General features: G+C 58.7%; 118 protein-coding genes, 3 tRNA genes, 1 pseudogene and 1 riboswitch (2 of these 123 cut by a window edge). Of the genes and pseudogenes, 40 read left to right on the top strand and 82 right to left on the bottom strand.

What is annotated here, in order from left to right; translation table 11 throughout:
* Together K5E80_RS04860 and K5E80_RS04855 are read right to left on the bottom strand one after the other, a co-directional pair.
* Nucleotides 1–310, bottom strand: the 5' portion of a protein-coding gene (locus K5E80_RS04860) for an ABC transporter substrate-binding protein (RefSeq protein ID WP_220635097.1). It extends 1,244 nt beyond the left edge of the window; only the first 310 of its 1,554 coding nucleotides appear in the window; it begins with the start codon at nucleotides 308–310; the stop codon falls past the left edge of the window.
* Entirely contained in the window at nucleotides 311–730 is a 420-nt protein-coding gene (locus tag K5E80_RS04855; RefSeq protein ID WP_220635096.1) for an HIT family protein, read from the bottom strand.
* Between the two features lie 89 nt (nucleotides 731–819).
* Between K5E80_RS04855 and K5E80_RS04850 the strand changes: the two genes are divergently transcribed.
* Together K5E80_RS04850 and K5E80_RS04845 are read left to right on the top strand one after the other, a co-directional pair.
* The gene (locus K5E80_RS04850; RefSeq protein WP_220635095.1) at nucleotides 820–2,709 is read left to right on the top strand and encodes a propionate--CoA ligase; all 1,890 of its coding nucleotides are present in this window, start codon (nucleotides 820–822) and stop codon (nucleotides 2,707–2,709) included.
* Between the two features lie 51 nt (nucleotides 2,710–2,760).
* A tRNA-Val gene (locus K5E80_RS04845) sits at nucleotides 2,761–2,837 on the top strand.
* Nucleotides 2,838–3,256: 419 nt separating this feature from the next.
* On the opposite strand, the gene K5E80_RS04840 is transcribed toward K5E80_RS04845, so the two are convergent.
* From K5E80_RS04840 to K5E80_RS04825, 4 genes are all read right to left on the bottom strand, one after another.
* A complete protein-coding gene (locus K5E80_RS04840) occupies nucleotides 3,257–3,853 on the bottom strand; it encodes a hypothetical protein (RefSeq protein WP_220635094.1) in 597 nt (198 codons plus the stop codon).
* A gap of 70 nt (nucleotides 3,854–3,923) precedes the next feature.
* Complete coding sequence (locus K5E80_RS04835) at nucleotides 3,924–5,102, bottom strand: PDDEXK family nuclease (RefSeq protein ID WP_220635093.1); 1,179 nt, start codon at nucleotides 5,100–5,102, stop codon at nucleotides 3,924–3,926.
* A 119-nt stretch (nucleotides 5,103–5,221) separates the two neighbouring features.
* A complete protein-coding gene (locus K5E80_RS04830) occupies nucleotides 5,222–5,737 on the bottom strand; it encodes a hypothetical protein (protein ID WP_220635092.1) in 516 nt (171 codons plus the stop codon).
* Between the two features lie 348 nt (nucleotides 5,738–6,085).
* Nucleotides 6,086–6,835, bottom strand: coding sequence for an SDR family NAD(P)-dependent oxidoreductase (locus tag K5E80_RS04825; RefSeq protein ID WP_220635091.1), 750 nt, complete (start codon nucleotides 6,833–6,835; stop codon nucleotides 6,086–6,088).
* 132 nt (nucleotides 6,836–6,967) lie between these two features.
* Between K5E80_RS04825 and K5E80_RS04820 the strand changes: the two genes are divergently transcribed.
* Both K5E80_RS04820 and K5E80_RS04815 read left to right on the top strand, forming a co-directional pair.
* On the top strand, nucleotides 6,968–7,690 hold the full coding sequence (locus tag K5E80_RS04820; RefSeq protein WP_220635090.1) for a glutathione binding-like protein: 723 nt from the start codon (nucleotides 6,968–6,970) through the stop codon (nucleotides 7,688–7,690).
* Between the two features lie 118 nt (nucleotides 7,691–7,808).
* The gene (locus K5E80_RS04815; RefSeq protein WP_220635089.1) at nucleotides 7,809–8,315 is read left to right on the top strand and encodes a DUF1993 domain-containing protein; all 507 of its coding nucleotides are present in this window, start codon (nucleotides 7,809–7,811) and stop codon (nucleotides 8,313–8,315) included.
* Between the two features lie 58 nt (nucleotides 8,316–8,373).
* Here K5E80_RS04815 and K5E80_RS04810 read toward each other — a convergent pair whose 3' ends face one another.
* The 23 genes from K5E80_RS04810 to hybB (K5E80_RS04700) all read right to left on the bottom strand — a co-directional run bounded on the left by K5E80_RS04810 (nucleotide 8,374) and on the right by hybB (K5E80_RS04700) (nucleotide 31,249).
* Entirely contained in the window at nucleotides 8,374–9,399 is a 1,026-nt protein-coding gene (locus K5E80_RS04810; protein WP_220635088.1) for a hypothetical protein, read from the bottom strand.
* Nucleotides 9,400–9,448: 49 nt separating this feature from the next.
* Nucleotides 9,449–11,746 (bottom strand): carbamoyltransferase HypF, encoded by a 2,298-nt coding sequence (gene hypF / locus K5E80_RS04805; RefSeq protein ID WP_220635087.1) that lies wholly within the window; start codon nucleotides 11,744–11,746, stop codon nucleotides 9,449–9,451.
* Entirely contained in the window at nucleotides 11,743–12,591 is an 849-nt protein-coding gene (gene hypB, locus K5E80_RS04800; RefSeq protein ID WP_220635086.1) for a hydrogenase nickel incorporation protein HypB, read from the bottom strand. Before hypB ends, hypF begins: the two co-directional genes overlap by 4 nt.
* A gap of 5 nt (nucleotides 12,592–12,596) precedes the next feature.
* The gene (gene hypA, locus K5E80_RS04795) at nucleotides 12,597–12,938 is read right to left on the bottom strand and encodes a hydrogenase maturation nickel metallochaperone HypA (RefSeq protein ID WP_220635085.1); all 342 of its coding nucleotides are present in this window, start codon (nucleotides 12,936–12,938) and stop codon (nucleotides 12,597–12,599) included.
* 248 nt (nucleotides 12,939–13,186) lie between these two features.
* Nucleotides 13,187–13,426 (bottom strand): HypC/HybG/HupF family hydrogenase formation chaperone, encoded by a 240-nt coding sequence (locus tag K5E80_RS04790; protein WP_246590871.1) that lies wholly within the window; start codon nucleotides 13,424–13,426, stop codon nucleotides 13,187–13,189.
* A gap of 7 nt (nucleotides 13,427–13,433) precedes the next feature.
* Nucleotides 13,434–13,925, bottom strand: coding sequence for a HyaD/HybD family hydrogenase maturation endopeptidase (locus tag K5E80_RS04785; protein WP_220635083.1), 492 nt, complete (start codon nucleotides 13,923–13,925; stop codon nucleotides 13,434–13,436).
* 34 nt (nucleotides 13,926–13,959) lie between these two features.
* Nucleotides 13,960–15,666, bottom strand: coding sequence for a nickel-dependent hydrogenase large subunit (locus K5E80_RS04780; RefSeq protein ID WP_220635082.1), 1,707 nt, complete (start codon nucleotides 15,664–15,666; stop codon nucleotides 13,960–13,962).
* A gap of 188 nt (nucleotides 15,667–15,854) precedes the next feature.
* Entirely contained in the window at nucleotides 15,855–17,009 is a 1,155-nt protein-coding gene (hybB, locus tag K5E80_RS04775; protein WP_246590870.1) for a Ni/Fe-hydrogenase cytochrome b subunit, read from the bottom strand.
* A 2-nt stretch (nucleotides 17,010–17,011) separates the two neighbouring features.
* Nucleotides 17,012–18,004 (bottom strand): hydrogenase 2 operon protein HybA, encoded by a 993-nt coding sequence (gene hybA, locus K5E80_RS04770; protein WP_220635081.1) that lies wholly within the window; start codon nucleotides 18,002–18,004, stop codon nucleotides 17,012–17,014.
* Between the two features lies 1 nt (nucleotide 18,005).
* Nucleotides 18,006–19,181, bottom strand: a complete 1,176-nt coding sequence (locus tag K5E80_RS04765) for a hydrogenase small subunit (RefSeq protein WP_246590869.1) — start codon at nucleotides 19,179–19,181, stop codon at nucleotides 18,006–18,008.
* 239 nt (nucleotides 19,182–19,420) lie between these two features.
* The gene (locus K5E80_RS04760; protein WP_220635080.1) at nucleotides 19,421–20,392 is read right to left on the bottom strand and encodes a SphA family protein; all 972 of its coding nucleotides are present in this window, start codon (nucleotides 20,390–20,392) and stop codon (nucleotides 19,421–19,423) included.
* Complete coding sequence (locus K5E80_RS04755) at nucleotides 20,389–21,786, bottom strand: MFS transporter (RefSeq protein ID WP_220635079.1); 1,398 nt, start codon at nucleotides 21,784–21,786, stop codon at nucleotides 20,389–20,391. The genes K5E80_RS04760 and K5E80_RS04755 overlap by 4 nt, the downstream gene beginning before the upstream one ends.
* Nucleotides 21,787–21,805: 19 nt before the next feature.
* A complete protein-coding gene (locus tag K5E80_RS04750; RefSeq protein WP_220635078.1) occupies nucleotides 21,806–22,408 on the bottom strand; it encodes a V-type ATP synthase subunit D in 603 nt (200 codons plus the stop codon).
* On the bottom strand, nucleotides 22,405–23,787 hold the full coding sequence (locus tag K5E80_RS04745; RefSeq protein ID WP_220635077.1) for a V-type ATP synthase subunit B: 1,383 nt from the start codon (nucleotides 23,785–23,787) through the stop codon (nucleotides 22,405–22,407). Before K5E80_RS04745 ends, K5E80_RS04750 begins: the two co-directional genes overlap by 4 nt.
* Nucleotides 23,777–25,570, bottom strand: a complete 1,794-nt coding sequence (locus K5E80_RS04740; RefSeq protein ID WP_220635076.1) for a V-type ATP synthase subunit A — start codon at nucleotides 25,568–25,570, stop codon at nucleotides 23,777–23,779. The genes K5E80_RS04745 and K5E80_RS04740 overlap by 11 nt, the downstream gene beginning before the upstream one ends.
* Complete coding sequence (locus K5E80_RS04735) at nucleotides 25,567–26,181, bottom strand: hypothetical protein (RefSeq protein ID WP_220635075.1); 615 nt, start codon at nucleotides 26,179–26,181, stop codon at nucleotides 25,567–25,569. Before K5E80_RS04735 ends, K5E80_RS04740 begins: the two co-directional genes overlap by 4 nt.
* Entirely contained in the window at nucleotides 26,178–26,477 is a 300-nt protein-coding gene (locus K5E80_RS04730) for a V-type ATP synthase subunit F (RefSeq protein ID WP_220635074.1), read from the bottom strand. Before K5E80_RS04730 ends, K5E80_RS04735 begins: the two co-directional genes overlap by 4 nt.
* A gap of 6 nt (nucleotides 26,478–26,483) precedes the next feature.
* Entirely contained in the window at nucleotides 26,484–26,834 is a 351-nt protein-coding gene (locus K5E80_RS04725) for an ATP synthase subunit C (RefSeq protein ID WP_220635073.1), read from the bottom strand.
* Complete coding sequence (locus K5E80_RS04720) at nucleotides 26,818–28,020, bottom strand: V-type ATP synthase subunit I (protein WP_220635072.1); 1,203 nt, start codon at nucleotides 28,018–28,020, stop codon at nucleotides 26,818–26,820. Before K5E80_RS04720 ends, K5E80_RS04725 begins: the two co-directional genes overlap by 17 nt.
* On the bottom strand, nucleotides 28,017–28,763 hold the full coding sequence (locus K5E80_RS04715; RefSeq protein ID WP_220635071.1) for a hypothetical protein: 747 nt from the start codon (nucleotides 28,761–28,763) through the stop codon (nucleotides 28,017–28,019). Before K5E80_RS04715 ends, K5E80_RS04720 begins: the two co-directional genes overlap by 4 nt.
* Nucleotides 28,764–28,766: 3 nt before the next feature.
* Nucleotides 28,767–29,120, bottom strand: coding sequence for a hypothetical protein (locus K5E80_RS04710; protein WP_220635070.1), 354 nt, complete (start codon nucleotides 29,118–29,120; stop codon nucleotides 28,767–28,769).
* 1 nt (nucleotide 29,121) lies between these two features.
* Nucleotides 29,122–30,066: a prenyltransferase gene (locus K5E80_RS04705; protein ID WP_220635069.1), complete on the bottom strand. Its 945-nt coding sequence runs from the start codon at nucleotides 30,064–30,066 to the stop codon at nucleotides 29,122–29,124.
* A complete protein-coding gene (gene hybB / locus K5E80_RS04700; protein WP_220635068.1) occupies nucleotides 30,059–31,249 on the bottom strand; it encodes a Ni/Fe-hydrogenase cytochrome b subunit in 1,191 nt (396 codons plus the stop codon). The genes K5E80_RS04705 and hybB (K5E80_RS04700) overlap by 8 nt, the downstream gene beginning before the upstream one ends.
* A gap of 664 nt (nucleotides 31,250–31,913) precedes the next feature.
* Between hybB (K5E80_RS04700) and K5E80_RS04695 the strand changes: the two genes are divergently transcribed.
* From K5E80_RS04695 to cydX, 6 genes are all read left to right on the top strand, one after another.
* A complete protein-coding gene (locus tag K5E80_RS04695; protein WP_220635067.1) occupies nucleotides 31,914–32,465 on the top strand; it encodes a DUF1993 domain-containing protein in 552 nt (183 codons plus the stop codon).
* 384 nt (nucleotides 32,466–32,849) lie between these two features.
* Nucleotides 32,850–32,939, top strand: coding sequence for a hypothetical protein (locus K5E80_RS17125; protein ID WP_220635066.1), 90 nt, complete (start codon nucleotides 32,850–32,852; stop codon nucleotides 32,937–32,939).
* 123 nt (nucleotides 32,940–33,062) lie between these two features.
* The gene (cydP, locus tag K5E80_RS04685; protein ID WP_220635065.1) at nucleotides 33,063–33,425 is read left to right on the top strand and encodes a cytochrome oxidase putative small subunit CydP; all 363 of its coding nucleotides are present in this window, start codon (nucleotides 33,063–33,065) and stop codon (nucleotides 33,423–33,425) included.
* Nucleotides 33,422–34,954, top strand: a complete 1,533-nt coding sequence (locus tag K5E80_RS04680) for a cytochrome ubiquinol oxidase subunit I (protein WP_220635064.1) — start codon at nucleotides 33,422–33,424, stop codon at nucleotides 34,952–34,954. The genes cydP and K5E80_RS04680 overlap by 4 nt, the downstream gene beginning before the upstream one ends.
* A gap of 10 nt (nucleotides 34,955–34,964) precedes the next feature.
* On the top strand, nucleotides 34,965–36,101 hold the full coding sequence (cydB, locus tag K5E80_RS04675) for a cytochrome d ubiquinol oxidase subunit II (RefSeq protein WP_220635063.1): 1,137 nt from the start codon (nucleotides 34,965–34,967) through the stop codon (nucleotides 36,099–36,101).
* Nucleotides 36,102–36,117: 16 nt separating this feature from the next.
* The gene (cydX, locus tag K5E80_RS04670) at nucleotides 36,118–36,228 is read left to right on the top strand and encodes a cytochrome bd-I oxidase subunit CydX (protein ID WP_220635062.1); all 111 of its coding nucleotides are present in this window, start codon (nucleotides 36,118–36,120) and stop codon (nucleotides 36,226–36,228) included.
* A gap of 174 nt (nucleotides 36,229–36,402) precedes the next feature.
* Here cydX and K5E80_RS04665 read toward each other — a convergent pair whose 3' ends face one another.
* The 4 genes from K5E80_RS04665 to K5E80_RS04650 form a co-directional block, all read right to left on the bottom strand.
* Nucleotides 36,403–36,777 (bottom strand): OmpA family protein, encoded by a 375-nt coding sequence (locus K5E80_RS04665; protein WP_220635061.1) that lies wholly within the window; start codon nucleotides 36,775–36,777, stop codon nucleotides 36,403–36,405.
* 35 nt (nucleotides 36,778–36,812) lie between these two features.
* Complete coding sequence (locus K5E80_RS04660) at nucleotides 36,813–37,004, bottom strand: hypothetical protein (RefSeq protein ID WP_220635060.1); 192 nt, start codon at nucleotides 37,002–37,004, stop codon at nucleotides 36,813–36,815.
* Between the two features lie 1,214 nt (nucleotides 37,005–38,218).
* Nucleotides 38,219–39,208: a hypothetical protein gene (locus K5E80_RS04655; protein WP_220635059.1), complete on the bottom strand. Its 990-nt coding sequence runs from the start codon at nucleotides 39,206–39,208 to the stop codon at nucleotides 38,219–38,221.
* An 81-nt stretch (nucleotides 39,209–39,289) separates the two neighbouring features.
* Nucleotides 39,290–39,448, bottom strand: a complete 159-nt coding sequence (locus K5E80_RS04650; RefSeq protein ID WP_220635058.1) for a DUF3309 domain-containing protein — start codon at nucleotides 39,446–39,448, stop codon at nucleotides 39,290–39,292.
* A 371-nt stretch (nucleotides 39,449–39,819) separates the two neighbouring features.
* On the opposite strand from K5E80_RS04650, the gene K5E80_RS04645 reads away from it, so the two are divergent.
* Nucleotides 39,820–40,551 (top strand): Crp/Fnr family transcriptional regulator, encoded by a 732-nt coding sequence (locus K5E80_RS04645; RefSeq protein WP_246590867.1) that lies wholly within the window; start codon nucleotides 39,820–39,822, stop codon nucleotides 40,549–40,551.
* Between the two features lie 348 nt (nucleotides 40,552–40,899).
* Here the strand turns inward: K5E80_RS04645 and K5E80_RS04640 are convergent, their stop codons facing one another.
* Both K5E80_RS04640 and K5E80_RS04635 read right to left on the bottom strand, forming a co-directional pair.
* On the bottom strand, nucleotides 40,900–41,211 hold the full coding sequence (locus K5E80_RS04640) for a beta/gamma crystallin-related protein (protein WP_220635057.1): 312 nt from the start codon (nucleotides 41,209–41,211) through the stop codon (nucleotides 40,900–40,902).
* 143 nt (nucleotides 41,212–41,354) lie between these two features.
* The gene (locus K5E80_RS04635; RefSeq protein WP_220635056.1) at nucleotides 41,355–41,654 is read right to left on the bottom strand and encodes a hypothetical protein; all 300 of its coding nucleotides are present in this window, start codon (nucleotides 41,652–41,654) and stop codon (nucleotides 41,355–41,357) included.
* 304 nt (nucleotides 41,655–41,958) lie between these two features.
* Between K5E80_RS04635 and K5E80_RS04630 the strand changes: the two genes are divergently transcribed.
* Nucleotides 41,959–42,651 carry a Crp/Fnr family transcriptional regulator gene (locus K5E80_RS04630; RefSeq protein ID WP_246590866.1) on the top strand — a complete coding sequence of 231 codons (693 nt, stop codon included), beginning with the start codon at nucleotides 41,959–41,961 and terminating at the stop codon, nucleotides 42,649–42,651.
* A gap of 315 nt (nucleotides 42,652–42,966) precedes the next feature.
* On the opposite strand, the gene K5E80_RS04625 is transcribed toward K5E80_RS04630, so the two are convergent.
* Entirely contained in the window at nucleotides 42,967–43,125 is a 159-nt protein-coding gene (locus K5E80_RS04625; RefSeq protein ID WP_220635054.1) for a DUF3309 family protein, read from the bottom strand.
* A 109-nt stretch (nucleotides 43,126–43,234) separates the two neighbouring features.
* Between K5E80_RS04625 and K5E80_RS04620 the strand changes: the two genes are divergently transcribed.
* Nucleotides 43,235–43,444: a hypothetical protein gene (locus K5E80_RS04620; RefSeq protein ID WP_220635053.1), complete on the top strand. Its 210-nt coding sequence runs from the start codon at nucleotides 43,235–43,237 to the stop codon at nucleotides 43,442–43,444.
* A 525-nt stretch (nucleotides 43,445–43,969) separates the two neighbouring features.
* Here K5E80_RS04620 and K5E80_RS04615 read toward each other — a convergent pair.
* The 4 genes and pseudogenes from K5E80_RS04615 to K5E80_RS04600 form a co-directional block, all read right to left on the bottom strand.
* Nucleotides 43,970–44,134, bottom strand: a pseudogene (locus tag K5E80_RS04615) (IS5-like element ISEcl5 family transposase); the annotation flags it as partial.
* Between the two features lie 504 nt (nucleotides 44,135–44,638).
* On the bottom strand, nucleotides 44,639–45,382 hold the full coding sequence (locus K5E80_RS04610) for a Crp/Fnr family transcriptional regulator (RefSeq protein ID WP_220637229.1): 744 nt from the start codon (nucleotides 45,380–45,382) through the stop codon (nucleotides 44,639–44,641).
* A 222-nt stretch (nucleotides 45,383–45,604) separates the two neighbouring features.
* The gene (locus K5E80_RS04605) at nucleotides 45,605–46,423 is read right to left on the bottom strand and encodes a response regulator (protein ID WP_220637228.1); all 819 of its coding nucleotides are present in this window, start codon (nucleotides 46,421–46,423) and stop codon (nucleotides 45,605–45,607) included.
* Entirely contained in the window at nucleotides 46,423–47,241 is an 819-nt protein-coding gene (locus K5E80_RS04600; protein WP_281420335.1) for an ATP-binding response regulator, read from the bottom strand. The genes K5E80_RS04605 and K5E80_RS04600 overlap by 1 nt, the downstream gene beginning before the upstream one ends.
* 144 nt (nucleotides 47,242–47,385) lie before the next feature.
* Between K5E80_RS04600 and K5E80_RS04595 the strand changes: the two genes are divergently transcribed.
* Nucleotides 47,386–48,456: an AI-2E family transporter gene (locus K5E80_RS04595; RefSeq protein ID WP_220635052.1), complete on the top strand. Its 1,071-nt coding sequence runs from the start codon at nucleotides 47,386–47,388 to the stop codon at nucleotides 48,454–48,456.
* A gap of 654 nt (nucleotides 48,457–49,110) precedes the next feature.
* Here the strand turns inward: K5E80_RS04595 and K5E80_RS04590 are convergent.
* From K5E80_RS04590 to K5E80_RS04580, 3 genes are all read right to left on the bottom strand, one after another.
* Entirely contained in the window at nucleotides 49,111–49,365 is a 255-nt protein-coding gene (locus K5E80_RS04590) for a hypothetical protein (protein WP_246590864.1), read from the bottom strand.
* A 93-nt stretch (nucleotides 49,366–49,458) separates the two neighbouring features.
* Nucleotides 49,459–50,022 carry a lipid-binding SYLF domain-containing protein gene (locus K5E80_RS04585; RefSeq protein ID WP_220635051.1) on the bottom strand — a complete coding sequence of 188 codons (564 nt, stop codon included), beginning with the start codon at nucleotides 50,020–50,022 and terminating at the stop codon, nucleotides 49,459–49,461.
* Nucleotides 50,023–50,092: 70 nt separating this feature from the next.
* Nucleotides 50,093–50,251 (bottom strand): entericidin A/B family lipoprotein, encoded by a 159-nt coding sequence (locus tag K5E80_RS04580; RefSeq protein ID WP_220635050.1) that lies wholly within the window; start codon nucleotides 50,249–50,251, stop codon nucleotides 50,093–50,095.
* A gap of 244 nt (nucleotides 50,252–50,495) precedes the next feature.
* Here K5E80_RS04580 and K5E80_RS04575 point away from each other — a divergent pair, with 244 nt between their 5' ends.
* A complete protein-coding gene (locus K5E80_RS04575) occupies nucleotides 50,496–50,825 on the top strand; it encodes a BON domain-containing protein (RefSeq protein WP_220635049.1) in 330 nt (109 codons plus the stop codon).
* Between the two features lie 159 nt (nucleotides 50,826–50,984).
* Nucleotides 50,985–51,329, top strand: a complete 345-nt coding sequence (locus K5E80_RS04570) for a hypothetical protein (RefSeq protein WP_343213228.1) — start codon at nucleotides 50,985–50,987, stop codon at nucleotides 51,327–51,329.
* Nucleotides 51,330–51,611: 282 nt separating this feature from the next.
* Here K5E80_RS04570 and K5E80_RS04565 read toward each other — a convergent pair whose 3' ends face one another.
* The 8 genes from K5E80_RS04565 to K5E80_RS04530 form a co-directional block, all read right to left on the bottom strand.
* On the bottom strand, nucleotides 51,612–52,646 hold the full coding sequence (locus tag K5E80_RS04565) for a GNAT family N-acetyltransferase (RefSeq protein ID WP_220635048.1): 1,035 nt from the start codon (nucleotides 52,644–52,646) through the stop codon (nucleotides 51,612–51,614).
* Nucleotides 52,647–52,664: 18 nt separating this feature from the next.
* A complete protein-coding gene (bcrD, locus tag K5E80_RS04560; protein WP_220635047.1) occupies nucleotides 52,665–53,510 on the bottom strand; it encodes a benzoyl-CoA reductase subunit D in 846 nt (281 codons plus the stop codon).
* Nucleotides 53,507–54,847, bottom strand: coding sequence for a benzoyl-CoA reductase subunit A (gene bcrA / locus K5E80_RS04555; protein ID WP_220635046.1), 1,341 nt, complete (start codon nucleotides 54,845–54,847; stop codon nucleotides 53,507–53,509). The genes bcrD and bcrA overlap by 4 nt, the downstream gene beginning before the upstream one ends.
* 17 nt (nucleotides 54,848–54,864) lie before the next feature.
* Nucleotides 54,865–56,199: a benzoyl-CoA reductase subunit B gene (gene bcrB / locus K5E80_RS04550; protein ID WP_220635045.1), complete on the bottom strand. Its 1,335-nt coding sequence runs from the start codon at nucleotides 56,197–56,199 to the stop codon at nucleotides 54,865–54,867.
* Nucleotides 56,196–57,368, bottom strand: coding sequence for a benzoyl-CoA reductase subunit C (gene bcrC / locus K5E80_RS04545; RefSeq protein WP_220635044.1), 1,173 nt, complete (start codon nucleotides 57,366–57,368; stop codon nucleotides 56,196–56,198). The genes bcrB and bcrC overlap by 4 nt, the downstream gene beginning before the upstream one ends.
* Before the next feature lie 589 nt (nucleotides 57,369–57,957).
* Complete coding sequence (locus tag K5E80_RS04540) at nucleotides 57,958–58,311, bottom strand: YfeK family protein (RefSeq protein WP_220635043.1); 354 nt, start codon at nucleotides 58,309–58,311, stop codon at nucleotides 57,958–57,960.
* Nucleotides 58,312–58,325: 14 nt separating this feature from the next.
* Nucleotides 58,326–59,897, bottom strand: a complete 1,572-nt coding sequence (locus tag K5E80_RS04535; RefSeq protein ID WP_220635042.1) for a phospholipase D family protein — start codon at nucleotides 59,895–59,897, stop codon at nucleotides 58,326–58,328.
* A 183-nt stretch (nucleotides 59,898–60,080) separates the two neighbouring features.
* Nucleotides 60,081–61,136, bottom strand: coding sequence for an OmpA family protein (locus K5E80_RS04530; protein ID WP_220635041.1), 1,056 nt, complete (start codon nucleotides 61,134–61,136; stop codon nucleotides 60,081–60,083).
* A 379-nt stretch (nucleotides 61,137–61,515) separates the two neighbouring features.
* Between K5E80_RS04530 and K5E80_RS04525 the strand changes: the two genes are divergently transcribed.
* The 5 genes from K5E80_RS04525 to K5E80_RS04510 all read left to right on the top strand — a co-directional run bounded on the left by K5E80_RS04525 (nucleotide 61,516) and on the right by K5E80_RS04510 (nucleotide 64,976).
* Nucleotides 61,516–62,130: a hypothetical protein gene (locus tag K5E80_RS04525; protein ID WP_220635040.1), complete on the top strand. Its 615-nt coding sequence runs from the start codon at nucleotides 61,516–61,518 to the stop codon at nucleotides 62,128–62,130.
* A gap of 79 nt (nucleotides 62,131–62,209) precedes the next feature.
* Nucleotides 62,210–62,359 carry a lmo0937 family membrane protein gene (locus K5E80_RS04520; RefSeq protein WP_220635039.1) on the top strand — a complete coding sequence of 50 codons (150 nt, stop codon included), beginning with the start codon at nucleotides 62,210–62,212 and terminating at the stop codon, nucleotides 62,357–62,359.
* 98 nt (nucleotides 62,360–62,457) lie between these two features.
* Nucleotides 62,458–62,667, top strand: a complete 210-nt coding sequence (locus K5E80_RS04515; RefSeq protein ID WP_220635038.1) for a Clp protease/crotonase-like domain-containing protein — start codon at nucleotides 62,458–62,460, stop codon at nucleotides 62,665–62,667.
* A gap of 6 nt (nucleotides 62,668–62,673) precedes the next feature.
* Nucleotides 62,674–62,787 (top strand): helix-turn-helix domain-containing protein, encoded by a 114-nt coding sequence (locus tag K5E80_RS17120; RefSeq protein WP_425514550.1) that lies wholly within the window; start codon nucleotides 62,674–62,676, stop codon nucleotides 62,785–62,787.
* A gap of 197 nt (nucleotides 62,788–62,984) precedes the next feature.
* Nucleotides 62,985–64,976: an HD domain-containing phosphohydrolase gene (locus K5E80_RS04510; RefSeq protein WP_220635037.1), complete on the top strand. Its 1,992-nt coding sequence runs from the start codon at nucleotides 62,985–62,987 to the stop codon at nucleotides 64,974–64,976.
* Between the two features lie 120 nt (nucleotides 64,977–65,096).
* Here K5E80_RS04510 and K5E80_RS04505 read toward each other — a convergent pair.
* The 6 genes from K5E80_RS04505 to bioA all read right to left on the bottom strand — a co-directional run bounded on the left by K5E80_RS04505 (nucleotide 65,097) and on the right by bioA (nucleotide 70,290).
* Nucleotides 65,097–65,173, bottom strand: a tRNA-Asp gene (locus K5E80_RS04505).
* Nucleotides 65,174–65,396: 223 nt separating this feature from the next.
* Nucleotides 65,397–66,053 (bottom strand): dethiobiotin synthase, encoded by a 657-nt coding sequence (bioD, locus tag K5E80_RS04500; protein ID WP_220635036.1) that lies wholly within the window; start codon nucleotides 66,051–66,053, stop codon nucleotides 65,397–65,399.
* A complete protein-coding gene (gene bioC, locus K5E80_RS04495; RefSeq protein ID WP_220635035.1) occupies nucleotides 66,050–66,820 on the bottom strand; it encodes a malonyl-ACP O-methyltransferase BioC in 771 nt (256 codons plus the stop codon). The genes bioD and bioC overlap by 4 nt, the downstream gene beginning before the upstream one ends.
* Nucleotides 66,817–67,581 (bottom strand): alpha/beta fold hydrolase, encoded by a 765-nt coding sequence (locus K5E80_RS04490; protein WP_220635034.1) that lies wholly within the window; start codon nucleotides 67,579–67,581, stop codon nucleotides 66,817–66,819. Before K5E80_RS04490 ends, bioC begins: the two co-directional genes overlap by 4 nt.
* Before the next feature lie 193 nt (nucleotides 67,582–67,774).
* The gene (bioF, locus tag K5E80_RS04485; protein WP_220635033.1) at nucleotides 67,775–68,953 is read right to left on the bottom strand and encodes an 8-amino-7-oxononanoate synthase; all 1,179 of its coding nucleotides are present in this window, start codon (nucleotides 68,951–68,953) and stop codon (nucleotides 67,775–67,777) included.
* Nucleotides 68,950–70,290 carry an adenosylmethionine--8-amino-7-oxononanoate transaminase gene (gene bioA, locus K5E80_RS04480; RefSeq protein ID WP_220637225.1) on the bottom strand — a complete coding sequence of 447 codons (1,341 nt, stop codon included), beginning with the start codon at nucleotides 70,288–70,290 and terminating at the stop codon, nucleotides 68,950–68,952. Before bioA ends, bioF begins: the two co-directional genes overlap by 4 nt.
* A gap of 222 nt (nucleotides 70,291–70,512) precedes the next feature.
* On the opposite strand from bioA, the gene K5E80_RS04475 reads away from it, so the two are divergent.
* The 5 genes from K5E80_RS04475 (at nucleotide 70,513) to prmC (ending at nucleotide 76,531) form a co-directional block, all read left to right on the top strand.
* Entirely contained in the window at nucleotides 70,513–71,946 is a 1,434-nt protein-coding gene (locus K5E80_RS04475) for a bifunctional enoyl-CoA hydratase/phosphate acetyltransferase (RefSeq protein WP_220635032.1), read from the top strand.
* Nucleotides 71,943–73,136 carry an acetate/propionate family kinase gene (locus tag K5E80_RS04470; protein WP_220635031.1) on the top strand — a complete coding sequence of 398 codons (1,194 nt, stop codon included), beginning with the start codon at nucleotides 71,943–71,945 and terminating at the stop codon, nucleotides 73,134–73,136. The genes K5E80_RS04475 and K5E80_RS04470 overlap by 4 nt, the downstream gene beginning before the upstream one ends.
* A 241-nt stretch (nucleotides 73,137–73,377) precedes the next feature.
* A complete protein-coding gene (gene hemA, locus K5E80_RS04465) occupies nucleotides 73,378–74,631 on the top strand; it encodes a glutamyl-tRNA reductase (RefSeq protein WP_220635030.1) in 1,254 nt (417 codons plus the stop codon).
* Nucleotides 74,631–75,716, top strand: coding sequence for a peptide chain release factor 1 (prfA, locus tag K5E80_RS04460; protein ID WP_220635029.1), 1,086 nt, complete (start codon nucleotides 74,631–74,633; stop codon nucleotides 75,714–75,716). The genes hemA and prfA overlap by 1 nt, the downstream gene beginning before the upstream one ends.
* The gene (prmC, locus tag K5E80_RS04455) at nucleotides 75,713–76,531 is read left to right on the top strand and encodes a peptide chain release factor N(5)-glutamine methyltransferase (RefSeq protein ID WP_220635028.1); all 819 of its coding nucleotides are present in this window, start codon (nucleotides 75,713–75,715) and stop codon (nucleotides 76,529–76,531) included. Before prfA ends, prmC begins: the two co-directional genes overlap by 4 nt.
* A 22-nt stretch (nucleotides 76,532–76,553) precedes the next feature.
* On the opposite strand, the gene gcvP is transcribed toward prmC, so the two are convergent.
* Genes gcvP through gcvT form a run of 4 tightly spaced genes read right to left on the bottom strand, consistent with a single transcriptional unit; the run spans nucleotide 76,554 to nucleotide 81,340 of the window.
* Nucleotides 76,554–79,472: an aminomethyl-transferring glycine dehydrogenase gene (gcvP, locus tag K5E80_RS04450; RefSeq protein ID WP_220635027.1), complete on the bottom strand. Its 2,919-nt coding sequence runs from the start codon at nucleotides 79,470–79,472 to the stop codon at nucleotides 76,554–76,556.
* Nucleotides 79,473–79,530: 58 nt separating this feature from the next.
* On the bottom strand, nucleotides 79,531–79,821 hold the full coding sequence (locus K5E80_RS04445) for a GIY-YIG nuclease family protein (RefSeq protein ID WP_220635026.1): 291 nt from the start codon (nucleotides 79,819–79,821) through the stop codon (nucleotides 79,531–79,533).
* Nucleotides 79,822–79,870: 49 nt separating this feature from the next.
* On the bottom strand, nucleotides 79,871–80,254 hold the full coding sequence (gcvH, locus tag K5E80_RS04440) for a glycine cleavage system protein GcvH (RefSeq protein WP_220635025.1): 384 nt from the start codon (nucleotides 80,252–80,254) through the stop codon (nucleotides 79,871–79,873).
* 9 nt (nucleotides 80,255–80,263) lie between these two features.
* Nucleotides 80,264–81,340, bottom strand: a complete 1,077-nt coding sequence (gene gcvT, locus K5E80_RS04435) for a glycine cleavage system aminomethyltransferase GcvT (protein ID WP_220635024.1) — start codon at nucleotides 81,338–81,340, stop codon at nucleotides 80,264–80,266.
* 134 nt (nucleotides 81,341–81,474) lie between these two features.
* A riboswitch (glycine riboswitch) is annotated at nucleotides 81,475–81,569 on the bottom strand.
* Here gcvT and K5E80_RS04430 point away from each other — a divergent pair.
* The 11 genes from K5E80_RS04430 to K5E80_RS04380 all read left to right on the top strand — a co-directional run bounded on the left by K5E80_RS04430 (nucleotide 81,535) and on the right by K5E80_RS04380 (nucleotide 91,778).
* Entirely contained in the window at nucleotides 81,535–82,509 is a 975-nt protein-coding gene (locus K5E80_RS04430) for an alpha/beta fold hydrolase (protein ID WP_220635023.1), read from the top strand. (Overlaps the previous riboswitch by 35 nt.)
* Nucleotides 82,506–83,399 (top strand): 3',5'-nucleoside bisphosphate phosphatase, encoded by an 894-nt coding sequence (locus K5E80_RS04425; RefSeq protein WP_220635022.1) that lies wholly within the window; start codon nucleotides 82,506–82,508, stop codon nucleotides 83,397–83,399. Before K5E80_RS04430 ends, K5E80_RS04425 begins: the two co-directional genes overlap by 4 nt.
* 88 nt (nucleotides 83,400–83,487) lie before the next feature.
* Complete coding sequence (locus tag K5E80_RS04420) at nucleotides 83,488–84,114, top strand: L-threonylcarbamoyladenylate synthase (protein ID WP_220635021.1); 627 nt, start codon at nucleotides 83,488–83,490, stop codon at nucleotides 84,112–84,114.
* 24 nt (nucleotides 84,115–84,138) lie between these two features.
* Nucleotides 84,139–84,780, top strand: a complete 642-nt coding sequence (locus K5E80_RS04415) for a site-2 protease family protein (protein ID WP_220635020.1) — start codon at nucleotides 84,139–84,141, stop codon at nucleotides 84,778–84,780.
* An 8-nt stretch (nucleotides 84,781–84,788) separates the two neighbouring features.
* Nucleotides 84,789–85,991 (top strand): tryptophan--tRNA ligase, encoded by a 1,203-nt coding sequence (locus K5E80_RS04410; protein WP_220635019.1) that lies wholly within the window; start codon nucleotides 84,789–84,791, stop codon nucleotides 85,989–85,991.
* Between the two features lie 11 nt (nucleotides 85,992–86,002).
* The gene (locus tag K5E80_RS04405) at nucleotides 86,003–86,875 is read left to right on the top strand and encodes a segregation and condensation protein A (RefSeq protein WP_246590863.1); all 873 of its coding nucleotides are present in this window, start codon (nucleotides 86,003–86,005) and stop codon (nucleotides 86,873–86,875) included.
* The gene (gene scpB, locus K5E80_RS04400) at nucleotides 86,847–87,554 is read left to right on the top strand and encodes an SMC-Scp complex subunit ScpB (protein WP_425514531.1); all 708 of its coding nucleotides are present in this window, start codon (nucleotides 86,847–86,849) and stop codon (nucleotides 87,552–87,554) included. The genes K5E80_RS04405 and scpB overlap by 29 nt, the downstream gene beginning before the upstream one ends.
* Nucleotides 87,487–88,353 (top strand): 23S rRNA pseudouridine(2605) synthase RluB, encoded by an 867-nt coding sequence (gene rluB, locus K5E80_RS04395; protein ID WP_343213261.1) that lies wholly within the window; start codon nucleotides 87,487–87,489, stop codon nucleotides 88,351–88,353. Before scpB ends, rluB begins: the two co-directional genes overlap by 68 nt.
* A 243-nt stretch (nucleotides 88,354–88,596) precedes the next feature.
* The gene (locus K5E80_RS04390; RefSeq protein ID WP_220635017.1) at nucleotides 88,597–90,465 is read left to right on the top strand and encodes a 2-oxoacid:acceptor oxidoreductase subunit alpha; all 1,869 of its coding nucleotides are present in this window, start codon (nucleotides 88,597–88,599) and stop codon (nucleotides 90,463–90,465) included.
* A 10-nt stretch (nucleotides 90,466–90,475) separates the two neighbouring features.
* Complete coding sequence (locus K5E80_RS04385) at nucleotides 90,476–91,501, top strand: 2-oxoacid:ferredoxin oxidoreductase subunit beta (protein WP_220635016.1); 1,026 nt, start codon at nucleotides 90,476–90,478, stop codon at nucleotides 91,499–91,501.
* The gene (locus K5E80_RS04380; protein WP_343213227.1) at nucleotides 91,398–91,778 is read left to right on the top strand and encodes a YfhL family 4Fe-4S dicluster ferredoxin; all 381 of its coding nucleotides are present in this window, start codon (nucleotides 91,398–91,400) and stop codon (nucleotides 91,776–91,778) included. The genes K5E80_RS04385 and K5E80_RS04380 overlap by 104 nt, the downstream gene beginning before the upstream one ends.
* Here K5E80_RS04380 and K5E80_RS04375 read toward each other — a convergent pair.
* Nucleotides 91,750–91,929 (bottom strand): hypothetical protein, encoded by a 180-nt coding sequence (locus K5E80_RS04375; protein WP_220635014.1) that lies wholly within the window; start codon nucleotides 91,927–91,929, stop codon nucleotides 91,750–91,752. The two genes, K5E80_RS04380 and K5E80_RS04375, sit on opposite strands and share 29 nt — an antisense overlap.
* On the opposite strand from K5E80_RS04375, the gene K5E80_RS04370 reads away from it, so the two are divergent.
* The gene (locus K5E80_RS04370) at nucleotides 91,928–92,704 is read left to right on the top strand and encodes an enoyl-CoA hydratase (RefSeq protein ID WP_220635013.1); all 777 of its coding nucleotides are present in this window, start codon (nucleotides 91,928–91,930) and stop codon (nucleotides 92,702–92,704) included. The genes K5E80_RS04375 and K5E80_RS04370 overlap by 2 nt on opposite strands.
* 102 nt (nucleotides 92,705–92,806) lie before the next feature.
* On the opposite strand, the gene K5E80_RS04365 is transcribed toward K5E80_RS04370, so the two are convergent.
* The 20 genes from K5E80_RS04365 to K5E80_RS04270 form a co-directional block, all read right to left on the bottom strand.
* Nucleotides 92,807–93,055 (bottom strand): hypothetical protein, encoded by a 249-nt coding sequence (locus tag K5E80_RS04365; protein ID WP_220635012.1) that lies wholly within the window; start codon nucleotides 93,053–93,055, stop codon nucleotides 92,807–92,809.
* A 461-nt stretch (nucleotides 93,056–93,516) separates the two neighbouring features.
* Complete coding sequence (locus K5E80_RS04360; RefSeq protein WP_220635011.1) at nucleotides 93,517–93,780, bottom strand: hypothetical protein; 264 nt, start codon at nucleotides 93,778–93,780, stop codon at nucleotides 93,517–93,519.
* Nucleotides 93,781–94,286: 506 nt separating this feature from the next.
* Nucleotides 94,287–94,730: a helix-turn-helix domain-containing protein gene (locus tag K5E80_RS04355; protein ID WP_220635010.1), complete on the bottom strand. Its 444-nt coding sequence runs from the start codon at nucleotides 94,728–94,730 to the stop codon at nucleotides 94,287–94,289.
* A 221-nt stretch (nucleotides 94,731–94,951) separates the two neighbouring features.
* Nucleotides 94,952–95,314 carry a helix-turn-helix domain-containing protein gene (locus tag K5E80_RS04350; protein WP_220635009.1) on the bottom strand — a complete coding sequence of 121 codons (363 nt, stop codon included), beginning with the start codon at nucleotides 95,312–95,314 and terminating at the stop codon, nucleotides 94,952–94,954.
* Nucleotides 95,311–95,505, bottom strand: coding sequence for a helix-turn-helix transcriptional regulator (locus K5E80_RS17115; RefSeq protein WP_220635008.1), 195 nt, complete (start codon nucleotides 95,503–95,505; stop codon nucleotides 95,311–95,313). Before K5E80_RS17115 ends, K5E80_RS04350 begins: the two co-directional genes overlap by 4 nt.
* Nucleotides 95,506–95,611: 106 nt before the next feature.
* Nucleotides 95,612–96,229, bottom strand: a complete 618-nt coding sequence (locus K5E80_RS04340; protein ID WP_220635007.1) for a hypothetical protein — start codon at nucleotides 96,227–96,229, stop codon at nucleotides 95,612–95,614.
* 95 nt (nucleotides 96,230–96,324) lie between these two features.
* Nucleotides 96,325–97,545, bottom strand: a complete 1,221-nt coding sequence (locus K5E80_RS04335; RefSeq protein ID WP_220635006.1) for a tyrosine-type recombinase/integrase — start codon at nucleotides 97,543–97,545, stop codon at nucleotides 96,325–96,327.
* A 184-nt stretch (nucleotides 97,546–97,729) separates the two neighbouring features.
* A tRNA-Leu gene (locus K5E80_RS04330) sits at nucleotides 97,730–97,818 on the bottom strand.
* A gap of 163 nt (nucleotides 97,819–97,981) precedes the next feature.
* The gene (locus K5E80_RS04325; RefSeq protein ID WP_220635005.1) at nucleotides 97,982–98,947 is read right to left on the bottom strand and encodes a glycosyltransferase family 2 protein; all 966 of its coding nucleotides are present in this window, start codon (nucleotides 98,945–98,947) and stop codon (nucleotides 97,982–97,984) included.
* Nucleotides 98,944–99,510, bottom strand: a complete 567-nt coding sequence (locus tag K5E80_RS04320) for a hypothetical protein (protein WP_220635004.1) — start codon at nucleotides 99,508–99,510, stop codon at nucleotides 98,944–98,946. The genes K5E80_RS04325 and K5E80_RS04320 overlap by 4 nt, the downstream gene beginning before the upstream one ends.
* Nucleotides 99,510–100,736, bottom strand: a complete 1,227-nt coding sequence (locus K5E80_RS04315) for a sialidase family protein (RefSeq protein WP_220635003.1) — start codon at nucleotides 100,734–100,736, stop codon at nucleotides 99,510–99,512. Before K5E80_RS04315 ends, K5E80_RS04320 begins: the two co-directional genes overlap by 1 nt.
* Entirely contained in the window at nucleotides 100,733–102,349 is a 1,617-nt protein-coding gene (locus K5E80_RS04310) for an ArnT family glycosyltransferase (RefSeq protein ID WP_220635002.1), read from the bottom strand. Before K5E80_RS04310 ends, K5E80_RS04315 begins: the two co-directional genes overlap by 4 nt.
* Before the next feature lie 108 nt (nucleotides 102,350–102,457).
* Nucleotides 102,458–103,381, bottom strand: coding sequence for a polysaccharide deacetylase family protein (locus K5E80_RS04305; protein ID WP_220635001.1), 924 nt, complete (start codon nucleotides 103,379–103,381; stop codon nucleotides 102,458–102,460).
* Between the two features lie 98 nt (nucleotides 103,382–103,479).
* A complete protein-coding gene (locus K5E80_RS04300; protein ID WP_220635000.1) occupies nucleotides 103,480–104,523 on the bottom strand; it encodes a bifunctional UDP-4-keto-pentose/UDP-xylose synthase in 1,044 nt (347 codons plus the stop codon).
* A 7-nt stretch (nucleotides 104,524–104,530) separates the two neighbouring features.
* Nucleotides 104,531–105,454: a formyltransferase gene (locus K5E80_RS04295; RefSeq protein ID WP_220634999.1), complete on the bottom strand. Its 924-nt coding sequence runs from the start codon at nucleotides 105,452–105,454 to the stop codon at nucleotides 104,531–104,533.
* Nucleotides 105,455–105,672: 218 nt separating this feature from the next.
* Nucleotides 105,673–106,638 carry a glycosyltransferase gene (locus tag K5E80_RS04290; protein WP_220634998.1) on the bottom strand — a complete coding sequence of 322 codons (966 nt, stop codon included), beginning with the start codon at nucleotides 106,636–106,638 and terminating at the stop codon, nucleotides 105,673–105,675.
* A gap of 3 nt (nucleotides 106,639–106,641) precedes the next feature.
* Complete coding sequence (locus K5E80_RS04285; protein ID WP_220634997.1) at nucleotides 106,642–107,757, bottom strand: DegT/DnrJ/EryC1/StrS family aminotransferase; 1,116 nt, start codon at nucleotides 107,755–107,757, stop codon at nucleotides 106,642–106,644.
* Between the two features lie 21 nt (nucleotides 107,758–107,778).
* Nucleotides 107,779–108,150, bottom strand: a complete 372-nt coding sequence (locus K5E80_RS04280) for an SMR family transporter (protein ID WP_220634996.1) — start codon at nucleotides 108,148–108,150, stop codon at nucleotides 107,779–107,781.
* Nucleotides 108,147–109,898 (bottom strand): glycosyltransferase family 39 protein, encoded by a 1,752-nt coding sequence (locus tag K5E80_RS04275; protein ID WP_220634995.1) that lies wholly within the window; start codon nucleotides 109,896–109,898, stop codon nucleotides 108,147–108,149. The genes K5E80_RS04280 and K5E80_RS04275 overlap by 4 nt, the downstream gene beginning before the upstream one ends.
* Nucleotides 109,895–110,263, bottom strand: coding sequence for an Mth938-like domain-containing protein (locus tag K5E80_RS04270; RefSeq protein ID WP_220634994.1), 369 nt, complete (start codon nucleotides 110,261–110,263; stop codon nucleotides 109,895–109,897). Before K5E80_RS04270 ends, K5E80_RS04275 begins: the two co-directional genes overlap by 4 nt.
* Before the next feature lie 298 nt (nucleotides 110,264–110,561).
* On the opposite strand from K5E80_RS04270, the gene K5E80_RS04265 reads away from it, so the two are divergent.
* Entirely contained in the window at nucleotides 110,562–111,788 is a 1,227-nt protein-coding gene (locus K5E80_RS04265) for a pyridoxal phosphate-dependent aminotransferase (RefSeq protein WP_220634993.1), read from the top strand.
* A 3-nt stretch (nucleotides 111,789–111,791) separates the two neighbouring features.
* Nucleotides 111,792–111,925, top strand: partial view of a homoserine dehydrogenase gene (locus K5E80_RS04260; RefSeq protein ID WP_220634992.1) — the 5' portion only. 1,180 nt of this gene lie beyond the right edge of the window; the window shows 134 of its 1,314 coding nt (coding positions 1–134); its start codon is at nucleotides 111,792–111,794; its stop codon lies beyond the right edge, outside the window.

The following is a 111,925-nucleotide window of genomic DNA, read 5'->3' as shown; positions in this document are numbered from 1 at the left end:
AAAACAGCACATCGTCGAGGGTGAGATCGGAGCCGTCGCTGAATTTCACGCCACGGCGCAACTTGAATTCCCAGGTCGTGGGATTGATGGTTCGCCACGATTCGGCGAGACCCGGAATCAAATGCCCATCGGCATCCACTTCGACCAGCGTATCGAAGAAGTGGCTGGCGACGGCATTGTTCGAGGCGACGTTGAGGTAGTGCGGATCTAGCGAGGAGACATCGGCCGCAAGTCCGATCGACAGGTCCGCGGCACCCGTGCCGGCGCAGGTGAACAGCAGCAGCAAAAACAGAAAACGGTGCGGACGCATTTATTCCAGCGCCGCGATGATTTTCGCGGCCAACTGTTCGAGTTTTGCACTGTCTTCCAGTACCGTCGCATGGAAGCGCATGAGTTCGCCTTCGCGGCGCGGTATGACATGAAAATGCACATGCGGTACGCTCTGCATGGCGGCGGCGCCATTGGCTTGTGCGATCAGCACGCCCGGCACATTCAGGGCCTTGCGTACCGCCGTGGCGATTTTTTGCGTGGTCAGAATGGTGGCCGTCAGGCTGGCGGGCGACAGCTCGAAAATCATGGCGGCGCCTTCCTTGGGGATCACCAGCGCGTGCCCCTCGGTTTGCGGCATGATGTCCATGAAGGACATCGTTTGTTCATCTTCGTAAAGCTTGATGCAGGGCAGTTCGCCGCGCAGGATTCGGGCAAAAATATTTTGCGGATCGTAGGACATGGCAATCGGCCTTGGCGGTAAGGTTGTAAAGTATCGCTATGTTTGTGCAGCCTGCTGACCGGTAAATGATACTTACTCAGGAGGACGTCATGACGAGCTACTCGGCATTCTATCGGCAATCCATTGAACAGCCCGATGCATTCTGGACAGAGGAAGCCAGGCTGGTTGATTGGTACAAGCCCTTCCATCAGGTCTGCGATTATTCGCGGCCGCCCTTTGCCAAGTGGTTCGTCGGTGGCGAGACCAATCTTTGTCATAACGCCGTAGACCGCCATGCCGCTGCACGGCCGCATGATGCGGCCCTGATTTATGTTTCCACCGAGACCGGCCACGAGATTACCTATTCCTTCGCCGAATTGAAGGCCGAGGTGATGTGCATGGCGGCGATCATGCAGTCGCTCGGCGTCGGCCGCGGCGACCGTGTGCTGATCTACATGCCGATGATTCCCGAAGCGGCCTTTGCCATGCTCGCCTGCGCGCGCATCGGTGCCGTGCACTCCGTGGTCTTCGGCGGCTTTGCTCCGCACTCGCTGGCGCTGCGCATCGACGACGCGCAGCCGATGCTGATCGTGTCGGCGGAAGCCGGCATTCGCAATGGCAAGGAGATCCCCTACAAGCATCTGCTCGACGAGGCGATCGAACTGTCGCAGATGCCGCCCAACCGCGTGCTGATGATTGACCGCGGTCTGCACAAGGGCTGGAACAAGGTGGCGGGGCGCGATGTCGACTACGAAACGCTGCGCGCCGAACATCGCTATGCCGAGGTGCCAGTGACCTGGCTCGAATCCTCGGAGCCTTCCTATATTCTTTATACCTCCGGCACCACGGGCAAGCCCAAGGGCGTGCAGCGCGACACCGGCGGCTACTGCGTGGCCCTGGCCTCGTCGATGAAGCGCATCTATTGCGGTGAGGCGGGTGAGACCATGTTCACTACCTCCGACATCGGCTGGGTGGTGGGCCATTCCTACATCGTCTATGGGCCGCTCATTGCCGGCATGGCGACCATCATGTACGAAGGATTGCCGATCAACCCAGACCCCGGTATCTGGTGGCGGCTGGTGGAGAAATACAGGGTCAGCGTGATGTTCTCCTCGCCGACGGCGATCCGGGTCTTGAAGAAGCACGACCCGGCCTGGCTGAAGAAGAGCGATCTCTCCAGCCTGAAGCATCTTTTCCTCGCCGGAGAGCCGCTCGACCAGCCGACGCACGAATGGATCATGAGCGGACTGGACCGGCCGGTGATCGACAATTACTGGCAGACCGAGACCGGCTGGCCGATCCTGTCATCGGTGCATGGGGTGGAAAAGACGGAGATTCGCTACGGCACGCCGGCGTTTGCGGTCTACGGCTACAAGCTCAAGATCTTCCGCGAAGACGGCACCGAATGCGATGCCAATGAAAAGGGCATAGTCGGCATCGAGCCGCCGCTGCCGCCGGGATGCCTGTCGACCGTGTGGGGCGACGACGAGCGTTTTGTGCGCACCTATTTCAGTCTTTTCAAGGAACCTCTCGTGTATTCCTCCTTCGACTGGGGCATTCGCGATGAGGACGGCTACCATTACATCCTCGGCCGTACCGATGACGTCATCAATGTCGCCGGGCACCGGCTCGGCACGCGCGAGATCGAGGAGGCGATCCAGTCGCACCCGGCCATCGCCGAAGTGGCCGTGGTCGGCGTCAAGGACGAGGTCAAGGGCCAGATGCCAGTCGCTTTCGCCGTGGTCAGGGACGCCGCGCGAATAGCGACAGCGGAACTGTGCAAGGCGCTGGAAAAGGAAGTCATGCTGGCTGTCGACGCCACCCTCGGCGCCATCGGCCGCCCGAGCCGGGTGCATTTCGTCGGCGGCCTGCCCAAGACCCGTTCCGGCAAGATGCTGCGCCGCTCGATACAGGCCATTGCCGAAGGGCGCGATCCCGGCGACCTGAGCACACTCGATGATCCGAATACCCTGGCCAACATCAAGGCGCTGCTCGGATGATTTAGTTTTTGACTTGAGGCGCGTTTCACGTAAAATGCGCGCCTTCTTCGCAGGCGCGTAGCTCAGCTGGTTAGAGCACCACCTTGACATGGTGGGGGTCGTTGGTTCGAGTCCAATCGCGCCTACCAATTTTTCCGCTTAATCATGCGGTTCTTCGGTGAAATTGGTAATATAACTACGGCATGGAAAAGTGGCTGAAAACGGCTACAAAATGCCACAGTGGGCCACAATTTAGGCCATAGCACGGCGCGCATCCCATGTGGAGTTATTGGCATAACTGGCCAGTTATTCAAACGCGAGGAGGGCGTATCCGCACAACTCCACAAGCAATCTCCCGCCTCTGGCCTCATAGGGATCGATCGTGGGGCCTTTCTTTCTGTGGATATGCCAATAAATATTTTTGCGTCCAGTTTGGGAAAAGGCGAAGGTATCAAATGGCAGGTTCCGCCCCATTGCTGCCGGTCACCTCTAAGAGAAGCAGACTTTCAACATAGAAGTCACCGGCGCTGCGCGGCTTTATCGCGCAGCGCCCGTGTGGACTGCCGGGTTATGCAGCACGTTGAGTTACCTCGACGTACACGACTTCAAAGCACGGCGGAAGCGAGACAATGTTCAGCGAGTTACGCGCGAACGAGTTTTCATAGAGCCGGACGATTGGTCCGGTTGCAGAATGCCGAAGGTGTCCGACGGCGCTGAAGGAAGTATTGTGGTCGTCGCGGAGCAAGGAATTGCGACCGTGGTACGAATCTACGATTCGACTGTCTTTGAGTTCCACTGTCATTTCGCCGTACATAGCTGCGATGAAATCATGCTGCTCAGTGCCGAAAAGCTGCATTGGATCGAGATTGTTGTAAACCAAAAGGATGCTAGGTGCCCCGTGCTTTGCGCCCACCTGAATCTGCTTCCGTGAGTCAAGAATTTTCTGTCGGATGTGCGCCCCGACGGTCCTTGAACTGACCCCTCCCGACATCTTGAAATTGTCGTCTTCGTCAATTTGCTTAACTTCAAAATAAAAACTTTGGCCATTCAATGAAACGATATAGTCAGGCGTCCGAGTCTTTTCAACGGGGACTCTCTTCCACGATACCGCATGGCTATCGCAGAACGATTCGAAAATGTCTTCAGCCTCGGGCTTAGAAGTCATAGCTGCAAATTTCGCTCAATAACGAGCGCTCTCGCGCAGCGCCCATCGACCGAACCTCGATGAATTTGCGTCATGCCGATTTTTTGGTTTGAACACGTCTGGTCATGTGGGCTGTCGCCTCTGGAAGCCAGCCATTTCTTTGTGCTGTAGCCCATGCGCTCTGATTCGCACCAAACCACTCCATAACACCCGTGAAGAGGCGAGCGTCCTCTAGCACACGCTCTTTCGTCCAGTAGCCTTTGGGCTTCTGCAATTGCGCCATGTGGCTCGTAGCCTCTTCCTTCCATCCATTGACACAAGCTACTTGATAGGCGGCATTGCCGCATGCTTTCCAATCCCTGATACAACCGTATTTCAAGGCGTCTACTAAAATGGCTTCTTTCGTCCAGATACCAAGCGACGCCAATATCTTTTTCTCATTCTCTGTAAGTGCATGTTTTGTCCACTTAAGTGGTTTGCCCTTCATGGCTGCAATGTCAGTCAGTTTGCTAATGATCGCTGACTCAATCTCTTTGACTTTGGAGCAATCCAGCTCCAAATAATGAAGCCCAATCCTTTCGGCGTAAGACCTCTTTAGTGCATCACGTCTCTGCTGCCCCGCCAAGTTCTTGCGATACATGCTGGTTTTCGAAGTCTCGAAATGCTGCCGACCTTGAAATTCAATCACAAGCCGAAAGGTCGGTAGGTAGAAGTCGAACGGAAGATGCTTCTTATCTCTTAAGTCACCGAACCTCTTTTGATATTCAAAGGCAATATCATGCTGGAGCAAGAAGGAATACATAGTGTGCTCGCCATGGGAAACTATCTTAACCATGTGTGCTGTGGCATCCTTTATCCAGCCATTTCTCTTCGCCGCATCATAGGCGTCACCAGCAACCAAACTCCATGCGGCGACTGTTGAGAAGCCAAGCGCGCTTTCGATAACTCGCTCCTTCGTCCAATATCCTGAGGGCAGTCTTTCACGCGTCATATGGGCGCAGCAATCTTCCAGCCATCCCCGCGCGCTAGCCGTCGCATAAGCACTTGCGTTCGCTTTCTTCCAATCCGCCGGCGTCTGGTACTGCTGTGAATTTTCCTTGAGACGCAGCAGCGTCCAGTAACCCATAGGTACTTTCGGGCTAGTCATGTGAGAGCAAGCCTCGGCGAGCCATCCATTCCGTTGGGCCGATGTAAAAGCACCTCCACTGGCTCTTGCCCATTCAGCTTTGTAGCGGTACTTTTTGGCATCCACGAGAACGTTCTCTTTCATTGCCCAGAACCCCCGTTGGATATACTTCTTACTCACGACTGCCCTCTACTTCCACCAACAAGTATGTGTTTCGCCGCTCCGTTACCCTCACTTCGCGCTCTTGCCGCATAACGTTTGAGTTAGAGCGCATCGGCTGCATGCCATTGCTCCAAAAGTTGTTTGGATACTTGCGCAACGTAGTCCATTGACACGCCATGCTTCTGAACGAAGGCCGTGGTTTCTGCATCAATGAACTTGAGCAATGCAAGAGATTCATCGGCCATGGCTTCGAGCCTTGCAAGGAGAGCGACCATTGCTTTGCCATTGTGAATTACGTTGCGACTGTCAGCGCGAGAGCGATGCACCAGCCAGTTTCTTTCGGAAAGAAGTTTCGTGAATCGTTTTTCAATTTCAGGCGACACGAGACCAGCCTTGGCAATTTGATGCAGCGTGGTTCCGAACGTCTTGCCTTGTGCCTTCTCAACAAGATCGTTCCCTTCCGCGAGGCCCATGCCTTTTTTGGCCTGCGCAAGTAAGACAAAGTAGCTAGCGGTGACGCCCTCCAATTCTTGGAGTTGCCACAAGGCAAAGCCGATGCTTTGAGTAACTGTGGCCAGACGATCAGCCTTCTCGAATTGTTCGGCAAGAGTGGTCATGCGCTCTAACAGTGTTTACACGGACACTGAGGCCGTATAACAATTGATATTGATGACGTCGAAAACTCTGTGCTAAGTGCATCATTGTCAATTACTTGGCATTCTTGCCGTCAGTATAACAACTCCAATATACCGGACAGCTGTGGATAAATTGGAAGGGGTTGTGTGAGGCTGAATGACAGCTCTCTGGAAGTCTGGGCGACGACTGCTTCTGGCCGTTTTGCGACATTCGTAATTCTAAAACAATATCTTGTTTTCATTATTCGGATTTCAGGCGTTACCCGTGAGAATGGGATCATGAATGCTATCCGCAGACAAATTGGCTAAATCCGCTCCTGCACCGGCATATCAACCATAGCGCCCACCCGTGACATGCAGCACCTCGCCGCTAATGAAGCCGGCGCGCTCGCTGGCCAGAAACACCACGGCATCGGCGATGTCTTCGGGCTGCCCCACGCGTTTGATTGACTGCATCTTCATGGCTTGTTCCTTGATGGTCTCGTAGGTGGGCAGCGTCTGCACCATCTCCGTTTCGATGACTCCAGGCGCGATGCAGTTGACCGTAACGCCGAAGCGGCCTTCCTCCTTCGCCAGCGCCTTTGCCATGCCAATCAGGCCAGCCTTGGCGGCCGAGTAATTGGCCTGCGTCGGGCTGCCCAGGTGCGCGCGCGAACTGATGTTGATTACGCGCCCCCAGCCCTGCTTGATCATGTGCGGCATCACGGCTTTGGTCGCGAGGAATGCGCCCTTGAGCATCACATAGATCACCAGATCCCAGTCTTCCTCGCTCATCTTGACGAGGTAATTGTCGCGCGGGAAACCGGCGTTGTTGACCAGGATGTGCACGCCGCCGAAGGTGGCGACGGTTTCGTCGACCAGCCGCTGTACGTCGGCGGCCTTGGTGATATCGCCAATCACGCAGTGCGACAAAAGGCCCTCGGCACGCAGCTTCGCTGCGGTTGCTTCGGCCTCTGCGCGCAGGATGTCGGCGACGACGACCTTCGCTCCTTCCTGGGCAAGCCGTCTTGCGGTGGCTGCCCCCAGGCCGCGGCCCGAACCCGTGACGATCGCAACCTTGTCCTTTAATCCCAAATCCATATTCGATTCCTTCTGTGCCAGTGCATATCCATACGCGTGTTGTGCTATTGTCCGCGGCGAAATAATCTTTCCGTCGCCCCGGCGTTTGGGTTAACTTGTCAACGCTATTCTATTGGTCTAATAGAGGTAACTATGATCGAACTTCACTCTACCCCCACGCCAAACGGCCAAAAGGTCATGATCTTTCTCGAGGAGAGCGGACTCGAATGGAGACATATTGATGTCAATATCCGCTTGGGCGAACAGTTTGGTCCAGAACACCTGAAGCTAAACCCGAACAACAAAATCCCCGCCATCGTGGACCTTGAAGGCCCAGGCGGCGGTCCTTATGCAATGATGGAGTCCGGTGCGATTTTGATCTATCTCGCAGAGAAAACAGGCAAATTCCTGCCCAAGGATGCGCGTAAGCGGTATGACACGCTGCAATGGCTTATGTTTCAGATGGCGCATATCGGCCCGATGTTCGGTCAGGCCAACCACTTTAACAACTACGCAACCGAAAACATTCAATACGCCAAAGATCGCTATAACAGTGAATCGGTACGGCTGTATCGGGTGCTCGATAACCGTCTTAGCAACAGCAAATGGATTGGCTGTGATGAATACACCATTGCCGATATGGCTACGTATCCGTGGGCCAAGGGGCATAAGGACCGAGGCATAGACAAGGCTGCTTTTCCGCACTTCATTCGCTGGTTTGAGTCCATGGAAGCACGACCGGCTGTACAGCGAAACAACAAAATGGCAGCCGAGATACTCCTGCGGATGGAAAAGGATGCGGAAGGCAAAACACCCATCAACATTTTCGATACAAAGGACAACGCAGCGCGACTTACACACGCAACAAGAACCTGAACCAAGACATCCAAGCAGTTGGTAGCAGCCGTTTGTTGTAAAAATCCGGAGTGCCGGCGTTGATAACGGCAGTGGGGATAATGTTGGATTCAATGATTTTAATTATCGAGGATTGATCATGACCATATCGATGTACGAAGCCAGTGTTCCACGCTTGATAAATCTGTTGCGCAACCTGGATGCAATACTCGCCAAGGCAAAGGCCCATGCGGCGGCGAAGAAAATTGACCAGAACGCCCTTCTTTCCGCCCGGCTGTTCCCCGACATGTTTCCTTTGGTCAAGCAGGTTCAAATTGCCACTGATCATGCCAAGGGCGCCGTGGCGCGGCTTGCCGGTATCGATGTTCCCAAGTACGAAGATGCCGAACAAAGTTTCGATGAGCTTCAGGCACGTATTTCCAGGACGATCGTTTTCGTGGAATCCATCGGCGCCCGGCAGATCGATGGATCGGAGGAGCGCGAAATCCAATTCACGATTGGCGGTCATGACCTGAAGTTCACGGGCATGACTTATCTGCTCGGTTTCGCCCTGCCCAATTTCTATTTCCATTTGGTGACGGCTTACAACATCCTCCGTCACAACGGCGTGGAAATCGGAAAGCGCGATTACATAGGTAATCCGTAGATTCCTGTTGGACTTGCATTCCAGCCTGTAGATGCCGGGATTCCTGATCGGCCTGACATCAGCACTGCAATAACCAGGGCACACAGGGGTCCAGCGCGGCTACTGCGGCTGCCATGGATTCATGCAGCACCTGCTTGCGTTCCGCCCCCATGTTTCTCAACCAGATCGACAAGGTTCCTTGCGGGTGAAAATTCCATTCCGTGGGAGCGACGATGATGTAGTCGCTGGTGATTTCGCCCCGCAACGAAACTTCATGCATCAGCAAGCCCCTGGCGGTCTGTATCAGGGCGCGACCCCGCCCGGGGGCAACCGGATGCGCGCTGGCATCACCGGCTTGCAGAGATATGTTGTCGTCCTGGGCAAAAAGCAGGAGTTCCCTGAGCCGGGCGGCCTTTCTTTGTGCCAGCGGGCGATTGCGCAGCATCGAAACCAGCGCGGAATCGCACTGGCGTGCTATTGCGCCGGTTTCAGCGGCGCTGCCCTGCCAGACGGGCAGTGCGGAAAAAACGCCGTCCAGCCGGGGCCAATGGCTCAGGCTTTCGGCTGCCTCCAGCGCCGGCAGGAGGGGAACCGCCGCCGGATGCGGTTCAAAACCATGCGGTTGAAACCCCCGCGCCAGAACGCCGGGTTGGGCAGTGGCCCAATCGTCAAGGGCTCCCGATGTTTCGAACGCCAGCCAGTCTCGTGGTGGCATGCCGAGCAAAGGCTCAATAAAATTCGCCAGGGCGGCAGACGGGTTCTCGGCCTGGAGGCAACGGCATCCTGCGGCGAGGAGCTGTCCATCCTCGACTCCCAGCAGATGCCACAGATGTTCCCTGGCGGATTCCCGCGCCACCTCTTCGTTGCGATGGCGGGCAATGGCTTCGCCGCGGGCGGCCTTCATAGCCAGCGATGCGGCCAGCCCGTGGGCCTTGCCGCATACGGCATACAGCAAAGGCACCATTTTCTCCACTGCGGATGCCGGCTTGTTGTCCAGCACTGTGGACACGTCAGGACGATGGCATTCCACCTGTACGCTTGCAACGCGCAAGCCGTCGGCAGACAAGGCCAGATGAAGGCGAACGAAACCCGGTTCCATGCTCATGGGATTCCGGGCAAGAAATCCGCCACGCGGGCGGGCACGGCGAGACACATCAGCGTTTCCCGCATTGCACGATCCGCTGCAGGGCGACCCAGGCCTGGCCGAGCGAAATGCCACCATCATTGGGAGGCAATTGGCGCGCAAACAGGCCGCGGCGGCCGCTATCTTCAAGCAGGACACTCAGATGACGAGTGAGAATGGCATTCAGGCAACAGCCGCCGCCGAAAGCTACTGTCCTCGCCGCCGGTGCCAGCGCAGAAATCCAGTCGACCAGGGCATGTGCCAGGGTGAGGTGAAAACGGGCCGCCGCCTCTTCGCGGCTGCCGTCCCATTCCGCCAGGCGGGCCAGCAGGGGCAACAAGGAGAGCTGGTTTTTTTCGATATGCCAGCTCTGCCCCCAAATCCTGAGCGCTCCCGAATGTCGCGCGGCGCAGCCTTCCAGCAGCATCGCGGCCTGGCCTTCGAAGCTGGTGTTGTCGCATAAGCCGAGCAGGGCGGCGGCAGCATCGAAGACCCGTCCCAGGCTGGAAGTCAGCGGCGCATTAATCCCCCGCTCCAGCAGCGTATTCAGTTGGGCGGCGGCGGGGTGGGCGGCGTACCGTAGGGCAATTTCATCGCCTCGCCCCAGGCGATGCAGCACTGCCGCCGCCATCCGCCACGGCTCGCGTGCGGCGCGGTCGCCCCCGGGCAAAGGCAAGCAGGTGAGGTGGCCGAGGCGGGCGAAACTGCCGTCGTCGTCAACGCTCAGCAATTCTCCGCCCCATGGCGTGCCGTCGCTGCCCAGGCCAACGCCATCAAGAGCGCAGCCAATCAGGGTATCGCTGACGCCATGCTCGACAGCCAGGGCGGCCAGATGGGCATGATGGTGCTGTACTTGAATGAGGGGCAGATTCCAGCGTTCGGCCAGAGCATGGGCCAGGCGGGTGGAATGGAAGTCCGGATGCAGATCGCAGGCGAGCGCTTCAGGACGAACATCAAGGATGCCGCTCAGATGCTCCACCGTCTCTTCGAGAAAGGTGCAGGTAGCGGCATTATCCAGGTCGCCAATATGCGCGGAGACGAAAGCTTCATCGCCCCTGGTGATACAGAGGGTGTTTTTCAGCGCTGCTCCCAATGCCAGCACGGAGGGACCGGAGAGAGGCAATTTGATCGGGCACGGCGTGTAGCCCCGGGCGCGGCGGAGAAAGGCCGGACCCGAGGCTGAGACGCGCATCACACTGTCGTCGCAACGGAGAAGAATGTCTCTGTCATGAAGCAGGAAGGCGTCGGCAATGCCGGACAACCTTTGCAGGGCTTCATTGTTGCCGGTCACCAGCGGTTCGCCACCGGGGTTGGCGCTGGTCATCACCAACAGCAGCGACTGCGGGTCGCGTAGCCAGTCGGTGCCTGCAGGGCGCCCCGCCGCTTCATGGAATAGCAGCCACTGGATGGGAGTGGCGGGCAGCATGGCGCCGAGCCACTGAATCCCCGGTGCGATCCCTGCCAGTTCGATGCCAGCCTTGGGCAACAGCACGACGGGTCGTGCCGGCGCTTGCAGCAAGGCCTGGGCCGCCGCGTCGCAATTGGCGAATGGCAGGAACGAAGCCGCATTAGCCGCCATGACGGCAAAAGGTTTTTCTTCGCGCGCCTTGCGCTCGCGCAGACGGGCTACGACATTGGCATTACGGGCGTCGCAGACGAGATGGAAGCCGCCCAGGCCCTTGATGGCGACAATGGCTCCCCGCTGCAGCAAATCCAGGGTCGCGACGATGGCATCGCCCGGTAACGGCCCCCCGGCGGGATTCAGCAATTGCAGTTGGGGTCCGCAGTTGGGGCAGCAGAGGGTTTCGGCATGGAATCGGCGGTTGCCGGGATCGGTGTATTCGGTCTTGCAGTCCGGACAGAGAGGGAATTCCACGAGGCTGGTATTGGCCCGGTCATAGGGGAGGCGACGGGTCAAGGTATAACGCGGGCCGCAATGGGTACAGGTGATGAAGGGGTGACGCCAGCGCCGATCGGCAGGTTTGAAAAGTTCATCCAGGCAATCGCCGCAGAGGCCTGTGTCCTGGCCGATGGCCGTGGTGACTGCGCCGCCGCCGCTTGCGGCGATGACGAAGTCCCCATGGCCGCGGGCTGGTGCCGACACTGCGCATACGTCTTCCACCCGGGCCAGGGGCGGCGCTTCCCGGCGCAGGCGGTCGATCAGGATGTCGAGTTGCCTGGTCTCTCCTTCGGCGGCAATTTCGACTCCCGCTGCGTCGTTGCGCACCCAACCGGCCAGCTCCAGTTCCCGCGCCAGTCTCCAGACGAAAGGACGAAAACCTACGCCCTGAACCAAGCCGGTGACACGAATGTGGCGGGCTTCGGTCATTCCACGAGCCGGTAGTGGCTTGCATGGGGTGCAGCGGGCTGCACCTGGCTTGCCCGGGCCAGCCCCTCATCGATCCATGCCAGCCATTCGTCCATGCCTTCTCCGCTGGTGGCCGAGGTGCGGATGATCCGCAAGGCCGGGTTCACCCGGAGCGCAAAGGCGATGGCTTTATCGACTTCGAAACTGAGGTAGGGCAACAGATCGCATTTGTTGAGCAGCATCAGGTCGGCGGCGCGGAACATATCCGGATACTTGAGCGGCTTGTCTTCGCCTTCGGTGACGGAAAGGATTACCACCTTGTGGGCTTCTCCCAGGTCGAAGGCGGCAGGGCAGACCAGATTGCCGACATTCTCGATCATCAGCACGGAGCCTTCGCGCAAGGGCAACTTTTCCATCGCGCGGCCCACCATGCTGGCATCCAGGTGGCATCCCTTGCCGGTGTTGATCTGGACGGCGGGGGCTCCGGCGGCGCGGATGCGGGCCGCGTCCTGCTCGGTCTGCTGGTCGCCTTCGATCACCGCTACCGCGTAGCGTCCGCTGAGGAGTTCGATGGTCTTGCATAGTAGCGTGGTCTTGCCGGAACCGGGGCTGGAAACCAGATTGAGGGCGAAGATGCGCTTCTCCGCCAGGATACGGCGGTTGCCTTTGGCATAGGCGTCATTCTTCGACAGGATGTCCCGCTCGACCTGCACCATGCGCGCCGGCGCAAGGCCGGGAGCATGGCTGTGCTGTGCCTGAGCGGGATGGACATGGCCCCGATGGGGCCGATAGACGAAGCCGCGGTCGCGTTGGCCTTCGCCGTCGATATGAACTTGATCGCTACCGCAGCCGCAGGTGGTACACATTTCGTCTACTCCACTTCCAGTTCCTTGACGCGCATCTCCGTCCCGCCGGTGACCTGCAACTGGTAACCGCCGCAGCGGGGACAGGCGTCGAGGCTCTCGTTCATGGGCACGGTTTCAGCGCACTCCATGCACCAGCCCTGCCCGGGCAGGGCCAGGATTTCCAGCCTGGCGCCTTCCGCAATGCTGCCCCGGGTTACGGCGTCGAAGCAAAAGCGCAAGGCTTCAGTTTCCACGGCGGCAAGCTTGCCGATTTCAAGCCAGACACCGGTTACCCGCTGGAAGCCTTCGCGCTTTCCGGCTTCATCTATCAGTTGCAGTACCCCTTCGGCGAGGGACATTTCGTGCATGGCTTGTTCTTTTCTTATAGTCACTAACAACTTCAATCATGGCAAATCGTGCGAAGAATATCGAGCGTAGCGAGCCAATCAGTCGCCTCCCCGCGAGGGGAGGATGGGAGGGGCGGGCCTTCAATTCGCCTTTCCGGCCAACTACCAAAGCTCTCCATCGAAGCCTCGCCTGTTTGGTTCCGGCTTGGCCGGTTTCCGCGCTGGCCGGTGGTAAAGAAATCCTACCACGGCAGGACGCGCCGCCCGGCCTACCAGGTATGCACGTCGCCGCCGTCCGTCGCGGCAATTTCATCCATCAGGGCCAGGGCTTGCAGCGCCTGTTCTGCTTCGATCCGTTCGAAGGCCAGTCCGCCGGCGCGTACGAGCAGGTAGTCACCGATGCTCACTTCCTCGTCCAGAAGCATCAGGCTTACCTGTCTTTGGCAACCGTAGGACTCGACGGTGGCCATTACGCCATCAAGAGCCACGATGCGGGAAGGGACGGCCATGCACATGTCAAATCACCGCAAGCGCACGGGGTTGGAGCGGGACGCCAAACGCTGCGAGTTCTTGCACCGCCATGCTGACCATTTCGGAAATTCTGGCGGCTACTGTCGGTGTCAAATCGGTACCGAGTTCCAGGTTTTCCGGTTCGATGCCGATGAGCACAATCCTGCCGGGCAGGTTGCCGGCAAATTCAAGACTGGCCAGCACATCGCAGATGCTGACCTGGTGCGGAGAAAGCTTGGCGCGAAAAAAAATCGGCACTTCTTTTCCGCTCAATTTGACCAGAGTGCCAGGCGTGCGGCCGGCCTTGACGGCATCCAGAACGACGAGAAAATCCGTGTCCGACAGCGGCCCGAGCAACTCCATCCCCGCTGTGCCGCCGTCGATCACCTCGACGTTATCGGGCAACTCGTAGGCGGCTTCCAGTGCCGCTGCGGCATGCACGCCGGCACCCTCATCGGACAAAATGGTGTTGCCGATTCCGAGAACGACGACTCTCACGCCTCTTGCTCATGTCGGGGAGCGGATGTGGCGCTCATTTCGCCCGCACCGTGATTGCCGCGCCGTTCTGGGTATCCGTCAGATGAATCGCGCAGGCGATGCATGGATCGAAGGAATGGATGGTACGCAACACTTCGAGAGGCAGTTCCGGATTGGCAATCGGATTGTCCTTCAATGACGCCTCATAAGGCCCCGGTTCATCCTTCTCGTTGCGCGGACAGGCATTCCAGGTGGAAGGAACCACGCATTGGTAATTCTTGATCTTGCCATCCCCGATGACGACCCAGTGGGACAGCACGCCGCGCGGCGCCTCGTGGAAACCGACTCCCATTTGTTCGCCTTTCGGGAATACCGGCTTGTTGAAAGTCTTCAAGTCGCCCTTGGCCATATTGGTCAGCAGGGCGGTCCATTGATCGGCCAGCATGTCGACCATCACCGCGCACCGCACCGCGCGTGCGGCATGGCGGCCGATGGTCGAGTGCAGCGCATCGACGCCGACCTTTGTCTTGGCCAGCGACGACACGGTATCCAGTGCCAGCGTGGCGTATTTTTTGGTTGGTTCATGGCCGGCGGCATACATGCAAAGGACATTGGCCAGGGGACCAACCTGGGCCGGCTTGTTATAAAAGGTCGGCGATTTGAGCCATGAATACTTGCCGTCGTCCTTGAAGTCGGTGTAGTTCGGTTTTGTCTCGCCTTTGTAAGGATGCAAGGGCCCTTCTCCCGCGTAGTCATACCAGGAATGCTTCACCGATTCCTTGACGCCTTCGCGCCAGAACTCGTCGTTGAAGCTCTTGATCGGCTTGAATTTGGCAATGTCGCCGCCTTCGATGTAGCCGCCGGGCAGGGCGAATTGGGCGCCTTTTTCGTCAAGGGGGATGTCCGGCACGCAGAGGTAATTGGTAACGCCGGCGCCATACCTGGTCCAGTCGGCGTAAAAGGCCCCGACTGCCGCAACGTCGATCAAGTAGACGTTTTTGACGAAATCCGCCAGTTCGTCGATCCAGCCCTTGATGGCCAGCAAGCGCTCGACGGTCAGCACGGCTTGTGAATCCGTCGCCAGCGGATTGGAGACACCGCCCACGGCCAGGTTCTGGATGTGGGGCGTCTTCGAACCGAGGATGGCAACGATCTTGTTCGCCTTGCGTTGCACATCCAGTGCCTGCAGGTAATGCGCCACTGCCAGCAGGTTCACCTCGGGTGACAGCTTCATGGCCGGGTGACCCCAATAGCCATTGGCAAAAACACCCAGTTGGCCACCGTTCACAAAACCCGCCAGACGGGCCTTGACCGCCCGCATTTCATGCTTGCTGTTGCCGGGCCATGACGAAAGGCTTTCCGCCAGTTGCGCGGTCTTGTCCGGATCGGCCTTGAGCGCCTGTGTCACGTCCACCCAATCGAGTGCCGACAGGTGATAGAAATGGACGATGTGGTCGTGCACCGCATGGGCGAGGATGATCAGGTTGCGGATGTATTGCGCATTGAGCGGGATCGGCAACTGGAGCGCATTCTCGACGGCCCGCACCGAGGCGATCGCGTGCACTGTCGTACAAACGCCGCAGATGCGCTGAGTGATGGTCCAGGCGTCGCGCGGATCGCGGCCGAGCAGGATCAACTCGACCCCGCGCCACATCTGGCCCGAAGACCAGGCCTTCTGCACCTTGCCGCCCTCCACGTCTACGTCAATGCGGAGGTGACCTTCGATACGGGTGATGGGATCGATCGTTATGCGTTGAGACATTTTGTTGGTCTCCAGTTAACGTGGAAGAACATGGAATGAGGTGACTTGTTCCAATCGAGCGTAGCGAGCCGATAGTCGCCTCCTCCGCGAGGGGGAGGGCGGGAGGGGGCGGGTCTTCAATTGCTTTTCCAGCCAAGTGTCAAAGTCCTTCATCGAAGCTATCCCTGTTTGGTTCCAGTTCGGCCGGCTTAAGCATGAGCTTCTTCCCGGGGCAGAACCGGAAAGCGGCGCGTAATGACAATGTAAAGGAGCAACTCAGTGGCGAACATGCCTGCCGTGACAAGGATTTCGGCAAGCGAAGGAAAATAATGGAAACCTGATCCCTTGTCGTAGCCGATCAGATAGCCGTTCAAGCGGAGCAGCGAACCGCCCAGCATCAGCAGGATGCCCGCCAGGAGAAGTCGGGCCGGATTGCGGCGCTGGGTCTCGCGGCCGATGATAAAAAGCGGGATGGCAAAGCAGGCGGTTTCCAGCCAGAACATCACGCTTTCCAGGCCCCAGTGAAACGCCCGCGCGATTTCGCCGCGTGCTATCAGATCGCCGAAACGCGCCAGAAGATAGAAAACAACGATGCCAAGCATCACCTTGGCCAGCGGCGTCAATATATGCACTTCAATTTTTCGCACATAGGCGCTGGATGCCAGGCAGGACTCGAACAAAACCACGGCGTAGCCCATGCTGACGGCCGTCAGCAGGTAGAGCATCGGCACGATCGGCGTCTGCCAGAGCGGATTAACCTGACCACCCATCAGCACCATCAGCGTACCGAGCGCGGATTGGTGCATCATCGGCAACAAGGTGCCGAGCGCGACAATGAAGAACATGGCCTTGGACAACCGGTGCCTGGCGCGGGCCCAGCCGAACTTCTCCATGATGGCTGGCGAGAACTCGATCCACATGACGCCGATATAGGCCGTGATGCAGATGGCTACCTCGAACATGACCGAGTGCGGATTGGCGGACCAGGGCCAATACATATTCCAGATATTCCACCAGCGCCCCAGGTCGAAGATCACGCCGGCGCCGGCCAATGTGTAACCGAGAAGGCTTGCCAGCAATGCCGGACGAACCAGGGGATGGTATTCACTGCGGTTAAAGATATACACCAGCAGCGCCACTGCGAAGCCGCCGCAGGCGAATGCCGAACCGATCATTACGTCGACCACGATCCACATGCCCCAGGGATAGCCATCGGAGAGGGCGGTCACGGCGCCCAGGCCGAAGACAAAACGATAAAGCAGGATTGCAAGCATGAGGACGACCAGCATCCCTGCAACAAGCGTCACCTTGTTGACAAGCGGCCCGCCGATGGGGGCGGGCGCCGGATGCGTGTGCGCGAACATGATCAACCCTCCTTGCCGTGTTCTACGCCGGGGGCCGTCTCGTCCGGCTTGACGTTGCGCTTCGCCGCATACGTCAGCACGCCGAGCAGCACAATCGGCATCACTAGTCCGCCGTATAGCGCTTTTTGCAGGGTTTCCGACTTGGCTGCGGAAGAAGTCGGCGGCAGATCGGGCATGCCCACCTTGGCGAATTCAACCGCCGAGAGTTTGAACACCTGGGTGCCGCCGTATTCCTTCTCCCCATACACATGCTGAATGTATTTTCCAACCGGGCCTTCATAACTGTCGTCCGGGCCGCCCAGTCGACCGCGCGGATAGACCGTCATCGATCCGGGCTTGAGCGCCAGGCGGCGTTTGGCTTCCGCCAGCAGGTCGCTGCTCTTGCCGTAAAGCGTTGCTCCCGTGGGACAGACTTCGGCACAGGCAGAGTAGTGACCGTCCTTGTAACGATGGCGGCATAGCTCGCATTTGCCGATGCGGCCCAGCGGATCGTCATATTGGTATTTCGGAATGCCGAACGGGCAGGCGGCGACGCAATAACGGCAACCAATGCAGCGGCCGGGATCGTAGGCGACGATGCCGGTTTCGGGATTCTTGGTCATGGCCGAGACGGGGCAGGCCGAGACGCACGACGGATCCGCGCAATGCATGCAGGACACCTTCATGAAAGCGTAGCCGTCCTGCTCCCGGTCTTTCTGCTCCATGGTGCCGTTGCGGTACATCTTGATGATGTTGAAGGTGTGGCCATCGGTGTCGAGCGGGGTATCCCACAGCTGATCCTCGGTCGAGAACACCGGCGGGTTGTCGTTGACCTCCTTGCAGGCAGCCACGCAGGCCTTGCAGCCAACGCATATCGTCGCATCGTAAAGCAGGCCGAGTGCCTCGGCCGGTCTGGAATTGGTTTCGCGGGCGCTGGCGCAGTCCGTGGCCGTAAAGGTCGTCAGCGCCGTGCCACCGGCGAGGACTCCCTTGAGAAAATCGCGACGGTTTGCCATTTCAGGACTCCGTTTTCTCGGATGCCTTCGGCTTGGCCCTCTCCTTTTCCAACTGCTCAGCCTCGTGGGAGAGTCCCAGGTTGCGCGCTAGCATGGCGCCGCCGCCAACAGCGGCGCCGGCGATGGCCGCCAGGGCCGCGGCAGCCGCAAATGAAGCACCTTTTCCCTGTTCCTCGACAATTCGCGGATACTGCAGCGGGGGCGCTACGTTGAGCATTCTGGCAACGCTATGGATCGGCTTGGTGAAACCAACGCCCTTTTCGGTGCAACCGATACAGGGGTGACCGCAACCCACCGGCCAGTTGTTCTCGCCGACGTCGCCAAAGCCAATCGCGGGACAATTGGCGTAGGTTTCCGGCCCCTTGCAGCCCAGTTTATAGAGGCAGTACCCCTTGCGGTGTCCTACGTCGCCGAATTCCATGGCGAACCGTCCGGCATCGAAATGGGCGCGCCGCTCGCAGTTTTCGTGGATCAGCCGGCCATAGGCAAAAAGCGGCCGGCCCAGTTTGTCCACCGCAGGCAGGCTGCCAAAGGTCAGAAAATGGACCACTGTCGCGAGGAAGTTATATGGGTTTGGCGGGCAGCCGGGAATGTTGGGCACTGTCTTGCCGAGAATCTCGGCAACGCTGGAAGCGCCGCTTGGATTCGGCCCGGTGGAAGGCATGCCGCCCCACGAAGCGCAGGAGCCAATGGCAATTACGGCAGCTGCATCGGCAGCGCATTCCCTGACCAGATCCACGGCCTTGTGGCCGCCAATCTTGCAGTAAATACCGTTGTCCTTAACGGGGATGGCCCCTTCAACCACAAGGATATATTTCCCCTTATTGGCGGCCATCGCATCCTTGCGCGATTTCTCCGCCTGATGACCCGCGGCGGCCATCAAGGTCTCGTGGTAATCGAGCGAAATCACGTCGAAGATCAGCTTTACCAGGGTCGGGTGGTCGGTCCGCAGCAGGGACTCCGTGCATCCCGTGCATTCCTGGAAGTGCAGCCAGATCACCGAGGGGCGTTTGGCCGCCGCGACTGACTGGGCAATAGCAGCCTCGGCTCCAACGGGTAATCCCAGCGTGCCGGCGGTTGCCGCGCACCATTGGAGGAACTCCCGCCGGGATATGCCAAGTCGGCTGGCCACCCTGCTTGCTGCCCGGTTTGCTTCGTTCAGACTCAACTGACCCATAGCTGCCTCCGGATATGCTTGGTATATTTGTTAATAATAAACCCAAAAGAAAAAGGCTTATTGACTTTCCGCAAAGTTGATCCATTTAGCGTGAAAGAAGTGGAGCGAGGCGCCCTGTTCCAATCGAGCGTAGCGAGCTGATGAGAACCCCGCCCTGGGGCGGGGATGGGGTGGGGGAGGCGTTCAATTTGCCTTTGCGTTTTTTCATCATCTGCAGTGCAACAATCATTGCATGCGCGTTAGAACGGCAGCAATGTCTGCAGCCAGAAACGCTTGAACTCGCCCCGATTCTTGACATCGTAGTCTTGCTGGTACTTGGCAGTGACGGCGAAGCGCGGGGAGAACCGGTAGCTAAGGAACGGGCCGATGGTGTTTGTGCTGCCGCGGTTGCCGATGCCGCTGCCAAAGAGCCTGCCATTGGTCGCCGAGGTCGCTTGTCCATTCAACTCATCGTCCGTCGTCTGGCGAAAGAAATATCCCTGGAAGCCAAGCGTCATGGCCGGTGACAGCTTATAGCCGACGTTATATTCGAGCGTGAGTTCGTCGCCGGATTGATAGTGGCTGTCCTTGTTCCTGGTATTGATTCCATAGCGCAGCTTGAGCCCAATCGGAATTTCGGCGGTTGGCCGCCAGGTCAACGCGTAGGCCGGGGCAAACTGCCAATAGTTGCGCCCGGTGTTGACCTTGGCATTCACGTCGTAGGCGCCCAGCGGCGCGATGATTTCCAGTGCCGCGGAGTGATTGATGCTTTCACCTCTCCAGGTCAGGCGCAATGGGACAAGCAGCGGATCGGTCATGCCGAAGCGTCTTCCGCTGGTATCGGGCAGGGCGCTGGAAACGCGCTTTTCCAGATCGATGGCGGGGAAGGGCAGCACCAGCGCCGTCTCCACGCTGGCGCCAATCAACGTCGTATCCCAAACGTATTGCATGCGGTAGGAGATGGTGTCCGCGGTCAGGCGATAGCGCGCCCAGCCGAGATCCTGTCCCGAGTTGCCCTTGAGCGATGAAGCTTCTGCGTGGCTGAAATAGGCGAGGTTGTAAACGCCGGGTGGCAGCATGTCGCCATAACCGAGTTCCACGCCAACCGGGTAGGAGCTGCCGCCCTGTTCCGTGGCCCCGGTCGGGCTGCCTTGCAGCGTCAAAGCCGCCAATGCCAATGTGATGATTCCACGACGAGCGGTGAATCGGCCGGGTAAATATGTCAGATTCATGTTCCAGGCTTCCTCGTGATTTGCTCTGCAACGATTGTCTTTGCGTCAGCCTGTGTATCGCGCTGGCCCATTTCCCGTATCCTGGCCCGATACAGCGGCGTGAGCTTGGCCGCCGCGATCAATCCGGCGATCAAGAGGGCGCTGGCCAGGTAGAAGAGGTTCTGCACGGGTACGCTGCGCGCCAGCATCGCACCGCCCACCAGCGGACCGATGACCGATCCGACGCGTCCGAAGGCGAAGCAGGAACCCACGCCCACGGAACGGATGTAGGTCGGATACACTTGGCTTTCGGTCGCGATGATGCCGAACTGCAGCGCGATCAAACAAAATCCCGCGAGGAATACCAGCCCCATGACGGCGAACTCGGGCAGGCCGGCGACCCCGATCAGGCCCACCGCGGGAATGCTGATGGCAAACAGGATGGGCACGGGAATCAGGCCGAACTTGTCCACCGGGCGCATGATCGCGAGCACGCCGGCGAAGCCGCCGAGCATGAACAAGGTCGTGGATAGCGCCGCGCGTTCAACCGGGAACCCGGCGCTCGCGAGCAGCACCGGCGTCCATTGATTGACGAAGAAAAACACCAGCAGGCTGATGACATTGGCAATCCAGAACAGTGGCGTGATCCAGGCCAGCCGGCCTTCGAACAGATCCTTGAAGGCGAACTTGGCACGGTTGGCTTCGTCGCTGAGCACGAACCGGGTGTCGTCGGCAACACTCAAGCCCGGTGCGAGCCTGGCCAGCACCCGTAAAAGTTCGGCGCGCCGCGCGGGTTTGAGCGAGAGGAACTTGAGCGACTCGGGGAAGACGAATAGCGCCAGCAGGCCAACCAGGAGCGGAGCGATGCCGCCGCTCCAGAATATGATCTGCCAGCCATGCGTCTTCATGAACAACGAGGACACCAGCCCGCCCAGCGCACCGCCCAGCGCCACGCCGACAAAACTCAGCATGGTCATGCTGCCGCGGATCCGGCGCGGGGCGAATTCGGTATTGAGCGCAATCGTGATGGGCAGCACTCCGCCGATGCCGATGCCGGCGATAAAGCGCAATGCCATCATCGAGCCGAGCGAGTTGGCCCAAACCTGGGCCAGGGTGAACAAACCGAAAAAGAATGCGCCCAGGATGACCGAGGTCTTGCGTCCGTAACGGTCTCCCAGATAACCGAACAGCGGCGGGCCGAACAGTCCGCCCAGCAGGCCGGCACTGAACAGCGGGCCGAGCGCCGACTTGTCTACGCCCCATTCCTGGATCAGCAACGGGGCGATATAGGCGATCGAGATATTGTCGTAGCCGTCCACAAGCATCAGCAGAAACGACACGCCCACCACCGTCAGGTGAAACGAGCCGAATTTCTGCCTGTCGATGATGGCTGCGATATCCATGCTGGTTGCCATGTATTCTCCCTTCATGAATTCAAGCCCGTCGCTGCCAGCGGGCGCCGAGCAATTCGTCCCGCTCCAGATCTTCAAGCTGGGTTTCGACTTCGTTCATCGTGTCGTCCAGTTCCGGCAGCTGGACATCCTGGAGCGCACGCACGCGGCGCACTGAACGGCGGTAGTCGCGGTGCAGGCGCGCCAGATTTCCCGACATTGCGGCCATCGTCATCAAGTGCTGCGTCAATGCCACAAATGCCGCGCGGCAATCTTCTGCCTCCGGCGAAACAAAGGCGGGCTCCGGCAGCGTCACCGGCTCGCATTTGGTGCTTGCATCCAGCAGCGGTACATTCAGCAGCAGGTGCTGATGCAAGTTCAACGCGATCGCGCCCTGCGGCAGGGCCGGATAGACTTGCAGCCCGTGCAGCCCGTGATGCCTGACCGCCGCCGCAAGGGCCCGTCGCGCTTGCGCCTGCAAGACATGCAGTCTTGCGCTCGCCGCGTCGAACAAGCGCAATTCGCGCATCATGGCGCCGGCAAGCAGCAGACACTTCTCGTCCAGAAAAACGTAGCCCTCCTGCATTGCCCGGCGCTCTTCGGCGAGGGCGATGACCACGCTTCTGGTGGGAGTGATGTCGCTCATGGCGGACCCTCGATATATTGGGCGATTTGCGCGTCGGAAAGACGCGAGAGCTCCGCCTTGGGCAACGCGCGCAGCAGTCGCCAGCCCAGCTTCATGCTTTCCTCGAGCGTGCGCGCAGCGGGCTGGCGTACCAAATCGTTTTCGAAGCTGGTGCCGAAGGCGAGGTACTTGCGGTCGACATCGAGCAGTCCTTCTTCTCCCACTACGCTGGCGAGGACTCGCGCCTGAACGGCTTTGGCGTAAGCCGCATAGAGCTGGCTGGAAAGCGTTGGATGGTCCGCGTTGGTGGAACCCTTGCCGATACCGTCCTTCATGAGGCGCGACAGGCTCGGCAACACGCTGATGGGCGGATAGACCCCCGCGCGATCGAGTTCGCGCGAGAGCACGATCTGGCCCTCCGTGATGTAACCGGTCAAATCCGGTATCGGGTGGCCGATATCGTCCGAGGGCATGGTCAGGATGGAAAGCTGGGTCAGGGTTCCGGGCAGTCCATGCACGCAGCCGGCGCGTTCATACAGCGTGGCAAGATCCGAATACAGGTAGCCGGGGAAACCCTTGCGCCCGGGCACTTCACCCTTGGCGCCCGACACCTCGCGCAGTGCCTCGCAATAATTGGTCATGTCGGTCAATATGACCAGTACATGCTTGCCTTCGACAAAGGCCAGGTATTCGGCAGCCGTCAGCGCAAAGCGCGGCGTGAGCAGGCGCTGCGTACTCGAATCGCTGGCGAGGTTGAGAAACAGCGTCGCGCGTTCCAGTACGCCGCTTGATTCGAAGCTGCGCCGGAAGAAATCGGCGCTGGAGCGGGGTATCCCTATCCCGGCGAAGACAATCGCGAAATCGCGCGCACCGGCGCCGCGCAGCCTTGCATGATTCGCAATTTGTACCGCGATCCGGTCGTGCGGCAGGCCGCCGCCGGAAAAAATCGGCAGCTTCTGCCCGCGCACCAGGCTGTTCATCAAGTCCAGCGCCGATATCCCGGTTTCGATGAAATCGCGCGGCCGGGCCCGGGCGACCGGATTGAGCGGCAAGCCTTCGATGCGGAAGTTTCTGTGCACCGCGATGGGCGGGCCGCCGTCGATGACTCTGCCGACGCCGTCGAATATCCGGCCCAGGATGCCGGGGCTCAAGCCGAAATGCAGCGGTTCGAGATGGAAGCGCACGACCGTGTCGCCAAGGGCAAGGCCGGCGCTCGATTCGAGCAGCTCGATGGTGAGGAATTCATCGTCAATCGCGGCTATTCGCCCCAGGCGCGTGCGGCCGTCGCTGCCGTCGACCGATACCGCCTGGTTCAGGCCCACGTTGAGCGTGCGCCGCAGGAACAGGAGCGGTCCGTCGATGCGGGAGGCGGCTCCCTTGACCATCAATCTAGGGCCCATGTTTTGCTCCGCTCGACCCGGCCAGGGCGGCAAACTCATCTTGCATGGACAGCGCAAGGTCGGCAAATGCCTGAACGTCGTTCTCGGCGATGTCCTCCCCCATGCGGTTGAGGCGCCTGACGATCGCCAGGGCGACGATCGCCTCGCAGGCAATGCCATTGGCAAGTGCGGTTTCGGCTGCCGCGATGAAGCGCGTGATGATCCGGGCCATCCTGGCCTGGCGCTGCGGCCCGCAATACAGATCGTTATCGGAAAATGCCGATTGCCGCAGAAAGGCTTCATTCACCAGCCCGGCGCAGAACAGGAGCAACTGCTGGCGCGGCGGCAGTGCGTCCTTGCCGATGATGCGCGCCATCCGCTCCAAACGCGCCTGCTCGTCCAGCAGCGTGAGGAAGTCGCGCCGCATTTCCAGCCATTCATCTGCGGTCGTGGCGGCTGCGTCGGGCCCAAGGGCGGCATAGACTTTCGCCCACCACAATCCGAGGTCGAGCGAGTCCTCGGAATAGGATTGCAGCGGATTGATGGCAGGGTAGAAGCGGGCTTGCGCACGTTTCACGTCCAGCGCCCAGAAGCTGCGCACCTGGCGCTTGGTATGGCTGGTGACGGGCTCCGAGAAATCTCCCGACGGCGGGCTGATCGACGCCAGGACGGTTACCGATCCTGTGCTTCCCGCCAGCGTCGTCACCTTGGCGGCGCGTTCGTAGAATTCGGCGATGCGGCTGGAAAGATAGGGCGGATAGCCGCCTTCGCTGGGCAACTCGCCGAAGCGCACCGACACTTCGCGCAAGGCCTCGGCCCAGCGGCTGGTGGAATCGGCCAGCAGCGCGACATGCAGGCCCTGATCGCGGAAATATTCCGCCACCGTCGCGGCGCTGTAGATGCTCGCCTCGCGCGCGGCGACCGGCATGTTGGACGTGTTGGCGATGATGACCGTCCGCTCCATCAACTTGCGCCCGGTGCGCGGATCTTTAAGCCTGGGGAACTCGTCCAGCACCCCGGCCATTTCGTTGCCGCGTTCGCCGCAGCCCACATACACGATCACATCGGCGCTGCAGGACTTCGCCAGCGCTTCCAGCAGCATCGTCTTGCCCGTGCCGAAGCCGCCGGGAATCGCCGCCTTGCCGCCGAGCGCAACCGGAAACAGGCTGTCCAGAACGCGCTGGCCGGTAATCAGCGGTTCGTCGCAAGGCAGCCATTTGGCGATGGGGCGCGCCTCGCGCACCGGCCAGAAATGGCTCATGGCGATGGCGTGGCTGGCGCCATTCCCGGCGCGTAAAGTGCATAACCCAATGTCATCGTGATAGCTGCCTTCAGCCACGATGCTCGTCACTTCGCCTTCGATGTCCGGGGGCACCAGGCAAACCTGGTTTATCCCCGATTGATTCACCACATCTCCGAGCACCGCGCCGCCATGGACATATTCACCGACACGCAGCCGGGGCTCGAAATCGAACTTGGGCACGATGCGCGCGCGTGTGCCGGGCTCGACGTAGTGTGTCGATAGCCCGGGCAGCGGCCGGAGCAAGCCATCGAAAATGTGCCCAAGCAGCGCCGGCCCGAGCGTGACGCCAAGCAGCGCGCCGGTGCCGATGACTTCCACACCCGGATGCAATCCCGTCGTGTCTTCGTAAACTTGGGCGGAGATTTCGTCCCCCTCGATCCGGATCACCTCGCCGAGCAGGCCGTTCTCGCCGACGCGAACCGCCTCGCGCAGGCGAAACGATCCCTGCGTGCGTGCGCGCAGCACCGGTCCGCTGATCCAGCAGATGCGGGCGATGCTCATCGCTCCGTCTCCACTGCCAAATAGTGCAGCAGACGGCCCTCGATTTGCGCGCCATCGGCGAGCAAACCGTCCAGCGACGCATCGAGGACGTTCAAACCGCAGACGATGCGGATTCCCGCCGACATTTTTACCTCGACTGCGAAGCTGGCGTCTTCGATGCCGTGTGCCTGCAACCACTGCTTTGCCCATTCGCGCTCCATGGCAGGCCAGTCCTCGGGGTGCTGGACCATCCATGCTTTGGCCGGCAAAGCCTTCAGCGCGACCGCAAAATGATGCGCGACCCAGGCGGCGCGCCCCGCCGGCGTATCCCAGCGCGCCCGCAGTGCCTGGGTGAGTCTCGGCCAGGCCTGCCGGAGAATGGTTTTGACATTCTTTTGAGCGTCCAGGCGGCGCAGGGTGACCAGTTTCAACTCTGCCGCGGCGATTTCCGCCGCAAGCCGTTCCTGCTCGGGAGCAAGCGTGGTACGCAGGTCGTGTCTCGCGCCGATATGCGTTGCCTTGAGGATGACGCGCGAATCCTCCGCGGCTTGCGCGAACAGCGACCGGCACTGGTCGGCACGATAGTCCGCGGCGATGTTGAGCAAATCCGACGTCCGTTGTTCGAGGCTCATGTTTCGAGTCCCAGAATCCGCCGTACTTTGTTTGCCGGTTCGTCCGCAAGCTGTGTCCCATCCCAATCGGGAACCACGATGACCAGCGGAGAGAGCAGCGCCAGCGCGGCTTCGAGCGTCGCGGCAGGTATGGCCCTGGCACAACGATATCCGACCAGGACGATGTACGCTTCCTGGAGCGCCTTTCCGAAACATTCCGCTTCTGCGCCGGGTAATGGCACGCGAGTGTCCATTCCGGCGAGCCGGTAACCGGCGGCGCTCAGTTCATCGCCGACAAAAATATGCGATGAGAACATCGAAGCTCACGCCAGTCGATTCAGGATCAGCACCGACACGATCAAACCGTAGATCGCGATGCCTTCTGCAAGGCCCACGAAGATCAGCAGCTTGCCGAATTGATCGGGTTTTTCCGCCAGTGCCCCGATCGCCGCGCTACCCAGTCTCGCCACGGCATGGGCGGCTGCGGCCGTCGAAATTCCGGTTGCCGCCGCAGCGCTTGCCATGGCCCAGCGCCATACGTCGGGCGACAAGGCACTCGCTGCGGCTCCCTGCGCGGCGACGTCCTTGATCGAGAAAAGGAGCAGCGTAACGACGCCGCCCAACACCGTGGCGAATACGGCCATGGCTGCGGAAAACTTAAGTCCTTGGGACATTTTTAATCTCCTCAGATAACCCCGGAAGGGGAGGTTGCGGATGAAATTCCCGCCCCGTGGTTTGAAAAAACCGCGTGAAGAACTCAAACAGGACGAGGCGAGTGGTCTGAATCGATGCCACCAGCACCTCAATGATAATGATCATGGCATTGCCGACAATCAGCAAGGAAACATGACTGGCGCCGCATTCCGTGGCCGTTGCCGTGGAGGCCAGGGCGCTCGACAGGCCGGCGTGCGCCAGGGCAAAAGCGCCGACACGGACGAAGGACAGGGTATTGATCGCGATTTGCGCCAGTTTCTCCAGCAGCTCACCCAATGAAGCAAATACGGCACCGATTCGTTGTTCCTGCCGCACGCTGCCCAAAACATGCATGCCCACGCCGGCCACGATCAGCATCTGGGCGGCCGGGTGCAGGAAGGCGAGCAGCGCGCCGATGTAGACGACGAGAAATCCGGCATCGCAGCGCAGCCATTTCCCGAGTGTTCCCCGCCAATAGGCCTCCAGTCCGGTCAGGGCCAGTCCCAGCGTCAGCAGCGCGCCGCCAAATGCAATCGGCATCAACAGCACCGGCAAGGGTTTGTCGAGCGGGTCTACCCACAGGGTCGGAACTACGCCGTGGATGGCACCGGCGGTGCCGAATACAAAACCGAATGCCGTTGTCGCAATTCCGCCTACCACCAGCAGGCGCAGCATGGGCCAGTGCCGCTGCAACGCCAGGCCAAGCATGATGAGCACCAATCCCTGGATGACGTCGCCAAACATGTAGCCAAACAGAACCGGAGCCACGAATACCAACAGTCCGCTGGGATCGGCGACGAAGCGGCCCGGCATGCCGATCAGGCGGGCGAAGATCTCGAAGGGTTGGATCCAGCCGGGATTGTGCAGGATCAGCGGCGCTTGCAGCTCTTTTGGCGCTTCAGGAAAATGCACGACGGCACGGGCACGAGAGCGCTCCAGGCAAGATGCCAGTCCTTCGGTATTGCTGGTCCAACCGGTGATGCGCGCGAAGATCATGTGGTCCGGCAAGGCCTGCTCTTGCTGTCCGGCGGCGGCTCCGTTCGCATGTTGTGCCGGAGCAAGTTCGATTTCCGCGCAACCTGCCGCCGCCAGCAACTTGTTGACGTCACGGCTGTCATCGGCCGCCGCGATCACCTCGAACCAGGTGGTGGGCTGCGGGCGAATCACGGGAAAATTCCTTCGAACGCCGCGGTGTGCCGCAGCAGTCCGGCACGCAGCCGCTCAAGGTCAAGCGCAATGAATGCGAGGTAGATGAATGCAACCGCCGGGCAAAGCACCGAGCGGCGAAACAGGCTGCGCATCTTGCGCAGGAGTTCAGGCCGGCTGGCCAGCGCCGGCTGCTCCATCGCCGTTTCAAACAGCTGCGTCAGGCTTTCGAGTGCCGCCGTGTCGTTCCAGCGTGGCCATCGCTTGCGCCATTCCTTCAGCCATGCATGACGAATTCGTGAAGAGGCGGGCGATACCGAGCGCGTTGAAACTTCCTGCGATGGATCCAGAAATGCACGGCAGTCTTGCTGCAAAAGGGTTTCACGGTGCTGGGCATCTGCTCCGGCATAGACCTGCAACACCGGATCGACATGCATCCAGGGCAGCGGCGCTTCGCCGCGGGCAAGGTAATAAAGCGCCGGCAAGTCCACAAGGCCGCATACCCACATCAATGCCGGCCGCCACTGGCTCGGCATCCAGGAATCAATCTCGGCGATGCACTCGCGCCAGCCTGTGCGCAAGGCGATCTCTATCGCGTGGCAGTCGGCCTGCGCGGTAATTCCTGCCACCCATCGCCTCAGCCCCGAAGCGCGGGCAACGGCAAGCGCGTGGTCAAGGTCCGATGAAGCTTCCAGTTTCTGCCAGAGCGATTCGTCGGGGCGTTCGCCGAATCGGGCCTGCAGCCTGGATTGAGCGTAATCCATGATTCAACCCGACGCCAAGGCGCCGGCAAGTTCTTCGATGACTCGGGCAATCGCTGCGTCGAGTGCTGCGAGGTCGACTCCATCGCTTTCCGTATCGCTTGTCAGCGCCGCTATCTCGGCGCAAATCCGCGTTTGGCGAGCCTGCGTCGCGAGCGTCATTTGCTCCCGCAGGCGCCCGATCCTGGCCTCCGTGCGCTTGTGCACCAGTGCTGCACGCAACCAGCTTGTCACAACCAGCCGCAACGCATCGCGTCGGCAAAGCTCGATTTCCGCATACGTGGTGCGTTCCGCTTCAAGCAAACGGGCAGCGGCATCCTCGGTTTGGAGCAGGCTCGCGGCGGCGGCAGGATTGTTCATGTCACATGGTGATGCCTATGATTTGCAGTGCCGCAAAGATCAATGCAAGATATGAAGCGCGGGGCGACATGCTGAGAAGATCCCGGGTCTGATCCAGCGTACATACTGCCCGAGCAATCCGATAGGCGAATGGCAAGGTAAGCAGCGGCAGGACAATCCATGCGCTAAAGCCAAGCCACAGCCAGAACACCAGGGGCAGGGCATAGGCAAAGACCATCAGGGCGAGATATTCTCTGCGGATACCGGCCAAACCAAAGCGCACGGCGCTGGTATGCCAGCCCTTCGTCGCATCGAAATGGCGGTCGCGGATATCGTCGATGAGCATCACGTTTGTCACCAATGCACCTACCGGCAGCCCGACGACGTAGACCATCCGCGGCAACTGCAACAAGCTGCCGATGTCACCGGAAGCCGTTTGGTGCAGTGCCATCCACTGAATGTAATAACTGCCTGCCACCGCGACGATGCCGAACATGACGAAGAATATGGGATCGGCCAAACCATGCCGCGCATAGGGCTGGGGACCGCCGGCGTAAAAATAGCCCGAGGCGGCGCCGATAATTCCGATCAGGATGGCGTTTGCGCCGCCGATGCCAATCAGGTAGGGCGCAGTAAGCCCGGCCAGGACAAAGCAGGCCAATGTTGCATTGCGAAGTCCGGCAAGCGTCAATGTCCCGGCCTGCAGCGCCTGCAACAACTCCGGGTGTTCCGGTACGTGCGGATGCCGGCGCAGCAGTTCATAGTTGTCATTGAAAACACCGCCGACATGGATCAGCCAGCTCGCCAGAAAGCCGACCAAAAGGGGGAGCGGAGCGAAGACATGATCGCGCAGCGCCAACCCGAGGCCAACCAGAACCGGTGCCGCGGCTGTCGGCAGCGTATGGCTCGGATAAAGCAGGAGCTTGACCCAGATTTCACGGGTGGAGAGCGCAATTGGATCAGCCATCTGCATCTCTCGACGCCAACCTGGGTACCCCGGGAAGTACCGGCAAGAGCTTGACCAAGGTGATGTAGGCCAATATCTCGAATGCAATAAAGCCGATCGTAATCGTCAGTTCCGGAAGCGACGGGAAGTAATGCCAGCCTTCGCCTTTGTCATAGCCGACTAGATAACCGTTCACCCGCAACATGAAACTGCCAAGGATCAGCAGCATTGCCGCACCGAACAATTTGCCGGGATTCCTGCGGTCAGCCGTTCTTGCCAGCATGATCAGGGGCAAGACGAAACTGAGCGTTTCGATCCAGAAACAGACGCTTTCCTGCGAAAGCTGGAAGGCGTTGACGATTGAGCCACGCATGATCAAGCCGCCGATGCGCACGACCAGAAAAACCAGCAAGAGGCCCCAGATGAATTTCGCCAGCTTGGTCAACAAGGCGGTTTCCATCGGTCGATCGAAGCCTACCGCAACCAGGGTTGCCTCAATCACCACTGCCGAAAAGCCCAACAGGACAGCAGTCATCAGATACTCAACTGGCATCATGTAGCCGGATTGCCAGAGAGGGTTGACCTGGCCGCCAAAGATGATCGCCAGCGACCCGAGCGAGGACTGATGCATCGACGGCAGCAGTATGCCGAGCGCTATGAAGAAAGGCAGCAGCCTGGTGACATATTTTTTGATCGCGTTGAGCCCTATCTTGTCGAGGTAGGCAGGAGAAAACTCGATAAACATGACAATAATGTACAGCGTGATGCACGTGGCGACCTCGAACAGCACCGAGTTTTCCTGGGCAGATCCGGGCCAGAAAATATGCCAGGCGTTCCAATAGCGCCCCATATCCATCATCACCGAGACGCCCGCCAGGGTGTAACCCAGGAGCGAGGCCAGCAAGGCAGGCCGTACCAAGGGATGGTATTCTCCCTTATTGAAGATATACACCAGCAGTGCCATGACATAGCCGCCGCACGCCAGCCCGGAACCGATAATCACGTCATAGACGATCCAGATGCCGAAGGGATAGCCGTCGCTGAGATTGGTTACCGCACCCAGGCCAAGGATAAACCGAATCAGGGCCATCACGCCCGCGGCCAGGGACAGGAGTCCCAGAAATACCGTGAAAGGAGTTATCAGCTTCCTGTCGTCAAGCGGCACCGGAGCATGGGTATGAATCTGATCAGCTATATTTGTCATATTCGTTCTTCGTGTTCCATCAGTAGTTACGATGCGAACGTACGCATTAATAGCATTGCGTATCCGAAACCTGAGGCAAGCAGTGCGGTTGCAGGTTTATATCTAATCACCTTCATAAACCGCCGCAACAACTCGTTGAATGTTGTTTGATAAATATCAAAAAGTTATCCTTCGTTAATCGGGTATGGCCCGTGGCCACGAACGATGGTCACCCAATCAGGCGGTTATTGATGCTTCATGGGTTAACGGCATGGCAATCGCAAGAAGCTCTCCTCTCCCGCATAACCACCGGGAAGCCCTTCAGGGACAGCCGGAGAGGGACTGGGGGTGAGGGTGGTTTTGGGGTTGAAAGTGCGGCTTTTCATGGTCATTTCCCCCTCACCCTGTCCCTCTTCCCTCGATCGGGGAGAGGAAACGTCATCACCACCTGCTTCATGCGATTGCCCTGGGGTTAACAGTGCTTCATGGCAAATTGTTTGCATCCAGGCGTAATATTGATCTGCGTCGAATCTCCCAAGACCGGGCCAAGGCACTACGATGTTTGTTTATTTACTATGCAATGCACGCTGTCACGGCTCATTGATCTTTTTATCGCTTCGCTTTGTTCCATGGGAAAACGTCCGATTCATTCACTGTTACCGCCGTAAATCGAAAGGATAACGACATGTCAATCTCAATGTATGCGGCCTCGGCGCCGACCTTCGTGCAATTCCTCACCAGCCTGTCGGCCAATCTCGATAAAACCGCCGCCCACGCAGCCGCCAGGAATATCGATCCGGCAATCTATCTGCGTACACGACTGTATCCCGACATGCTGCCCCTGGCGATGCAGGTGAGCCTTGCCAATCGCCAGGCCATCAACGCCTGCGCGCGTCTTGCCGGCGTCGACCCGCTCGTACTGCCGACCGCAGAGCCGAGCATGGACGATCTCAAGCAGCGTCTCGACCAGACCATTCGTTATCTCAACGGCTTCACGCCGGCGCAGCTCGACGGCACCGAGGACAAGGAGATCGTCGCCAAGTATCCGAGCGGCGTCGAACGGCGTTTCATCGGGCAGGCGATGCTGCTTGGCCTTAGCCTGCCGAACTTCTATTTCCACGTCACCGCCGCGCATTGCATCCTGCGCCATTGCGGTATCGACATCGGCAAGAAGGATTTCAACTCGGCGCAGCAACTGTTCAGCGGCGACTGCGCCTGCCAGCGGGTCAAGGCGTAGGGCCCCGGCCGCTGGTAGCGGAACCAATCCACGACCGGCCCGCATGACAGCAGGAACTGGGACGGCAACTGGCGCTGACTATCGATTCGCCGGTGTGACAGAAGGTCGCGCGCTGGCGCTCTGAGCGCATACCAAAACGGTAGGGATGCCGCTCAGCGCAGGGTAGCCCGGATTTGGCTTCGAAGTGTCCGTCGCGTGCATCGCACGGCGATTCGTTTGGCATGCCGGGAAATGGCATCAAGGCCTCCGGCGTCAGGTCTCGAGCGCGCCCAGGATCACGCATAATTGCACATTATGATCTTGTCCCGCACCAGCCAATACGCCATTTAGTCGCTGATCTATATCGCTGCGCAGCCTCGAGGGGGGGGGCCGGCCTGACGGAGAATGTCACGCAAGGATATTGGCAATTATCTCGGGATGGCAGAGGAAACCGTCAGGGGCTCATCCGTACCAGGCACAAAAATGCCAGCTTGATAGGCATGGTTCGCTTGCAGGCAATCGCCCGCAACCAGGATCAGACGTAGCAACAGTGATAGTTCCCACCGGATGCGACACAAAGGTTGACGATTGTCAGGCTTTGTTTGTGCGCTGCGGCCTATGATTGATATGACGATCTTGATATCGACGATCTGGCAGCCTTCATCCAGTAAAGAAGCCCGAACGGTGGCAACACATCAATTTTCCCGCGCCTCAACACCAGTTGCGCACGGCGCCAATGCCGCTGCGCGGGACGCTAGCGGGGTGGGCAAAAGGCTCATGGGGGTCAGGCTACGCTATGAGATTGCCCTGGCTCTGGTGGTAAAGATCGCCCTGGTGGTAGCCATCAAGCTTGTCTTCTTCAACGATGCGCCGGGCAAGGACGAGGTCGCCGCGCGCATTACCGAACGCATCGCCGGGACGCACAGCATCGCCCCGGCGGCCCAGGTTCCAAGCTTGGTTAAAGATAGGGAGCAACCATGATCAGCGAAAGCGTTGTCGATCTGTCGCGCCTGCAATTTGCGGCGACAGCCTTTTATCATTTTCTCTTCGTGCCCCTGACTCTGGGCATGACCTGGATTCTGGTGGTGATGGAGGCGACCTACGTCATCAGCGGCAAGGAGATCTACCGCGACATGACGCGCTTCTGGGGCAAACTGTTCGGCATCAATTTCGCGCTCGGGGTCACCACCGGCCTGACCATGGAGTTCCAGTTCGGCACCAACTGGTCCTACTACTCCCATTATGTCGGCGACATTTTCGGGGCGCCGCTGGCCATCGAGGGCCTGATGGCCTTCTTCCTCGAATCGACCATGGTCGGCCTGTTCTTCTTTGGCTGGAACCGATTGTCCAAGGCGGGCCACCTGATGGTGACCATACTGATGGCCATGGGTGCCAACCTGTCCGCGGTGCTGATCCTGATTGCCAACGCCTGGATGCAGGATCCGGTCGGCGCGGCATTCAATCCGGTGACCATGCGCATGGAATTGAACGACTTCGCCGCCCTGGTACTCAACCCCGTGGCCCAGTGCAAGTTTGTGCATACCGTTGCCGCCGGCTATGTGACGGGCTCGCTGTTCGTGCTGGGCATCTCGTCCTGGTATCTGCTCAAGGGCAAGCACGTCGAGTTCGCGCGCCGCTCCTTCCGCATTGCTGCCGCCTTCGGCCTGGCGGGCACGGCCTCGGTCATCGTCCTCGGCGACCAGTCGGCCTATTCGACCTCGGAGTCGCAGAAATCCAAGCTGGCCGCCATGGAGGGGATGTGGGAGACCGAGCCGGCGCCAGCCTCCTTCAACCTGATCGCCTTCCCCGATGAACAGAAGCAGGCCAACAGTGGCGTCGTGAAAATACCCTATGCGCTGGGCCTGCTCGCCACCCGCTCGACCACCGCAGTGTTGCCTGGCATCAAGGATATCCGTGCCAACAACAAGCTGCGCATAGAGTCCGGCATCAAGGCGGCACTGGCCCTCAAGGCCATGCGTGCCAACCCGGCCGACGCCGAGGCCAAGGCTGTCTTTGCCTCGCACAAACAGGATCTCGGCTACGGCCTGCTGGTGATGAAGTACAGCGAGGACCTGAGCAAGGCCACGCCGGCCGATATCAAACAGGCTGCCTGGGATTCGGTGCCAAAAGTCAGTTCGCTGTTCTGGAGTTTCCGCTTCATGGTGGCCATCGCCTTCTTCATGCTGACATTGATGGTCGTTGCTTTCTGGCACAGCATCAAGGGTACTTTCCAGCACAAACCCTGGTTGCTCAAGTGGGCCCTCTACTCGATACCGCTGCCCTGGATCGGCTGTGAACTGGGCTGGTATGTCGCCGAGTACGGCCGGCAACCATGGACGGTGTTCGGCGTGCTGCCCACGCATCTGTCGGCATCGACGCTCTCCGCTGCCAGCGTGTGGGGTTCGCTGGCTGGATTCCTGGTGTTCTACACGCTGCTGCTGATTGCGGAGATGTACCTGATGTTCAAGTACGCCCGCCTCGGCCCCGTCGTTCTGCAAGCCAAAGCCTAAGGAGCTGACCATGTTCGACTATATGATCCTCAAACTCGTCTGGTGGCTGCTGGTCGGCGTGCTGCTCATCGGTTTCGCCATCATGGATGGCCACGATATGGGCGTCGGCATCCTGCTGCCCTTCCTCGGCAAGGACGACACCGACCGCCGCGTCATGATCAACAGTGTCGCTCCGCACTGGGACGGCAACCAGGTCTGGTTCGTCACCGGCGGCGGTGCCGTCTTCGCGGCCTGGCCCTTCGTCTACGCGACGGCCTTCTCCGGCCTCTACTGGGCGTTGCTGCTGGTGCTGTTTGCGCTGTTCTTCCGCCCGGTCGGCTTCGAGTACCGCTCCAAGCTACCCAACCCCGGCTGGCGCAAAGGCTGGGATATGGGTTTGTTTGCCGGCAGCGCCGTGCCTGCCCTGGTCTTTGGTGTGGCTTTCGGCAATCTGTTCCAGGGCGTACCCTTCTCGCTCGACGACACCATGCGCACCAGCTACTCGGGTTCCTTCTGGACACTGCTCAATCCGCTGGCCCTGCTCTTTGGCGTGGTGAGTCTGTCCATGATCACCCTGCAGGGCGCCACCTTCCTCTCGCACCGTACCGAGGGCGCGTTGCAGCAGCGGGCCATGGCAGTGGCCAAGGTCTTTGCCATCGTGCTGCTGGCGAGCTTTGCCACTGCCGGCTTGTGGGTCTCGCGCATAGATGGTTATGTGATCCAGTCCATCCCAGACGTCAGCGGCGTGCTCAATCCGCTGATGAAGGAGGTCGGCCGCCAGTCCGGCGCCTGGTTCGCCAACTACGGCCTGCATCCGACCCTGTGGCTGGTTCCGGTCATCGGTTTCCTCGGCGCGCTGCTGGCCCTGCTCATGGTGGCGGCCAAGCGCACCCTGCTGGCTTTTGTCAGCTCCTCGCTGGCTTGCCTGGGCATCATCCTGACCGCCGGCGTGTCGCTATTCCCCTTCATCCTGCCCTCGTCGGAAATGCCCAAGGCCAGCCTTACCCTGTGGGACGCGACCTCCAGCCAATTCACGCTCAATGTCATGTTCTGGGTAACGCTGATCTTCACGCCCATCGTGCTCGCTTACACCAGTTGGGCCTACGCCGTGATGTCCGGCAAGGTGACGCGTGAATTCGTCGAGACCAACGACAAGTCCCTTTATTGATCAGGAGAAAATCATCATGTGGTACTTTAGCTGGATACTCGGACTGGGTTTCGCCGTCCTGCTCGCAGTAGTCAATGCCCTGTGGCTGGAAGCGCAGGACGAACAGGACAAGTCAAGAAGAAAATAGAGCAAGGAACTCCGCCGGAAAGAACATTCCGGTGGAGGTTGCACGACCATAACCGGACGCCGCAGGCCTTAGGTAATAACCAATAAAGCTGATTCCCGCCGCGATCTGGCCATCAGACGCGCGGATCGAGATGCTTTTGGCATCTCGATCCGCGTGGAGGCAACTACGGGGAGGTTATTTCGTGCCGGTGACTTCGACCTCGACGCGACGATCCGGTTGCAGGCAAGCAATGAGTTTCTTGCTGACCTTCTTGCCTGTGCAGCCTTCGGGCTTGGTCACGGGTTCAAATCCGTCGACTCCGTTGGCCGCGATCCTGTCGGCCGGGATCCCTGCGGATTCGACCAGATAGGCCTTGATCACTTCGACGCGGCTTGTCGACAGCTTCATGTTGTAGTCGTGTGAGCCGATCCGATCGGTATGCCCGGTTACCTTGATGACGTCGAAGTTGGCGCCCCGCAGTTCTGCGGCAAACTTGTCCAATTCCTCTTTTCCTGCCGGCTTGACGGTTGACTTGTCAAAATCGAAAATGGAATCCGCGGAGAAAGTCACCTTCTTCGGTGCTGGCGGACGGGGCGGTGGCGGTGCTACAACCCACTGAGCGACAGATAGTTGTCGCCACGCTGATTCGCCTTGGACGGCGTATCGGGCGAGCCATTGACGTTGTTGTCATGGAACAACCGCGCACCCGCGTTCAGGGTGACCTCGGCTCGAACCGGGCCAGCCAGGGCGACGAGCGCCAAGGCCATGGTTACAGCGGGAATGGAATTGAATCGCATCGGTAGATCCTTTTTTGGATTTATGAAACGCAAATAAACGTGAGCTGCTTGATGGTTATTGAGAAACTTGTAATCAAGCCTGAACCTTGTTAGCAGGTTCCACGCTTACGTTGCAGAGGCTGAATTGCCTTTTGCCTGTCGCGCCACACGGCTGACCGTGCGGACTTCCTTTTGCAATCAGGTGCAGAGCTTGCGAGGGCGCGCGAGTATGTACCTTCGCGACAGTTACCACACCATAAATTTCATTGTGCGCTGGCGTACAGATCGCTCTGAAACAAAGAGGATATCCAAGGCTGCCAAGTTGCCCCTGTCATGAGCGCTGCAAGAATGCTCACCTGATCATTCTCGATACCTTAAAAGGGCTGCATGGTCTACTTCAAGTCCAACCCAGTGCGTCTCGGCGGCTATGGGCGATTCGCAAACAGCCGGCCAAGTGAATACCGTGGGCCCGCCACCAGCACGCAGAAAATTACTTCGCTATGAGCGCTAACGTATCGAATCGGCCGGGCAGTTCGCGTAATTTCTCTCGCGCAGTCGCGTAGTTCTTGTTAGCCAACCAAAAGGAATCATCACGGAATATTTGAAAACATTTATCGCAGTTCTGGCAACCACCGCCTTGGGTGGATGCTTTATGCCCCCCGCGGGGCCTGCCAGACCGCAAGGCGCAACGGGAGATACCGGAGCAACCGGCAGCACAGGTGCAAAAGGGAAAACGGGCGCAAAAGGAACCACGAGTGGCGACACAGCCATTGTCGTGCCGGCTCGCTGAACTACCTTTCAACGTCACGCCCCTGCCGGATGAGGCATCCGGCCAGGGCCGACTTGCGCATGTCATGCTAGTGTACAGTCATTCCCTATACGTAGCAGGAGTTAGGTTACGATTTCCTGAGGGCGCTTGGGGAAACGGGGTTAGGACGCCATAACCCTCGACCAAGGCGCTGTCCAATCGGCTCAAGACAGCGGGAAAGCCGGGTAAGGCTATTATCTATGCCGTAATGCGTAAGCCGATTCATTGGATATTTGGCGTACTCAAATCAAAGCAACCTTTCGATGTAAAACTGGCCCTTGCAAAAGGTTGATCAACACAGTATTTGCGCAGGCTGGAGTCCTGTGGCGTGAGGCGGCAAAAGGCACTGGTTCCCCACCTTCGCGGGAAAGAGGAAAACAGATTCTTCTTAGCCCGCAACACTGTACTAGCTATATCTTGAACAGCATCACCGTTCGCGATCTTTCTCCTTGCCTGACCGCTGCCTCCGTTTTGGCTCCTGTTGAGCCTCGTTACCCTGCGGTCTGGTTTCCTGGCTGCGAGACTGGGGTGCCGGCTGCTGATTCTGAACATTTCTTTGCTCGGAGTGCCGCTGGCGCTGAACGTCTCTCTGTTCAGGTCGCTGCCGCGGAGCTGCCTTTTGTTCGGGCTGCTGACCTTGCTGCAGGGATGGCCGATTTTTCAACGGCGGTGCTTGTGTTTGCGGAGCGCTGGGGGCGCTCTGCTGGATATCCCGCGGCGGATTGGAACGCTGGTTACCACCTGGCCATACGGATTTTCTCTCCGGCGTCATATCCTGTTTTTCGTGCTGGATAGGCGCGGGCGCACTTTGCGTTCGCTGTGCCTGATACTGCAGGCGCACCACCGGGTCGCGTGGCTGGTAGCGGTAATTCTGGCTATGCAGCTCTTGCTGCTGCTCCACTTGGTGGGGATACCTGTCGCCGGAATAGTTGCGTTGATAGAGAGGCAGCGGCGGCCGCCCCGGAACCGCATTGCGGTTCCAGCGATTCCATCCGCTGCGACGCCGCTCCCAATCATTGCCCCAATGTTCGCCCCAACGTGGCGGTGCATCAGATTGCCAGCCACGGAAGTACATAGGCGGTTGCCGGTAATAGCGCACGGGGATGCGCAGGATGAAGAGCGGTACGTACTCGGGGGCTACCAAGCCCCACGGCCCGTTGTACCAGGAACTCGCATACCAGTTATCATCCAGGTAGACCCAGTACATGCCATCGTAGAAGAAATAGTTCGAATTGAGTCTCGGTGCGTAATAAACCGGGTAGCCCGGCACCGGCACCAGATCCGGATACATCGGCAGGTTGATGCCGATGCTCACGTTGGGGGACCAGAAGCCGATACTGACCTGCTGCGCCGAAGCCGGCACCACCGTGCATGTCAGCAGCGACAGCGTCGACAGCAAAACTAATTTGTTACGCATAGCCTTTTCTCCTTTTCAATAACAAGCAGCGAAGTCGTGGCGGTCAATTACCATCGCCCAGACCACGAAGGTGGACGCCCATCACAGACGTCCCATCAACAGCAGCACAATGAGGATGATCAGCACCAAACCCAGGCCGCCACTGGGCCCGTAGCCCCAGCTCCTGCTGTGCGGCCAGGCTGGAATGGCACCGATCAGCATCAGGATCACTACGATCAACAGTATGGTTCCCAAGTTCATGCTGTCCTCCTTGAAGCAGTCAGTAAGTCAATCCAATTCGCTGTCGCTGAAGCCGGCGGCACGACACTCGGTCAGTTGCACGCGCTTGACGCCAATACCGCCGGTATTACTGAAAATACGATTGAATATTTCATGAGAATTCATCCCGCTGTTTTGCTAAAACCGTGTACCTGAACAAATTAGCGGCGACATTTCACGATAAAAAACACATCATATTCCTCCAAGGTTCTGTTCGTTTGCGCACATATAGTCCAAAAGCACTATGTTTGCATGTATCAAAGGTGCGATTTATTTGCTAGAAAAGTAGCTGCAATATTCTTTCATTCGTGCCAAAACAATAATCAGTGATGATGGCGGTTAAAGAGCCAGCATTGTTCGTTCGCCAATCGCCCTTCCAATTGGCACGGCAGAACTATCTTCTCGCGGCACTGCCGGCAACGGACTACGCGCGCCTGCTGCCCTATCTGAAACAGGTTCCATTGGAACTCGGTCGGGTTCTCTACGAATCCGGCAGTCGCCATGGATATGCGTATTTCCTCACCAGCAGCATCGTGTCCCTGCTCTATATCACGAAGGATGGCGGTTCAGCGGAAACCGCGGTGGTCGGCAACGAAGGCATTGTTGGGATCGCCCATTTGTTGGGCGGCGAAACCACTCCGAACCACGCAATGGTGCGGAGCGCGGGATATGGCTACCGGATCAAGGGAAGCATCCTGAAAAAAGAGTTTGAACGCGGTGGCTTGCTGCAGCAACTGCTGCTGCGTTACACGCAGGCGCTGATCACGCAGATGGGGCAGACCGCGGTATGCAACCGGCACCATTCCATCGAGCAGCAGTTGTGCCGCTGGTTGCTGCTGAGCTTCGATCGTTTGTCATCCAACGAGCTGACCATGACCCAGGAGCTGATTGCCAACATGTTGGGCGTACGCCGCGAGGGCGTTACTGAGGCGGCCGGACACCTGCAAGCGGCCGGGTTGATTCGTTACGCTCGCGGCCATATCTCCCTGTTGGACCGTCCCAGGATGCAAGCACGGGTCTGCGAGTGTTATGCCGTCGTGAAACGCGAATACGGCCGTCTGCTTCAGCAAAGTACCGCGACCTAGCGTTGTGTCCCGCAAGTTCAAAACATAACTTCCGTTCGGTCTGTGCCTGGCGAAGGCCACTGTGTTTCGATAAGCTCAGCACCAACGGTGCTTTGACATACGACAGTTTTTAGCGGGACACACATCGGCATCCTGTGCATTGACGATGACATCGTTCAGCATTGCAGTAATGTAAAGGAAAGAATCTCACCAACCGTTATTGACAATTCCATAGTTGCCTAGCAGGCGCAATGCAGTGTGCGTTGGCGCACGCAGGCGGACTACAGCTCGTGAATCCGTCTCCTCCGCCGTTGCTTTGTACGGCACCGCACGGACGATTCACGGCAAAGGCAATAAAGTTAAAAAGCTTTAACGGTTGTTATCGATGTTCGCGTCCCTGCTCAAGATGCGTACCGATGAGATGCGGTCATTCAAACCCATTGCGGCCAACGATGGATACTGTCCCTGCCGCAATATGGCGCAGCGGCCGCTGAATCGCCTGTCTTCGCAAACTTCCCAGCGCTCGCCGACAACCACGACTGACGAGGCGCCGTCTTTGAAGCCCTTGCGCTCGAAGTTGCCGACCCGTTGCTGCGTGGTGAAAGACCGGCTTTCAAAATCTTCGCCTTCGTAGAAAGTAACCTGTGCGACCGCTTGCGTGGCGATAGCCAGTCCTTCCACCCCGGCTCCTTGCCTTCCTTTCTCGAAGTAAAAGAGCTGGTTTACACCATACAAGCTTGTCGAAGTGCTTGGCCAATAACAGACTGGTTATGTCATCGTATGGTTCGACAAGCTCACCATGAACGGACTTAATAAGAGTTTCTCTAAACCAAAGCCAAACCGGACATGCTGCTTTCTATGCAAGCGCCTGGTTGCATTCCCATGTCGACGATGACACATAAATCATCGCCGAACCGGACCGCGCCAAGTTTTGATATCAGGCCTTGTTCATGTGCCGGCGAGTCCAGCCTTAACAGGCAAACGGCTTGGCGTTTGCCGGAATCGATCATGGTGAATATGTCTAGTTGGGACAGGGATCCGAATTCGGAGCAAAGCGTGAGCATCTTCGACTCCAGGCTCCTGACGTCCGTGCAGGGTGACAGGTATTTCGATGCGTTATTCATGATGCTTCCGCCTCCAGTTCGTCTGGGCCCCTGTGTTGGTTCAAGGTGCCGCCATATGTAAAAACAAAGCTGCCGGGTTGGGGTGTACCGTGCGGTTCGTGCTGGGCGGAATCAACGGATCAACCTGGTCTGCAATGTCAATTTTTATTCCATTGCGGCCAGCCGTCAGTTCGATAACGTACATAAGGGCATCGTTTTTCTTTACCCATGACTTGCGGCAGCGCAATCGTGCATATGAGCGTTAGCGCACAGAGCATGGCACATGATAGGCGGACGATTGCCTCATTTAATGGAGAGCCGGAATATGCACGATGCCTCGATTGAAAACAGCCTGCTCGCCGCTATTCCGCGCACGGAGTACAAGCGTCTGCTCGCTGCACTCGAGCCGGTCACCCTAATCTTTGGTGATGTGTTCTGCGAGCCAGGGGACACAATCCACCATGTTTATTTTCCCTGTTCCTCCCTGATCTCCTTGTTGACACTGGCAGATGGTCATTTGGCGCTGGAAATCGGACTGGTCGGCCGTGACGGCATGGTCGGCATTTCCCTGGTGCTGGAACACAATGTCTCTCCGGTGCGTGTCCTGGTCCAAGGCGACGGAATGGCCATGCGAATGACGGCGCTACGTTTTCGCAAGGAATTCAGGCTTAGCGTAGCGTTGCAACGAGTGCTTTACAGCTACACATATTCGTTGATGCGCCAGATTTCGCAAACTGCCGCATGCAATCGTTTTCACGTGGTGGAGCAGCGTCTTGCCCGCTGGCTGTTAATGACACATGACCGGATAAAGTCGGATCAATTCCACATGACGAACGAATTTATTGGACACATGCTGGGAGTACGGCGCGTCGGCGTTACCACCGCCGTCCAGGCACTGCATAAACGCAATCTGATCAGTTACAGCCGCGGCGATATCGTTATTCTCGATCGCAAAGGACTCGAAGCGGCGGCTTGTGAATGTTATGAGGTCGTCAGGGACATGCATGACGGCACCTAGTAGTTAGTCAAGGCGATACTGATGGATAATTACAAAAGCCTCATCACCAAGACACCAAGGACACCAAGCATCACCAAGGAAAAACAATATCGAATTTGTAGTTCTTGGTGCACCTTTGTGCCCTTGGTGCCTTGGTGGTGAAAGATTTTCCATCTTTCCATCAATTTCTTGATGACTGAACACCAGGGTGTGCAATACAGGTTCTGTTTTCCGCAGCAGCAACTGCCAAAGTCTTGCCAGAATTTAGTGACGACTACACATGACAGTCAGGGAAGGACTGAATCCAGTCCTTCCCTTCCGGCATCGAACTATCCGTTACAGGCGTCCCATCAAAAGCAGCACGATGAGAATGATCACCACCAAGCCCAAGCCACCACTAGGCCCATAGCCCCAGTTTCTGCTATGCGGCCAGGCCGGAATTGTGCCGATTAGCATCAGGATTAGCACAATCAACAGTATGGTTCCCAAGCCCATGACATTTCTCCTCGAAACAGTAAACGAACAGAGTTAGTTTGCTGGCGCTGTCGGCGCGGGGGGCGCCACAATCACGGTGGTACCGCTGCCGGATTTGCCGGTGTCACCCTTGTCGCCAGTGGATCCTGTTGATCCGATCGATCCTGTGGTGCCGGACGGGCCGGCAGGTCCTTGGGCGGGAACGGTAATGACCGTCGCTGGTGTCACGGTTGTCGGCCTCTCGCAGGCGCTTAACGCAAGTGCCGCCAGTATTGCTGAAAACACGATTGAATATTTCATGAAAATTCCTTTCGATAGCTGGATGGGGCTCCTCAACTGAACAGATATGCGCTACGCGGAATTACGTTTCGAAACTACGCCCAATCCTGATGAAGTTCTGTTCGTTATCAAACATAGATAGCCCAATGCAGGCAATAGCTGATTTGTTGGCTGCGGCGGTCTCACAAAAAGAAAAGGCCCGAAACGAAGGGAGGCGTTTCGGGCCAAGTGCTACAGGTGTCCCACCCGGGGAGGAAAAGAGCGAACACCCATGATCATCATGCTTCGCCGCTTGAAAAAGTTATGTACGTCATCGCACATAAACCATAATTAATTTTTATTGTTTGCAACCCGGGAAACGCTGGCCGATCTGATCTTCCTGGGTTCGAACGGTGTGGCTCAGCTATCCGGAAACGAAGGCAGAGAAACTAAAGGTTTGAATCTTATCGGGGTACGTTATGGAAACGCTGAATAAGCCGCCACAATGAACTCAGCGGTAATCTGGAATTGAGACGAAAACGTGACGTCAATGACATTTTCATCAAAAAACCGGCCTGTTTTGAACGGAAACGCAGGGCATTTCACCTCATGCTGGACGCACCTCTCCCGTCAGAGGTCGTCCCCATTTGCCGACGTTGAGCATTGCCAGCATGGCGAAGGCCCGGTTGGCGTTCTTCGCCAGGCCGCGATAGCGCACCCTGGCAAAGCCCCGGAGACGCTTGAGGGTCAGGAGCGGATGCTCGACCCTGGAACATCAATCCGTCCATGCGCGACAGAAACTCCGCCTTGCGCGTCGCCCGGCTGTGCTTCTCGAATCCTCGTGTCGCCGCCAGCGTCATCTGCTTCATCGTTTCGTCCCTTGTGCTCGATACTCCGTGTCAGACAGCATGATAAAGAAAGCGTTCACGGCATTTGTTACTTATTCAGTGTTTCCCTATATAAGTTGCACTGTTTTCGCTTTGTCTTGTTGTTCGAATTCATCCGGCTGCCAGCAAAAGCGGAAAGATACTAGCCAGTCGCATACGACAAGCATCGCCCTGCCGCAGGGGACGGTCTGCGTACTGGCACACATTGAGGAGAAATAAATTGATCCTGAAAACTTCATTTGAACCACGGCGACACGACGGGCATGACCAAAGGAAATCTCCGTGGGATGATGGAAAATTAAAAGCTTGCCAATGGATTTCGTTTCACCCGATGGGTGAGGCGCCGCATGCCTGCCATGCCTTGTGTCCTCGCCGGACGGTGCGGAAAGTTATCGGACTACTGCAGTAATGTCCTGGCGATACTGCACATCCGACAGCAGGCGGCCCATTTCCTTCTTGACCACGGCATAGCATTCGCAGACGCGGGTCTCCAGTCCGGGGCGGTCAATTACCGAGATGTGGCCGCGGTGATAGCGAATATATCCGGCATGCTGCAATTTTCCGGCTGCTTCGGTAATGCCTTCACGACGCACGCCAAGCATGCTCGCAACCAATTCCTGCGTCATGACCAGCTCAGACGAGGAGAGGCGGTCGAGTGTCAGCAACAGCCAGCGGCACAACTGCTGTTCTACCGAGTGGTGCCGGTTGCATACCGCCGTCTGCGTCATCTGCGTAATCAGCGCCTGGGTATAGCGCAGCAAGATGCGCTGCATCGAACCGGCGCGATTGAACTCCTCCTTCAGCAGGTGCGCCTCCAGTCGGTAAGCATGACCCGCGGTCTGCACCACGGCCGAGCTTGGGGTGGTATTGCCGCCCATGAACAGCGCAATACCGACTATGCCTTCATTGCCCACCCCGGCGGTTTCGGCTGAGGCGCCGGACTCCATGACATAGTGCAGCGAGACGATGGAAGTGGTGGGGAAATAGGCGTGCTGCAATTTCCCCCCGGGTTCGTAGAGAATTTCGCCGAGCCGCAGCGGGACAGGTTCCAGATGCGCGGCCAGGCGTTCGAATTCCGCCGTAGGCAGGGCGGCGAGAAGATGGTTTTGATTCGGACTAGGGGATGATGACATCATTAGTCTTTCGCGTCTGGTGTTGTAACGCTCATGATCGCCAGTGTCACCCCTGAGCATGAAAGGGCGCAAAGGCGAATTGAACGCCCCCCACCCCATCCCCACCCCATCCCCGCCCCGGGGCGGGGCTACTGGTTAGCTCGCTACGCTCGATATTACGTGACACTTCGCATCCGGCATCGAGCGGTTCGCGGCTCCGCTGCAAGGTGTTTTTCATGTTAATTATTTAGCGGTCTGCTCCACGCCGATTCCACGGTAGCCGATGAAGCGGGAGGACTGGTTGAACATCGGTTCTCCGCTCACGCGAAAGGTTTGCTGCGAGCCGTCCACATTGGTGCGGCTGAAAAGGAAATCCAGGAATGGCTGGCGGGCTGCAATGCGTGCCTGCAATATCTCTCGCTCTGCCTCATTCCAGCCAGCGACCGGGATAGTGCTGCCATTTCCCGCGAGTGGTTCCACGCGGATGCCCAGCATCTCCAGGACCGGGCCGGAAACCTTGGTGAAGTTGCCATTCTCATCCTGCTCCCAGTACCAGTCGGAGGCCAGTTCGGTCAGGCTGCGATAGCGGGCTTCGCTTTCGCGCAGTTCGGCGGTCCGTTCCCGCACTGTCTGTTCCAGCAGCTTGTTGTAGTCCTCGAGTTTTTTGTACAACAGCCGCACTTCCAGCATGTTGTGGATGCGCGTCTTGACTTCGATCAGATCGAATGGCTTGCTGATGAAATCCTTGGCGCCGGCGTCCAGGGCGCGCAGCTTGTGACCCGGCTGGGCGGTAATCACAATGACTGGAAGATAACTGTCGGCAATATTGGTCTTGAGGCCTTCCATTACCTGGAATCCATCCATGCCGGGCATCTGCAGGTCGAGCAGGATCAGGTCGTAGCGATTCTTGCGATGCAGCGCGCAGACCTCTGTTGGATCCATGGTCGAGGTCACGTGCATGTAACCGGCCTCGCTCAGCAATTGCTCAAACAGGCTGATATTGGACTCCTGGTCGTCAACAATCAGGATGCTGGCGTCAAGAATCGTGGCGGAACTGATCATCATGCTATTTCCTCTTTTAGTGTTCTGCTGGCTGCTGCTGTTTGCGCGAATTCCAGCGCCGCATCGAGTGCATCCATGAATTCACCCACCTTGATCGGTTTGGTGAGATAGCTGAAAAATCCGGCTTCGAGGTCCCGCTCGATAGCGCGCGGCACCGCGTTGGCGCTTAAAGCGATGATGGGGATATGCGCCGTCGTCGAGTCCTTGCGCGGAATTCTCATGACGTCGATGCCGCTGATGCCGGGCAGGTTGATGTCCATCAGAATCACCTCCGGCTGATAGACGAGCGCAAACTCGATGCCGAGATTGCCATCCGCCGCGCTCAGGAAACGCAGGTCGGAGCGGCGCGCAACAAGCTGCTCGACCAGTTCCAGGTTAGCCGGGTTGTCCTCGACATGGAGCAGAGTGCGCAGCGGGGTGCCGTCCGGCACTTGCGGCCGCACCCGCGACGCATGCTCGGATTCCGGCGTTGCCAGCATTGGTGCCGCGGTCAGGTCCAGTTCGATCAAGAACACGCTATCCACGCCGATGGTGCCGCCCATCAATTCCACCAGGTGCTTGGTCACCACCAGGCCGATGCCCGTGCCTTCCTCTCCGCTGGCCTCCCTGCCGGGACGATTGAAGGGCTGGAACAGCTGTGCCAGCTGTTCCAGCGTCAATCCGGCACCCGTGTCGCGCGATGATTCGATCTGCCATGTCGGCTGCGCCGGCGGGACGAGGACTATTTCCTGTTTCGGACATATTGATTTCCGTGAAAAATGTAACGATCCGATAAGAGTTGGGCCTGCCGAGCCGGTATCAGACAATTGCCAATTCACGCAGCAGTTAAACACACATACCTGATGGAATATGAACTATCACAGGCCTTCCGGCGGCGCGTCTGTATGCTGGCACACATAGCAGCGGGTACTCCACGCCTATAATCAGCTCTCATTCGGCCCGCCGCGAACACCGGAGTTTTCATGCAGCCCTCAGATTCCGACCGATATCTCGGTTTTGCCGCCCTCGCGCTACTGATTGTCGGCTGCGTTGTGGTGCTGCATGCTTTCCTCACCGCGCTATTGTGGGCGGTAATTCTGGTGTCGGTTACCTGGCCGGCATTTGCACATCTGGACAGGTGGTTAGGTCACCGCCGCAATTTTTCCGCGCTGGCCATGACCTGCGTGGTTTCCCTGGTGATGATCGCGCCATTCGCCGTGGTGACTCTGGGACTGGTCGACAATGCGACGCAACTGTCAGCGGCCATCGGCGGCCAGCTGGAAAGAGGGCTTCCCGATGCCCCCGCTTGGCTCATCCAAATTCCGCTGGTAGGTGCGAGCTTGAGCGACTACTGGCAAAATCTTGCCCACGACAGCAGCAGGCTGACCGATGAACTCCAGCGCCTGCTGCCGTCCGCGCAGCACGCCTTGCTGGCGGCAGGCAAAACATTGGGCTCCGGCTTGATGCAACTCACGCTCAGCGTGTTCATTGCCTTCTTCCTGTTCCGCGATGGCGAGGAAGTCGATCGACGCGCGATTGCCGTGGCGTCCAGAGTCGCGGGACAACGTGGGCGATATCTGCTGGAGATCGCGAGCAACACCGTGACCGGCGTGGTCTATGGCATTCTTGGCACTGCCCTTGCGCAGGGCGTGCTGGCAGGGATCGGCTTTGCCATCGCCGGGGTTCCCGGAGCGCTGCTGCTGGGGCTTGCCACTTTCTTTCTCTCCATAATTCCGGTCGGCCCGCCGCTGATCTGGATCGGTGCCGCGCTGTGGTTATTCCAGCAGGGTGACACAGGCTGGGCAATCTTTGTTGTGCTGTGGGGCTTCTTCATTGTCAGCATGGTCGACAACATCATCAAGCCCCTGATCATCAGCCGGGGTTCCAGCATGCCATTCGTGTTGGTGTTCCTGGGGGTGCTGGGTGGGGTCGTGAGCTTCGGCCTGATCGGAGTATTTCTCGGCCCGACGCTGCTGGCGGTGGGGTATCGGCTGCTCAATGAGTGGAGCAGCGCACTGGTCGAGCCAACGAACGCGGATTCTCCAGCAGAGTAGTATTCTGTCAAAGCAATACTGATGTATAGCATCGAATCTCTCACCGCCGAGGCATCAAGGACACCAGGTATCACCAGGAAAAAACAATATTGAATTTGAAGTTCTTGGTGCACCTTCGTGAACTTGGTGTCATCCGCCCATCATAAACTGATCAAGGTTGGGGCGACGCTGCGGTAGGCTCGGACAGCCCGTCTGAAGAAGCAGTTCACCACGGTGAACACGGCGACGCGGCGAAAACACAAGGCATGGCAGGCATGCGGTGCCTCACCCATCGGGTGAAACGAAGTCCATTGGCAAGCTTTTGATTTTCCGCCGTCCCACGGGGATCCTACAGGGATTCCCTGTGGTCATTTCCTTTGCTCATGCCCGCCGTGTCGCCGTGGTTCAAATGAGGTTTTCAGGTTAAATTACTGATGCGTTCGAGGATGCGCTGCGAGCGGCTGATTTTTTTGCTCTTCACACGAGTGGAACTCCAGGACGGCCTCGATATTCTGGCTGATCTGGTCTTGCTCGGCTTCTAATGGTACGGCGCGAGCCGCCGCAGCCGCCGGCGAAGCGGCAGACCCGGATTTCATCGAGATGCGTTACTTGTTCTGTTATGCCTCATGTTGAGCACATCCTGGACAAGGCATGATCAATTGCGAATACGGATACTCATTCTTTCTTCTCGTCTTTTGCAGCGTCCTGGATATTCTGACCGGCTTTTTCAATGTGCTGCCCGGCATCATCCATTGTCTTGTCGATGTCCTTGCCCGCGCGCTCTGCCGGACCTTCCTGCTTTTGGCATGCGGACAGTGTCGCGACCAAAAGGATTGCCGCTAATCCTGCTGCGAGATTCTTGCCGAATTTAGTCATGGGAACTCTAAAAATATTTTTACCACGGGACACGGCGAACACGGCGGAAGCCAAAAGCTTTCATTACAGAGGGCACAGAGAAAATCAAGACTTGCTTCGTTATCGCCGTGCCCACCGTGTCGCCGTGGTTAACCGTTTTTCCCGGGATCAACGCCTGATGCGGGATATCTTGGTACCCTCGATGCTGAGGCTGGCCATGAGTCCCTGCTGGTCGAAAATGAAGGCGTAGGCATCGTCTTTCGCTGTCGTCGTTGACAGATTCTTCGCAACGCCTTCATTTACGACGACCACCGTCGGTCCAACACCGATTTCCCAGCCCTTCGACTTGTCGAGATAATTCACAGCTTTGTCGTTCATAAGGAATACGACGTAGCCGAATGATTCGGCACCTGCCTGCAAACCCCAGGAGGCGGAGACAGAGTTGTAATAGTCGGCGACGTGCGTACCCTTCATCAAGACTCCTTCGCCATAGGCGCCACCAAATACAAGGCCGGCCTTAATGATCTTGGGGAACACCAGTATTGCCCTGGCTTTCTTCCCAATGGTTTCAGCGGTGGGGTTGGATTTGTACAAGGTTTGCAGAGCCTGGGCGGAGTCCTTGTCCAAGTCTTCAGCAGTTGCTGCATTTGCCCGACTGCCAAGCGCTCCCAGGGAGAGAGTTGCGGCGGTCACGAGGAGTAGGTTAAGAAAATTGCGTCGAATATTGGACATTTTTGGTTCCTTTCAGTGGTTTTGAAGTTGCTGTCGATGGCGATAACAACGCTGGGGGAACAGCTAACACTTAATAGTTCTTGTGCTCTTGTGCTTCGTCCTTGATTGCTTCACCGCCCTTCTGAATATCCTTGCCCGCTCCTTCAACAGTGTTGCAGGCAGTAAGGGCCACAACGTTGCCGGCCAGGAATAGCACCGCGAGCAGCGGCACGAAAATTCTTCTGATCATGATGAATGCCCTCTTGTGGAAAATGGATTAGGAGTCGGCCTCGGAAAATGGATGCACTCATGAGCCTGACTATTTTTATGATGCACCGATAAGCCATACTCTTCTGTGCGCTACCGAACAGAATGCGACTGCCTGTTTTCTCGTGGGAAAATCTTCCGCCTTGCTCTATGTGTGCCAGCGAACAGACGTTCTCCCAGGACAGGAGGAACGTCGGTGCCTCCTACTAACCAAGAAAGCACAGATCATGAAAATCCAGTTCGCGACAAGCTGTTTCGTCATTGCCACTCTGCTCTCCCCCCTTGCGGCCCATGCCGAAGATCGAGACGCGGATCGCTCGCATCCCATCACATTCGTCAAGGATTCTGTCATTACGACCAAAATCAAATCCATGCTGGCCGACGAAAAGATGAAAACGCTGGTGCATGTCAAGGTCGATACCGACTCCAGGGGCGCAGTGGTATTGAGCGGAACTGCCAGAACCCAGGAAGACGCAGACAAGGCTGCTTCAATTGCACGCGAGGTCAAAGGTGTAACTTCGGTCACGAACAATATCCAGATCAAGAATGATGACTAGGAATCCGGTTCAAGGCAAAGATCCTGCACACGGGGCGCAGGTCATGCCTGCGCGGGCCGGCCCCTGTTCCTACAGGATCGAGGCCGGTCTTTTACTTTCAGTGACAACGCTTGCAATAAAGGTCCTCGAATCAGAATCAATAACAACAGGAGAACCAACATGAAACGTTTCCTTATTACAGCGGCGTTAGCTGCTGCTACCCTCATCACGCCGGCGCTTGCTGCCGACGTTGGTGTCTCGATCAGCGTTGGTGACCCTCACTTCTACGGGCGGCTCGACATCGGCGACTATCCACAGCCGCAAGTGATCTATCGTCGGCCGATGATTATCGAGCGGGTAGAGATGGACCGCCCGCCAGTCTATTTGCGGGTACCCCCGGGCCATCGAAAGCATTGGAACAGGCACTGCCGCGAGTACAACGCCTGCGGCGAGCGGGTCTTCTTTGTGCGGGATAACTGGTACAACCGTGAGTACGTCCCACGCTATCGGAAACAGCGATCCTGATCGCCAGGATAATCGTGGCAACGGCAGGCAAGATGAGCGTAGGAATCATGGTAACGACCACCAAGGCGACAACCGGGATCATGATCGTAACCGCTAAAACATTTGGGTAATAACGGCCTTGCTCACCTGTGGGGTGATCAAGGCCTTTTGGGTATCCTAAGCGGTGACCGATTTTGCGGTGCGCAATGCACAATGCTTTTTGCATTACCATGCCACGGTCGGCTATTGCTGGCCGTGGCCACTGGAGTCGCGTAGTTGTAATTCCGGCAGGAGGCGCCAGTCTTAACCCACTCGTTTTATAAAGCCAAGCCGCTGCGAGGGCCTGAATCCTACATCGTAGAAGAACCCGAGCAGTTTGAAATGCTTACGAGCAGCAGCGGTCTCGACTTTCTCGACACGTAGCCCGTCAAGATTGACAAATAGTTGCGATAGCAGCGCGTGGCCTATGCCTTGGTGTGAATAATCAGGGTCTACGCCAATGGTGTCCAATATTGCCACGGGTTCTGCGCGGCCATAATCCCCAAAATCGGTACGCGCCATGACGTAACCAGCAGCTATGCCATCAACGCGCGCGATCAGTGAAACACGCACGGCAGAATCATTCATTGCCTCATCTACCAGTTCATAGATATAGGCCTCCCGCCGGCGGCCAGTGATCCTCTTGTCTATGCGAACAATGTCATACATGTCTTCGGCCTTCAGCGTGCGCAAGTCCATCTTGTCACGTGCGAGCGCCTCAAAATCATTGCTGTGAGACGCGCTGTAATCAGTTTCGGTGCTCGAAAATCCAGTGAGATAAGGCGGGGCAGGGACTTTATTGTCTTCATGCAACTCAAGCCGGTGATCTCTTACATGACAGTCGACGACAAGATCGTCTCCCAGCTCGAAGCCTGCGTGGTCGAAGAACTGCATGATCGCGTGATCACGCCAGGATGCTGTAGTACGGATTTCGGTCACCTTGAGGCGTCTTGCTTCATTTTCAAGCTTGGATAGCAGTGCCGAACCGATGTGCTGCCCATGCCTACCCGATGCAGCGCCAATCGCTTCGAGTCTCAGTGCCGGTTCGGCGCGACCGAACTGTCCCTGCATCAGGCGCGCCATGATGAATCCCACCAGTTTGCCGTCGTGTTCGGCAGCGAACTGAATGTGAAGATCGGACTGCGACAGTGCAGTCTTCAAACGCCGTTCGAAATAGGAAGTGCGGGGATGACCGATGGCTTCTGCATCCAGTGCGATGACCGCATCGAAATCCTGCGCAGTGAGTCGACGCATCATCATGCCGCTTACTTTTACTTGTTGCTGTTCAATATTATCCACAGGAAATATCCTCAAGTATCAAGTTGCAGCCCGGTGCTCGAGCTGACGCAATTTCTCGTAACGGAACGCCCCCCAGAGGGCTGCGCCGATCGCCCCGGCACAGATCGAATCGGGATTGTTCACGGCCTCTATCCCGGTGATCTTCTCATTAACGAGCTCTTCCTGGAGTGCGGCGAGCAGGCCGGTGTCCAGCGCGAGGCCTCCGGTGAGGAGCACAGTACCCTGGGTGATGCCGGTCACTTTCAGCAGTTTTGCCAGTCGCGATGCCATCGAGAGATGGATGCCTTTCAGGATGTCCTGCGTGGCGATGCCGCGCGAGACCATGTTGATGACGTCTGTCTCGGCGAGCACGGCGCAAATCGAGCTGGGCTTTTCGGGATTCTGCGAGGACTGCGACAATGGACCGATCTCTTCGATGGCCACACCGAGGTAGCGCGCGATATTTTCGAGGAACTGGCCCGAGCCTGACGCGCACTGGCTGGTCATCTTCGAGGCGAGCACCTTGCCGCGCTCGTCGATGAAGATGGCGCGGCCGTTCAACGCCCCCACGTCGACCACGGCGCGGGCCGGAGGGCAGAGGTATATGGCGCCGCGGGCATGGGTGGTCATCGAATAGAAGTGTCCGGTGGCGAATTTGACGTTCTCGCCTTCTCCGGTTGTGGCGGTGTACTGCACGTCAGCAGGCTTCAACCGCGCTTCCTCGAGGACTTCGCTGTAGCCTGTGAGCGCAAGTTCCTGCGGATCGCGCTGGCGGATGCGCTCGACGCGCTTGGCGAGCCACTCGGTCTTGTTGCCGTCCTGCCTGAACAGCACGGTCTTGACGGCGCCTGAGCCGATATCGATGCCGATCGTCGTAGTAGTCATTCGCGTGCCTCCGCGGTCTTGCCTTCTTCGACCACCGCGCGGTAGGCGAATGTCGCGCCGCCGAGCGCTCCGGTGAAGATCGAGTCCGGATTGATGTTAAGCGTCATCTCGCCGTAGTTTTCTCTGACGAGGTCCCTGAGTGCCTTCACTGCGGCTTCGTTCTTCGCCACGCCGCCGGTGAAGGTGAATTCGTTGCGGATTCCACCCGAGCGCGCCAGGATGGACATCGCGCGCAGGATGATGGCGCGGTGCAGCCCGGCCATGATGTCTTCGCGCTTCTCGCCCAGCGACAGCCTGTCGCGCAGCTCGGCACCGGCGAACACCGTGCAGGTCGAGTTGATGCGCACGTTCTTGGTCGATTTCATCGCCAGTGGCCCCAGTTCGTGCAAACCCATGTTCATCTCGTCGGCGATGTAGCCCAGGTAGCGCCCGCAGCCCGCCGCACAGCGGTCGTTCATCTGGAAGCTCTCGACGATGCCGTGCTTGTCGACCTGGATCGCCTTGGTATCCTGGCCGCCGATGTCGAGCACGGTCGCCGTGCCTTCATGCATCATGTGCGCGCCCAGGCCGTGGCAAAGGATCTCCGAGCGGATATGCTCCTTGGAAAAGGGCAGCCGCGCGCGGCCGTAGCCCGTGCCGATGATGTAGGTTTCCTCCAGTTCGGTGTCCAGCACCGAGCGGATCGGCGCGCGTATGGCGTCGGCACGGCTCAAGGTGTCGGGCAGGGCGATGAAGGTGCGGTCGAGGGCGGCAAGCAGATTGCTGCTGATCGCATCGCCATAGTCGCGGTTCTCGACTTCGATGATGGAACGGTCGAAGACGTTGAGCAGCATGTCGTAGCGTATGCCGGCTTCCTTGGCGACTTGTTCGCCGAGCGCGAGGTAGCGGCTGCCGGCGATGTCACGGAAGAAGTCCGACTTGCGCTTGGCTCCCGGAGCGAAGAGACTGGGCGCCTCGCTGCGCAGCCGTTTGAATAATTCGCCCAACGCGGCAAGCACTGCCTTGCTCGAATCGCCGAAACGTGAACCTTCGGCATTGCGCAGGCAGGTGGCTTCCAGGTCGGCGAGCTGCACCAGGAACTGTTCAAGCCGAAAGTCGCGCTCGAGCTGGGCGAGAAAATCCTCCAGTGCGCCGTTGAGCGCATGCGACTGCGAGAGTGCCTGCCGGAATAGGTAGAAGCGGGCATTGACCAGAGCTTCCTGTTTGGCGATCTTTGCGGCAGTGTCGTAGTTGGAGCGCGAGTTGGTGATGCCGCGGCCGATGATGTTCTGATGCTCGTCGATCGCCACGGCTTTCGTGGTGGTGGATCCGAGGTCGATGCCGATGAAACAACGCATAACTATCTCCTCGCGGTTCAGTGGGCAGTGGCGACGCCCGCGACGGCGCGCTTCTGCTTGATCATCTGGAAATACGACTCCAGCCGGTTCTTGATGTTCGCGGCGGAGAAGTAGCGCGGATCGACAAGGTCGGACTCGATGAAGGCGGCCGGCTTGCCGGTACGCTTCTCGACTTCGCGCAGCATGAGGAGCTGGCCGGCGGAGAAGCTGTTGCAGCTCTTGATCGAGTTGATCAGCAAACCGTCGGCCTCGTACTCGTCCATGTACTTGCAGATCATCTCGATGCGCTGCGGGAAGTTCATGTTGGTGTAGCAGCCCAGGCAGTAGTCCGCGAGCGACTCCAAAGGATGATCCGGATCGTGCCGGAAGCCGAAATCGTAGACGCCGCCAACCTTCGAATAGGTGCTCGCTACGACTACCGCGCCCTCGTCATAGAACATCTTCCAGAATTCGCGGAAGCTGGTCCAGTTGGGCGGACCTTCAACTACCAGCCGGTATTTCTCCTCGGCCATCTCGCCCTCAGGCGTGATCGGACCTTTCTTGTTCCGCACGCGCTCTTCGATCTCCTTGCGCAGAATGTCGTAGTACTGTGTCGCCTCAGGGGTGCCGCGGAATGCAGTGAAGATCGGCCCGATGTAATACACGGCGCCGAAGTAGCCGTCGATGGGAGAGGGCCGGTTCTTGGCCGATTGCAGCACCTTCACCAGGTCATCCTCAGCCTTGACGGATTCCTTCATGTACTGGCGCAGCCGGTCGATGTCGAACTTCACGCCCGAGACGCGCTCCATCGTCGGGATCACGGTTTCCTTCAACTGCTTCACCACGTAGTCGCGCATGCTCTGCGAGATTTTGCCGTCGCCCTGGTAGGGCGTGTGCAGCATGACGGTTTCACAGTTGTATTTCTGCCGCACCAGCTCGAACCACTTCATGAACGTGAAGCAGCCGGTGTACGAGAGCAGCAACAGGTCGGGCGTGGGCAGCTTCTCGCCCGTGGGACCGATCTCGCCGCCCAGCATCATGCCCAGATCCGACTTGACGTAGGTGCACACGTCCTCGGAATGTCCGTCGCGCTCGGCGTCGAGGATGAACTTGCCGGACTTCTTCCTCATGCCGTTCTGTAACGCGTTGGTCTCGGGCAGGCTGCGGGCGAAGTCGAAGCACATGACGAGTTCATTGAGATTGCCCGGCACGAAGGTCGCAGCGACCTTCTTGCCATTCTCGTGCGCGCTGGCGAGCTCGCTGTAGTTCCGGTTGATCATCTCCTTCTGCAGCCACATCGCGTCCTCTTTCTGGACCGCTGGCGTGGGCTTTTGGGAGGCTTGCGGAGGTGTTATTTGGACAGTCGTATTCATGAGTCGCTCCAGAGTTTGATCGAGTCGGCGAAAGTGCCGGCCTGTTCGCGGATCGGGGCCATCTGGCCCGTGTTCTCCGAGAACTTGAACGCGGTGTACGGAATCTTGTGCTTGGCGAGTATCTCTTGCAGCATCGGCCGCTCAAGCAGCGCCGGATCGCAGAACGAAGCGGCGGCGAATATCACGCCCTCTGCACCGCCCTGCTTGACTTGGTGCAGGAGGTACTTGCCCTTGTCCTCCTTCTTTTCGTCGTACTTCGAGGCCTGCTGCGCCGAGCGGTGCAAAAAAGCTTTGGAGAGTTCTTCGAGCGGATTTCCGTTGGCGGGAACTTCGTCCATCAGCCAACGCATGACAAGGCCGAAATCGTCGTCGACCACGTAGCATCCGGCCATTTCGATCGACTTGATCAGGGAGAGGGGCGGCTGCTCGCAGAACGAACCGGTAAGAACCACGCGCGCCTTGTCGCGCTTGGGGCGGTCCTCCTTGTCGACTGCCGCGATGTAGTCGCGGACGAGCTGGGTGTGCTCCTCGGGTGGCAGCACCATGCCGGCGCGGATGAGCAGATAAACTTCCGAGGTCGGCGCCTGCCAGGGCTTCTGGGTGCGGTACGCGTATAAGTCCTGGACCGCGCGACGGTTCTCGTTGTATATGGCGATGGAGGCGTTCAACGCCGCGTCGGTGATCGGCTTGCCGGCGATCTTGGCCAGATCCTCGCGCAACACCTGCATCTCGTGAATGTAGAAATCGCCGCCTACCTGGTCGAGGTAGTTTTGCGGGACGTCGATGTAGCGGACGTACTTGTCCTTGAACAGGATCTGCCACATTCCCGAGAGATTGCGTATGACGTCGCAGGTCGAGGGGAAGAGCATGCCATCCAGGCAGTCAAGCCGGCCGGTCAGGCCCAACTCCAACGTGGAGCGCGGGATGCGGCAGATGTAGCTTTGGTAGTAGGCGTCACCCTGGATCACCTCCATTTGGTCGCCGCCGCCGAAGATTCCAACTGGAAGCATGCCTGCTGCATGTATGATCTCGCGCGGAACGTAGACCGGCATGTAGCCAATCGCCTTGCGGCCGGGAACGGCCGCTTTCCATTCCTTTACTGCATTGAAATGCAAATCCTCGAACAGCGCTTCACAGCGGGCCAGGATGTCCTTCAGTGTCGGGACCATTTGATCGTGCTCCTCTTCTATTATTGACAGTTAGGTACCTTGAAACTTGCTGCGTGCAGCTTGCCAACCGGAAACATGTACTATAGTACACGAATTATAGTACATGGCTGTATAGTACACAATAAAAATAAAAAAGCAATATATTGCGTGTTATACGTAGAAGACAGATTCGAGCAGCAACTAGCGATAAACCCATAAACACGTGTAATTACATTAAGTTGTATGAACGCGCACCTTGGTGACTCGGTTACAACTGAGTCAATAGTCGATAAGACGACTACAAGTGTAAAATTACCATAGTAACTCTGTCCACTATTTTGGGGAGAATTTTCTGCTGGTTCGCTGAATTCCACGAACAGCAAATACCGGGTTCTCGGAAAATTGATCCTGAAAACCTCATTTGAACCACGGCGACACGGCGGGCATGAGCAGAGGAAATGACCACAGGGAATCCCTGTGGGATCCCCGTGGGACGGCGGAAAATCGAAAGCTTGCCAATGAACCTCGTTTCACCCGATGGGTGAGGCACCGCATGCCTGCCATGCCTTGTGTTTCCGCCGTGTCGCCGTGGTGAACTGCTTATCCATGATCAATAAGTCCGCAGACGCGCAAGTTCATCGCGCAGCCATTGACTGCTCGTGATCGTTGCGCCGCCATTGCACCTCACCACATAGGGTTGGCCGCTGAAACTGCTTTCAGTGGCAGCCCGCGCAATAAAGTCTTCGGTAGTATTGATCAGATTTCTTGCCACGAGATATTTGTATTTGTCGCGTAAATGCACCTGCGCTGCTTTCGAGTCGTACCAGCTGCCGTTGCGATAAAACTCGCATCCGGTCCCCTCGACATAGCCCAGCAGAAAATTGACTTCTATCTGCACACTGGTCGCTGGTTCCGCCCGTGCAGTCGGTGCCAGCAAGAACCCCAGTATCAGTATTGAACTCATAATCAATCGCATGTTCATAACTCCTTGTCCATTGGCAACAGCGATAAAATATTGACGTTGAATCGCTGCCAGTTACTCCGTGCCGGTTCGATGTCGTACTCAACGACCTTGCCGTCTTCCTGGGTGCGCCACACCAAACTTGACCTACCCCCGGATCCGTTCGGACGCAATGCCAGCATGTAGGAATTGGCAGGCTGCACCATGGCATCAAAACGTGCGGTAACCTGTTGCGCCAGCTCTGGACTGTCTATGATCAAACCGATTTCGGTGTTCAGATGCATGGACCGTTGATCGAAGTTCATCGAGCCGATGAACAGTTTCTTGCGGTCAAATACAAACAGTTTCGCGTGCAGGGAATAGTTTCCATAGCGCGACATTGACGCGGTCTGGCCGCTGCCGCGCGCGTTGCCCAGCAGTGAGCGGATCTCGTAGAGTTCCACGCCTTCCTCCAGCAGGGGCACCCGATAATGCATGTAGCCGGCCTGTGACGGCAACACCGTCGATGATTCGAGGGAACTGGTCAGGATACGGACACGTACTTGGCGTTGGCGCAGGCCTTTAAACAACTGCATGCCTTCTTTTCCGGGGATCAGGTAAGGCGTGACCATCAGTAGCTCGGACTGCACCGCACCAGTGGCATCGGCCACTGCCCGATGCATCAGCCTGCCCACCATCGCGCCGTTTTCCACTTTCTTTTTGTCGGGGCTGTCGCAGACCAGTTGCGCATGTGCCCAGACCAGTGGCAGACGACCGGAGATCATTCCGTTTAAGGGTTCTCCGTTCGCGACACGCTTCGCATAGTCGACGCCGTCCTTCTTTAATTGCTGGCCCTGATCGCTCAATACCTCGCGATGATCGTTCAGGGCCGCATGAGAGGTCTTTTTTCCGGAAAGCGCTTCAGCCGGAATCGACAGGGCGCTGTTCCAGTATTCGTCGAAGGTTCTCGACAGCCCTTGGGCGACAGGGCCGGCGGCAAACACGTCGTCATCGGCGAACTGCGAGTCGGGGTCGATCTGAAAGTATTGATCGCCGATATTGCGTCCGCCGACAAGCGCTACGGTATTGTCTATGACAAGCAATTTATTGTGCATCCGGTAGTCGAGCCGGGAGTTGTTAATCATGAACTCGATGGCTCGAAACAGCATGCTACTGCCACGATACGCGAATGGATTGAAGATTCGAATCTCGATCGATGGATGCGCCGCAAGCGCCGAAATCTGGTCGTCGCCTGCCACTGTTTCACCGTCATCAATCAGCACCCGCACCCGCACGCCGCGATCTGCTGCGCGCAGCACTGCATCGGTCAATAGCTTGCCGGTTTCATCGCCGCGAAAAATGAAATATTGCAGATCGAGCGTGCGTTCGGCAGCATTAATCATTTGCATCCGGGTCAGGAAGCCGTCGGCGCCGACCGAAATGATGCGAAATCCCGAGTTGCCGTCATGTTTAATTGCCGCATCTGCAAACTGCCGGCCAAGCCTGGTCTGCTCCGGGTAAGCGTAGGCGGTGGAAATTGTCTTCGGAAAATCGGATCCCGGCGGCAACGAGGCGCAGCCGCCGACAAACGCAACAATCAGAACGGCCACTGATAAACGTAGCCGGCCGATCATTACCCTGGTCAAGCAGAATTGCTTCATCGTTCTTGTCTTCATGTACCAAAATTCATTCTGAATATATACAGCTTATTGTTGTCAATGTATGTGCTCCAACGAACAGAGCTCATAAAAAAAGCCAGCCTTGCGGCTGGCTTGTTGTGGAACTTGAACTGCTTAATCGACGCGACGCTTGATTGTGATCTGCTCGACTTCGACGCGACGGTTGGGTTCCAGGCACTTGATGAGCTCGGCCCGCTTGGTTTGCTTGCATTCCACCACCGGGTTGGCTTCGCCCTTGCCCTCTGCACTCAAACGGCTGGGGTTGATGCCCTTGTTCACCAGATAGGCTTTAACGGCTTCGGCGCGACGTAGGGAGAGCTTGTTGTTGTACTTGTTCGAACCAATGCGATCCGTGTAGCCGGTAATTACCACATTGTCGATGGCGATATCGTTGTTCAGCGCCGTGGCAATTTCGTCAAGTTTGGGCTGCGACTGGCTCAGCACGGCACTATCGAACGCGAACAGTTCGGTGGCCGATAGTGTGTAGTGCTCGAAGCGTGGTGCCGGTTCAGACTTTACTGGGGCGGGGGTGGGGGTGGGGGTGGGGGGCGGTTCATAGGCGGGTGCCGCAGCAATCGGCGCTGCAGCAACCGGCCTCTGGCTGGCGAAGTAATATTTCAAGGAAAAAAGCAGGGAAATGTTGGTCAACTTGGTGTCGCTTGTATCGCTCCTTCCGTTCATGCGGATTGCTTCTTCGCTGAGGCTCCAGTGGTCGGCAAACTTCCATTCGGCGCCCAGGCCCAGGCGCGGACCATTTTCGCTGTATCCGTCTGCGTCGTTCGTACCCTTGATTCGACCATAGCCGAGCTTGAAATACGGCAGAAAATTGCCCATCGCGTAACCGATCTTGCCATCTACACCATACGCCTTGTCGCCGAAATCGATCGATCCAACCGTGCTATTTCGGCTCTCGCTTCTGGTCTGATCATAGAAGGCATCCAGACCGAACAGCCAGCGACTGTTACCAATGTCCCAGTTATAACCACCCTCCACTCCGCCAGCAAGTGCGTGTTCGTAGTCAGTAGATACGGAACCGGATGCCCTATCGCTGCCGACTCCTATGCCGGCACCGACGTAAGGCCCGGCAAAATCGCTGGCGATAGAGGGAACGGCATAAACGCTACAGCCGAGCATTGCAATTGCAATTGCGAGTTTATTGAATTTTTTCATGACGTTTCCTTTAAAGGTTATGCAATCAGACGATGCTGGAAAGTGCCGGACACGATGTCTTTTCGCAGAACGGATACGTATAAGGATATGCCGATGTGCCTTCGGTGCGTTAGCGCACGTAGACGCAAACCGCTGCATATGGGCGTGGGGAAAATGAGACAGAACTGCCTGATTTAGCCCAATAACGGAGCCAAATGCCGTTTCTATGTGCAAGCCCATCGAACTACAGACCCCAAAGTGAAGGATGTCAACAATGCATCCGTTATGTGCGGTACCAGACGGACAATGAATATATGCCGCCCTAATCTCAAAATGACGAGACAGATAGACATGAAGCGTTCCAACAACTGAAACCTTATTTAACTCAATAGGATAAAACATGAAAAACCTCAATATCAACACCATTGTGCTTGCCATCGGCCTTGCTTTTACCACTGGGGCAATGGCCGAAGGCATGTCGAAGCAGCAATACGAATCCCTGGAAAATGGCATCGATACCGATTACAAGTCAGCCAAGGCGGGATGCGATTCACTCGCGGGCAATGCCAAAGACATCTGTGTCGCCGATGCCAAGGGAAAGAAGAGCGTCGCCAAGGCCGCGCTTGAAGATAAATACAAACCCAGTGTCAAGACCCGCTACGAAGAACGCGTTGCCAGAGCCGATGCCGATTATTCGGTAGCCATCGAGAAATGCGACGACAAGGCAGGGAACGACAAGGATGTTTGTGTAAAAGAAGCAAAAGCTGTCAAAGTCCATGCAATAGCCGATGCCAAGGCGCAGATGAAGACATCGAAAGCCGACGCCGTGGCGATCGAGAAATCGTCCGCTGCAAATGTGAAGGCTATGGACAAGGCAGTTGATGCGCACAACGATGCGGCGGCAGATGAACGCGCTGCCGACTATGCGGTGGCCAAAGAGAAGTGCCAGGCCCTGGCTGGCGCCACCAAGGATCTGTGCATAAGCGATGCCAAAGTTCGCTTCGGCCAGGATTAATCAACCCCGGCAACGTCAATGACTTCCGTCGTTGCCGGGCAGCGAGATGCATTGGTCGCTAACCTAAAGAGGTACCCCCATGCTTTATACGATAGCCGTTGTACTGATCATTTTATGGTTGCTTGGCCTGGTCACTTCCTACACCCTTGGGGGATTCATTCACATCCTCCTGGTAGTCGCGATTGTGGTGGTTCTGCTCAGGGTCATTCGCGGACAACCCCCCTTGTAACCACGCTATTGCTTGAAGGTTTAGCGGTGTGTCTATAACGTCTCTGGCCTGTTCACATTCCTGAACACGGCACAAATCCACATCGCCAGGAAAATGCCGTGTTTATTGTCCAGCCGATTCCTGCTGGCCGCCTGGAGCGAATGGGCATCGTCAACCATGTGGCGCCCGCAATTGAAATTGAAGCATTCATCTATGCCATGGCGCGAACAATTGCCCGGAACTCGCCGCTGTCCGTTCCAGTGATGAAGGAACAACTGCGTATCCCGGCTGGCGCACCCTCCATGTCATCCAGCACTTCTGGCGCATAGAAGCGCCTGGCGTACCGCATTTGTGCTGCGAGCTGGCGGAACGCGTGGCTCGGTGCGATCAAAAAGCTTTGCCGCTTGTTCAAGTGCCAGATCGGGGAGATATTCGAGATCAAGGATTAAGGACTTAATAGTCGCTCAAATCCTGAAACAAGCGAAAGCGATCTGTTCTAAAGTGTATTTCGAATTCTTCACAGCACAACCGCTTTTCGTAACGACGAAATCCAGTTCAAATCGTGAATTCCGGGTTAGCCTCATATTTCTGCCGATCTGGTCCATAAAATTTCGGGGTTAAACAACCTAACAGCAAGAGCCAAAACATGTTTGATGAATTTAGCAGACTGCTGGCAGCAAACGACTATATCGCCCACGATTGTTGCGTCAATTGGCCACCGTCCATGCTGTGGGCTTTCGTTATCAACGATACCGTAATTTTTCTTTCATATTTTTCAATGCCGTTGGCCCTGGTTTATTTTGCCCGCCGCAGCCGCAACAAAAACGCCTCTTATCCTTGGCTGCCCTGGCTATTGACCGCTCTTATCATGGTTTATGGCATCTCCTACCTGGTAGGCACCGGCGCAGAATCGTGGGGACCACTGTACCGGCTAATAGCCCTGCTTAAAGTCATCACCGTTCCGTTATCGCTTGCCATTACGGTCACAATCTGGCCCTCGTTGCTGCAGATCATAAAAAAGTCTATTCCGGATCAGTCGTACAGCGAACAAAGGGAAGCCGGGCCAGACACCCAACAAGTGAACCGGCTATACGCAGCGCTGGCTCAATGCAACCAGGCTATTGTTCGCTGTAGCAGCGAGGAAGCGCTGTTCCAACTGGTCTGTCGTGCTGTCGTGCTGGCCGGCGGCATGAAATCGGCATGGGTTGTCATTACCGATCCCGCAACGCTTCGGTTGCGGCGCACCGCCAGTTATGGTGATGACGCAGATTTTCTGGGAAACCTGATTATCTCCGCGGACCCCGCCAGTCTGGTTGAGCGAGGTCCGGCCGGCATTTCCATCCGGGAAGGCAAACCCTTCTGGTGTCAGGATGTCTCGAACAACCCGTTGGTTGCTCCCTGGCATGAGTTTCTGTTGCGCCGCAAACTGGCTGCTACTGCCTCGCTGCCGTTGCATAAGAATGGAATTGTTATTGGTGCGCTTATCCTTTTTTCTGACAAGCTCAATGTTTTCGACGAAACAACGCGCAACCTGTTGACTGAAATGGCCGCAGACATTTCCTATGCGCTCGACATTTTCGAGCGCAACCTGCAGCATAAACAGGCCGAAGACAAGTCACGCGCCGAGGAAGAACAGTTTCGCTGCCTGGTTGAACAATCAATCGCGGGAAGTTACATCATTCAGGATGATAAATTTGCTTACGTTAATCCGCGCTTTGCCCAAATGTGCGGCTACAACAGCGAACACGAAGTAATCGGTCTGGACAGCATTCGACTGACGGCCGAAAAGGATCGCACCAATATCGCAGAAAGAAATAAGCGACTGCTCATGGGCGATTCGCCGAGTACCAATTTTTGCTTCACCGCACTGCGCCAGAACGGATCCAGCTTCGATTGTGGCGCCCACAGCAGTATTGCAAATTACCGGGGGCGTCCTGCCATCATCGGCATGATGCAGGATATATCGGAGAAAAGGCATGCCGAAATCGCGATTCAACACTACATATCGCAGTTGAAAAACACACTAATGGGAACCGTGAAGGTGGCAACGACCTTGAGTGAGATGCGCGACCCATATACCGCCGGTCATGAACGCCAAGTGGGGGAACTCGCGGTTGCCATCGGTGCCGAACTCGGTCTCGACGCACAGAGGCTGGAGGGCTTGCGGGTTGCCGGTTATCTTCACGATATCGGCAAGATCAACATCCCATCGGAAATCCTATCCAAGCCCGGCAAACTCGGTTTTATCGAGAATCAACTGATACGGGGGCATGCTCAGGCGGGTTATGAGGTGCTTAAGGATGTGGAATTTCCATGGCCGGTAGCGAAGGTTGTGCAACAACATCACGAACGTATGGACGGCAGCGGCTATCCGCACAGGCTCAAGGATAAGTCGATCCTGCTTGAATCCCGGATCATGGCGGTAGCCGATGTGGTGGAAGCCATGTCATCGCATCGACCCTACCGGCCCGGGCTTGGGATCGACATGGCCCTGGTCGAAATCGAGCGTGGCCGCGGCACTATCTATGATGCTGATGTTGCCGATGCATGCCTGAGACTGTTTCGCGACAAGGGTTACGCGATCCATTCGAAACCCATTGTCGACATCGACGTTTGGCAGCAAACCCTCGACTTTTAAGTGTCACTCCGCAGGAATATCGTCGGCGTCATCACGAACCGCGGCGACCTGCCCGGTTAGCATCTCCACAATCATCTTACAAAAAAAAGCGGGCTCCCTTCCGGAAACCCGCATGGTTGTTGGCGGAGCGGACGGGACTCGAACCCGCGACCCCCGGCGTGACAGGCCGGTATTCTAACCAACTGAACTACCGCTCCGCGCTTGAAACTCAAGCCTGCTGTCGCGCACTACAACAGGCCGGTAACTGGCGTCCCTGCGGCTGCCTGATGATGCAGCCCTGCTTTCCGGACGATTGTGTGGTTGGTTGCCCCACAACAAGAGGCGCGAATTATAGAGCCCTGCGCCAAAAAGTAAACAACTCAAGCCAGGGATTTCCCGTTTGCGCAGGTTGCCGCAGCATGCGCCGGACGGATGATTATGTCAGGGAAGTAGCAAGTTTTTCGCTGCCTGTGCCGCATCCAGCGGCATCTGAAAATCCATTATCCCAAGCCGGGGTGCAGCAATCAGCTCACTCAAGGTCGCGATGTTTTCCGCGCGCTGCGGCATCGCCAAGTCGATGCTGTTGGCTACCCAACCCGCGAGTCTCAGGCCGCGTGTCTGGATTGCCTCCACCGTGAGCAGGGCATGATTGAGACAACCCAGGCGCAGTCCGACGACCAGGATCACAGGCAGCGCCAGCGTTTGTGCAAGGTCGGCGCTGTCGCCTTCGGGGCCGAGCGGGACGCGAAAACCGCCGACGCCTTCCACGATGACGACATCCGCCTGTTGGCGCAAGGCGTCGAGTGCATGATGAATGGGAGCAAAACGAATTTCCCGATTCTCATCCGCAGCCGCCAGATGCGGCGCGACTGGATTCCTGAAAGAAAAGGGATTCACCAGATCAGGCGCGGCAGCCACGGACGAAGCGCGGCGCAACAGCACAACATCCTCATTGCAACCGTCGGCATCCAGCCCGGCGGCAACCGGCTTCATGCCGATTGTCGACGCGCCAGCTTGTGCAAAGCGATGCAGCAAGGCGCAGCAGACGAAGGTCTTGCCGACGCCGGTATCGGTTCCGGTGACGAAATAGGCACTCATTTTTGGGCAAGGATAAAGTAGGTATCGTAAGTCAGCGGCAGCCCACACGACGTGCGCATGCGCTCAAAGTTATCGGAAAAGCGGCGCCAGGCAGTCTTGCCCATCAGGCCCGGCCGCCGGTTTCGCGCGGCGACGTGGCTGGCGCCGAGCTCGCGTACGCTCGCCAGCAACGAACGCAGATCGGGATAATGGCGTTGCATGCCCACCCGACGCAGTGTCAGCAGGTCGAAGCCGGCGCTGCCCAGCGCTGTGCGCAGGCGCGTTTCATCGATGAAATCGTTGGTATGGCGAAACTCATCGACGCCAACGAAGGCGCGGCGCAGTTCGGCAAAGGTATCCGGCCCCAGCGTCGTCGCGGCAAGATGGCCGCCGGGCCGCAATATGCGCTGGAACTCCAGTGCCACGCGACCGGTATCGCACCACTGTATGGCCAGGCTGCTCCACACTAGATCGACACTGGCATTCATCAGGGGCAAGGCTTCAATATCGCCGCACACGGCCAATGTTGACGTGCCGGGCGGAAGCTGGTGCAGCATCGGCGCGGCGAAATCGAGCGCGACAATCTCTGCCTTGGGCCAGCGCCCGGCGATTAACTGCAGACCGTGACCGGTGCCGCAACCGGCATCGAGCACGCGGGCTGGCAATGAATCCATTTGGCATTGTGCCGACAAGCGTTCGCCCGTCTCGCGCTGGAAATCCGCCACCGCGTCGTAATGCGGCGCGGCACGCGCGAAGGCGCTTCTCACCAGCTGTTTTTCCGGCTTCATTCGAGCAGTCCGGCAAAGCGCCGCACGCTGTCGACAAAACGCGCCGGATCGGAAGCGAAAGGAGCATGAGCGCTGCCGCCGAATACTTCCAGCCGTGCGGCGGGCAGGGCCATCATCAGTCGTTCCGCTGACGCGAGCGGCATCAGCGGATCGGCATCGCCATGCACCAGCAACACGGGTTGCCGCACGGCGTCGAGCAGAGGCCGCAGATCGCTTTGCGCGAGCAGATCGAGGCTTGCCAGCAGCGCGACGTCGCTTGCCGCAGGCGCATCATCGCTACGCAGATAGCGCTGCGCCACAAGCGGCTGTGCGCCTCCCTGATGGATCTGGCTGGCAAAGCGTTTCAGTAACTGTGCGCTGTCGGTTGACAGTGCGCGACGGAACTCATCCAGTTGCGCGGCTGGCATTGCTTCCGCCCAACCTTCCCGCGCGACGAAGCTCGCCGTGGCGCCGACCAGCACCAGCCGCGCCACCAGGTGTGGATGGCGTGCGGCGCAGGCCAGGCAGACCATGGCGCCGAGCGACCAGCCGCATAGCATGGCGCGTGGCGGCAAGGTCGCTGCCAGTTCGTCGGCGAACGCTTCGATACCGCCGGCTGCCATGGGTGGAGTGTCGCCATAGCCGGGCAGGTCGACGCGATTCACGGTGAAGTGCTCGCCCAGCGCCTGCGCGATATTCTTCAGCGCTCCGCTGCCCAGGCCCCAGCCATGCACCAGCGTCAGGTTGGGGCCATCGCCATTGGCATGAATTGCCAGTGTCATTTTAATACCTTCCCCCCAGCCCCCTTCCCCGGGAAGGGGAAACGCAAGCGTTTTCCTCTGGAACATAAAGCGCCCACCCCCTGTCCCCCGCCCCAAGGGCGGGGGCAACTAGTCACCTCCCCCTCGTGAAGGGGGAGGGCGGGAGGGGGTGTATTTATTACCGCGCTTGCGCGGGCGGCCCTGCGGGCGGCACTCATGCGCATTTCTCCAGCGCTGTGATAAGGGCAGCGACATCTGCTTCGCTGTGTGCCGCCGAGAGACAAATGCGCAGCCGCGCGCTGCCCTGCGGCACGGTAGGCGGCCGGATCGCGGGCACCCAGATGCCTTGCGCTTCCAGAACAGCGGAAAGCTCGAGCGCGTTCCGATTGCTGCCGACAATCAGCGGCTGGATCGGCATTTGCGAATCCGTGAGTTGCCAGCCATGCTGTAGCGCGAGTGGGGCGAGTTCCTGCCTTAACTGGGCGATCAGCGCATGCAAATGTTTTCGCCGCGCCGCGCCCGCCGCGATCAGTTCCAGGCTTTTCAGCAAGGCGCAGGAGACTGCCGGTGGATGCGCAGTGGTAAATATTGCGGTACGGCTGCGCTGTTGCAGCCACTCGATCACCGTCGCATCGCCTGCGACGAAGGCTCCGGCGACGCCCGCGGCCTTGCCCAGCGTGCCCATATAGATAATGCGCGGTGATGCCAATAAATTGAAATGCGAGAGACTGCCACAGCCATGTGTGCCGAGTACGCCGAAACCGTGGGCATCGTCGATCACCAGCCAGGCATCGTGGGTTTCGGCCAGAGCGTACAGTTTGTCGAGCGGCGCAATATCGCCATCCATGCTGAACACCGAATCGGTGAGGATCAGCTTGCGTTTCGCGCTGCTCAGCTTCAATAGCTTGTCCAGCGCTTCGATATCCTTGTGCGCATAGCGCTTGTGTTCCGCACCCGAGGCCAGCGCGGCATCGATCAACGAGGCGTGATTGAGACGGTCGGCAAATACCGCGTCGCCGCGTCCCACCAGCGCCGGTACGATGCCGAGATTGGCCATGAAGCCGGTGGAGAACAGCAGAGCGCGCGGCAGGCCGACGAATTGCGCCAGCGCTTCCTCAAGTTGTTGATGCGGCCGCAAATGGCCGCTCACCGCATGTGCGGCGCCACTGCCCGCGCCCCAGCGTTGCGCGCCTGCGCACAGCGCGGCAACGATCTGCGGATCATTGGCGAGGCCGAGGTAATCGTTGCTGCAAAAGGCCAGCAACTCATGTGTGTCACTCGGGCCATCGACCGTCAGCCGTGTGCCGCAGGGGGAATCGACGATGCGACGGCGCCGCAGCTGCTGCTCCTGATCCAGCGCGGCGAGCTTGTCTTCCAGCTCCCCCCAGATCATGCCGGCACCACGGCATTGAGCGTATCGATCACGCCCTGCGCCAGCCAGGCACTGCTCTCTTTGTCGAGCACATAGGGCGGCATCAGGTACACGGTATTCCCGATCGGGCGCAACAACAATTCGCGTTCGAGTGCGGCTGCCGAAAAGCGGCGCGAAAAATCGACTGGCGCATCGGTAACATCGAAGGCCCAGATCATGCCGCGCTGCCTGAAATGCCGCGCGTGAGGATGAACTTGTAGTGGCAACAATTGTTCGCTGAGAAAAGCCGCGCGTTCTGCATTGGTCGCCAGTACATCATCATCTTCGAAGATGTCGAGCACGGTCAGGGCGGCGCGGCAGGCAAGTGGATTGCCGGTGTAGGAATGCGAGTGGAGGAAGCCCCGTGCCACCGAGTCGTCGTAGAAGGCCTGATAGATGGCATCGGTGCACATCACAACGGACAATGGCAGATAGCCGCCGGAAATGCCTTTCGACAGGCAGAGCAAATCAGGCCTGACCTGCGCCTGCTCATGGGCGAAGAAAGTGCCGCTACGGCCGCAACCGACGGCGATTTCATCGAAAATCAGATGTACGCCGTAGCGGTCGCATAGAACACGCACAAGGCGCAGATATTCCGGGTCGTACATGACAAAGCCGTTGGCGCACTGGACCAGCGGTTCGACAATCAGCGCGGCGATATGTCCGTGTTCGCGTTCGAGTACCTGTTCCAGGGCAGAGGCCGCAAGACGGGCGACATCTGCGGCTGTTTCACCTGCAACTGCATGCCGGGCGTCGGGCGACGGCACGGTACGGATGGCGCGCAGCAGCGGTGCATAGGCATCGCGAAAGATCGGCACATCGGTAACCGACAGCGCGCCAACTGTTTCGCCATGATAGCCGCCCTCAAGACAGAGAAAGGCATGCTTTTGGGCGCGTCCGGCATTGCGCCAGTAATGGTGGCTCATCTTCAGCGCAATCTCGGTCGCGCTGGCGCCGTCGGAGGCATAGAAGCAATGCCCGAGCGTGCCGCCGGTCAACGCCGAGAGCCGCTCGGAAAGGGCCACTACCGGCTCATGCGTGCAACCGGCGAGCATGACGTGTTCCAGCGTTTCCATCTGCTCGCGCAGGGCGGCGTTGATGCGCGGATTGGCATGGCCGAACAGATTGACCCACCAGGAACTGATGGCATCGAAATAACGCTTGCCATCGGCATCGTAAAGCCAGGGACCCTGTCCGCGCACAATCGGCAGCAGCGGCAGCTGTTCGTGCTGCTTCATCTGGGTGCAGGGGTGCCAGACGGCAGCCATGCTGCGCGACAGCAAGGCGTGCGGGTTCCTCGGAAAATGCGGAGAAGGCATGAAATGGGAAAGGAAAACAACCATGAAGTCTGACGTTGGGCGATTTTACACTGCGCCTTTTGTGCTTCTGGCTGTCGCATACAGTGGGCAAGCGGGAAGTGGAAATATTGCCATCCTGCAACGGACCATACTGACTCAAATCAATCCCGCCATAAGTAGTCATTGTGATTGCCCGGTACAAGTTGCAAAATCAACGCATTCGTACATACAGGGAATACCGCAGTGAATACCAGTCGCTTCGGAGAAGACGACCCCCTCGTCATCGAAAATCGCACCTACGACGAGATCAAGCTCGGCGACAGCGCCAGCCTGTCGCGCACCTTGCGACCGGAGGATATACAGACCTTCGCCATCATGTCGGGAGATAACAACCCGACCTTTCTCGATCCCGAATACGCGAAGTCGTTCGCCTTCGGCGAAGTTATCGGCCACGGCTTATGGCCCGGCGTCCTGATCAGCACTGTGCTCAGCAACCACCTGCCTGGTCCGGGCACCATTTTTATCGACCAGTCGATCCATTTCTCGCACCCGGTGAAGATTGGCGATACCGTTACTGCTACCGTCACCTGCCAGCGCAAGTTCGATCACAACCGCCACATCATTTTTGACTGCGTCTGTAAAAACCAGCATGGTGCAGAAGTCATTCGCGGCAACGCCGAGGTCAGGGCGCCGCGGGAGAAAGTCAGGCGCGCCGCCATGCCGCTGCCGGAAATCCGGCTCGCCGAAACCCGGCTCTCACGCTATGAACATCTGCTGGCCATTACGCAGGGTCTGGCGCCGATCCGGATGGCCGTGGTCCATCCCTGCGATGTCGAATCGCTCAAGGGCGCGCTGGAAGCGCGCGACCGCAAACTGATTGTCCCGGTACTGGTTGGCCAACAGGGGAAAATCCGCACCATTGCCGAGCAGCAGGGACTGGATCTGGCCGGCTGCGAACTGGTTGATGCACCCCATAGTCACGCTGCCGCCGAAATTGCCGTGCAACTGATACGCGAAGGCAAGGCCGAGGCGCTGATGAAGGGCTCGCTGCATACCGACGAACTGATGGCTGCCGTGGTCGACAAGACGCTTGGCTTGCGCACGGCATGCCGCCTCAGCCATGCCTTCGTGATGGATGTGCCGAGTTACCCGCGACCGCTGATGATCACGGATGCGGCAATCAATATCGAACCGACGCTGGAAGACAAGGTCGACATCTGCCAGAACGCCATCAATCTTGCGCATATGCTCAAGATCGCCCAACCCAAGGTTGCTATTCTCGCCGCGGTGGAAATGGTCAACCCGAGAATGCGCGCCACGCTCGACGCCGCTGCGCTGTGCAAGATGGCCGACCGCGGTCAGATCACGGGCGGCATTCTCGACGGCCCGCTCGCCTTCGACAATGCCATTTCGCTGGTGGCGGCCAAGACCAAGGGTATCCACTCTCCGGTTGCCGGCCAGGCCGACATCCTGTTGGTGCCCGACATCGAATCGGGCAACATGCTGGCCAAGCAGCTCGAATACCTGGCCGATTCGCTCTCGGCCGGCATCGTGCTTGGCGCCAGGGTGCCGATCGTGCTCACTTCGCGCGCCGACTCGGCGGAATCGCGTGCTGCCTCGACCGCGATCGCCGTGGTGATGGTCCATGCCAAACGCAATAAATCCATTGTTTCATGAGCGAGTCGATTCTCACGCTTAACGCCGGTTCCTCGTCGATCAAGTTCGCGCTGTTTTCCAACCTTGATCCGCTGCCCGAGCAACCGGAGATCAGCGGACAGATCGACGGCATCGGCGCCAGACCACATATCAAGGCCAGCGACAAGGCCGGACGGACGCTCGACAATGTCGACATCGTCACGACAGACGGCCGCGACGGGCAGCATCAAACCGCACTTGCCTTTCTTGTCGACTGGCTGCATGCGCACGAGGCCGGCTGGCGCATCGTCGCGGTCGGGCATCGCGTCGTGCACGGCGCGGACAAGTATTCACAGCCGGCGCTGATAGACGATGCAACGCTCGAACTCCTGCGTACCTTCATTCCGCTGGCGCCGCTGCATCAGCCGCACAATCTGGCCGGCATCGACGTACTGCGCGCAACGTTGCCCGGCGTGCCACAAATCGCCTGCTTCGACACCGCCTTCCATATGACGCAGCCCCGGCTTGCCAGCGCATTTGCGTTGCCGCGCCGCATCAGCGCGCAGGGCGTGCGCCGCTACGGCTTTCACGGCCTTTCCTACGAGTACATCGCCGGCAGGCTGCCGCAATATCTCGGCGACCGGTCTGATGGCAGGGTCATCGTCGCCCATCTCGGCAATGGCGCTTCGATGTGCGCCATGCAGTGGCGCGCCAGCATCGCCACGACCATGGGCTTCAGCACGCTTGATGGTCTGATGATGGGTACCCGCCCCGGCGCCATCGATCCCGGCGTGCTGCTTTATCTGATGCAGTTCGAACACCTGGATGCCGCAGCGCTGGCTAATCTGCTCTACAAGGAATCAGGCCTGCTTGGCGTCTCCGGCCTGTCGCAGGACATGCGCACCCTGCTTGCCTCGGGCACGACAGAAGCTAGGGAAGCGGTCGATTTGTTCTGCTATCGCATTGTGCGCGAGATGGGTTCGCTGGCGGCGGCGCTGGGCGGACTCGATGCACTGGTATTCACCGGTGGTATCGGCGAACATGCCACGCCGGTACGCGAGCGGATATGCCTCGACAGCCGCTGGCTTGGCGTCGAGCTTGACATTGCCGCCAATCAGGCTGGCATCACGCGCATCTCCAGAGCAAAAAGCCTGGTGGATGTATTGGTTTTGCCAACCAACGAGGAATGGGTCATCGCGGGGCATGCGGCCAGGCTGGCAGACATGCGTTGAACCTAACGCGCATAGTCGCCAGCGCCACCCCCGAGGATGAAAATGCGTATAGGCAAATTGAACGTCCTCCACCCTATACCCCGCCTCAGGGCGGGGCTGCCAATTGGCTCGCTGCGCTCGACGTTAAAAAAGCAGTTCGCCGTGGTTTAAATGAGGTTTTCAGTATCATTCTTCCAGCTAGACCTGAGTGCTTTACGCGGCGGGCCTTATAATCTGCACTTCTCCACTTGTCTCATTGCCAATGCAGGTTTTTGCCCTCGGGATCAGCCATCACAAAGCTCCGCAAGTCGTGCGCGAGCAGTTGGCGTTCGACCTCACCGGATTGCCGACGGCGCTGCATGACCTGACCCGTCAGCATTTGGTGCGTGAAGCGGCAATACTCTCCACCTGCAATCGAACCGAAATCTACTGTGCCGCCGATAGCGCCAATGTCGTTAGCGACTGGCTCAAGCACTATCGTTCGCTGCCGGTGACATCCCTCGAACCTTATCTCTACGTGCATCCGCAGCGCGAAGCGATCTGCCATATGTTTCGCGTCGCCAGCGGCCTGGATTCGATGGTCCTCGGCGAACCGCAGATTCTCGGCCAGATGAAGCAGGCCGCGCGCGTGGCAGGGGAGGCCGGTACGCTTGGCACGCTGTTGAATAAACTGTTCCAGAGCACCTTTGAAGTGGCGAAGGAAGTCCGCTCGACCACGGCGATCGGCGAGAACACGGTGTCGATGGCGGCGGGGGCGGTGCGCCTTGCCGGCCGAATTTTCGAGAGCATCGCCGAACAGCGCGTCCTGTTCATTGGTGCCGGCGAGATGATCGAACTGTGCCTTTCCCACTTCGCCGCAGAAAAGCCTCGCCGCATCACCATCGCCAATCGTACCGTGGCGCGGGCGGAAGCTCTGGCACAAAAATACAACGCCGATACGCTGCTGCTCGAAGAAGTGGGCGACCGTCTCGTCGATTACGACATCGTCGTTTCCTGTACCGCCAGCCCGTTGCCGATCATCGGCCTCGGCATGGTCGAACGCGCGCTTAAAGCCAGGCGCCATCGGCCGATGGTGCTGGTCGATCTGGCGATCCCGCGCGATATCGAGAGCGAAGTCGGTGATCTCGACGACGCCTTTCTCTACAAGCTCGACGATCTGAGCGAACTTGTGGCCGAAGGGATGGAATCGCGCCAGGCGGCGGTGGTCGAGGCCGAGACGATCATCGCCAGCCGTGTCGAGGATTTCCTGCACTGGGTCGGTTCGCGCGCGGCGGTACCGACCATCAAGGCCCTGCGCGAATCCGCGGAAAATACGCGGCGCGCCGAGGTGGAGCATGCCTTGCGTTATCTGGCGCGCGGCGATGATCCGGCCAAGGTGCTGGAAATGCTGTCGCACGGCCTCACCAACAAGCTGCTGCACGCGCCGACGCAACTGCTCGGCCGCGCCGACAACAACGAACGTCAACAACTCGCGCAACTTGTCGCCCGTATTTATGCGCTCAAACCGCACGATTGATGAAGTCCAGCATCCGCGAAAAACTCGACCGCCTCGCCGAGCGCAAGGAAGAAATTGATGCTCTGCTTGCCACCGGGCAGGCGGCGAAGAGCATGGACAGCTACCGCAAACTCACCCGTGAGCGGGCGGATATCGAACCCGTGGTGACGTTGTATCTCGCTTATGAGAAGGCGAACGCGGAAGAAGCCAGTGCCCGCGTTTTGCTGAATGACCCCGAGATGAAGGAATTGGCCGCGGCGGAAATCGATGCGGCGCAGGCGGAGATGGAACGACTCGAAGCCGAGTTGCAGCGCTCCCTTTTGCCTCGCGATCCGAACGATGAGCGCAACCTGTTTCTGGAAATCCGCGCCGGCACCGGCGGCGATGAGTCGGCATTGTTTGCCGGCGATCTGCTGCGCATGTACACGCGTTATGCGGAGCGCCAGCGCTGGAAGGTCGAAATGGTGTCGGTCAGCGAGTCGGATCTGGGCGGTTATCGCGAAGTAATTGTGCGCATCGTGGGGCAGGGTGCCTATTCGAAACTCAAGTTCGAATCGGGCGGGCACCGCGTCCAGCGCGTACCGGAAACCGAGGCGCAGGGCCGCATCCACACCTCCGCCTGTACCGTCGCCGTGATGCCCGAAGCCGACGAACTCTCCGAAGTGGTGATCAACCCGGCCGAGCTTCGCATCGATACCTTTCGCGCGTCCGGCGCGGGTGGCCAGCACATCAACAAGACCGACTCGGCGGTGCGCATCACCCACCTGCCCACCGGCATCGTCGTCGAATGCCAGGACGATCGTTCGCAGCACCGCAACAAGGCCCAGGCGCTCTCCGTCCTCGCCGCGCGCATCAAGGACGCGCAGACACGCGCGCAACAGCAGCAGATCGCCTCGACGCGCAAGAGTCTGGTCGGCAGCGGCGATCGTTCCGAGCGTATCCGCACCTACAACTTTCCGCAGGGCCGCGTCACCGATCATCGCATCAACCTCACGCTGTACAAGATTGACGCGATCATGGCCGGCGAACTCGATGAAATCGTCAGTGCCTTGACGGCGGAATATCAGGCCGACCTGCTCGCTGCACTCAGCGAAGAGCCGGCGTGAGCACGATCGGCGCTGCGCTGGCGGCAGCGCGGCAGAAAATCGGGGTAACTGAAGCGCGGCTGCTGTTGTGCTATCTGCTTGGCTGTTCCGCAGCCCATATCGAAGCGCATCGCGAAGACGAACTCGATTCAGCCGTAGCAGAAAACTTCCGTGCATGTGTCGAACGGCGCTGGCAGGGCGTGCCGATCGCCTATCTGATGCAAACCCGCGAGTTCTATGGGCGGCCTTTTGCGGTGACGCCCGCCGTGCTGATTCCGCGGCCGGAAACCGAGTTGATCGTCGATACCGTGCTGGGCAAGTTCGAGCGCTACGCCAAACCGCGCGTTTTGGATCTCGGCACCGGTTCCGGTTGTCTCGCGATCACACTGGCACTGGAACTGCCGCAAGCCGAAGTGACTGCCGTGGACATCTCGCGCGATGCCCTGTCCATCGCCGCAGGAAACGCGAGGCAATTCGGCGCCACAGTACGCCTGCTTGAATCGGACTGGTTCTCATCGATTGCGAACGAGCAGTTCGACCTGATCGTATCCAACCCGCCCTATATCGCGGCGGGCGACCCGCACCTCACGCAAGGCGACCTGCGTTTCGAACCTTCGCAGGCACTGGCGTCAGGCGCCGATGGGCTCGATGCAATCCGGCATATCGCGGAAACCGCGCCAGCGCATTTGAGTGCCGGTGGCTGGCTGCTGTTCGAGCATGGCTACGATCAGGCCGAGCGGGTGCGCGCGCTGCTCGCCGCAACCGGTTATGGCAGCATCGAACAGCGGCGCGACCTTGCCGGAATCGTGCGCGTATCGGGAGGCCGCGCGCCGTAGCAAGAAGCCGGTGCCGTCACACTTAAGCGGCATCTTCCGCCATCGGCACGCAGGCGCAGAACAGGTTGCGGTCGCCGTAGACGTCGTCGATGCGATTCACTGAAGGCCAGAACTTGTTCTCCGCCACCCAGGGTAGCGGAAACACGGCTTCCTGGCGCGTATAGGGCCGGTTCCATTCGGCATCGACGAGGTCGGCCTGGGTATGCGGTGCGTGCTTCAAGGGGTTGTTGTCGGCCGGCCACAAGCCTTGTTCGATCTTGCGGATTTCCTCGCGGATCGACATCAGCGCGGCGATGAAGCGGTCCAGCTCGGCCTTCGATTCCGATTCGGTCGGCTCCACCATCAGCGTGCCGGCGACGGGGAAGCTCACGGTCGGCGCGTGGAAGCCGTAGTCCATCAGGCGCTTGGCGATGTCGATCTCGGCGATGCCGGTGGCGGCCTTTATGGCGCGGATATCCAGTATGCATTCATGCGCGACGCGACCCTTGGTGCCGGTGTACAGCACGGGGTAGCTGTCATTGAGCCGGCTGGCGATGTAATTGGCATTGAGGATGGCGACCTTGGTCGCCTGCGTGAGGCCCGTGCCGCCCATCATCGCGATATACATCCACGAGATCGGCAGGATCGAAGCCGAGCCCCAGGGCGCGGCACTGACGGCAGACTGCCCCTGGTGCGGGCCGTCGATCGGTTGCACCACATGGTTGGCCATGAAGGGCGCCAGATGCGCCTTGAGCCCGATCGGACCCATGCCCGGCCCGCCGCCGCCGTGGGGAATGGCGAAGGTCTTGTGCAGGTTCATGTGCGAGACGTCGGCACCGATGGCCGCGGGGGAGGTGAGGCCGACCTGCGCATTGAGGTTGGCGCCGTCCATGTAGACCTGGCCGCCGTGCTGGTGCACGATGGTGCAGATGTCCTTGATCGCCTCCTCGAACACGCCGTGTGTCGACGGGTAGGTGATCATCAGACAGGCCAGGTTGCCGCTGTGTTCCCTGGCCTTGGCCTCAAGGTCGGCGACATTGACGTTGCCGCTGTCGTCGCAGTCGACCACGACGACGCTCATGCCGCACATCTGCGCGCTGGCCGGGTTGGTGCCGTGCGCGGATTTCGGAATCAGGCAGACGGTGCGTTGCGTATCGCCGCGAGAAACGTGGTAGCGATGAATCGCGACGAGGCCGGCGTATTCGCCCTGCGCGCCGGAGTTGGGCTGCATGCAGATCGCGTCGAAGCCAGTGATGGCCTTGAGCCAATCTTCCAGTCCCTTGATCATTTCCAAATAGCCCTGGGCCTGGTCGAGCGGCACGAAGGGATGCATGTCGCCGAATTCGGGCCAGGTGATCGGGATCATTTCGCTGGTGGCGTTCAGCTTCATGGTGCAGGAACCGAGCGAGATCATGCTGTGGTCCATCGCCAGATCGCGATTCTGCAGGCGCTTCAGGTAGCGCAGCATCTCGTGTTCGGTATGATGCGTATTGAATACGGGATGGCCGAGGATGGCGTCGTCGCGCAGCAGGTTTGCGATCGGGCTGTTCGCGGCAGCTTCGGCATCGAATGCCTCAATATCGGCTTCGTCGAAAGCCCGCGCCAGCTCGCAGACATTGGCCAGCCGGCCGGCTTCGGCGAACGCATTGAGTAGCGCCAGCACGTCGGCGCGCGTGCTTTTCTCGTTAAAGGCGATGCCGAGCTTGGCCGCGGAAATCTCGCGCAGGTTGTAACCGGCGGCGCGTGCGGCAGCGTGGATCGCCGCAGTCTGTTCGCCGGTCGCGATGTCGAAGGAATCGAAGAAACGATCGAGCAGCGGCTTGAAGCCCGCGCGCCTGACGCCGAGCGCGAAAATCGTGGCGAGGCGATGGATGCGGCCGGCGATGGTCTGTAGTCCCTGCGGGCCGTGATACACGGCATACATGCCGGCGATGTTGGCGAGCAGCACCTGCGAAGTACAGATATTGGAGTTGGCCTTTTCGCGGCGGATATGCTGCTCGCGCGTTTGCAGCGCCATGCGCAGCGCGGTCTTGCCGCGCGCATCGACCGAAACGCCGATGATGCGGCCCGGCACCGAGCGCTTGTGCTCGTCGCGGGTGGCAAAGAAGGCGGCGTGCGGACCGCCGAAGCCCATCGGCACACCGAAGCGCTGCGAAGAACCGAGCGCGATGTCGGCGCCCATGCTGCCGGGCGACTTCAACAGCACCAGTGCCATCAGATCGGTGGCGACGGCAGTGGCGGCGCCTTTGGCTTTTAGCGCAGCGATGACGTCGCTGAGGTCTTTCACCTCGCCGCGCACGTCCGGGTATTGCAGCAGCGCCCCGAAAACATCCTGTGCCGCCGCGTCGGCGGCGGCCCCGACGATCAATTCATAACCGAACAGCCCGGCGCGCGTCTTCACCACGTCGATGGTTTGCGGGAAACAGCCGGCATCGACGAAGAAGGCATTCGATTTCGACTTGCTGATGCGGCGCGCCATGGTCATGGCCTCGGCCGCGGCCGTGGCTTCGTCGAGCAGCGAGGCATTGGCGAGTTGCATACCGGTGAGGTCGAGCACCACCTGCTGGTAGTTGAGCAGGGCTTCGAGTCGGCCCTGCGCAATCTCGGCCTGGTAGGGCGTGTAGGCGGTGTACCAGCCGGGATTCTCCAGCACGTTGCGCAGGATCACCTTGGGCGTGAGGGTGTCGTGATAGCCCATGCCGATCAGCGATTTCTTCACCACGTTTTTTGCCGCGATGGCCTTCAGCGTCGCCAGCGCCTCCTGCTCGCGCTGCGGGCCGGCGAGCGCCAGCGGGGCCGGGAGGCGAATCGCATCCGGCACCGTCTGCGCGATGAGGTCGTCGAGCGATGCCGCACCGATTGCGCCGATCATGGCCGCGATGTCGTTGGCGTTGGGGCCGAGGTGGCGGGCGATGAATTCGTCGTGCTGTTCGAGGGCGGTGAGGGTTTGCTGTTCGTTCATGGCTGACTCATAAAATTACTGTCATTCCCGCGAAGGCGGGAATCCAGAGGTTTTGTTTTCAAACTATTTCCGGCCAAAGATCGCGCCAGTCAGGATTTTTCAATTCAATCATTCTCAGCTTCCAAGAGCGCTTCCACTTCTTGAGTTGTTTTTCACGTTGTATTGCTTGCGTCATTTCATCGTGCAACTCAAAGTACACCAGAGTGTGAACACCGTACTCTTTCGTGAAACCTTCAACCAGATTCTGCTTGTGTTCCCAGATGCGCTTTACTAGATCCGAAGTAACGCCGATGTAGATCGTTCCGTTTCTTTCGCTGGCGAGGAGGTAGACAGCCGGCTGTTTAGGCATCGCTAAAACCTCTGGGTCCCCGCCTGCGCGGGGACGACGGAATTGGGCGTTACTCGCTCTCCGCAACCTTGGTGTAGGCCGCGGCGTCGAGCAGGGCGTCGTACTCGGCGGGATTCGACGGCTTGAGCTTGAACAGCCATGCGGCATAGGCGTCCTGATTCACGCTTTCCGGCGCATCGGCGGCGGGCTGGTTGATGGCGATGACCTCGCCCGATACCGGCGCATAGATGTCGGATGCGGCCTTGACCGATTCGACCACGGCGACTTCCTCGCCGGCTTTCACCGTGCGGCCGGCTTCGGGCAGTTCGAGGAAGACGATATCGCCCAGCGCTTCCTGGGCGTGGTCGGTAATGCCGATGGTGAGGCTGCCGTCGGCTTCGCGGCGGGCCCATTCATGCGACTTGGTGTATTTCAGATTGGCGGGAACATTCATGATTTTCTCCTAGAGCAAAGATTTTCCGTGACGGGCAAAGTTGGGCTTGACGACTTTGGCCTTGAGTTTCTTGTCGCGAATTTCAACGCTGACTTCGTCGCCGATCGCAACATCGACAGGAACCCGTGCCAGCGCGATCGACTGGTTGAGCGTCGGCGAAAAGCTGCCGCTGGTGGTCTCACCGTTGCCTTGAGCCGTGATGACTTTCTGGTGGCTGCGCAATACGCCGCGGTCGAGCAGCAACAGGCCGACCAGCTTGCGCGCCGGCTTTTGCGCTTCGAGCGTCTTGCGGCCGATAAAGTCGCGACCCGCGTCCTTGAAATCGACGGTCCAGGCCAGACCCGATTCGAGCGGGCCGACCGATTCGTCCATGTCCTGGCCGTAGAGGTTCATGCCGGCCTCGAGGCGCAGGGTGTCGCGCGCGCCGAGGCCGATCGGCGCAACTCCCGCAGCAGCCAGTGCCTGCCAGGTCTGTGCAGCGACGGCGGCGGGCAGCGAAATTTCGAAGCCGTCCTCGCCGGTGTAGCCGGTGCGGGCAATCAGCCAGTCTCTCCAGTCCGCCGCCTGAAAAACTTGCAAGCCTTCGCTGGCCGCGCGGCTGGTGGGAAAGGCGGCCCAGAACTTTTCCCGCGCATGCGGTCCCTGCACCGCGATCATCGCCAGATCGCGGCGCGGCGTCAGCGTGGCATCGAAGCCGGCGAGCTGCTTGCGCATCCAGGCCAGGTCCTTGTCGGCGGTGCCGGCGTTGACCACGATGCGGTAGCGCTGCGGCGTGAAGAAATAGACGATGAGATCGTCGATGACGCCGCCATCTTCCCTGAGCATGCAGGAGTAGAGCGCCTTGCCCGGTCGCGCGAGCTTGGCGACATCGTTGGCGAGCAGGCGGCGCAGCCAGCGCTGCGCATCCTTGCCGGCGAGGTCGATGGCGAGCATGTGGGAAACGTCGAACATGCCGGCGTCGCCGCGCACGGTGTGGTGCTCCTCGATCTGCGAGCCATAGTGGATAGGCATTTCCCATCCGGCGAAGTCGACAATCTTGGCGTGGGCGGCGACATGGGTGTCGTAAAGCGGAGTGCGTTGGGCCATGGTTTCCGGGCAGACAAATAAAAAAAGGGGCGCGGACCACGCGGTCCACGCCCCATCTGTCCCTGTACCTGAGAGTTTGACCCCTTCGGTGGGTGAGCCGGGTTTTGTCCAGCGTCACCGCTCTCCAGATTTGCACTGCGTCGTCGGCCCTTTTGCCTGAGCGATTCCTGGGGGTTGCGCCTTCGGCGACAGGCATGCTGCGCTACCTGTTCTCTCCCGACGATGGAGCGATTATCGCATTCATTTTCCAATTAGCAATCATCAAGTGGGAAATGGTGCAGAAGGTGGCTGATAAAATTGCTGCGATGAAACAATCCACTTCCGAATTTCTGCTTGTCTGCGGTTACCGCCTGCACGTCCGGATATGGGGCGATGAAACCGCACCGGTATTGGTGATGCTGCATGGCTGGGGCGACATTTCCGCTTCCTGGCAGTTCGTCGTCGATGAACTTCGTCGCGACTGGCGGGTCATGGCACTTGACTGGCGGGGCTTTGGTAAATCGGAATGGCATGGCGAACCCTACTTCATTCCAAGCTATCTGGCCGAACTTGACGCTTTGCTCGATCATTACGCGCCCAAGACGGCGGTGCCGATAGTCGGGCACAGCATGGGCGGCAATATGGTGTCTCTCTATGCGGGAATTTATCCGTCGCGCGTTTCCCATGTTATCAATCTGGAGGGATTCGGAATGCGCAGGACCGCGCCGGAAAATGCGCCGGAGAACTACGATAGATGGCTGCGCCAGTTGAAGCAACCCCGGGGGTTTCGCCACTATGCGAATCGGGAGGATTTGGCCGTGCGTCTATGCAGGGACAATCCGCGCCTGACGCCCGAGCAGGCGAAATTCCTTGCCGTTCACATTGGCATCGAGAACGAGTCGGGTGGAATCGACATTGCCATCGATCCGGCGCATCGCTTGAAGAATCCCGTTTTGTACCGCATTGAGGAGGCGATGGCCTGCTGGCGCCGCATTAAGGCACCGGTGCTGCTGGTGACAGGGGCCGAGTCGAAAATCGCGCACAGATTATTTCCTCCGGGGTCAAACGAACGCGAGCGCTTCAAGAACTACCCGAATCTCAAGGAAGTGCTGCTCGCGGATTCCGGCCACAACATGCATCATGACCAGCCCGCCGCCGTCGCTCGCCTGATCGAGGACTTCGTGTCATGAATGCCGACCTGCACAGCCACTCCAACAAGTCGGATGGCCTGCTGGCGCCGGCGGATCTGGTGCGGCGCGCTCATGCCAACGGCGTCGAACTGTTCGCATTGACCGACCATGATGAGATCAGCGGCATTGCCGAGGCGCAGGCGGAAGCTCGGGTCTGCGGCCTGCGCTGCGTCAGCGGCGTCGAGATTTCGGTGTCATGGCGCGGCGATCATACGATCCATCTCCTCGGTTTCGATTTCGATGCCACCGACCGCGCGCTGATCGACGGCCTCGCCGGCGTCCGCGCGGGCCGCGATGAACGCGCCCGGCGCATGGGCGCCGAGCTGGACAAGGTCGGCATCCGCGGTGTCTATGAAGGCGCGCAAAAATACGTGTCGAATCCGGCCCTCATCAGCCGTTTGCATTTCGCCCGCTACATCGCCGCGGCTGGCCATGCGAAAGACGTGAAGTCCGTGTTCGACTACTGGCTGGCCAAAGGCAAGCCCGGCTATGTCAGCCATGTCTGGGCGGAGCTCGAGCAGGCCGTGGGCTGGATCCGCAGTGCAGGTGGCATCGCCGTGATGGCGCATCCGGGCCGCTACCGCGTCAGCCGGGCCGAGATGCGCGAACTGACTGTGGAATTCATGGCGGCGGGAGGTGAGGGCATAGAAGTGCTGTCCAGCTCGCATACGCCGGGCCAGGCGCGTGAAGTGTTGCGCCTGGCGCGCGAATTCAAGCTGCTCGCTTCATGCGGCTCGGATTTTCACGGCCCCGGCGAGAGCTGGATCGATCTCGGCAAAATGCCGCCGCTGCCCGACGACCTGACGCCGGTATGGAGCAGGTTTCAAATCTCAAGCAAAAAATCATTAGCCACAGAGGACACAGAGTTCACAGAGAAAGGCAAAGGCTGAAATAATGCCTATTGCGGATCTCGATTTCTTGATTTTGTTTTCCTCTGTGATCTCTGTGTCCTCTGTGGCAAAAAGCCTTTAAGGTTCTATGGCTCAGTTTTTCGACATCCATCCCGAGCATCCGCAGCCGCGCCTGGTCCGGCAGGCGGCGGAAATCGTGCGCAGCGGCGGCCTTATTGTGTTCCCCACCGATGCCGCCTATGCGCTGGGCGGCCACACTGGCGATGCGCAACTGCTGGAACGCATTCGCCGCATTCGTGGCGTCGATGATCATCATCTTTTTACGCTGATGTGCCGCGATCTTTCCGAGATTGCAAACTATGCCCGCGTTGACAATGCGCAGTACCGTTTTCTCAAGTCCTTCACGCCGGGCGGCTACACCTTCATTCTCGAAGGTTCGCGCCAGTTGCCCCGCCGCGTGTTGCATCCCAAACGCAAGACCATCGGCATTCGCGTGCCCGATCACGCGCTCTCGCTGGCGTTGCTCGAAGCGCTGGACGAACCCCTGCTGGTGTCGACCCTGCTGCTGCCCGACAGTGATTTGCCGCTCACCGATACCGGCGATATTCGCCGCAAGCTGGAGCGGCGCGTCGATCTGGTGATCGAAAGCGGGCGTTGCAGCATCGGCATGACCACTGTCGTCGATCTGAGCGAAATGCCGGCCAGACTGATCCGCTCCGGCTGCGGGCCGCTGGCGCCGCTGGGGCTGGAATAACGCTCTGGTAAAATCATTCGACTCATGGAAAACTCGATTCAAGCTCTGGCGATTTCCGCCTTGCCGATTCTTTTCGCCATTACCCTGCACGAGGCCGCCCATGGTTATGTGGCCCGCATGTTTGGCGATCCGACGGCATGGAAACTCGGCCGCGTCAGCCTCAATCCGCTGCGCCATATTGATCCGTTGGGAACGATATTGCTGCCGGCGGTGACCTATCTGTTGAGCGGTTTCATGTTTGGCTGGGCCAAGCCGGTGCCGGTGGATTTCGGTAAATTGCACCGCCCCAAGCGCGATATGCTCTGGGTTGCCGCGGCGGGGCCGGGGGCGAATCTGCTGATGGCGCTGGCTTGGGCGCTGCTGCTGAAGCTGGTGCTGGGTACGGCCGAGTTCCACTATTCGGAGGCGTTGCGGCAGATGGCGCTGGCCGGCATTGCGGTGAATGGCATGTTCATGGTGCTCAATTTGCTGCCACTGCTGCCCCTCGATGGCGGACGTATCCTGGTCAGCCTGTTGCCGCAGCGGGCGGCGTGGACGTTCGCCCAGACCGAACGCTATGGCATGTGGATTCTGATTCTGCTGTTGCTGACTCATGTGCTCGACGCGATACTGCGTCCCATGATCGGCCTGTTCCTGACCTTGATTGAATCGCTTTTTGGATTTTAGTTTCCAATATGTACGCAGAAAAAGTACTTTCCGGCATGCGTCCCACGGGACGGCTGCACCTTGGCCACTATCATGGCGTGCTGAAGAACTGGATTCGCCTCCAGCACGAATACCCCTGCCTGTTTTTTGTCGCCGACTGGCATGCGTTGACCACGGATTATGACGAGCCGGGGACGATTGCCGCCAGCACCCACGACATGATCATCGACTGGCTGGCTGCGGGGGTCGATCCGTCGCAGGCGACGCTGTTCATCCAGTCGCGCGTGCCGGAGCATGCCGAGTTGCACCTGCTGCTGTCGATGATGACGCCGCTGGGCTGGCTCGAGCGCGTGCCGACCTACAAGGACCAGCAGGAGAAGCTATCGCACAAGGACCTGACCACGTACGGCTTCCTCGGCTATCCGCTGCTGATGAGCGCCGACATCCTGATCTACCGTGCCGACAAGGTGCCGGTCGGCGAGGACCAGATTCCGCATATCGAATTCACGCGCGAGCTGGCGCGCCGCTTCAATCACATGTACGGCCGCGAGCCCGGTTTCGAGGACAAGGCGCGCGAATCGGTGAAGAAACTCGGTTCCAAGCGGGCCAAGCAATATGAGGAGCTGCGCACGCGCTTTCTGGAAAAAGGCGACGAGGCGGCCATCGAGCAGGCGCATGCGCTGCTCGACGATGTCCAGCATCTCCCGCACGGCGATCGCGAGCGCCTGTTCGGCTACCTCGAGGGCGGCGGCAAGATGATCCTGGTGGAGCCCGATGCGCTGCTCACCGAAGCCCGTCGCATGCCCGGCCTCGACGGACAGAAAATGTCCAAGTCCTACGCCAACACCATCGCCTTGCGCGAGGATGAGGAAAGCATTACGAAAAAAATCCGCACCATGCAGACCGACCCGCAGCGCGTGCGCCGCACCGATCCGGGCAATCCGGACAAATGCCCGGTCTGGCAGTTCCATGTCATCTATTCGAGCGGCGAAGTGCAAGACTGGGTGCAGAAGGGCTGCCGCAGCGCCGGCATCGGCTGCATCGAATGCAAGCAGCCGGTGATTGACGGCATACTCAAGGAACAGGAGCCGATGCGCGAACGCGCCAAGGCTTACGAGGATGACCCGCAGTTGGTACGTAATATCATCGCCGACGGTTGCGAGCGCGCGCGCAAGCTGGCGCAGGAGACCATGCGCGACGTGCGCGAGGCGATGGGTCTCGATTTCAACTGATCGATATGGCCATGTCCGAGTCGACCGTCGATAACCAGAATCCGCCACCACCCGGCGCGGGAGCGGGCCTGGATGCCGCTACCATCCTGGCCGACCATGTGCCCAAGCTCTATGGCGAGCCGCTGGCGGCGCTGCCGACGGACCTCTACATCCCGCCCGATGCGCTGGAGGTTTTTCTCGATGCTTTCGAAGGCCCGCTCGACCTGCTGCTGTATCTGATCCGCAAGGCCAACCTCAATGTGCTCGACATTCCGATGGCGCCGCTGACTGCGCAATATCTGGTTTATGTCGAGGCGATGCAGAGGAAGAATCTTGAACTCGCCGCCGAATACCTGCTGATGGCAGCGATGCTGATCGACATCAAATCGCGCATGCTGCTGCCGCGGCCACCCAAGCTGGAAAACGGCGAGCCCGAGGATCCGCGCGCCGAACTGGTGCGGCGTTTGCTCGAATACGAACAGATAAAAGCCGCCGCTGCGCGCATTGATGCCCTGCCGCAGGCCGGGCGCGATTACGAAACCGTGACGGTATGGATTGCCAGCGAGGTGGCGGAGCGGCAGCCCGATGTCTCGCTGCACGACCTGCAACTGGCCTGGCTCGGTCTTATGAAGCAGGCGCGCGTGATGCAGCACCACAGGATCAAGCGCGAGGAATTGTCGGTGCGCGAATACATGACAGGCATCCTGCGCAAACTCCAGGGCCGCGGCTTCATGGTCTTCGAGGACCTGTTCGATGTTGCGACCGGCGCGCCGGCGCTGGTGGTGAGTTTTATCGCCATTCTCGAACTGGCCCGCGAGAGCCTGATCGAAATCACCCAGAACGAGGCGCTGGCACCCATTTACGTGAGAACAGCCAATGACCATGATGCAGTTGTACAAGCCTGAGGACTACAAGCGCGTCCTCGAAACCGCGCTGCTGGTGGCCACCGAGCCGGTCCAGCTGGTCGATCTGAAGAAGCTCTTCGACGAGGAGTTCGACGACGATACCTGGCGCACGCTGCTCGACGACCTGCGCCGCGACTGGGCCGACCGCGGCATCGAACTGGTGCAACTGGCGGGCGGTTGGCGTTTCCAGACCCGGCCCGAGTATCAAGGTTTCATCGAACGCCTGAAGAACGAGAAGCCGCCGCGCTATTCGCGTGCCGTGCTGGAAACCTTGTCCATCATCGCTTATCGTCAGCCGGTGACGCGCGGCGATATCGAGGATATTCGCGGTGTGGCCGTGTCACCGAATATACTCAAGGTACTCGAAGGGCGCGGCTGGGTCGATGCCGTCGGCCATCGCGATACGCCGGGCCGTCCGGCCCTGTATGCCACGACGCGCAAGTTTCTCGATGACCTCGGTTTGCGCAGCCTGTCCGAACTGCCGCCATTGACCGAAATTGAAAGGGTGATGAATCTTGCCGACAATACCGCGTTCCCGCAAGCGCAGCCCGCTCCGGCAGCCACAGAAGCCGTCGACGACGGCTACCCCGCCGCGCAAAGCGGCATCGACCCTGACCCCGACGTCAATCTCATCGGAGCGCCGAACCCGGACGGCTCGGCCAGCCCAGCCTCCGAGTAGGGGAGCGACTGGCGGCCATGCCAGGCGTGGCGCCCCGGTCGAACTGCCCGCGATCAAGCTGCAGAAGGCACTGGCCGATGCCGGTCACGGCTCGCGGCGCGAGATCGAGACCTGGATCGCGGAGGGGCGCGTCAGTGTCAACGACGAGCCGGCCCATATCGGCCAGCGCGTCACCACCAACGACAAGGTCAAGCTCAACGGCCGCCTGGTCTACCTGAAGAACGCCGAACGCCTGCCGCGCGTGCTGATCTACCACAAGCCGGAAGGCGAGATCGTCTCGCGCGACGATCCCGAAGGGCGGCCCAGCGTGTTCGAGAAATTGCCGCGTCTTCGCGGCAGCCGCTGGATTGCGGTGGGCCGGCTCGACTTCAATTCCTGCGGCCTGCTGCTGGTCACCGACAGCGGCGAACTGGCCAACCGCCTGATGCACCCGCGTTACGAACTGGAACGCGAATATGCCGTGCGCGTGATGGGCGAGGTGAGCCAGGAATCGATTTATCTGTTACAAGCGGGTATCGAACTGGAAGATGGCATGGCCCGTTTCATCCGTATCTCACCGGCGGGTGGCGAGGGCGCCAACCATTGGTACCACGTCGTGCTCAACGAAGGCAAAAACCGCGAAGTGCGGCGCATGTTCGCCGCAGTGGGGGTGATGGTCAGCCGCCTGATGCGGGTGCGCTACGGCCCGGTGGGGCTGCCGCCCCAACTCAAGCGCGGTCAGTATCGCGAGCTCGAAGATGCCGAGGTCAAGGCGCTGATGAGCGTCCTGACCCCCGTGAACCCGGGCGATAAAGCCTGAGAGCAGAAAAACCATTTTCAACGGAAGGACAAAGCTTGTTTTTGGCGGAAAGTTTCGTTGGCGGGCAGTGCTGGTGATCAAGATGCTTTGACAAGGATCAAGAATCCTTGAATCTAAGCCTGTTCCGGCGTTTTGCTCCATGCCGAGTGTGGACTCGGTACCTGGTATCTGCGAAAATATCGCGCGCTAAAGATGGTGAGTTTTCCCCGAGGTGTAAAGAAAGCTTATAGGAGCATCAACATTGTGAATGATACGAGTTCAGCGGTTCTTCAGAAGTTAGATAGCAAGACGCGTGCCGTCGAGGAAGTCGGCAGTGTCGTGATTCGCTTCGTCGGTGATTCTGGCGACGGCATGCAGCTAACGGGTACCGAATTTTCGAAGTCGATTGCCCGGGCCGGCCACGATTTTTCCACCCATCCCGATTATCCTTCGGAAATTCGCGCTCCGACCGGTACCGTGTACGGCGTTTCCGGATATCAAATTCAGTTTGGTTCGACAGAGGTCTTTACTTCTGGCGATGCGCCGGACGTTCTGGTGGCGATGAACCCCGCCGCTCTGAAAACCAATATCCGCGATGTCAAGCATGGCGGAATGATCATCGCCAATTCCGGAGCATTCACCGAGGGCAATCTGGCCAAGGCAGGTTACAAGGACAATCCGCTGGGAGATGACAGTCTTGCGGATTTTCGGGTATACCCGATCGACATTTCCGAACTTACCGCACAGGCACTGAAAGATTCAGGCCTGTCGAAAAAAGAGGTCGGGCGCTGCAAGAATTACTACGCGTTGGGCGTGATGTTGTGCCTCTACAGCCGGCCTTTGGATGCGGAAGAGGGAAATATCCGCAAAAAGTTTACAAAGAAACCGGAACTCGCCGAAGCCAACATCACCGCATTGCGCGCCGGCTATGCTTACGCCGAAGCTACCGAGATGTTCGCTACCAACTACGAGGTTCGCCCCGCAACGAATATTCGCCCGGGCAAATATCGCAGCATTACGGGCAATCATGCCGCGGCACTGGGCTTTGCGGCTGCTTCCGAGCTGTCCGGGGTTCCGTTGTTCCTTGGCTCCTATCCAATCACGCCGGCTACCGAGATCCTGCAGGAACTTGCTGCATTAAAGCATTTCAATATCACGACCTATCAGGCTGAAGACGAGATCGCCGGCATCTGTTCGGCAATCGGCGCCTCCTATGGCGGTGCGCTCGGCATGACGACCACTTCCGGTCCCGGCATGGCATTGAAGACCGAGGCCATGGGGCTGGCGGTGATACTCGAGCTTCCGCTGGTCATCGTCGATGTGCAGCGTGCCGGCCCGTCGACGGGCCTGCCCACCAAGATTGAACAATCCGATCTGCTGCAGGCGCTATACGGACGTCATGGCGAATGCCCGATCCCGGTGATCGCCGCCAAATCGCCTTCCGACTGCTTCGACTGTGCCATCGAGGCGCATCGTCTCGCCGTGAAATACATGACGCCGGTGATTCTGCTGACCGACGGCGGCATCGGCAACGCCACCGAACCGTGGCGCATACCGGATCCGAAAAAACTGCCCAAGATCGATGTGAAGTTCCGCACCGATCCCGATGGATTCCAGCCCTACGCCCGCGACAAGAATCTTGCCCGTGCCTGGGTGCGTCCCGGTACGCCGGGCATGGAGCATCGTGTCGGCGGCCTGGAAAAGGATTTCCTCAGCGGCAATATTTCCCACGATCCGGAGAATCATCAACGCATGGTCGAAGTGCGTGCCGCCAAGGTCGCGGGTATTGCCAAGGAACTTCCTCCCTCCGTGGTGGAAGGACCGGCCAGTGGCGATGTGCTCATCGTCGGCTGGGGCAGCACCTATGGCTCCATCGTTCAGGCAAGGGAGAAGGCCGCGGCGGAAGGCAAATCGGTCGCTCAGGTCCATCTGCGCAATCTCAACCCCTTGCCGGCGGACCTGGGCGATATTATCGCCAAATACAAAAATATCCTGGTGCCCGAACTCAATCTCGGTCAGCTCTCGCGCCTGTTGCGCGAGCATTACCTGCGCGACGTCGTTGCCTTGAACAAGGTGCAGGGCAAGCCATTCAAAGTATCTGAAATCTACGATCGCATCGTGGATCTCTGCTGAGGAAACAACCATGAACCAGTTAACTGAACTAAAAGCGCTTACCAAGAAGGATTTCGAATCCAGCCAGGATGTACGCTGGTGTCCGGGGTGCGGCGACTATGCCGTGCTGTCGCAGATTCAGAAGCTGATGCCGACGCTCGGCATCCCGCGCGAGAATTTTGCCTTTATTTCCGGCATCGGTTGTTCCAGCAGGTTTCCCTACTACATGGAAGCCTATGGCATGCACAGCATTCATGGCCGCGCGCCGGCGATTGCCAGCGGCTTGAAAATTTCCAGACCCGAACTTTCCGTCTGGGTGGTGACTGGCGACGGCGATTCGCTTGCCATCGGCGGCAACCACTTCATTCATGCCATACGGCGCAACATGGGCTTGAAGATCATCCTGCTCAACAACCGTATCTACGGTCTGACCAAGGGGCAATACTCGCCGACTTCGGAGATTGGCAAGAAAACCAAGACATCCCCGCTGGGCAGTATTGATCGTCCGTTCAGTCCGGCCTCGCTGGCTTTGGGCGCCGGGGCCACTTTCGTCGCGCGTACTCTCGACGGCGACCTGAAGCATATGCAGTATGTGCTGGAGCGTGCCGCCAAGCATGAAGGTACTGCCTTCGTCGAAGTCCTTCAGAACTGCGTGGTGTTTAACGACGGCGCTTTCGACTACCTTAGCGACAAGGCTGAACGCGACGACAGACGCATCATGATGGAGCATGGCAAGCCATTGACTTTCGGCAAAGGCGGCGACAAGGGCATTCGTTTGCGCGGCTTCAAGCCGGAAATCGTCACCATCGGCAGCGACGGCGTCACCGCCGCCGACGTGATGGTGCATGATGAGAGCAGCGCCAATCCTGGCGGCGCGTTTCTGCTTTCCCAATTTGTGGCGCCTGACATGCCCGTACCGTTTGGTGTCTTCCGCGATGTCGAGCAGCCGGCCTATGAAGCTCTCAATCGCGATCTTGCTGCCGATACGCGTGCCAAGAAAGGTCCAGGCACTCTGGAAAAACTCTTCAATAGCGGCGATACCTGGACCATCGCCTAAATTTCAAATCAGCTTAAGGAAAATCAAAATGTCTCTAATGATTAATGCGGACGACTGCAACAGTTGTGCAGCTTGCGAATCCGAGTGCCCCAACGATGCGATTTCGGAAGGCGACACCGCGTACACAATCAATTCGGATAAATGCACCGAGTGTGTCGGTCATTTCGATGAATCGCAATGTGTGGCTGCATGTCCCACTGAGGCCATCGTGCCTGATACAAATCACAGCGAAAGCAAGGATGATTTGCTCAAGAAATATCAGCGGCTGACAGCCTGATACGGGCAACCGGCTGATAGACTTTTGGCCAAATCAATCGGGGACAGGCGGTGAAGTTCAAAAGCCTGTCCCCGATGTCGTTTTGAAGTTGCGGTAGTTGTGGCGCTTTTTGTTTGGCGCCAAGCAAGGTGATTTTCAAGGATTTTGCCATGACATATGAGCACTTAAACGTCGAGACCAGGGGCCGGGTCGGTCTTGTCACTTTGAACCGGCCGGCCAAGTTCAATGCGCTGTGCGACGGGTTAATGAATGAACTGACTGCCGTATTGGATGCCTTCGACGTGGATGACGGCATTGGCTGCGTCATTATCACGGGGTCCGAGCGTGCCTTTGCGGCGGGGGCAGACATATCTGAGATGCAGGATTTAAGTTTCATGGAAGCTTACAAAACCAATTTCATTACCAGAAATTGGGAGCGGTTAAGGACATTCCGAAAACCGGTTATTGCGGCTGTAGCCGGTTTCGCATTTGGCGGCGGCTGCGAACTGGCCATGATGTGCGACTTCATCATTGCTGCCGAGAATGCCGTTTTTTCCCAACCAGAAATCGCCCTCGGCGTTCTTCCTGGTGGGGGTGGGACGCAGCGCCTGCCGCGGGCAATCGGCAAGGCCAAGGCGATGGAACTCTGCCTGACCGGACGACGCATGGATGCAAGGGAAGCGGAAGCCGCCGGCCTGGTGGCGCGGGTAGTCCCGCTGGAAAAGCTGATGGAAGATGCGCTGGCCACGGCCGAAAAAATCGCATCTTTCTCCCTACCGGCAACCATGATGGTGAAGGAGTGCGTCAATCGCGCCTTTGAGAGCAGTCTGTCCGAGGGAATCCTGTATGAGCGCAGGACATTCCAATCGGCATTTGCCACCAGGGATCAGAAGGAAGGCATGACTGCCTTCGTGGAAAAGCGCAAGCCGGGGTTTGTTAACGAATAAGCTGTTTCGCGAGTTCATCCGCTACCGCGTCGGCGGTTTAGTTCAACGTTCGAATTCACTGGACCTGCGCGGAAAGCCGCGCAGGTCCAGTGAATTGATGGGTTATGCCTTTGTATCACCGATAGCCTTAGCGAGAGCGACCTTGGCATATCGGACTTTACTTTCGCGCTCCTTCCGTTCGAGTTTTCCGTCAAGAATGAGTTCGATGCCGATACGCAAGGTATCGAAGTGAGCAAGACAGTCTTCTTCTGAAAGCTCATGGATTCCCTTGCTAAGCAGGGAGTACATCTCCGGATGCTCAACCAGAAACGGGGGCAAGTGTTTTTTTAAGAGTGCAAGCCTTTCTGCCATCCGCGATTGCGTATAGGTGTCTTCATTCCAGCCATCATCAGTGCTAGTTTCAGCACGGGCATCGTCAGGAGAAATTCAAGCGGTGCCGGAATTGGTTTATTGATCATGGCGATCAGTTTGGTTGAAAGGCATACTTTGAATTAGCACATTGATGCCGGGGTAAATGGCCAATGTCGGGGAAAAAGCTCGATGTCTGAAGAAAGGTTTATCCGGACAGGAAGGATCGCCAACTATTCAGGGCGCATCCTGCCATTATGCTAAATGAGATGTCAGCCTGGACGGCTAGCAGCCCGAGTGGTTTCCGGATTTTCCTGAAGGGGGTTGGACTTGCTGATGGTGCCGGAGCCGGAATCGAAGTGCGCCCGCAATGCCTTGCCATCAGCGGATATGCATAATCGCGATTTTGTATATGCCCCCAAATATGCCCCCATGCCCCTTCTGCTAGGCAATCTGTTTGGGTTTTACAGCATCCCTATCAATCGGGCCGCATGCACGCAAAACAGGCCGTCTTTCGCCTCTTCCACCTCGTTTATCCAACCCTGGATCAGTTCGTAGGTTCGCCAGTGCATTCCCTTGGGCCTTTCACCATTCGGGCCTAGTTTCGCCTCCAGCTTCCATTGCTTACGCCACATTCTGTCAATGCCATCCCCTGTTTCCGTCATATAGGCCAGGTTCAAACACTTGCGACAGGCATAGCGCCCGCCTCTCGCGCCGAAATAGACCACGGCACAGCGCCGCCCGCATTGAGGGCAAAGAAACCATTTCCGATACCCGCCGAAATGGCATGGCGTTCGGTCTATCCAAAGCGAACACGTTACCGGCATGGGATCGCCGCTATAAGGTGTCCATTGATAGTCAAGCGTTATGCAATCGTACTTAATCCGTACCATGACGCTCCCGGCCCTGTCGCCATAATTGGTTGTCCAGGCCCAACTAAAGCACATGCCGGGAGACAGCCGGTTTCTTCGATGCAGTTGGCGAATATCAAGGGCCAATGATTGTTCGCACTTGCGCCGCCAGCCGGGCCTGCCCGCGCCGTATCTCGATCCACCTTTAGCCATTTTCGCCCCCCACAGAATCACAAATCATTAGCAAATCTTCATTGCACCCATTGTTTCAATTACGTTCTACCGCCGCAGCTTTTCTGTCTTGATTCTTGCAGCATGCGCCCGCGTTTTTTCGTTTCGTCCTTGGTGTGTTTCCTTATCAATCCATACACCCCTACATGGTATTAATTCATAGTCGGCATTTCTTGCCGGGGTACTTCCTGCATTTTCTGCTGGAAGTCATGGGGTGAAACTGCACTTTCTGCTGGAGCTTTCCTGCACTTTTTGCCGGGTGCTTTTTTCTCCGCACCCGGTTCCCAGTGTCGCCACGCGCATGACTCAAACCCATCAAGGAATAATCCCTCGCGCTGCTTGATGGGCAACCATGTCACGGCGTACTTTGCCCAGACCTTGTTCACTCCATGGCTGCGCGTGCGATAGATAAACCCATGGCTGATTAATTCCTGAATTGCTGCGCGCAAGGTATGTTCGCTCCCGAAGCCGTAACGCTTGCACCACGAAAAGGCGGCTTGCAAATGACCGTTGTTGTCTTTGGTCGATTGGCGCACGATCAGGATCAGCAGGGCGCGGGCGGAAAAACTCAAGTCGGCATAGGCCGGACTGTCCAATACGCGATGCTCGATTGAGGCGTAGGGATGTGCCAGCGGCTTTCTTTCGGCGTATCGCTTTGCCATGGCCTACCCTTCCGCAAGCCGTCGCAGGTAGCAATAAAGCCCCCACAATTCGCAGACAGTCATCGCGGCAACATCAGCGCCTATGCCAAGGTGCGAGAAACGCACCAGAAGGCCCCGCAGGGCCTCTAGCCAGTTGTCGTTATTCATGCCCGCCCCTACGCTGCGCGGGCGGCTACAGAGGCGCTTTCGGCTTGCTTGCGGCCTTGCAGGACATAGAGGGCGATGCAATGCGGGCGGCCTATGTCGCTATGCTCTATGCGGCGCAAGGTACGGATGTCCCAGCCCAGTTCCCGCAATTCCTGAATCCGCCCAGCAGGGTGCGGCACGTCAAGATGCGTGCGCGCCTCGAATGTCGAAATGGGAAAATAGCGCAGGGCGGCCAGCATTCTTTGCTGATGCGATGCGCTGGTTTCGCCTTTATACTGGTCGCGGATTTTGTTGAGCTGTGCAACCTTCGCCTCGCCTGTCAGCGGGGCGATTTCTTTTGTGCTGGTCGTTCCCATCGCGCCCGCCTTCATTTCGCCACCTCCGCAATCAAGGCGTGAATGTCGGCAGCTTTCCATGCGGTAGTGCGCGGCCCCAGCTTTACCGGCTTGGGCGCTTTGCCACTACGTACCCATGCCCACCAGGTAGAGCGGCTGACGGGGATCAGGGATAGGATTTGCGGGAGCCGGATAAATCCGGCTTGATGATTTGAATGTGTTTGCATCGTCTTGACTCCAAGTAAGGCTCATGTGAGCCGACGATGCAGTATGTAGAAGGCGCTACACCCGATAGCCCCAATTACTGTCGCAAGAATCGTAATTACGGTGCAGCTATTCGATACGCTCTTTCGATTGAAGCTCATAGGCTTCTCTGATGTACCCAGCCAGTGTCTTTTCGTCTAAATTAATTTCGGTGATTTCCTTCATTGCCTTGGCCGCCTCATAAGGTTTTCTCGGGTCAAAGCCCGGAATGCCATGCATGGCTAACAACATGATCAAACGTAAGTAATTATTTCGCGTTCTAGGATTAATCGGTTTCCCTGTGCTATCCCCTCTCGGCGTTTCTGTTGAGGGAATAAGCCCATTTTCCTCAGCCCAGTCTAGCCATGGCACAACGTAGCCCTTAGATTGCACCCAATCGACGTAATATTTTGGCGGGTTGTGCGATGGATGGTTACCACTTTCCCAGATTCTTAATAACTCAGACTGCAGGAGCTGTGCAAACATCATTCCGCCCAAGTCGGCTTTTCGTGTCCTTTGTTTTCCATCAAGCGTAGAGAGTTTACTTGGGCAATTTGGAGAAACGTCAATTCCATATGCAGACTCTGGAACGATTCCCAACAAAAGCCATAGTGCTTCTTGGTAGTCCCAGTTATCCATCCTGAAAAAAAACTTTAGACAAAACGGCTCACCCATTGGGTCATCGAAATTCCAAAGATACTCTTCCATCCAAAATGCCCCTTTTGCACCCCTTGATTCAGGAGCCGCGCCAGCCCGCCAAGGGTCGCGGGGTTTCGGGGATCAGCCTAGGCGCGGCTTTATCGTTATGCCATATTACCGTGTAACGGTATCACTTCCGCGCCCGCCTTGATCTTGTCGAGATAGTCCGCCCATTGCTGCATCATTTTGCGCCGCTCTACCAAATGCGCCGTCCGGTTATAGGCTCTGCCATTCGGATCGCGTACCGCATGGGCCAGTTGATGTTCTATGTAATCAGGCCGGAAGCCCAAGATTTCATCCAGTATTGTGCGCGCCATCGCCCGGAATCCATGCGCTGTCATTTCGTCGCGGGTGCTGAATCCCATGCGCCGTAGGGCCGCGTTGATCGTGTTGTCGGATATGGGCCGCTCACTGCTACTGACAGTGGGGAATACATAGCGCCCCTTGCCCGTGAGCGGCTGAATCTCGCGCAGGATCGCCACCGCCTGCAATGAGAGTGGCACCAGATGCGGCATGCGCATTTTCATTTTCTCGCCGGGAATATTCCACTCCCCTTTGTCCAGGTCGATCTCCGACCATTCGGCATGCCGCAGTTCGCCGGGACGGACGAACACCAAGGGAATGAGGCGCAGTGCGCAATGCACGATCAGGGAGCCTTTGTAGCCGTCCAGCGCCCGCAGCAGTTCCCCCACCTTGACCGGATCGGTAAGCGCCGCTCTATGGCGCTGTTGCTCAGGTGCCAGCGCCCCTTTCAGATCGCCGGTTATGTCGCGTTCGCAGCGCCCCGTGGCAATGGCATAGCGCATGATCTGGCCGACGTATTGATGCACCCGCTTTGCGGTATGGATCGCCCCGCGCGATTCGATGCGGCGCAAGGTCGCCAGCAATTCGGAGGCGCGTATTTCGGCAATCGGTCTAGACCCCAGCCAAGGGAAAAGATTGTTTTCCAGTTGCGCCCGCACCTTGTCGATATGCTTGGGCGTGAATTCAGCGGCGTGCAATGCCAGCCATTCGCGGGCGATGGCTTCAAGGCTGTTTTCTGCTGATAGCTTGTCTACCGCCTTTTTCAGCCGCCGTTCAGCGGCGGGATCGCGCCCCTCGCTGAGTTTGTCTTTTTCCCTGGCGGCATTTGCGCGGGCCTTCCTGGGCGATACCCTGGGATAGACGCCAAGCGCAAGCCGCTTTTCCTTGCCCGCGTGCCGGAACTTCAAGCGCCAGTATTTCGCCCCGGAAGGCAGCACTTCCAGATACAGGCCGCCGCCGTCAAAAATGCGATATGGCTTTTCTTTGGGGGCGGCGTTCTTGCATTCCAAATCAGTAAGCATTTAGCACCTCTGGGGGGCATATTTTTTGGAATAACACATGGTCATGACTTATGCCCCCAATTATGCCCCCTTGTGCCCCCGGATTGCAATGGCCTTGACTGGATGCTGTCGGACTATCTACCAATGAAAAAGCCCGTGGCTAGCGGGCTTTATGGACTTCATCGTACTACGTTGGATTTATTCTTGGTGCCCGGAGCCGGAATCGAACCGGCACGCCGCGTTAGCAGCGAGGGATTTTAAGTCCCTTGTGTCTACCAATTTCACCATCCGGGCGGTGAGCGCGCGGATTCTACCCTCCGTGCGTAATAAGTGTGGGCGTACCCCGCCTATTGATGCGATAACCTGATGTTTGAACCGCACCCCTCACCCCAGCCCTCTCCCAATGGGAGAGGGAGAAATCAGCGGCACGATGGAGTTGATACTTCATCGTGCCGGATCAATTGATCTGCGGTGGTGGTCGCAGCCGGTACTGCTCGCGGCCTTCCGGCTCGTGATAGATGCGGATCAGGATTTCGCCGAGCAGACCGATGGCGATGAGTTGCGCGCCCATCAACACAAGCATGACGCCGAGCAGCAGCAGGGGACGGCCGCCGATGTTCTCGCCGAGCAGTTTGAGCACGGCGAGATAAGCGCAAATGCCCAGGCCCGGCACCAGCATCCACAGGCCGACGCCGCCGAAGGCATGCAGCGGCCGATGCAGGTAGCGCAACATGAACTTCATCAGCAGCAGATCGAGAACAACGCGGAAGGTGCGATCGATGCCGTACTTGCTGACGCCGCGCGTGCGGGCATGGTGGCGCACCGGCACTTCGAGAATTTTCGCCCCGGCTTCGAAAGCAAGCACGGGAATAAAGCGGTGCAACTCGCCGTACAGGCGGATGCTGCGGATCAGTTCGGTGCGATAGGCCTTGAGCGCGCAGCCGTAGTCGTGCAGTTCGACGCCGGTGACCTTGGCGATCAGCCGGTTGGCGATCATCGACGGAATCTTGCGATTGACGGCGGCATCCTGCCTGTCCTTCCTCCAACCCGAGATCATGTTGATGTCGCTGCGCTGTTCCAGGGTGCGGATCAGTTGCGGAATGTCGAGCGGATCGTTTTGCAAGTCGCCGTCCAGCGTGACCGTGTAGCGGCCCTGCACGGCATCGAAGCCGGCTTGCAGGGCGGCGGTCTGGCCGTAATTGCGCATCAGGTAGCGCGGTTTGAGCCACGGCGTGCTGGCGGCGAGTCCGGCCAGCACCTGCGCCGAATCGTCGCGCGAGCCGTCGTCGACGCAGATCAGTTCGAAGCTGAATCCGGAGGGCGTCATTGCCGCGCTGACGCGGGCGACGAGGTCGGGCAGGTTTTCCTGCTCGTTGTAGACCGGAATGACGATGGAAACGTCGCAGGAATAGGTTTCGTTCATGATCGAATGATATTGCGGTTTTGGTGCGCGCGATACCCCGCACGATACCCATTGCGCAGCGCAAGCGCCAGCATGACGGACATCAGCAGCGGATCGAGCAAGGTATCCCAGAAATTGCTGGATTCAAGCAGCCCGGCGCGCCAGGCCAGCAGGTCGATGGCCAGCAGCCAGAGGCAGAGCGGCTGCCCGCGCCACCAGGCGATCAGCGCAATGGCGCCGAGCGCCGCAAGCAGAACGGCAGGTTGATAGCCGAGGCGATAAAGGTCGATATTCCACGGTCCCAGCGCGCTGGCATAGAGCGCAAGCGAGAGCAGGGCGATGGCAACGGGTACACGCCAGCCGTGGCGCAAGGCAGCCGGGGCACTGCCCATATAGGCCAGCACCAGCAATTGCAGGGCAGTGATGCTGGGATCGCCCCACAGGCCGCGCAGTGCCATCGCCAGCGAGACGCCTTCAGGCAGGGGCAGCAGCGCCAGCAATGCGGCGAGGATGGCAACGATGCGCGAGCGAAGCCCCAGCGAGGTCAGCAACCAGGCGACGATCAACACCTGTGCCAGCAGCATTAGTGTTTTCCCTTCGACTCGAATCCAGTACCGCTCGAAGAGCGGTCTGTACTCGTCACCTCCCCCACTTGGCGGGGGAGGTCGGGAGAGAGTGCCAATGGATGCATAAGCTTTCCATCCAAGTCTCCTGAATGGAAAGCGACATGCTTGATCGCTTCACGTTTCCAGGTATAGGCCAGATGAACAATGCCAGCATCATCCTGCAGCAGCGCGGGATAGGAAAACTCCTCATCCGCTGCGCCTTGCTCAACGATGATGGGCGCCGACCAGTGGCGGCCGTCGTCGCGCGAACGCAGCAAGGCGAGCCGGCTGCGGTTCTCTTCAAGCGGATTGCAGGCCAGCAGCAAGCTGCCGTCGGCAAGGCGGAGTAGGGCGATGGCGGCATTCGGATTGGGAATCGCGGTCGCTGCCGCGGGCAACCAGTGGCTGCCGGCCGCTTCGCCGTATGCGCGCCGAATGCGCTGCGCCGGCCCGGCGTCGCGCAACAGCGCGAGGACGCGATGCTCATCGAGTGCTACCGTGGCCGGTTGCAACGTGCCGGCGCTATCGGGAATGCGGGCCTGGTCGATCAGTGTCAGATTCGCATCAAAGCGCAGCCATTCCGGGCGTTTGTTCAGAAACTCGTGATAAGCGGGCAGGGCGATGCCGCCGTCCGCCAGCGCCAGCGGCGGGTTGCGTACCAGTGTCGACAGGTTCCAGAACGGCGAACTAACGATGCGTGTCGCTGCGCTCCAGTGCTGACCGCCGTCATTCGACTGCATATGGTTGATGGCGCTGCCGGCCCAGCCGCCATAAGACACGCTGACGAACCACAGGTGCAATACGTTGCGCGGGTCGCGCCACAGCAGCGGATTGCCGAGCTTGCGGATCAGGCGTTGCGTGTCGTGCTCGATGCGCTGCCGGTCGACAATGCGCTGCGGCGCGCTCCATGTGTTTTTGTCATACACCGAACTGTAGATGGCAACATCGCCCGCGCCTTCGCGGCTGCCGGCAAACCAGGCCGCGATCAAGCCGCCGTCGCTGCGTTGGGCAAGGGTGACGGCATGCGCGCTGGCGGCGGCGCGCGGCAGCAATTCGGCATGCGGCGCGGCGTTGATGGGCGACGTTGTTGCAGACCTGGCCGGTGCTGGCGCGGTGAAAGCGGCAGCGGACAGCGGCTGTAGCCGTGGCCAGCACCACACGAGCGCAACGGCGAACAGGAGCAGCGGCAACGCTTGCCGCTTCATGGTTCTACCTGATAAACGCGGATGGTGGACATCAGCGGCGCGGCGGAGCGCGCATCCCAGGCGAGTTGCCAGTCATCGCGGGTCGCGCCTTCGCGGGCGAAGCGAATGCCTGAACCGGCCGAAGTCAAGGCACGATATTCGAACAGCGGCCGCGCGTTGGCGCCGAGTTCCTGCAACTGCGCTTTCATGCTTACGGTATCTTCGGCGCGCAGCATGATCAGGGCATCTCGGCCAAGGTCGGCGCGCGTGAGCCGGTTGGTCTGGTGCAGTGGACGCCGGCTCAGGATCGGCAGCAGCGCGGGCTGCGGGCCGGCGAACAACGTTACCTGGCGCTCGTGCGACAGATCCAGCACCTGTTGTGGCACCGCATTGACTTCGAGCGCAGGGAAAGCCAGTCCCCAACCGATGCTCCACAACAGGGCCGCCGAGGCGATGAGATGCTTTGCGCCCAGCGCCGGACGCCACCAGGCCCAAAAAAAATACGCCAATGGAATTACCAGCCACCACCAGCCGCCGCGTTCGAAGCGCCACAACAGAACGACAAGCGCCAGCGCCAGCAACCCTGGCAACAGGCTGCCGAGGCGCCGGGTCCATGGCGGCGCGTGAGTGTCGAGGTGGATGGCGGCGAGCAGTGCCAGCGGCGCCAGGGAACCGATCAGGTAGCGCTCGAAAGTACGGATCAAAAAGAACGGCAGCAGGGTAAACAGCAGCCACAGGCCGAGCAGGCGGATATCGGCTTCATGGCGCCGGCTCCACAAGGCGTGCACGGCGATGAAACTCCAGGGTAATGACAACGTGATGATGCCGATCAGCGGATCGGCCGAGATGCTCAACAACTGGCGCGCTTCAAGCTCATCCTGCGTCGCGGCGGCGAGTTCCACGCCGTAATGCTGGCGCACGTAGAGGAACCAGTACAGGGGCAGCGCCAGTGCCATGACAGCAAGCAGGCCGTGCCACCACCAGCGGCCGAACATGAGTTCGCGCGGCTCGCGGAAAAACAGCAAAGCCAGCAGTCCCGCGCCGAAGACGACGACGGCGATCGGGCCCTTGGTCAACAGGGCGGCGGAAAGACAGAGCGCGCTGGCGATAAGCCAGGGCCAGGCGAGGAAATGGTGCTTTTCCTCCGGCAACGGCGACAGGGGTGATGGTTGCAGCCAGCGCAGGTAGCAGCAGAAGGCAGCGGCCGAGAGCGCGGCCACGGGTACGTCGAGCATCAAGCGCCGCGATTCGGATTCGATGCCGCCCATGCCGATCAATATGCCGGCGGCAATCAGTCCGGTTTGCAGGGAGCCGGTAAAGCGTTTGCCGAGCCAGGTGACACAGCCCAGCAGCAGCAGGGAAAAGGCTATGGTGACGCCGCGCGCCGCAGCGAGCGAAGGACCGAAGACTTCGAAGCTGGCGCGCGCGGTCCAGTAGATGAAGGGCGGTTTCTTGAGGCGTGGCGCGCCGTCGATGAAGGGCACCCACCAGCGATGCTCCTGCATCATGTCGAGCGGGATGCGCAGTCCGAGCAGGTATTCATCCTTGCCGGTGAGTCCGGTCGGCGCAGCGATGCCGAGGCCGAGGATCAGCGCGGCAAGCAGCATCAACAGGAGAAGTTTGAGGGGGCGCATTTCTACGTCTTTGTCATTTCCGCGCAGGCGGGAATACCCTGAAGGACACACATCCAGGGGCTTGTGGTCAAAAAAGACGCTGGGTCCCTGCCTGCGCGGGGACGACGGTTAACGGCCGGCATCGGCGAGAAATTCCGGCCCTTGCAGCAGCAAGTTTCCCGAGCGGCCCGGGATTTCGCCCTGTAGAACCTCGTGCCGCGGCAATTCGTCGACGGCAATTCCGGCATAGAGTTTTTGCAGGCTCACCAGTTCATAACCCTGCTGTTTCCAGCCAAGCAGCAGACGTTCGAACATCGGCGCCAGCTTCATGCCTTCGAGTTCCGCATGCAGCGTATATACATGCCCGGTGGCAGGAGGGCTTTCAGTGAGTTCGAGCAAGCGCTCATGCACATTGTCCTCGACGACGTTATCGACCCCGATCAACTCGTCGAGCGTCGGCAGCGTGGTGGGCAACTGCGGGCAATGCACGACCTCCGCATTCCAGACCGGCATGAAGGGATGGCTGCCGCGGCAATCGGAGGCGTAGTGAAAACCGAGCCGTTGCGTCATGCGCAGCGCATGACGGTTCATCTGCCAGCCGGCGGCGCCGTGAACTATGGGTTCCGTGCCGAACACATCGGTAAACTGCGTGCAGGCCAGCCTCATTTCGTGCTCGGTCCAATCCATGTCGGCGCCGACCACGCCATCCTGCCATTTGACGTGATCCCAGCAATGGATGCCGACTTCAAAGCCGGCATCGCGTACGCCGCGCAGGATGTCGGCGCAGCCGCGCCCTATATCGGGTCCCGGCAGCAGGGTGCCATACATCAATGTCTTGAGGCCATAGTGCGAGACCACCGAGGTACGCGACACTTTCTTCATGAAGCCGGGGCGAAAGGCGCGGCGGATGGCACGGCCGGTATGGTCGCGTCCGAGCGAAAAGAGGAAAGTGGCGTCGGCGCCGTGGCGGTGCAGGATCTCCACCAGATGTGGTACGCCCTGCAGTGTGCCGCGAAAGGTATCGACGTCGATCTTGAGCGCGAGTAAAGGCATAAAAGCTGTTCACCACAGAGTACACAGAGGACGCAGAGGAATACAACAGACGATATGCTTTTCCTCTGTGTACTCCGCGTCCTCCGTGGTAAAGATTTTTAATCCATCAGTTTCCGTGCTTCGGCCACGTCGCAGCGATAGGTCTCGAAAATGCCGCGCAGGGCGTCCTCGAAGGTCACCTTGGGCGCCCAGTCGAGGTCGGTCATGGTATTGGTGATTTTCGGCACGCGATGCTGTGTGTCCTGATAGCCCTTGCCGTAATACTCGCCCGAAGTGGTTTCGAGTACCTTCACCTTGGCGACGCTATCGGCATATTCCGGGTATTGCTTGGCAAGGTCAAGCATCAGGGTGGCGAGTTCGCGGATCGAGTAATTGTTGTTCGGGTTGCCGATGTTGTAGATCTTGCCGTCGGCGATGCCATTCTTGTTGGCGATGATTTTCATCAGCGCGTCGATGCCGTCGGAAACATAGGTGAAGGAGCGCTTCTGGGCGCCGCCGTCCACCAGCTTGATCGGCTCGCCGCGCACGATGTGGCCGAGGAACTGGGTGATGACGCGCGACGATCCTTCCTTCGGCGTGTGGATCGAATCGAGGCCGGGACCGATCCAGTTGAAGGGGCGGAACAGCGTGTATTGCAGTCCTTCCTGCTGGCCGTAGGCGGCAATCACGCGGTCCATCATCTGCTTGGCGCAGGAGTAGATCCAGCGCGGCTTGTTGATGGGGCCGAGGATCAGCTCGGAGTTTTCCGGGTCGAATTCGGGATCCCTGCACATGCCATAGACTTCCGAGGTCGAGGGGAAGATGACGCGCTTCTTGTACTTGACTGCCTGGCGGATGATCGGCAGGTTGGCTTCGAAGTCCAGTTCGAAGACGCGCAGCGGTTCCTTGACGTAAGTCGCCGGCGTGGCGATGGCGACCAGCGGCAGGATCACGTCGCACTTCCTGACGTGGTACTCGATCCACTCCTTGTTGATCATGATGTCGCCCTCGAAGAAATGGAAGCGAGGGTTGTCGAGCAGGTCGGCGAGCCGTTCGCTGTTCATGTCCATGCCATACACGGACCAGTCCGTGGTGGCGAGGATGCGCTGCGACAAGTGGTGGCCGATGAAGCCGTTGACGCCGAGGATGAGGATTTTTTTCATGGTCAGATCAATTCAGGGGAATCGGATTTGCCCCGAGGTGGTCAAGCAGCGAGCCGGGGTCAATGGCTTCGTCGTCCAGTGTCAGGGACAGGATTCTAACAAGCCCGCCATCGCCGCAGCGTGCGAACAGGCTGCCCTCCTTCAGGCAGAGTTGCGGTTTGCCGGCCTCCTCGCGCTGTCCGGGCAAGCCCAGACTACGTGTGATGAGCAGACGGTGGCCGGCAAAATCGCAGAAAGCGCCAGGATAGGGCGGCGCCACGGCGCGGATCAGGTTGTGCACTTCATGTGCGGACTTGCTCCAGTCGATGCGTCCGTCCTCGGGCTTGCGCCCGCCGAAGTAACTGCCGGCCTTGAGATCGGGCAACACATGCGGCGCAGTACCCGCGATCAGTTGCGGCAAGATGTCGTATAGCGCGATCTCCGCTGCCAGGGTGATTTTGTTGAATACCTCGCCCGCCGTATCGTCGGGCAGGATGGGGATGGCCTGCTGGGCGACGATTCCACCGGCATCGGGTTTTTCCACCATGCGGTGCAGCGTGGCGCCGGTTTCGTGCTCACCATGGAGCACGGCCCAATTGACCGGCACCCGGCCGCGGTACTTGGGCAACAGCGAGCCATGCATGTTGTAACCGCCGCGCCGGGGCAGCGCCAGCAACGCGGATTTCAGCATCAGCCGGTAATAGAAGGAGAAGAAAAAATCCGCGTTCAATGCGCGCAGGCAGGCCACGAACTCGGGTGTGTTCGGGTCGTCAGGCGCCGCCACCGGGATGCCGTATTCACGCGCGATATCGGCCACGCACTCGAACCAGATGTTCTCGTTGGGATTGTCTTCATGGGTGACGACCAGCGCCACGTCGACACCGCGGGCAAGCAGTACGCGCAGGCAGCGCGCACCGACGTTGTGGTAGGCGAAAACGACGGCTCGGGTCATGCAAAACCCCAAGGCAAAAACAGTTTAGCCACAGAGATCACAGAGAACACAGAGGAAACCTATTAAGAATTACCACTATCCATCACATTGCCGGTCATTCCCGCGCAAGCGGGAATCCAGCATCTTTCGGCGCAGAGACACTGAGTTCCCGCTTTCGCGGGGAAGACGGCATTTGTGGCGGTTGCCATTCATTACCGTGAAGCTCAATAAAACAAAGTTCATATCTCTGTGACCTTTGTGTCCTCTGTGGCTTGCTTTTCAAGAATCGCCCCAATTCTGTAGCGCGGCCGATGCCGTACCTGCTGATAAATCCGGCCGATGTATTCGCCGAGCAGGCCGACGCCAAACAGCGTCAGGCCGATGAGAAAGAAGGCAATGCCAAATAGCGTAAACACACCTTCCGCTTCCGGCCCGTAGGTCAGGCGGCGAATGAAGAGGAACACCACGAATAATGCCGAAAGCATTGAAATGCTGATGCCCAGCATGGAGAAGAATTGCAGCGGCACCAGCGAGAAGCTGGTCATCAGATCGAAGTTGAGGCGGATCAGCGCGTAGAGTGAATACTTCGATTCGCCGGCATGGCGCTCCTCGTGCGCGACTTCGACTTCGGCCGGCCGTTGCGCGAAGGAATAAGCCAGCGCCGGGATGAAAGTGCTGACTTCCTTGCAACTGTTGATGGCTTCGACGATGTCGCGCGAATAGGCGCGCAGCATGCAGCCCTGGTCGGTCATCTTGATATGTGTGATGCGCTCGCGCAGACCGTTCATGGCCTTCGATGCATGGCGGCGAAAAGCGCTGTCCTGGCGCTGCTGGCGGATCGAGCCGACACAGTCGTGGCCTTCGCGCACCTTCTCCACCAGCTTGCCGATTTCCTCGGGCGGATTCTGCAGGTCGGCATCGAGCGTGACGATAATGTCGCCGCGCGAGTGTTCGAAGCCGGCCATGATGGCCATGTGCTGGCCGGCATTCGAGGCGAGCAGGATGACGCGCGTGACGTCAGGCCGTTGCTCGAATTGTCCGCGCAGCACAGCAGCGGAACGGTCGCGGCTGCCGTCGTCGATGAAAATGATCTCGTACCCGGTGTTCAGCGCATCGAGTGCTGGATAGAGCCGGTCAAACAACGCCGGCAACCCGGCTTCCTCATTATAAACAGGGATGATGACAGAGAGTTCGGGGTTGCCCATGGCTTAGTGGTCGAGTACCGAGATGAGTGCAGCGCAGACGCGATCGACATCAGCATCCTGCATGGCCGGGAAAAGCGGTAGTGTAACGGTTCTCAGACCTACGTCTTCGGCATGCGGGAAGTCGCCTTGCTTGAAGCCGAAGGGACGGTAAAGGCTGAACAAATGCAGCGCCGGGTAATGTACGCCGACACCGATACCCAGTTCCTTCATCCTGGCGATGAACCGGCCGCGGTCGGTAGCCTTGGGCAGCAGCACCTGGAACATGTGCCAGTTGGAATTGGTGAAATCCTCCAGTGGCAGGCCAAGACCCAATGAACTATCGAGTTGCGCAAAATAACGTTGCGCCAGATGGCGACGGCGCGTGGTGAATTCCCCGAGATGCTTCATCTGGCCGAGGCCGATGGTAGCGGCGATGTCGGTCAGGTTGAACTTGCCGCCCAGCACGTCGACGTCCATGCCACCGTCGGGGAAGCGCTTGACGCCTTGCAGGCGCAAGCGCTCGCAAAGTGACGGATCGACATCGAAGGGAAGCACCAGGGCGCCGCCTTCCGCAGTGGTGAGGTTCTTGTTGGCGTGGAAACTGAAGGCGACGAAATCGCCAGTTGTTCCAATGGGAACCCCATTCCAGGACGCACCGAAGGATTGTGCCGCGTCCTCAATCACGCGCAGATCATGCGGGATGGCAATCGTATAAAGCTGGTCGCGGTCGACCGGCAGGCCGGCCAGATCAATCGGGATGATCGCTTTGGTCTTGGGCGTGATGGCGGCTTCTATACGATTCAGGTCGATATTGCGCGTGATGGGATCGATATCGACCAGCACCGGCGTCGCGCCGACTTCGAGAACCACATTGGCGGTGGCGACCCAGGTCAGCGGCGTGGTGATGACCTCGTCGCCCGGGCCGATGCCGGCCAGGCGCAGGGCCACTTCCAGGGCTGCGGTACCCGAATTGAAGGCGCGCACGACGCGGCCGCCGCAATGTTCCGATAGCGCGGCCTCAAAGTCCTGCACCTTGGGGCCGCTGGTGATCCAGCCCGAGCGCAGCACTGACACTACTTCGGCGATAGTCTCTTCATCAATCGAAGGACGCGTGAATGGCAGAAACTCCTCACTCCTCACTCTTCACTCCTCACTGTACTTTTACGATTTGGCAACGAGAACTACACCAACCACGATGAAGCCGATGCCGAGCATTTTCTGCATCGCCAGCGGTTCGCCGAACCAGTAATAGGCGATGACGGCATTGACGACATAGCCGATCGAGAGCATCGGATAGGCAACGCTGACCGGGACACGCGACAGGGCCATGATCCAGACCACCAGACTGATGGCATAGCAGGCCATGCCGCCGAGGATGTAGGGCTGGAAGGCGATCTTCATGCCGATCGGAATCACATTGTCGAGATGGAACTCGAAATGGCCGACAACGTTGGTGCCGGCTTTGAGCAGCAGTTGCGCGCAGGCATTGAGCAGCACGCCGGTGAGGACGAGGGCAAAGGCGATGGGGCTCATTGGGTTGCTCTTTCGCAGGGCTGTCCCAAGAAAGAGTCAGCCATTGAAGCAGACGCCGCGTTTTGTGCGGCGGAACATCCGTCACCCCCGCTCCTGGAGCGGGGGGTGGGGGGGGAGTTATTTTTCCTTACGATGACATTCCGGGTGTCGCGGGCGATTTCGCTCATGGGCAGTTGTTCGGCGGCGAGGCCATTGTAATTGTCGATCGACATGATGGCGAAGGCATCACGATCGCTGGCCCAGCGCTGCTTGAATTCAGCCGTGGTCGGTACCCATTTGTCCGGTTCCTGTTTTATGCCAAAAGCAAGTTCACCCTGGTAATTGACGAGTGTTACGGTGCGCTTGATGTAGAAGGGCAGGGTCTGTTCGTATTTATTCACGCTGTAGAACGGTACGCCGGGGGTTAGCAGCGGTTTGACCTGAGTCGCGACATGGAAAGCGGAGTTTGACAGCGCCAGATTTTGGTGACCCAGCAATGTGCCAAAACCGGCGATCGTTGCACCCACCGCCAGAGCCAGCAGAGCGGCGGCATTATGCTGTTTCACCGTCAGCAGCATGGCGGCAAAGATTGCCGCGAGCAGTAGTGTGCTCGACGTCAGCAGCCAATGCAGGTAACCGTTCAACATTGCGGCGGTGGTCTCGGTACCCGCTCTTTCCATTATGCGCGGCAGGAAAGCGATGGCGGCGATGACGAGAACTGCCAGCACGGCCAGATGGCTCAACAACTGGCGGCGCGGCAATTCGGCCAGATGCCTGCCGCCCAGCAGCGCCAGCGCCGGGAATATCGGCAGGATGTAAGGCGGCAGCTTGGAACTCGAAACACTGAAGAAACCAAAGGTGATGAGCACCCACAGCGCGAGGAAGCGCTGGGTCTGGAATGTGACCGTTATATCCCTTCGCCATGATTTGAACAAGGCGTGCAGCAGCAGGAAGGTCCAGGGCAGGGCGCCAAGCGCATAGATCTGCAGGAAATACCAGTCCGGCTGATAGCGGCGATGAGCCGTCGTCAAAAAGCGCTCGAAATGTTCGTGGATGAAAAAGAAGCGGGCGAACTCGGGATTGGCGATTGAAACCGCGATGAACCACGGCGCCGCGATCGCGAGAAAGAGCGCCAGGCCGGAGCATGGCGCCAGCCTCTTCCAGGGTGAGAAGTCCCGATTGAATAAGGTGTAGGCCACCAGCGTGGCGCCGCAAAGTACGAGCGCCACCAGCCCCTTGCTGAGTACCGCCAAAGCCAGAGCCGTCCACAGCAGCCACATCCAGTGGCGCGAGGTTTTCGCATCGCCCTGCTGGGCGAAGAGAAAGGCAGTCCATGCCATTTGCAAAAAGAAGGAGAGCCCCATGTCGAGCGTGATAATATGGCTCATGATGACGTAGCACAGAGTACTGGCGAGGATCGCTGCGGCAAGATTGCCAGCCTGTGCGCCCCAGAGGCGACGTCCAGTCCACGCGGCGAGCAGCACGCTGAGGAAACCCGTCAATGCCGGCCACAGACGCGCTGTCCATTCGTCTTCGCCAAATACTTCGTAAGCAGTCGCCGTAGCCCAGTATTGCAGCGTTGGCTTCTCGAAATACTTGAAGCCGTTCAGACGCGGCGTCAGCCAGTCGCCGCTGGCGACCATTTCGCGCGGGATTTCGGCGTAGCGGCCTTCGTCGGGCCGGATCAATTTGCGGTAGTCGAGAGTGCCGAACCAGACCGCGAACAGCGCGATCCAGAGCAGCCATATGGCGCGATTGGACAGCCTCATTCGATGATCAGGGCTGCCACCGCGGCGCGCCCTTCGGTCAGCAGAATGTTGTAGGTGCGGCAGGCTGCCGCGGTGTCCATGACTTCGACCCCGATGCCCTTTTCGAACAGGAAACGCAGAATCGACGGTTGCGGAAAACGCTGCCGCGCTCCGGTGCCGAGCAGCACCACGTCACAGCCCTGATCGAGTCCAAGCAGATGTTCGCTCAACAGGTCTTCGAGTTTGGCGACTGGCCAATCCGGCAGCAGCCGGTCGTGGCCGACGATCAGGCTGCTGCGATAGGTTTGCTGGTTGATAGTGGCGAAGCCGGGGCCATAGGCGGTAATCGCGTATTGTCCCTGCGGACGTTCGGCGTGAAGTTTCATCAACGTGGAAAAGCAGAAATAGTGCTCATTGTGATATCGAGCGTAGCGAGCCGATGGGTAGCCCCGCCCCGGGGCGGGGATGGGGGGCGTTCAATTGGACTTTGCGCATTTTCATCCTCAGGGGTGGCGCTGGCGACAATGCGCGTTCGTATGGATTGGCGCCACAATCGCTTGATTGCGGCGCGGTGGAGAGCTTGGGTAGAATTATACCTTTGCATCGTACCGCCCTAAACCGCCATAACTGGCACAATTGCAGCAGTTTTAGTCATTGCGCGAATGCGCCAGGATCGGGAAATTTATGCAACCGGTAAAGAAATCCTCCAAGCTCGATAACGTCTGTTATGACATTCGTGGACCGGTGTTGGCACTGGCCCGGCAGATGGAGGAGGAGGGTCATCGCATCATCAAGCTGAACATCGGCAATCTGGCCCCTTTCGGTTTCGAGGCGCCGGAGGAGATCGTGCAGGACATGATCCGCAACCTGCCCGAATCGTCCGGCTATTCCGATTCCAAAGGGGTGTTTTCCGCACGCAAGGCGATCATGCACTACACGCAGGAGAAGAAAATCATTGGCGTCAGCGTCGATGACATCTTCCTCGGCAACGGCGCTTCGGAAATGATCGTGATGTCGATGCAGGCCCTGTTGAATGCCGGCGACGAAGTGCTGGTGCCGGCGCCGGACTATCCGTTGTGGACGGCGGCAGCCACACTGGGCGGCGGCACTGCAATACACTACCATTGCGACGAGCAATCTGGCTGGCTGCCGGATCTGACCGACATCCGCGCCAAGATCACGCCTGCGACGCGGGCCATCGTCGTCATCAACCCGAACAATCCCACCGGTGCGCTGTATCCGGTCGAGCTGCTGCGCGATATTGTCGATATTGCCCGTAAAAACGACCTCATCGTGTTTGCCGACGAGATCTACGACAAGGTGCTCTACGACGGCGCGAAGCACGTTTCCATCGCCTCGCTGGCCGACGATGTCCTGTTCATCACTTTCAACGGTCTCTCGAAAAACTATCGCTCCTGCGGCTTCCGCGCTGGCTGGATGGTGGTCTCGGGCGAGAAGCGGCATGCACAGGATTACATCGAAGGCCTCAACATGCTGGCCTCGATGCGGCTATGTTCCAACGTGCCGGGGCAGTATGCCATCCAGACCGCTCTCGGCGGCTACCAGAGCATCAACGACCTGGTCGCGCCCAATGGCAGACTGACGCGCCAGCGCGACCTGGCGTGGAAACTGATCAGGGAAATTCCCGGGGTCAGCTGCGTCAAGCCGAAAGCGGCGATGTATCTGTTTCCGCGCCTTGATCCCAAGCTTTATCCGATCGACGATGACGAACAGTTCATTCTGCAACTGCTGGAGCAGGAGCGCGTCTTGGTAGTGCAGGGCAGCGGTTTCAACTGGCCGATGCAGGATCACTTCCGGCTCGTATTTCTGCCGCATGAAGACGACTTGAAGGAAGCAATCGGCCGCATCGCCAGATTTCTCGATAACTATCGCAAGCTGCATGGCAAATGAAATATGAAACCCATTAACGTCGGCCTCCTCGGCATCGGCACCGTCGGCGGCGGCACCTTTACCGTTCTCAGGCGCAACGAAACCGAAATTACCCGCCGTGCCGGCCGTGCGATTCACATTTCCGTGGTCGCCGACAA

It is taken from the genome of Georgfuchsia toluolica (genome assembly GCF_907163265.1).
In the GTDB taxonomy this organism is placed as follows: domain Bacteria; phylum Pseudomonadota; class Gammaproteobacteria; order Burkholderiales; family Rhodocyclaceae; genus Georgfuchsia; species Georgfuchsia toluolica.
Note: the sequence above shows the minus strand (reverse complement) of the source record. Positions and strands in the feature narration are given on the sequence as shown.

Coding starts and splice junctions, on each gene's coding strand:
- K5E80_RS04290 (WP_220634998.1), bottom strand. CDS start 106,638: ATGGGCAACCCCGAACTCTCTGTCATCATCCCTGTTTATAATGAGGAA.
- K5E80_RS04605 (WP_220637228.1), bottom strand. CDS start 46,423: ATGATCAGTTCCGCCACGATTCTTGACGCCAGCATCCTGATTGTTGAC.
- K5E80_RS04790 (WP_246590871.1), bottom strand. CDS start 13,426: ATGGCCGTCCCTTCCCGCATCGTGGCTCTTGATGGCGTAATGGCCACC.
- K5E80_RS04325 (WP_220635005.1), bottom strand. CDS start 98,947: ATGAACGAAACCTATTCCTGCGACGTTTCCATCGTCATTCCGGTCTAC.
- prfA (WP_220635029.1), top strand. CDS start 74,631: ATGAAGTCCAGCATCCGCGAAAAACTCGACCGCCTCGCCGAGCGCAAG.
- K5E80_RS04780 (WP_220635082.1), bottom strand. CDS start 15,666: ATGTCTCAACGCATAACGATCGATCCCATCACCCGTATCGAAGGTCAC.
- cydP (WP_220635065.1), top strand. CDS start 33,063: ATGATTGATATGACGATCTTGATATCGACGATCTGGCAGCCTTCATCC.
- hybB (WP_246590870.1), bottom strand. CDS start 17,009: ATGTTCGCGCACACGCATCCGGCGCCCGCCCCCATCGGCGGGCCGCTT.
- K5E80_RS04490 (WP_220635034.1), bottom strand. CDS start 67,581: ATGACACTGGCAATTCATGCCAATGGCGATGGCCCCAACCTGACGCTG.
- hemA (WP_220635030.1), top strand. CDS start 73,378: ATGCAGGTTTTTGCCCTCGGGATCAGCCATCACAAAGCTCCGCAAGTC.
- gcvP (WP_220635027.1), bottom strand. CDS start 79,472: ATGAACGAACAGCAAACCCTCACCGCCCTCGAACAGCACGACGAATTC.
- K5E80_RS04370 (WP_220635013.1), top strand. CDS start 91,928: ATGACATATGAGCACTTAAACGTCGAGACCAGGGGCCGGGTCGGTCTT.
- K5E80_RS04810 (WP_220635088.1), bottom strand. CDS start 9,399: ATGAGCATGGAACCGGGTTTCGTTCGCCTTCATCTGGCCTTGTCTGCC.
- K5E80_RS04350 (WP_220635009.1), bottom strand. CDS start 95,314: ATGAAGGCGGGCGCGATGGGAACGACCAGCACAAAAGAAATCGCCCCG.
- gcvT (WP_220635024.1), bottom strand. CDS start 81,340: ATGGCCCAACGCACTCCGCTTTACGACACCCATGTCGCCGCCCACGCC.
- K5E80_RS04715 (WP_220635071.1), bottom strand. CDS start 28,763: ATGGATTACGCTCAATCCAGGCTGCAGGCCCGATTCGGCGAACGCCCC.
- bioD (WP_220635036.1), bottom strand. CDS start 66,053: ATGAGTGCCTATTTCGTCACCGGAACCGATACCGGCGTCGGCAAGACC.
- cydB (WP_220635063.1), top strand. CDS start 34,965: ATGTTCGACTATATGATCCTCAAACTCGTCTGGTGGCTGCTGGTCGGC.
- K5E80_RS04765 (WP_246590869.1), bottom strand. CDS start 19,181: ATGGGTCAGTTGAGTCTGAACGAAGCAAACCGGGCAGCAAGCAGGGTG.
- K5E80_RS17115 (WP_220635008.1), bottom strand. CDS start 95,505: ATGCAAACACATTCAAATCATCAAGCCGGATTTATCCGGCTCCCGCAA.
- K5E80_RS04265 (WP_220634993.1), top strand. CDS start 110,562: ATGCAACCGGTAAAGAAATCCTCCAAGCTCGATAACGTCTGTTATGAC.
- K5E80_RS04310 (WP_220635002.1), bottom strand. CDS start 102,349: ATGCGCCCCCTCAAACTTCTCCTGTTGATGCTGCTTGCCGCGCTGATC.
- K5E80_RS04295 (WP_220634999.1), bottom strand. CDS start 105,454: ATGACCCGAGCCGTCGTTTTCGCCTACCACAACGTCGGTGCGCGCTGC.
- K5E80_RS04820 (WP_220635090.1), top strand. CDS start 6,968: ATGATCGAACTTCACTCTACCCCCACGCCAAACGGCCAAAAGGTCATG.
- K5E80_RS04420 (WP_220635021.1), top strand. CDS start 83,488: ATGGCTCAGTTTTTCGACATCCATCCCGAGCATCCGCAGCCGCGCCTG.
- K5E80_RS17125 (WP_220635066.1), top strand. CDS start 32,850: ATGTCACGCAAGGATATTGGCAATTATCTCGGGATGGCAGAGGAAACC.
- K5E80_RS04635 (WP_220635056.1), bottom strand. CDS start 41,654: ATGAATAACGCATCGAAATACCTGTCACCCTGCACGGACGTCAGGAGC.
- bcrD (WP_220635047.1), bottom strand. CDS start 53,510: ATGACTACTACGACGATCGGCATCGATATCGGCTCAGGCGCCGTCAAG.
- K5E80_RS04410 (WP_220635019.1), top strand. CDS start 84,789: ATGTACGCAGAAAAAGTACTTTCCGGCATGCGTCCCACGGGACGGCTG.
- K5E80_RS04270 (WP_220634994.1), bottom strand. CDS start 110,263: ATGAAACTTCACGCCGAACGTCCGCAGGGACAATACGCGATTACCGCC.
- K5E80_RS04320 (WP_220635004.1), bottom strand. CDS start 99,510: ATGCTGCTGGCACAGGTGTTGATCGTCGCCTGGTTGCTGACCTCGCTG.
- K5E80_RS04445 (WP_220635026.1), bottom strand. CDS start 79,821: ATGCCTAAACAGCCGGCTGTCTACCTCCTCGCCAGCGAAAGAAACGGA.
- K5E80_RS04385 (WP_220635016.1), top strand. CDS start 90,476: ATGAACCAGTTAACTGAACTAAAAGCGCTTACCAAGAAGGATTTCGAA.
- K5E80_RS04695 (WP_220635067.1), top strand. CDS start 31,914: ATGTCAATCTCAATGTATGCGGCCTCGGCGCCGACCTTCGTGCAATTC.
- K5E80_RS04610 (WP_220637229.1), bottom strand. CDS start 45,382: ATGTCATCATCCCCTAGTCCGAATCAAAACCATCTTCTCGCCGCCCTG.
- K5E80_RS04280 (WP_220634996.1), bottom strand. CDS start 108,150: ATGAGCCCCATCGCCTTTGCCCTCGTCCTCACCGGCGTGCTGCTCAAT.
- K5E80_RS04470 (WP_220635031.1), top strand. CDS start 71,943: ATGAGCGAGTCGATTCTCACGCTTAACGCCGGTTCCTCGTCGATCAAG.
- K5E80_RS04300 (WP_220635000.1), bottom strand. CDS start 104,523: ATGAAAAAAATCCTCATCCTCGGCGTCAACGGCTTCATCGGCCACCAC.
- K5E80_RS04430 (WP_220635023.1), top strand. CDS start 81,535: ATGCTGCGCTACCTGTTCTCTCCCGACGATGGAGCGATTATCGCATTC.
- cydX (WP_220635062.1), top strand. CDS start 36,118: ATGTGGTACTTTAGCTGGATACTCGGACTGGGTTTCGCCGTCCTGCTC.
- K5E80_RS04595 (WP_220635052.1), top strand. CDS start 47,386: ATGCAGCCCTCAGATTCCGACCGATATCTCGGTTTTGCCGCCCTCGCG.
- K5E80_RS04815 (WP_220635089.1), top strand. CDS start 7,809: ATGACCATATCGATGTACGAAGCCAGTGTTCCACGCTTGATAAATCTG.
- K5E80_RS04735 (WP_220635075.1), bottom strand. CDS start 26,181: ATGAGCCTCGAACAACGGACGTCGGATTTGCTCAACATCGCCGCGGAC.
- K5E80_RS04755 (WP_220635079.1), bottom strand. CDS start 21,786: ATGGCAACCAGCATGGATATCGCAGCCATCATCGACAGGCAGAAATTC.
- K5E80_RS04415 (WP_220635020.1), top strand. CDS start 84,139: ATGGAAAACTCGATTCAAGCTCTGGCGATTTCCGCCTTGCCGATTCTT.
- K5E80_RS04730 (WP_220635074.1), bottom strand. CDS start 26,477: ATGTTCTCATCGCATATTTTTGTCGGCGATGAACTGAGCGCCGCCGGT.
- K5E80_RS04625 (WP_220635054.1), bottom strand. CDS start 43,125: ATGGGCTTGGGAACCATACTGTTGATTGTGCTAATCCTGATGCTAATC.
- K5E80_RS04275 (WP_220634995.1), bottom strand. CDS start 109,898: ATGAGGCTGTCCAATCGCGCCATATGGCTGCTCTGGATCGCGCTGTTC.
- K5E80_RS04710 (WP_220635070.1), bottom strand. CDS start 29,120: ATGAACAATCCTGCCGCCGCCGCGAGCCTGCTCCAAACCGAGGATGCC.
- bioC (WP_220635035.1), bottom strand. CDS start 66,820: ATGAAGCCGGAAAAACAGCTGGTGAGAAGCGCCTTCGCGCGTGCCGCG.
- K5E80_RS04760 (WP_220635080.1), bottom strand. CDS start 20,392: ATGAATCTGACATATTTACCCGGCCGATTCACCGCTCGTCGTGGAATC.
- K5E80_RS04840 (WP_220635094.1), bottom strand. CDS start 3,853: ATGACTTCTAAGCCCGAGGCTGAAGACATTTTCGAATCGTTCTGCGAT.
- K5E80_RS04575 (WP_220635049.1), top strand. CDS start 50,496: ATGAAAATCCAGTTCGCGACAAGCTGTTTCGTCATTGCCACTCTGCTC.
- K5E80_RS04655 (WP_220635059.1), bottom strand. CDS start 39,208: ATGCGTAACAAATTAGTTTTGCTGTCGACGCTGTCGCTGCTGACATGC.
- K5E80_RS04530 (WP_220635041.1), bottom strand. CDS start 61,136: ATGAAAAAATTCAATAAACTCGCAATTGCAATTGCAATGCTCGGCTGT.
- bcrB (WP_220635045.1), bottom strand. CDS start 56,199: ATGAATACGACTGTCCAAATAACACCTCCGCAAGCCTCCCAAAAGCCC.
- K5E80_RS04650 (WP_220635058.1), bottom strand. CDS start 39,448: ATGAACTTGGGAACCATACTGTTGATCGTAGTGATCCTGATGCTGATC.
- K5E80_RS04855 (WP_220635096.1), bottom strand. CDS start 730: ATGTCCTACGATCCGCAAAATATTTTTGCCCGAATCCTGCGCGGCGAA.
- K5E80_RS04520 (WP_220635039.1), top strand. CDS start 62,210: ATGCTTTATACGATAGCCGTTGTACTGATCATTTTATGGTTGCTTGGC.
- hypF (WP_220635087.1), bottom strand. CDS start 11,746: ATGACCGAAGCCCGCCACATTCGTGTCACCGGCTTGGTTCAGGGCGTA.
- K5E80_RS04375 (WP_220635014.1), bottom strand. CDS start 91,929: ATGGCAAAATCCTTGAAAATCACCTTGCTTGGCGCCAAACAAAAAGCG.
- K5E80_RS04315 (WP_220635003.1), bottom strand. CDS start 100,736: ATGAAGCGGCAAGCGTTGCCGCTGCTCCTGTTCGCCGTTGCGCTCGTG.
- K5E80_RS04585 (WP_220635051.1), bottom strand. CDS start 50,022: ATGTCCAATATTCGACGCAATTTTCTTAACCTACTCCTCGTGACCGCC.
- K5E80_RS04570 (WP_343213228.1), top strand. CDS start 50,985: ATGAAACGTTTCCTTATTACAGCGGCGTTAGCTGCTGCTACCCTCATC.
- K5E80_RS04510 (WP_220635037.1), top strand. CDS start 62,985: ATGTTTGATGAATTTAGCAGACTGCTGGCAGCAAACGACTATATCGCC.
- bcrC (WP_220635044.1), bottom strand. CDS start 57,368: ATGGTCCCGACACTGAAGGACATCCTGGCCCGCTGTGAAGCGCTGTTC.
- K5E80_RS04405 (WP_246590863.1), top strand. CDS start 86,003: ATGTCCGAGTCGACCGTCGATAACCAGAATCCGCCACCACCCGGCGCG.
- gcvH (WP_220635025.1), bottom strand. CDS start 80,254: ATGAATGTTCCCGCCAATCTGAAATACACCAAGTCGCATGAATGGGCC.
- hypA (WP_220635085.1), bottom strand. CDS start 12,938: ATGCACGAAATGTCCCTCGCCGAAGGGGTACTGCAACTGATAGATGAA.
- K5E80_RS04740 (WP_220635076.1), bottom strand. CDS start 25,570: ATGAGCATCGCCCGCATCTGCTGGATCAGCGGACCGGTGCTGCGCGCA.
- hybA (WP_220635081.1), bottom strand. CDS start 18,004: ATGGCAAACCGTCGCGATTTTCTCAAGGGAGTCCTCGCCGGTGGCACG.
- K5E80_RS04580 (WP_220635050.1), bottom strand. CDS start 50,251: ATGATCAGAAGAATTTTCGTGCCGCTGCTCGCGGTGCTATTCCTGGCC.
- K5E80_RS04425 (WP_220635022.1), top strand. CDS start 82,506: ATGAATGCCGACCTGCACAGCCACTCCAACAAGTCGGATGGCCTGCTG.
- K5E80_RS04745 (WP_220635077.1), bottom strand. CDS start 23,787: ATGGGCCCTAGATTGATGGTCAAGGGAGCCGCCTCCCGCATCGACGGA.
- K5E80_RS04340 (WP_220635007.1), bottom strand. CDS start 96,229: ATGGAAGAGTATCTTTGGAATTTCGATGACCCAATGGGTGAGCCGTTT.
- K5E80_RS04335 (WP_220635006.1), bottom strand. CDS start 97,545: ATGCTTACTGATTTGGAATGCAAGAACGCCGCCCCCAAAGAAAAGCCA.
- K5E80_RS04630 (WP_246590866.1), top strand. CDS start 41,959: ATGCACGATGCCTCGATTGAAAACAGCCTGCTCGCCGCTATTCCGCGC.
- K5E80_RS04305 (WP_220635001.1), bottom strand. CDS start 103,381: ATGCCTTTACTCGCGCTCAAGATCGACGTCGATACCTTTCGCGGCACA.
- K5E80_RS04705 (WP_220635069.1), bottom strand. CDS start 30,066: ATGGCTGATCCAATTGCGCTCTCCACCCGTGAAATCTGGGTCAAGCTC.
- K5E80_RS04725 (WP_220635073.1), bottom strand. CDS start 26,834: ATGTCCCAAGGACTTAAGTTTTCCGCAGCCATGGCCGTATTCGCCACG.
- K5E80_RS04660 (WP_220635060.1), bottom strand. CDS start 37,004: ATGCGATTCAATTCCATTCCCGCTGTAACCATGGCCTTGGCGCTCGTC.
- K5E80_RS04850 (WP_220635095.1), top strand. CDS start 820: ATGACGAGCTACTCGGCATTCTATCGGCAATCCATTGAACAGCCCGAT.
- K5E80_RS04830 (WP_220635092.1), bottom strand. CDS start 5,737: ATGACCACTCTTGCCGAACAATTCGAGAAGGCTGATCGTCTGGCCACA.
- bioF (WP_220635033.1), bottom strand. CDS start 68,953: ATGATCTGGGGGGAGCTGGAAGACAAGCTCGCCGCGCTGGATCAGGAG.
- hypB (WP_220635086.1), bottom strand. CDS start 12,591: ATGTGTACCACCTGCGGCTGCGGTAGCGATCAAGTTCATATCGACGGC.
- bcrA (WP_220635046.1), bottom strand. CDS start 54,847: ATGCGTTGTTTCATCGGCATCGACCTCGGATCCACCACCACGAAAGCC.
- K5E80_RS04835 (WP_220635093.1), bottom strand. CDS start 5,102: ATGAAAGAGAACGTTCTCGTGGATGCCAAAAAGTACCGCTACAAAGCT.
- K5E80_RS04365 (WP_220635012.1), bottom strand. CDS start 93,055: ATGGCAGAAAGGCTTGCACTCTTAAAAAAACACTTGCCCCCGTTTCTG.
- K5E80_RS04750 (WP_220635078.1), bottom strand. CDS start 22,408: ATGAGCGACATCACTCCCACCAGAAGCGTGGTCATCGCCCTCGCCGAA.
- scpB (WP_425514531.1), top strand. CDS start 86,847: ATGACCATGATGCAGTTGTACAAGCCTGAGGACTACAAGCGCGTCCTC.
- K5E80_RS04525 (WP_220635040.1), top strand. CDS start 61,516: ATGAAAAACCTCAATATCAACACCATTGTGCTTGCCATCGGCCTTGCT.
- K5E80_RS04825 (WP_220635091.1), bottom strand. CDS start 6,835: ATGGATTTGGGATTAAAGGACAAGGTTGCGATCGTCACGGGTTCGGGC.
- bioA (WP_220637225.1), bottom strand. CDS start 70,290: ATGCCTTCTCCGCATTTTCCGAGGAACCCGCACGCCTTGCTGTCGCGC.
- K5E80_RS04380 (WP_343213227.1), top strand. CDS start 91,398: ATGAAGCTCTCAATCGCGATCTTGCTGCCGATACGCGTGCCAAGAAAG.
- K5E80_RS04680 (WP_220635064.1), top strand. CDS start 33,422: ATGATCAGCGAAAGCGTTGTCGATCTGTCGCGCCTGCAATTTGCGGCG.
- hybB (WP_220635068.1), bottom strand. CDS start 31,249: ATGACAAATATAGCTGATCAGATTCATACCCATGCTCCGGTGCCGCTT.
- K5E80_RS04540 (WP_220635043.1), bottom strand. CDS start 58,311: ATGAGTTCAATACTGATACTGGGGTTCTTGCTGGCACCGACTGCACGG.